The organism is Salicola sp. Rm-C-2C1-2 (assembly GCF_040196175.1).
Taxonomy (GTDB): domain Bacteria; phylum Pseudomonadota; class Gammaproteobacteria; order Pseudomonadales; family Oleiphilaceae; genus Halospina.
This window is the reverse complement of the sequence record NZ_JBEFNF010000004.1, coordinates 1-115,343: the sequence shown is the minus strand read 5'-3', so window position 1 is coordinate 115,343 and position 115,343 is coordinate 1. Positions and strand designations below refer to the sequence as shown.

At 60.3% G+C, this 115,343-nt stretch carries 104 protein-coding genes and 2 tRNA genes (1 of these 106 running past the window's edge); 49 read left to right on the top strand and 57 right to left on the bottom strand.

What is annotated here, in order from left to right; genetic code table 11:
* Window positions 1–355: the 3' portion of a YaiI/YqxD family protein gene (locus AAF659_RS09040; RefSeq protein WP_349751417.1), read on the top strand. 95 nt of this gene lie to the left of the window's left edge; 355 of the gene's 450 nt are visible here — the last part of the coding sequence; its start codon lies beyond the left edge, outside the window; the stop codon is at window positions 353–355.
* A 38-nt stretch (window positions 356–393) separates the two neighbouring features.
* On the opposite strand, the gene AAF659_RS09035 is transcribed toward AAF659_RS09040, so the two are convergent.
* Together AAF659_RS09035 and AAF659_RS09030 are read right to left on the bottom strand one after the other, a co-directional pair.
* A complete protein-coding gene (locus AAF659_RS09035) occupies window positions 394–1,935 on the bottom strand; it encodes a fatty acyl-CoA reductase (RefSeq protein ID WP_349751416.1) in 1,542 nt (513 codons plus the stop codon).
* A 115-nt stretch (window positions 1,936–2,050) separates the two neighbouring features.
* Window positions 2,051–3,295 carry an AAA family ATPase gene (locus tag AAF659_RS09030; protein ID WP_349751415.1) on the bottom strand — a complete coding sequence of 415 codons (1,245 nt, stop codon included), beginning with the start codon at window positions 3,293–3,295 and terminating at the stop codon, window positions 2,051–2,053.
* Window positions 3,296–3,582: 287 nt separating this feature from the next.
* Here AAF659_RS09030 and AAF659_RS09025 point away from each other — a divergent pair, with 287 nt between their 5' ends.
* The 3 genes from AAF659_RS09025 (at window position 3,583) to AAF659_RS09015 (ending at window position 7,640) form a co-directional block, all read left to right on the top strand.
* Window positions 3,583–5,733: an EAL domain-containing response regulator gene (locus tag AAF659_RS09025; RefSeq protein ID WP_349751414.1), complete on the top strand. Its 2,151-nt coding sequence runs from the start codon at window positions 3,583–3,585 to the stop codon at window positions 5,731–5,733.
* A gap of 214 nt (window positions 5,734–5,947) precedes the next feature.
* Window positions 5,948–6,601, top strand: a complete 654-nt coding sequence (locus tag AAF659_RS09020) for a class I SAM-dependent methyltransferase (protein ID WP_349751413.1) — start codon at window positions 5,948–5,950, stop codon at window positions 6,599–6,601.
* A gap of 31 nt (window positions 6,602–6,632) precedes the next feature.
* The gene (locus AAF659_RS09015) at window positions 6,633–7,640 is read left to right on the top strand and encodes a DUF2156 domain-containing protein (protein WP_349751412.1); all 1,008 of its coding nucleotides are present in this window, start codon (window positions 6,633–6,635) and stop codon (window positions 7,638–7,640) included.
* Here AAF659_RS09015 and murI read toward each other — a convergent pair.
* Both murI and nudC read right to left on the bottom strand, forming a co-directional pair.
* Window positions 7,568–8,431: a glutamate racemase gene (murI, locus tag AAF659_RS09010; RefSeq protein WP_349751411.1), complete on the bottom strand. Its 864-nt coding sequence runs from the start codon at window positions 8,429–8,431 to the stop codon at window positions 7,568–7,570. The two genes, AAF659_RS09015 and murI, sit on opposite strands and share 73 nt — an antisense overlap.
* Entirely contained in the window at window positions 8,431–9,222 is a 792-nt protein-coding gene (nudC, locus tag AAF659_RS09005; RefSeq protein ID WP_349751410.1) for an NAD(+) diphosphatase, read from the bottom strand. Before nudC ends, murI begins: the two co-directional genes overlap by 1 nt.
* A 113-nt stretch (window positions 9,223–9,335) precedes the next feature.
* Here nudC and plsB point away from each other — a divergent pair, with 113 nt between their 5' ends.
* Window positions 9,336–11,825: a glycerol-3-phosphate 1-O-acyltransferase PlsB gene (gene plsB, locus AAF659_RS09000; protein ID WP_349751409.1), complete on the top strand. Its 2,490-nt coding sequence runs from the start codon at window positions 9,336–9,338 to the stop codon at window positions 11,823–11,825.
* On the opposite strand, the gene AAF659_RS08995 is transcribed toward plsB, so the two are convergent.
* The 6 genes from AAF659_RS08995 to ppc form a co-directional block, all read right to left on the bottom strand.
* Window positions 11,822–12,607, bottom strand: a complete 786-nt coding sequence (locus AAF659_RS08995) for a class I SAM-dependent methyltransferase (RefSeq protein ID WP_349751408.1) — start codon at window positions 12,605–12,607, stop codon at window positions 11,822–11,824. The genes plsB and AAF659_RS08995 overlap by 4 nt on opposite strands.
* On the bottom strand, window positions 12,607–12,930 hold the full coding sequence (locus AAF659_RS08990) for a hypothetical protein (protein WP_349751407.1): 324 nt from the start codon (window positions 12,928–12,930) through the stop codon (window positions 12,607–12,609). Before AAF659_RS08990 ends, AAF659_RS08995 begins: the two co-directional genes overlap by 1 nt.
* 72 nt (window positions 12,931–13,002) lie before the next feature.
* Window positions 13,003–13,692 (bottom strand): tRNA (adenosine(37)-N6)-threonylcarbamoyltransferase complex dimerization subunit type 1 TsaB, encoded by a 690-nt coding sequence (gene tsaB, locus AAF659_RS08985; protein ID WP_349751406.1) that lies wholly within the window; start codon window positions 13,690–13,692, stop codon window positions 13,003–13,005.
* A gap of 8 nt (window positions 13,693–13,700) precedes the next feature.
* Entirely contained in the window at window positions 13,701–14,357 is a 657-nt protein-coding gene (adk, locus tag AAF659_RS08980) for an adenylate kinase (RefSeq protein ID WP_349751405.1), read from the bottom strand.
* A gap of 94 nt (window positions 14,358–14,451) precedes the next feature.
* A complete protein-coding gene (locus tag AAF659_RS08975; protein ID WP_349751404.1) occupies window positions 14,452–15,369 on the bottom strand; it encodes an HDOD domain-containing protein in 918 nt (305 codons plus the stop codon).
* A gap of 15 nt (window positions 15,370–15,384) precedes the next feature.
* Window positions 15,385–18,021: a phosphoenolpyruvate carboxylase gene (gene ppc, locus AAF659_RS08970; RefSeq protein WP_349751403.1), complete on the bottom strand. Its 2,637-nt coding sequence runs from the start codon at window positions 18,019–18,021 to the stop codon at window positions 15,385–15,387.
* A 106-nt stretch (window positions 18,022–18,127) separates the two neighbouring features.
* Here ppc and AAF659_RS08965 point away from each other — a divergent pair, with 106 nt between their 5' ends.
* Window positions 18,128–18,340, top strand: coding sequence for a hypothetical protein (locus AAF659_RS08965; RefSeq protein WP_349751402.1), 213 nt, complete (start codon window positions 18,128–18,130; stop codon window positions 18,338–18,340).
* Between the two features lie 17 nt (window positions 18,341–18,357).
* Here AAF659_RS08965 and AAF659_RS08960 read toward each other — a convergent pair whose 3' ends face one another.
* From AAF659_RS08960 to cysM, 5 genes are all read right to left on the bottom strand, one after another.
* The gene (locus tag AAF659_RS08960; RefSeq protein ID WP_349751401.1) at window positions 18,358–18,699 is read right to left on the bottom strand and encodes a YlcI/YnfO family protein; all 342 of its coding nucleotides are present in this window, start codon (window positions 18,697–18,699) and stop codon (window positions 18,358–18,360) included.
* Between the two features lie 107 nt (window positions 18,700–18,806).
* Window positions 18,807–19,655, bottom strand: a complete 849-nt coding sequence (gene mazG, locus AAF659_RS08955) for a nucleoside triphosphate pyrophosphohydrolase (protein WP_349751400.1) — start codon at window positions 19,653–19,655, stop codon at window positions 18,807–18,809.
* A 13-nt stretch (window positions 19,656–19,668) separates the two neighbouring features.
* Window positions 19,669–21,909 (bottom strand): GTP diphosphokinase, encoded by a 2,241-nt coding sequence (gene relA / locus AAF659_RS08950; protein ID WP_349751399.1) that lies wholly within the window; start codon window positions 21,907–21,909, stop codon window positions 19,669–19,671.
* Entirely contained in the window at window positions 21,909–23,258 is a 1,350-nt protein-coding gene (gene rlmD, locus AAF659_RS08945) for a 23S rRNA (uracil(1939)-C(5))-methyltransferase RlmD (protein WP_349751398.1), read from the bottom strand. Before rlmD ends, relA begins: the two co-directional genes overlap by 1 nt.
* Window positions 23,259–23,303: 45 nt before the next feature.
* Window positions 23,304–24,197 (bottom strand): cysteine synthase CysM, encoded by an 894-nt coding sequence (gene cysM, locus AAF659_RS08940; RefSeq protein WP_349751396.1) that lies wholly within the window; start codon window positions 24,195–24,197, stop codon window positions 23,304–23,306.
* Between the two features lie 140 nt (window positions 24,198–24,337).
* Between cysM and AAF659_RS08935 the strand changes: the two genes are divergently transcribed.
* Window positions 24,338–27,184 carry an ATP-binding protein gene (locus AAF659_RS08935; RefSeq protein ID WP_349751395.1) on the top strand — a complete coding sequence of 949 codons (2,847 nt, stop codon included), beginning with the start codon at window positions 24,338–24,340 and terminating at the stop codon, window positions 27,182–27,184.
* Here the strand turns inward: AAF659_RS08935 and pdxJ are convergent.
* The 9 genes from pdxJ to AAF659_RS08890 all read right to left on the bottom strand — a co-directional run bounded on the left by pdxJ (window position 27,164) and on the right by AAF659_RS08890 (window position 35,389).
* Complete coding sequence (gene pdxJ / locus AAF659_RS08930) at window positions 27,164–27,919, bottom strand: pyridoxine 5'-phosphate synthase (RefSeq protein ID WP_349751394.1); 756 nt, start codon at window positions 27,917–27,919, stop codon at window positions 27,164–27,166. The genes AAF659_RS08935 and pdxJ overlap by 21 nt on opposite strands.
* Complete coding sequence (gene recO / locus AAF659_RS08925; protein ID WP_349751393.1) at window positions 27,916–28,635, bottom strand: DNA repair protein RecO; 720 nt, start codon at window positions 28,633–28,635, stop codon at window positions 27,916–27,918. The genes pdxJ and recO overlap by 4 nt, the downstream gene beginning before the upstream one ends.
* A 3-nt stretch (window positions 28,636–28,638) precedes the next feature.
* A complete protein-coding gene (era, locus tag AAF659_RS08920; protein WP_349751392.1) occupies window positions 28,639–29,547 on the bottom strand; it encodes a GTPase Era in 909 nt (302 codons plus the stop codon).
* A complete protein-coding gene (gene rnc / locus AAF659_RS08915; protein WP_349751391.1) occupies window positions 29,537–30,238 on the bottom strand; it encodes a ribonuclease III in 702 nt (233 codons plus the stop codon). The genes era and rnc overlap by 11 nt, the downstream gene beginning before the upstream one ends.
* Window positions 30,235–30,615: a DUF4845 domain-containing protein gene (locus AAF659_RS08910; protein ID WP_349751390.1), complete on the bottom strand. Its 381-nt coding sequence runs from the start codon at window positions 30,613–30,615 to the stop codon at window positions 30,235–30,237. The genes rnc and AAF659_RS08910 overlap by 4 nt, the downstream gene beginning before the upstream one ends.
* Window positions 30,616–30,629: 14 nt before the next feature.
* Window positions 30,630–31,424, bottom strand: a complete 795-nt coding sequence (lepB, locus tag AAF659_RS08905; protein WP_349751536.1) for a signal peptidase I — start codon at window positions 31,422–31,424, stop codon at window positions 30,630–30,632.
* A gap of 15 nt (window positions 31,425–31,439) precedes the next feature.
* On the bottom strand, window positions 31,440–33,242 hold the full coding sequence (gene lepA / locus AAF659_RS08900) for a translation elongation factor 4 (protein ID WP_349751389.1): 1,803 nt from the start codon (window positions 33,240–33,242) through the stop codon (window positions 31,440–31,442).
* A gap of 148 nt (window positions 33,243–33,390) precedes the next feature.
* On the bottom strand, window positions 33,391–34,803 hold the full coding sequence (locus AAF659_RS08895) for a DegQ family serine endoprotease (RefSeq protein ID WP_349751388.1): 1,413 nt from the start codon (window positions 34,801–34,803) through the stop codon (window positions 33,391–33,393).
* A 97-nt stretch (window positions 34,804–34,900) separates the two neighbouring features.
* Window positions 34,901–35,389 carry a SoxR reducing system RseC family protein gene (locus AAF659_RS08890; protein ID WP_349751387.1) on the bottom strand — a complete coding sequence of 163 codons (489 nt, stop codon included), beginning with the start codon at window positions 35,387–35,389 and terminating at the stop codon, window positions 34,901–34,903.
* A gap of 94 nt (window positions 35,390–35,483) precedes the next feature.
* Between AAF659_RS08890 and nadB the strand changes: the two genes are divergently transcribed.
* Together nadB and AAF659_RS08880 are read left to right on the top strand one after the other, a co-directional pair.
* Window positions 35,484–37,088 (top strand): L-aspartate oxidase, encoded by a 1,605-nt coding sequence (gene nadB / locus AAF659_RS08885; RefSeq protein ID WP_349751386.1) that lies wholly within the window; start codon window positions 35,484–35,486, stop codon window positions 37,086–37,088.
* 26 nt (window positions 37,089–37,114) lie between these two features.
* Window positions 37,115–37,369, top strand: a complete 255-nt coding sequence (locus AAF659_RS08880) for an FAD assembly factor SdhE (RefSeq protein ID WP_349751385.1) — start codon at window positions 37,115–37,117, stop codon at window positions 37,367–37,369.
* A 265-nt stretch (window positions 37,370–37,634) separates the two neighbouring features.
* Here the strand turns inward: AAF659_RS08880 and AAF659_RS08875 are convergent, their stop codons facing one another.
* On the bottom strand, window positions 37,635–37,805 hold the full coding sequence (locus AAF659_RS08875) for a hypothetical protein (RefSeq protein WP_349751384.1): 171 nt from the start codon (window positions 37,803–37,805) through the stop codon (window positions 37,635–37,637).
* Window positions 37,806–37,829: 24 nt separating this feature from the next.
* Here AAF659_RS08875 and ygfZ point away from each other — a divergent pair, with 24 nt between their 5' ends.
* Window positions 37,830–38,789, top strand: a complete 960-nt coding sequence (gene ygfZ, locus AAF659_RS08870) for a CAF17-like 4Fe-4S cluster assembly/insertion protein YgfZ (protein ID WP_349751383.1) — start codon at window positions 37,830–37,832, stop codon at window positions 38,787–38,789.
* Window positions 38,786–39,703 (top strand): HDOD domain-containing protein, encoded by a 918-nt coding sequence (locus tag AAF659_RS08865; protein WP_349751382.1) that lies wholly within the window; start codon window positions 38,786–38,788, stop codon window positions 39,701–39,703. Before ygfZ ends, AAF659_RS08865 begins: the two co-directional genes overlap by 4 nt.
* Window positions 39,704–39,709: 6 nt before the next feature.
* On the opposite strand, the gene ung is transcribed toward AAF659_RS08865, so the two are convergent.
* The 13 genes from ung to ffh all read right to left on the bottom strand — a co-directional run bounded on the left by ung (window position 39,710) and on the right by ffh (window position 53,003).
* Window positions 39,710–40,468, bottom strand: coding sequence for a uracil-DNA glycosylase (gene ung / locus AAF659_RS08860; RefSeq protein ID WP_349751381.1), 759 nt, complete (start codon window positions 40,466–40,468; stop codon window positions 39,710–39,712).
* Window positions 40,469–40,470: 2 nt separating this feature from the next.
* Complete coding sequence (gene lysS, locus AAF659_RS08855) at window positions 40,471–41,988, bottom strand: lysine--tRNA ligase (RefSeq protein ID WP_349751380.1); 1,518 nt, start codon at window positions 41,986–41,988, stop codon at window positions 40,471–40,473.
* Between the two features lie 18 nt (window positions 41,989–42,006).
* Window positions 42,007–43,102, bottom strand: a protein-coding gene (gene prfB, locus AAF659_RS08850; protein WP_349751379.1) for a peptide chain release factor 2 whose coding sequence is annotated in 2 segments (ribosomal slippage) — window positions 42,007–43,029 and window positions 43,031–43,102 — 1,095 coding nt in all. Because the reading frame shifts where the segments join, the coding sequence is not laid out codon by codon here.
* 79 nt (window positions 43,103–43,181) lie between these two features.
* Window positions 43,182–44,906, bottom strand: a complete 1,725-nt coding sequence (gene recJ / locus AAF659_RS08845; RefSeq protein WP_349751378.1) for a single-stranded-DNA-specific exonuclease RecJ — start codon at window positions 44,904–44,906, stop codon at window positions 43,182–43,184.
* Window positions 44,907–44,911: 5 nt separating this feature from the next.
* Complete coding sequence (gene thrC / locus AAF659_RS08840) at window positions 44,912–46,318, bottom strand: threonine synthase (protein ID WP_349751377.1); 1,407 nt, start codon at window positions 46,316–46,318, stop codon at window positions 44,912–44,914.
* A 32-nt stretch (window positions 46,319–46,350) separates the two neighbouring features.
* Window positions 46,351–47,652 carry a homoserine dehydrogenase gene (locus tag AAF659_RS08835; protein ID WP_349751376.1) on the bottom strand — a complete coding sequence of 434 codons (1,302 nt, stop codon included), beginning with the start codon at window positions 47,650–47,652 and terminating at the stop codon, window positions 46,351–46,353.
* Between the two features lie 109 nt (window positions 47,653–47,761).
* Window positions 47,762–48,493: a DsbC family protein gene (locus tag AAF659_RS08830; RefSeq protein WP_349751375.1), complete on the bottom strand. Its 732-nt coding sequence runs from the start codon at window positions 48,491–48,493 to the stop codon at window positions 47,762–47,764.
* Window positions 48,494–48,558: 65 nt separating this feature from the next.
* On the bottom strand, window positions 48,559–49,464 hold the full coding sequence (gene xerD, locus AAF659_RS08825) for a site-specific tyrosine recombinase XerD (RefSeq protein WP_349751374.1): 906 nt from the start codon (window positions 49,462–49,464) through the stop codon (window positions 48,559–48,561).
* On the bottom strand, window positions 49,457–49,813 hold the full coding sequence (gene rplS, locus AAF659_RS08820) for a 50S ribosomal protein L19 (protein WP_349751373.1): 357 nt from the start codon (window positions 49,811–49,813) through the stop codon (window positions 49,457–49,459). The genes xerD and rplS overlap by 8 nt, the downstream gene beginning before the upstream one ends.
* Window positions 49,814–49,835: 22 nt before the next feature.
* Entirely contained in the window at window positions 49,836–50,591 is a 756-nt protein-coding gene (gene trmD / locus AAF659_RS08815) for a tRNA (guanosine(37)-N1)-methyltransferase TrmD (protein ID WP_349751535.1), read from the bottom strand.
* Between the two features lie 53 nt (window positions 50,592–50,644).
* The gene (gene rimM, locus AAF659_RS08810; protein WP_349751372.1) at window positions 50,645–51,181 is read right to left on the bottom strand and encodes a ribosome maturation factor RimM; all 537 of its coding nucleotides are present in this window, start codon (window positions 51,179–51,181) and stop codon (window positions 50,645–50,647) included.
* 13 nt (window positions 51,182–51,194) lie between these two features.
* The gene (gene rpsP / locus AAF659_RS08805; protein WP_349751371.1) at window positions 51,195–51,440 is read right to left on the bottom strand and encodes a 30S ribosomal protein S16; all 246 of its coding nucleotides are present in this window, start codon (window positions 51,438–51,440) and stop codon (window positions 51,195–51,197) included.
* A gap of 147 nt (window positions 51,441–51,587) precedes the next feature.
* Entirely contained in the window at window positions 51,588–53,003 is a 1,416-nt protein-coding gene (gene ffh, locus AAF659_RS08800; RefSeq protein WP_349751370.1) for a signal recognition particle protein, read from the bottom strand.
* A gap of 89 nt (window positions 53,004–53,092) precedes the next feature.
* Between ffh and AAF659_RS08795 the strand changes: the two genes are divergently transcribed.
* From AAF659_RS08795 to AAF659_RS08780, 4 genes are all read left to right on the top strand, one after another.
* The gene (locus AAF659_RS08795; protein ID WP_349751369.1) at window positions 53,093–53,887 is read left to right on the top strand and encodes a cytochrome C assembly family protein; all 795 of its coding nucleotides are present in this window, start codon (window positions 53,093–53,095) and stop codon (window positions 53,885–53,887) included.
* 30 nt (window positions 53,888–53,917) lie between these two features.
* Complete coding sequence (locus AAF659_RS08790) at window positions 53,918–55,225, top strand: HlyC/CorC family transporter (RefSeq protein WP_349751368.1); 1,308 nt, start codon at window positions 53,918–53,920, stop codon at window positions 55,223–55,225.
* 83 nt (window positions 55,226–55,308) lie between these two features.
* Window positions 55,309–57,495, top strand: coding sequence for a DUF1631 domain-containing protein (locus tag AAF659_RS08785; protein WP_349751367.1), 2,187 nt, complete (start codon window positions 55,309–55,311; stop codon window positions 57,493–57,495).
* A 27-nt stretch (window positions 57,496–57,522) separates the two neighbouring features.
* Window positions 57,523–58,263, top strand: a complete 741-nt coding sequence (locus AAF659_RS08780; protein ID WP_349751366.1) for a TonB family protein — start codon at window positions 57,523–57,525, stop codon at window positions 58,261–58,263.
* 2 nt (window positions 58,264–58,265) lie between these two features.
* On the opposite strand, the gene grxD is transcribed toward AAF659_RS08780, so the two are convergent.
* Complete coding sequence (gene grxD / locus AAF659_RS08775) at window positions 58,266–58,604, bottom strand: Grx4 family monothiol glutaredoxin (RefSeq protein WP_349751365.1); 339 nt, start codon at window positions 58,602–58,604, stop codon at window positions 58,266–58,268.
* A 213-nt stretch (window positions 58,605–58,817) separates the two neighbouring features.
* Here grxD and AAF659_RS08770 point away from each other — a divergent pair, with 213 nt between their 5' ends.
* Window positions 58,818–60,017: an aspartate aminotransferase family protein gene (locus tag AAF659_RS08770; protein ID WP_349751364.1), complete on the top strand. Its 1,200-nt coding sequence runs from the start codon at window positions 58,818–58,820 to the stop codon at window positions 60,015–60,017.
* Window positions 60,018–60,046: 29 nt separating this feature from the next.
* A complete protein-coding gene (gene argF / locus AAF659_RS08765) occupies window positions 60,047–60,967 on the top strand; it encodes an ornithine carbamoyltransferase (protein WP_349751363.1) in 921 nt (306 codons plus the stop codon).
* Between the two features lie 9 nt (window positions 60,968–60,976).
* Here the strand turns inward: argF and glpK are convergent, their stop codons facing one another.
* The 6 genes from glpK to AAF659_RS08735 all read right to left on the bottom strand — a co-directional run bounded on the left by glpK (window position 60,977) and on the right by AAF659_RS08735 (window position 68,648).
* On the bottom strand, window positions 60,977–62,458 hold the full coding sequence (gene glpK, locus AAF659_RS08760; RefSeq protein WP_349751362.1) for a glycerol kinase GlpK: 1,482 nt from the start codon (window positions 62,456–62,458) through the stop codon (window positions 60,977–60,979).
* A complete protein-coding gene (locus tag AAF659_RS08755) occupies window positions 62,455–64,050 on the bottom strand; it encodes an ATP-binding protein (RefSeq protein WP_349751361.1) in 1,596 nt (531 codons plus the stop codon). The genes glpK and AAF659_RS08755 overlap by 4 nt, the downstream gene beginning before the upstream one ends.
* A 6-nt stretch (window positions 64,051–64,056) precedes the next feature.
* On the bottom strand, window positions 64,057–64,824 hold the full coding sequence (locus AAF659_RS08750) for a response regulator (protein ID WP_349751360.1): 768 nt from the start codon (window positions 64,822–64,824) through the stop codon (window positions 64,057–64,059).
* Window positions 64,825–64,929: 105 nt separating this feature from the next.
* Complete coding sequence (locus AAF659_RS08745) at window positions 64,930–65,388, bottom strand: FKBP-type peptidyl-prolyl cis-trans isomerase (protein ID WP_349751359.1); 459 nt, start codon at window positions 65,386–65,388, stop codon at window positions 64,930–64,932.
* A gap of 25 nt (window positions 65,389–65,413) precedes the next feature.
* Complete coding sequence (locus AAF659_RS08740) at window positions 65,414–67,606, bottom strand: acetyl-CoA hydrolase/transferase C-terminal domain-containing protein (protein ID WP_349751358.1); 2,193 nt, start codon at window positions 67,604–67,606, stop codon at window positions 65,414–65,416.
* A gap of 7 nt (window positions 67,607–67,613) precedes the next feature.
* Entirely contained in the window at window positions 67,614–68,648 is a 1,035-nt protein-coding gene (locus tag AAF659_RS08735) for an NADP(H)-dependent aldo-keto reductase (RefSeq protein ID WP_349751357.1), read from the bottom strand.
* Between the two features lie 154 nt (window positions 68,649–68,802).
* Here AAF659_RS08735 and AAF659_RS08730 point away from each other — a divergent pair, with 154 nt between their 5' ends.
* Window positions 68,803–69,993, top strand: a complete 1,191-nt coding sequence (locus AAF659_RS08730) for a glycosyltransferase family 4 protein (protein WP_349751356.1) — start codon at window positions 68,803–68,805, stop codon at window positions 69,991–69,993.
* Window positions 69,953–70,528: a phosphatase PAP2 family protein gene (locus tag AAF659_RS08725; RefSeq protein WP_349751355.1), complete on the top strand. Its 576-nt coding sequence runs from the start codon at window positions 69,953–69,955 to the stop codon at window positions 70,526–70,528. Before AAF659_RS08730 ends, AAF659_RS08725 begins: the two co-directional genes overlap by 41 nt.
* Here the strand turns inward: AAF659_RS08725 and dinB are convergent.
* Complete coding sequence (gene dinB, locus AAF659_RS08720; RefSeq protein ID WP_349751354.1) at window positions 70,427–71,626, bottom strand: DNA polymerase IV; 1,200 nt, start codon at window positions 71,624–71,626, stop codon at window positions 70,427–70,429. The two genes, AAF659_RS08725 and dinB, sit on opposite strands and share 102 nt — an antisense overlap.
* 98 nt (window positions 71,627–71,724) lie before the next feature.
* Between dinB and minC the strand changes: the two genes are divergently transcribed.
* The 6 genes from minC (at window position 71,725) to AAF659_RS08690 (ending at window position 76,346) form a co-directional block, all read left to right on the top strand.
* Window positions 71,725–72,486: a septum site-determining protein MinC gene (gene minC, locus AAF659_RS08715; protein WP_349751353.1), complete on the top strand. Its 762-nt coding sequence runs from the start codon at window positions 71,725–71,727 to the stop codon at window positions 72,484–72,486.
* A gap of 33 nt (window positions 72,487–72,519) precedes the next feature.
* Entirely contained in the window at window positions 72,520–73,329 is an 810-nt protein-coding gene (minD, locus tag AAF659_RS08710; RefSeq protein WP_349751352.1) for a septum site-determining protein MinD, read from the top strand.
* Window position 73,330: 1 nt separating this feature from the next.
* Complete coding sequence (minE, locus tag AAF659_RS08705) at window positions 73,331–73,597, top strand: cell division topological specificity factor MinE (protein ID WP_349751351.1); 267 nt, start codon at window positions 73,331–73,333, stop codon at window positions 73,595–73,597.
* Between the two features lie 103 nt (window positions 73,598–73,700).
* Window positions 73,701–74,414 (top strand): START domain-containing protein, encoded by a 714-nt coding sequence (locus AAF659_RS08700; protein WP_349751350.1) that lies wholly within the window; start codon window positions 73,701–73,703, stop codon window positions 74,412–74,414.
* 3 nt (window positions 74,415–74,417) lie between these two features.
* Window positions 74,418–74,927, top strand: a complete 510-nt coding sequence (locus AAF659_RS08695) for a CBS domain-containing protein (RefSeq protein ID WP_349751349.1) — start codon at window positions 74,418–74,420, stop codon at window positions 74,925–74,927.
* Between the two features lie 33 nt (window positions 74,928–74,960).
* Window positions 74,961–76,346, top strand: coding sequence for a PhoH family protein (locus AAF659_RS08690; protein ID WP_349751348.1), 1,386 nt, complete (start codon window positions 74,961–74,963; stop codon window positions 76,344–76,346).
* 68 nt (window positions 76,347–76,414) lie between these two features.
* Here AAF659_RS08690 and AAF659_RS08685 read toward each other — a convergent pair whose 3' ends face one another.
* The 4 genes from AAF659_RS08685 to AAF659_RS08670 form a co-directional block, all read right to left on the bottom strand.
* A complete protein-coding gene (locus AAF659_RS08685; protein ID WP_349751347.1) occupies window positions 76,415–77,074 on the bottom strand; it encodes a hypothetical protein in 660 nt (219 codons plus the stop codon).
* A gap of 145 nt (window positions 77,075–77,219) precedes the next feature.
* Window positions 77,220–78,311: a succinylglutamate desuccinylase/aspartoacylase family protein gene (locus AAF659_RS08680; protein ID WP_349751346.1), complete on the bottom strand. Its 1,092-nt coding sequence runs from the start codon at window positions 78,309–78,311 to the stop codon at window positions 77,220–77,222.
* Between the two features lie 2 nt (window positions 78,312–78,313).
* Window positions 78,314–79,222 (bottom strand): 30S ribosomal protein S6--L-glutamate ligase, encoded by a 909-nt coding sequence (gene rimK, locus AAF659_RS08675; RefSeq protein WP_349751345.1) that lies wholly within the window; start codon window positions 79,220–79,222, stop codon window positions 78,314–78,316.
* Window positions 79,223–79,225: 3 nt separating this feature from the next.
* On the bottom strand, window positions 79,226–79,675 hold the full coding sequence (locus AAF659_RS08670) for an ATP-dependent zinc protease family protein (protein ID WP_349751344.1): 450 nt from the start codon (window positions 79,673–79,675) through the stop codon (window positions 79,226–79,228).
* A gap of 197 nt (window positions 79,676–79,872) precedes the next feature.
* On the opposite strand from AAF659_RS08670, the gene AAF659_RS08665 reads away from it, so the two are divergent.
* Entirely contained in the window at window positions 79,873–81,264 is a 1,392-nt protein-coding gene (locus AAF659_RS08665) for a cryptochrome/photolyase family protein (RefSeq protein WP_349751343.1), read from the top strand.
* A gap of 13 nt (window positions 81,265–81,277) precedes the next feature.
* Here the strand turns inward: AAF659_RS08665 and AAF659_RS08660 are convergent, their stop codons facing one another.
* From AAF659_RS08660 to hemA, 4 genes are read right to left on the bottom strand one after another with little or no spacing between them, the layout of a single operon-like run.
* A complete protein-coding gene (locus tag AAF659_RS08660) occupies window positions 81,278–82,030 on the bottom strand; it encodes a HesA/MoeB/ThiF family protein (RefSeq protein ID WP_349751342.1) in 753 nt (250 codons plus the stop codon).
* A 4-nt stretch (window positions 82,031–82,034) separates the two neighbouring features.
* Window positions 82,035–82,886 carry a peptide chain release factor N(5)-glutamine methyltransferase gene (prmC, locus tag AAF659_RS08655; RefSeq protein WP_349751341.1) on the bottom strand — a complete coding sequence of 284 codons (852 nt, stop codon included), beginning with the start codon at window positions 82,884–82,886 and terminating at the stop codon, window positions 82,035–82,037.
* Window positions 82,883–83,974 carry a peptide chain release factor 1 gene (gene prfA / locus AAF659_RS08650; protein ID WP_349751340.1) on the bottom strand — a complete coding sequence of 364 codons (1,092 nt, stop codon included), beginning with the start codon at window positions 83,972–83,974 and terminating at the stop codon, window positions 82,883–82,885. Before prfA ends, prmC begins: the two co-directional genes overlap by 4 nt.
* Window positions 83,971–85,320, bottom strand: a complete 1,350-nt coding sequence (hemA, locus tag AAF659_RS08645; protein WP_349751338.1) for a glutamyl-tRNA reductase — start codon at window positions 85,318–85,320, stop codon at window positions 83,971–83,973. The genes prfA and hemA overlap by 4 nt, the downstream gene beginning before the upstream one ends.
* Window positions 85,321–85,389: 69 nt before the next feature.
* Here hemA and AAF659_RS08640 point away from each other — a divergent pair, with 69 nt between their 5' ends.
* The 18 genes from AAF659_RS08640 (at window position 85,390) to AAF659_RS08555 (ending at window position 102,152) form a co-directional block, all read left to right on the top strand.
* Window positions 85,390–87,273: a tetratricopeptide repeat protein gene (locus AAF659_RS08640; RefSeq protein ID WP_349751337.1), complete on the top strand. Its 1,884-nt coding sequence runs from the start codon at window positions 85,390–85,392 to the stop codon at window positions 87,271–87,273.
* Entirely contained in the window at window positions 87,273–87,908 is a 636-nt protein-coding gene (lolB, locus tag AAF659_RS08635) for a lipoprotein insertase outer membrane protein LolB (RefSeq protein WP_349751336.1), read from the top strand. Before AAF659_RS08640 ends, lolB begins: the two co-directional genes overlap by 1 nt.
* Window positions 87,905–88,753 carry a 4-(cytidine 5'-diphospho)-2-C-methyl-D-erythritol kinase gene (gene ispE, locus AAF659_RS08630; protein WP_349751335.1) on the top strand — a complete coding sequence of 283 codons (849 nt, stop codon included), beginning with the start codon at window positions 87,905–87,907 and terminating at the stop codon, window positions 88,751–88,753. The genes lolB and ispE overlap by 4 nt, the downstream gene beginning before the upstream one ends.
* Before the next feature lie 19 nt (window positions 88,754–88,772).
* A tRNA-Gln gene (locus AAF659_RS08625) sits at window positions 88,773–88,847 on the top strand.
* A 55-nt stretch (window positions 88,848–88,902) separates the two neighbouring features.
* Window positions 88,903–89,859: a ribose-phosphate pyrophosphokinase gene (locus AAF659_RS08620; protein ID WP_095617650.1), complete on the top strand. Its 957-nt coding sequence runs from the start codon at window positions 88,903–88,905 to the stop codon at window positions 89,857–89,859.
* Window positions 89,860–89,971: 112 nt separating this feature from the next.
* Window positions 89,972–90,616: a 50S ribosomal protein L25/general stress protein Ctc gene (locus tag AAF659_RS08615; protein ID WP_349751334.1), complete on the top strand. Its 645-nt coding sequence runs from the start codon at window positions 89,972–89,974 to the stop codon at window positions 90,614–90,616.
* A gap of 24 nt (window positions 90,617–90,640) precedes the next feature.
* Window positions 90,641–91,231 (top strand): aminoacyl-tRNA hydrolase, encoded by a 591-nt coding sequence (gene pth / locus AAF659_RS08610; protein WP_349751333.1) that lies wholly within the window; start codon window positions 90,641–90,643, stop codon window positions 91,229–91,231.
* Between the two features lie 38 nt (window positions 91,232–91,269).
* Window positions 91,270–92,361, top strand: a complete 1,092-nt coding sequence (ychF, locus tag AAF659_RS08605; protein WP_349751332.1) for a redox-regulated ATPase YchF — start codon at window positions 91,270–91,272, stop codon at window positions 92,359–92,361.
* 185 nt (window positions 92,362–92,546) lie between these two features.
* On the top strand, window positions 92,547–93,662 hold the full coding sequence (gene ald / locus AAF659_RS08600; protein WP_349751331.1) for an alanine dehydrogenase: 1,116 nt from the start codon (window positions 92,547–92,549) through the stop codon (window positions 93,660–93,662).
* Window positions 93,663–93,702: 40 nt separating this feature from the next.
* The gene (locus tag AAF659_RS08595) at window positions 93,703–95,052 is read left to right on the top strand and encodes an alanine/glycine:cation symporter family protein (RefSeq protein ID WP_349751330.1); all 1,350 of its coding nucleotides are present in this window, start codon (window positions 93,703–93,705) and stop codon (window positions 95,050–95,052) included.
* Window positions 95,053–95,160: 108 nt separating this feature from the next.
* Window positions 95,161–95,237: transfer RNA gene (locus AAF659_RS08590), tRNA-Met, on the top strand.
* 64 nt (window positions 95,238–95,301) lie between these two features.
* Window positions 95,302–96,099: an undecaprenyl-diphosphate phosphatase gene (locus tag AAF659_RS08585; RefSeq protein WP_349751329.1), complete on the top strand. Its 798-nt coding sequence runs from the start codon at window positions 95,302–95,304 to the stop codon at window positions 96,097–96,099.
* Window positions 96,100–96,196: 97 nt separating this feature from the next.
* Window positions 96,197–97,840 carry a fatty acid--CoA ligase gene (locus AAF659_RS08580; protein WP_349751328.1) on the top strand — a complete coding sequence of 548 codons (1,644 nt, stop codon included), beginning with the start codon at window positions 96,197–96,199 and terminating at the stop codon, window positions 97,838–97,840.
* A 31-nt stretch (window positions 97,841–97,871) separates the two neighbouring features.
* Complete coding sequence (locus AAF659_RS08575) at window positions 97,872–98,669, top strand: dienelactone hydrolase family protein (RefSeq protein ID WP_349751327.1); 798 nt, start codon at window positions 97,872–97,874, stop codon at window positions 98,667–98,669.
* A 23-nt stretch (window positions 98,670–98,692) separates the two neighbouring features.
* Window positions 98,693–99,814: an MlaE family ABC transporter permease gene (locus AAF659_RS08570; RefSeq protein ID WP_349751325.1), complete on the top strand. Its 1,122-nt coding sequence runs from the start codon at window positions 98,693–98,695 to the stop codon at window positions 99,812–99,814.
* A 5-nt stretch (window positions 99,815–99,819) separates the two neighbouring features.
* Window positions 99,820–100,605 (top strand): ABC transporter ATP-binding protein, encoded by a 786-nt coding sequence (locus tag AAF659_RS08565; protein WP_349751324.1) that lies wholly within the window; start codon window positions 99,820–99,822, stop codon window positions 100,603–100,605.
* Entirely contained in the window at window positions 100,606–101,547 is a 942-nt protein-coding gene (locus tag AAF659_RS08560; RefSeq protein ID WP_349751323.1) for an MlaD family protein, read from the top strand.
* Complete coding sequence (locus tag AAF659_RS08555; protein ID WP_349751322.1) at window positions 101,544–102,152, top strand: ABC-type transport auxiliary lipoprotein family protein; 609 nt, start codon at window positions 101,544–101,546, stop codon at window positions 102,150–102,152. The genes AAF659_RS08560 and AAF659_RS08555 overlap by 4 nt, the downstream gene beginning before the upstream one ends.
* Here AAF659_RS08555 and AAF659_RS08550 read toward each other — a convergent pair.
* Together AAF659_RS08550 and AAF659_RS08545 are read right to left on the bottom strand one after the other, a co-directional pair.
* The gene (locus AAF659_RS08550) at window positions 102,149–103,249 is read right to left on the bottom strand and encodes a hypothetical protein (RefSeq protein WP_349751320.1); all 1,101 of its coding nucleotides are present in this window, start codon (window positions 103,247–103,249) and stop codon (window positions 102,149–102,151) included. The genes AAF659_RS08555 and AAF659_RS08550 overlap by 4 nt on opposite strands.
* Complete coding sequence (locus tag AAF659_RS08545) at window positions 103,246–103,917, bottom strand: META domain-containing protein (RefSeq protein WP_349751319.1); 672 nt, start codon at window positions 103,915–103,917, stop codon at window positions 103,246–103,248. The genes AAF659_RS08550 and AAF659_RS08545 overlap by 4 nt, the downstream gene beginning before the upstream one ends.
* A gap of 191 nt (window positions 103,918–104,108) precedes the next feature.
* Between AAF659_RS08545 and AAF659_RS08540 the strand changes: the two genes are divergently transcribed.
* From AAF659_RS08540 to AAF659_RS08525, 4 genes are read left to right on the top strand one after another with little or no spacing between them, the layout of a single operon-like run.
* Window positions 104,109–104,495 carry a response regulator gene (locus tag AAF659_RS08540; RefSeq protein ID WP_349751318.1) on the top strand — a complete coding sequence of 129 codons (387 nt, stop codon included), beginning with the start codon at window positions 104,109–104,111 and terminating at the stop codon, window positions 104,493–104,495.
* Window positions 104,488–106,161: a diguanylate cyclase gene (locus tag AAF659_RS08535; protein WP_349751316.1), complete on the top strand. Its 1,674-nt coding sequence runs from the start codon at window positions 104,488–104,490 to the stop codon at window positions 106,159–106,161. The genes AAF659_RS08540 and AAF659_RS08535 overlap by 8 nt, the downstream gene beginning before the upstream one ends.
* Window positions 106,158–108,245 carry a GAF domain-containing protein gene (locus AAF659_RS08530; RefSeq protein WP_349751315.1) on the top strand — a complete coding sequence of 696 codons (2,088 nt, stop codon included), beginning with the start codon at window positions 106,158–106,160 and terminating at the stop codon, window positions 108,243–108,245. The genes AAF659_RS08535 and AAF659_RS08530 overlap by 4 nt, the downstream gene beginning before the upstream one ends.
* Entirely contained in the window at window positions 108,246–110,603 is a 2,358-nt protein-coding gene (locus AAF659_RS08525) for an ATP-binding protein (protein WP_349751314.1), read from the top strand.
* A 64-nt stretch (window positions 110,604–110,667) separates the two neighbouring features.
* Here AAF659_RS08525 and AAF659_RS08520 read toward each other — a convergent pair whose 3' ends face one another.
* Complete coding sequence (locus AAF659_RS08520) at window positions 110,668–111,840, bottom strand: response regulator (RefSeq protein WP_349751313.1); 1,173 nt, start codon at window positions 111,838–111,840, stop codon at window positions 110,668–110,670.
* A gap of 227 nt (window positions 111,841–112,067) precedes the next feature.
* Here AAF659_RS08520 and AAF659_RS08515 point away from each other — a divergent pair, with 227 nt between their 5' ends.
* Window positions 112,068–115,205 (top strand): methylmalonyl-CoA mutase family protein, encoded by a 3,138-nt coding sequence (locus AAF659_RS08515; protein ID WP_349751312.1) that lies wholly within the window; start codon window positions 112,068–112,070, stop codon window positions 115,203–115,205.
* The last annotated feature ends 138 nt before the right edge of the window (window positions 115,206–115,343 follow it).

The window sequence follows — 115,343 nt, the reverse complement described above, 5'->3', positions numbered from 1 at the left end:
TGCCAATCGCCCGGTTGCGGCCCCGCCGTTGCCCACCATCGAACACATGCAGGTGCGCTCCGGGTATGACGAGGCGGACAACGAGATTGTCCGCCAGGTGGAAACCGGTGACCTCGTGATCACCGCCGACATCCCACTGGCGGCGGAGGCCATGGAGAAAGGCGCGCAGGCCCTGAACCCGAGAGGCGAACGCTATACCAGCGACAGTATCCGCAGCCGCCTCAACATGCGTGACTTCATGGACACCATGCGTGCCAGCGGCATCCAGAGCGGCGGCCCACCGCCACTCGGCCAGCGTGAGAAGCAGGCTTTCGGCAACCAGTTGGACCGCTGGCTTCAGCAACGCCAGACCTGAGCCTCAGTGACTGACCAGCTACCGCTACCAATGCTGCGTCATGATGCAACGCGCTGGCGATTCCGACGCTTTTTCATGCGGTAGAGCTTACGCTCTTTCAGCGCGTACTCGTTCAGCCCGGCCAAATGCACACGCCGGATGTATTGGCGCCAGTCGATGCGACGGGCATCCACTGGGAAGAGACGGCGATCCTCATCCCCCATCCTCTGAGCCATTTCCAGAAGCCGATCATTGTGGAAGGTATAGTCCGGGCAGGAATAGAAGCCGAAGGTCGTGGCCAACTTCATGGTGGTCTGGAAGTGCTCCACGGTTTTCAGCTCCGCATCCCGGCCCAGCCACTGCAACCCCCGGCGGACCACGTTCACTGGAATGCCCACACCACGGCTGACCGTGTTGAACAACCGCCGGTTCACGGCCATGAACGGCAGCTCGGGCTTCGCGTAGAACAGGTGATCATACGCCTGATGATTTTCCCGCGCCTCGGTCATGACGTGGTCAATGAATTCATCAAGGCGTAGCGGATTGGACGAGCCACTGCAGCACTGGTAGATGCGTTGACGGCCGGGAGACTGCAGCTGTTCCGTTAGCGAGAGAATAATGCTGTTGGCCACCAGATCCGCGGGAATGACGTCGATCACCCCCCGACGGCGCCCGGGAAAGAACATGACATTGCCACGGGCGTACGCCATGATGACCGCATCCGCCACCTTAACGCCCTCGACCCATCCAGGCACCGGCTCTTCCAGCGTGCTCTCAACAATGGAGGGGCGCAGAATGGTAACCGAGCCACCACGCAGATTGCGCGCCAGGAGCTGTTCACCAATCCACTTGGTCAGGGTGTAGGTATCATTCCAACCAAGGCGGTTGGCCTCCCGTATCCCCAGGTTGACCAGTTCCTCTTCCAGCTTTCTACCGCTGTAGAGACTGCGCAGATCCGCAATCCGATCCTGCAGGGTAACGAGCAGGTCCTCAACACGACAGGTCCCATCCGGATCCCTGACAATGCCCCGGCCAGCGGGTGTAACCAGTTCCTCATGACGATGACCGCCGTTGAAGCCGTTGACGTAGCAGGTGGATACCTGGACCAGTGGGATGCCTCCTCCCTCCTGCACCAGTTCGGTGATATTGCGCAGACTCAACGCGTTGATCGCGAGTGCCCTGTCCAGCGGCTCTCGAAAATCAACACTTGCCGCCACGTTGATCACCGCGTCCGTCTCCGCGGCCAGTTCACGGAACCGTACCTCAGTCATACCGAAAAAGGGTTCGGTGATCTCACCGGTCACGCAATGAACCCTGTTATCGAGGAACTCGTCCAGATATTCCGGATCATCCACTCGAAGCCGATCAAACACCGACGCCGTCGCTACCTCATTGGAGAAACGTTCGGCGGCCGTACTATGGCGTCCGTTGCCCCGGATCAGCAGGGCGACGCCTGCGATCTCGGGAACCGTGCGGATCAGTTTCTCCAAAACGACTTTGCCAACGAACCCGGTTACCCCCGTAAGCAGTACCCTTTTGCCCTGGAGTTGCTGCAGTACACTTGAGTCACTGGCCGCTGCATGCCACTGCTCGGATTCCATGGTCACCTCCTTGAGGATCGGGGCCGGGTTGCTGAGCGTTATTGAGTGTAACATTGATCATGATCTGATCATTCCCTGAAACGTGACCCTCTTCCCGCCATTGGAATGCACGTACTCAACCCGACCCCTGCCCTGGTGCAGCGCTTTCCGTAACCGGCGCCCCGGGGGCTGACACGCCAGCACCCAAAGCCCTGCCCTCCTCGGGCCGGATCCCCTCCGGGGGCGTTACAACGCGCGCCAACTGCCGGAAATGCTCAGCAGCAGCACGCCTTACAGTCGTGGGCGCCTCTTCCCAGTTCATAGCAGCCAGACCTGTCTGGAGCGCCTCTAAGGTATCCTCGTCCAGGGACTCTCCAAGCACTTCAAGTACGCCGGTGATCAGCCGGTACTGGGCGAGCGGGTCGTCCTGAGTACTGTGCAGGTGCGTTGCCAGAGCGGTTGTCCACTCCTGACTGCTGCTGGGCGCTGCCCTTTGCGGTTCACGGTCTTCGCTGCGCTGATGATGGCGGCGGCGGACCAGCCGCGCCCAATACCGCGCGAATCCATTCGCCGGCGCAACCCCTTGCGAGCAGCGCACGGCCAGCATGTCGGCCAGGGTCCAGAACTGACGGCAGGAGGGATCATGCTGGTCCAGCATGGCAACAGGATGCTGGGTGCTGATGGACTGCGAAATGGTCTCATCCCGCCAGATCGCCCCCAGATAGTGCAGCTGCACGCCAATATACCGGGAAACCGCTGTTGAGAACCGGCGGTAGACGGTCTGCGCCTCGGTTGCCCCGCGTGCCATATTGACGATGACGCTGGGCGTGCGGCGGTAGCCCTTACGGTGAAGTACCTTGACCAAAGAAAACGCATCAGTCAGCGAGGTAGGGTCCGGCGTAATCACAAGCGTCGCCAGATGGGAAGCCGCCACCATGTGCAGAGCGGGCGTGCTGAGGCCGGCAGCGGTGTCGATGATGACCCGGTCGTAGCCTTTTTCAAGGACTCTGAGCTGCTCCAGGAAATTCTCGCGTCGGGCACTGTCGAGATCCAGACACCCCGGAACCCCCGAAGCCCCGGGGAGCAGGTCCAGGTTGTCGGAGACTGGCAACAGAACCTCATCCAGGGTCCGTTCGCCCAGCACCGCGTGTTCGAGCGTCATTCCCGGGTAAACGCCCAGCATCACATTGACGTTAGCGAGCTCAACATCCCCGTCAAGAAGCAGCGTTCGATAACCCTGGCGCGCCAGAACCAGAGCCAGATTGAGAGCGACCTGAGTCTTACCGACACCTCCCTTACCGCCGGTTACCGCCAACGTAAGCGGCACCTGAGAACCGGATTCCGGGCGGTCAACTGCGCTGGAGCTGTTGTTATGATTCATTCCGACACCGCAGATACTGCTAACCGCATTACATTATTGTACGCTGGCTGACCAGTACGGGACAGTCCCGCCAGACTACAAAGCGGGGGAATAACCATCATCTTTAGGCGGTTTGTTAGAGTAAAAAATGAATAAACGCCCGCAAATCTTTCATTCCCGGGTAATATCGATTACGCTTTTGACTGAAAAAAGTGAGATCGAATTCAAATTCTGGAAGTGGCCATGCCACAGAATGGCTTTATTCTGGCTAGACTTGAACTCTGAATCCGACCCGACCGGCTTCCGTCATGGATCCACATAATAACGATAACAAAAGCAAAACGGGCGCCACGCCACTGCTCATTGTCGACGACGACGGGGCAGTCTGCAGCAGTATCCAGCAACTGCTCACTCATCACGGCTACCAGCCGGAAACCGCTCTCAACGGCAACGACGCCTGCCGGAAACTGGGCAGAGGTCAGTATGAGCTTGTGCTGTTGGACCTCCGCTTGCCAGACATCAACGGACACGATGTGATGGCCTTTCTGGACCGCCATGGTATCGATGCCGCTGTAGTGGTCATCAGCGGCGACACATCCTTTGACGCGATCAGTCGGGCTCTGCGGCGCGGCGCTTACGACTACCTTCGCAAGCCGTACGATGCGGAAGAACTGACAGCGACCGTTGAGAGCGTGCTCGAAACGCGCCAGCTCGAACAGTGCCACGAGGAGGCGCAGACCCGCCTGCGCCAGTCGGAACAGCTCCACCGCTGCATTGTGAACAGTTCCCCCGATATTGTGTTCATGCTCGACCGCAACGGGCACTTCCGGTTTCTCAACAGCAAGGTGGAATCCCTGCTCGGGTACCGACCCGAGGATCTCGAAGGCCGCCACATCCGCCATCTCATTGACGACCAGGATGTGGGGCGGGTGGACTGGGCCTTCCGGGACCCGACCATCAGCGCAGACAACCCGAGAACCATTGAGGTCCGGCTCAAGTCACGGGGGAGCGCGCATGGCAACCGCCACTTCGAGGTCAGCGCCTTCCCCATGGCTGACGAGGCCTCCGACGCCAGTGAGGCAGTACACCAGATTTACGGAACGGCCCGTGATATCACCGAGCGCAAGGAAGCCGAGGCTTTCATCAACTTCCAGGCGTACCACGACCTGCTCACACGTCTTCCGAACCGGGCGCTGTTCAAGGACCGCCTGGGACTGAGCATTTCCCAGGCCGAGCGTAATAACCAGAAACTGGCAGTGATGTTCATCGACCTGGACCGTTTCAAGGTGGTCAATGACAGCCTCGGCCACGCCATGGGTGACCGCCTGCTGCAGGCGGTCACACAACGGCTGGAGGGATGTCTGCGCCAGGGCGATACTCTGTCACGCTTCGGGGGTGACGAGTTCACCCTGTTGCTGCCCGAAATCGGGCACACTGATGACGCCCGAACCATTGCCCGCAAGCTGATGGAAGCACTTCGGAGTCCGTTCAAGCTTGGTGAACACGAAGTCTATGTGGGTGTCAGTATCGGTATCGCCCTGTACCCCGATTCCGGGCACAAGCTCGAGGAGCTGATCCAGCAGGCGGATGTGGCCATGTACCACGTCAAGGGCCGGGGCAAGGATGGCTATCAGTTCTACACCGACTCCATGAACGTGAACACCACCCACCGTCTGGGTATGGAGCGCGACCTTCGCCGCGCTCTCCAGGCAGGGGAACTGCGGGTGTTCTATCAGCCCCAGATCTGTCTGCGAACCGGGCTCTGCCGGGGCCTTGAGGCTCTGGTTCGGTGGCAGCACCCTACCCGCGGGCTGCTGCAACCGGGCGAATTCCTGCCGCTGGCTGAGGAAACCCGACTGATTGGCGATCTCAGTGAGTGGGTACTGGCCACGGCCTGCCGTGAAATGGGGCCATGGCTCAGCCAGACGGACGAGGCACTCCGGCTTTCGATTAACTTCTCCCCCATGCAGGTGGAACACCCGCGCTTCGTCGATCTTTTGCTGCAGAAGCTGGAACACTACGACCTGCCGCCCGAGCGCCTGGAGATCGAGATCACCGAGAACATGATCATCAGCGACCTGGAACAGATCAGCCTGAAGCTGGATCAGTTGTCGAGCTATGGTATCCGGATCGCCATTGATGATTTCGGGACCGGCTACTCATCCCTCAATTACCTCCATCGCCTGCCCATCCATACCCTCAAGGTGGATCAGAGCTTCGTGCGCAGCATCCGCCACGGCGAGGAGGGCGCCTGCATCGTCAACGCCATAACTGCCATGGCGAGAGGGCTCCAGCTGGATATCGTCGCGGAAGGCGTGGAAAACCACGAGCAACTTGCTTACCTACGCGAGCTCGGATGCGACAGCGTCCAGGGGCATTACTTCAGCAAGGCCCAACCGAGGGATCAGCTGGCGCTATGGGAAGCAGACCCTGAGCCGCGGTTCTACAGCGTTATCTGATCTCAGGCTATTGCCTCTCAATCAGTAATTGATTGTCCTACGATCTTAATAAATTACTGATTAATGTTGCATTTTTTTGTTTTTTCGTTAACTCGTGCAACCAGAAACTGCGGCCTGTTCCACAGAGACTCCCTCCGGATATGTATAGCATGGGTCCTGAATCCGGTGGCCTTAACGGCTTCCGAAACCCGTTTCAGGAGTGGCAGTGCGGACCATGCAGGACAAATACAGAATCGTCGGCCCCGTTTATGATTTCCTGAGCAGCGTCTATAGCGGTAGAAGCATTCAGGACTGCAAGACAGCGATGCTCCACGCCGGGAATGTCAGCCCCGGAGATCGCGTCCTGATTGCCGGCGTCGGCCATGGCCGGGACGCCCTGCGCGCAGCGGAACTCGGTGCCGATGTCACGGTCGTGGATGTCTCGGAAACCATGCTCAGCAAGTTCCGGGATCTACTCGCCGATGAGGCGCCCCATCTGGAAGTCCACACTGTCCACGACGACATCATGAAGGTCATCGAGTACGAACATTACGACATGGTAGTGGCCAACTTTTTCCTGAATGTCTTTGACCGGCCAAGGATGCTTGAAGTTCTCCGCCACCTGGTCAGCCTGGGCAAACCGCGAGCGCAGCTGGTGGTAGGGGATTTTATCTACCCCAGCGGCAATCCCCTGGCCCGCCTTTTCAAGAAGGGCTACTGGTACATCGCCGCCTGTTTTTTCTGGCTTTTCACAGACAATGCCTTCCACGGCATCTACAACTACCCGGCCTATCTCGAGAGCCTGGGCCTGGAAATCCGCGACAAAAAACGCTTCTCGCTGCTGAACATTCACTGCTACTGGTCAATTCTGGCCGAAAAGCGCGGCTGAGCAAGCCCCCAGAACAAGAAGGAGTCCAGCCATGACACAGCAGACCCTGGTCCTCGACGGCGTCCGGGACGTCCCGGAAGGCCCCATCAGCTTCTCCGAGCGAGTGGCACTGCTCAAACAGTACGGTTCCCATTCCCAGTCATTTTCCACGCTGCAGCCTGGGATGCACTACTTCGATGTGCCCGGCATCGGCTACATCGGCTATATGAAAAAGTGGGGGCTCAATTTCGTGCTCTCGGATCCGGTCTGCGCTCCGGAGCACCGGGAACTGATCCTCTCGCGCTTCGAGCGGCGCGTGTCAAACATCAGCTACATCCAGGTTTCCCGCCCTGTAATGGAGATCCTTTCCGAGCGTTTCGGCTACTACGGCACCCAGTTCGGCGCCGAGTCCCATGTAAACCTGAGCCAATGGTCGCTTAAGGGCAAGAAAAAACAGATCATCCGCACCGCACTGAACCAGGCCCGGGAGGCCGGCATCACGGTTCAGGAACGGTTCAGCGATGACCACACCCGAGAAATCTCGAACGCCTGGATCCGCACGCGCAAGTGCAAGAGCCAGGAGATCCGCTTCCTGATCCGACCCATGGACATGGAATACCGGGAAAACGAGCGTCACTTCTACGCCTACCAAAACGGCAAGGCAGTGGGCTTCATCTACTTCGACCCGATCTACGAGCGCAACGAGATCGTCAGCTACGTGCCCAATATCTCCCGCGCCAACGCCAATTTCCGGCAGGGCATTTTCTACACCATTATGGCGCACGCCATGGAAACCTTTCAGGAGGAGGGCGTTCCCCGACTTGATCTTGGCCTGATCCCCCTGCATCTATCGGCCGACACCGAGCCCCAGGAAAGCCGCATGCTCAAAAGCATCTGCCGAGGGCTCTATGAACGGGGCAACCGCTTTTACAACTTCAAGGGACTGGATTTCACCAAATCACGATTCCGCGGTGAGATGAAGAAAACCTACTGCTGCCACAAGCCAGCGCTGCCGATGCTTGAGTTCCTGGCGATGTTCAGACTGACCCGACTGATCTGAGGTGATAGCGCGCGGGCGGCAATATTATTGCCGCCCAGCCACCGCGCAATACCCGCAGGGGAGTCGGCGGTAAACAGGAAAGTGCTAACCCCCTGACCGGTACCAGCGCCTTCAGACGCCGCCTCTGCAAGAAGCTGGACTACCCGCCGGGCGATAGCATCACCTGAATCGACCCAGTAGCTGACACCGGGCATGGCCCGTGCCAGTGACTCCCGGATCAACGGAAAATGGGTGCACCCCAGCACCACAGTGTCCGGTTTTCCCAGTGCCAGCGGCTGCAGTATCGCGCTGACCCGCTCTTCATCGACCTGACTTTCCGCCACCCCCTCCTCGGCCAGGCACACCAGTTCCGAGCTGCCCAGCCGCAGAACCGTGCAGTCCGCAGCGTATTCATCAATCAGGGAAGCCAGATAGGGCCGATCAACGGTTGCCGGGGTAGCAAGCACTCCCAGACGCCGAGTACGGCTTAGCGCCGCCGCCGGCTTGATGGCCGGAACCACGCCAACAACCGGTATGCTCAAGCGCGTGCGAAGCGCAGGAAGCACCACGGTACTGGCGGTGTTACAGGCCACAACCACCAGGTCACAAGGCCACCGACCCAGGGCTTCCTCCACCAGCATCACGCAGCGCATCACCACTTCGTGTTCCAGAAGATCGCCATAGGGGAAACCGGCATTATCCCCGGCGTAAACCAGATCTGCCTGTGGCAGCCGGCGCCGGATCGAATCCGCAATACTGAGTCCACCAATACCACTGTCGAACAGCAGCACCCGGGGACAGGTCCGCCCCATCAGACGCTCCCCTTCTGGAATGCGCGTATCAACCGCCCTGCAATGGTCCAGTCCCCCGGCACCCTGGGGAGCGAATCCCGATGAAACCACTCCAGCGCCACAAGTTCATCCTCCGCCCGCCGGAGGTGCCCACCGGCAAAGCGGGCGCTGTAGCCAAGCATAAGCTGATGGGGAAAAGGCCAGCTTTCTGAATCCTGATAACGAACATCCGCGAGCTGAGCGCCCGTTTCCTCATACACCTCCCGCGTCACGGCGGCTTCCGCCGACTCACCCGGTTCGATAAAACCAGCAATCAGCGTCCACAGGTCCGGCGGGTGACGCGGACTCCGGCCAAGTAAAAGCCAGTCGCCTTCGTGGACCGCCACGATCACACAGGGTGAAACGCGGGGATAATGACGGCGGTCGCAGTGGGCGCAGTAAAGCGTGTACTCATGCTCGTACCACTGGGTCGGACCGCCACAACGACCACAGAAGGCATGGTCCTGAACCCACTGCAACCGTTGGCGCGCCGCGCCCAGGGCAGCACGTTCCGCTGGCGTGGCATGAGGGTAGACCGACCGCAGGCTCCGGCCCTCGGTGCCGCTGGCTCGTGCCACATACAGCCGATCCTGGCCCAGGCAGCCCACCGGGAGCAGCGTATCAGCAGTGGCGGGAACCGCCGCCGCATCGTGGAACAGCGCCCCATCTACAGCGGGATAAAGGTCCAGTCCGTCGTTGAAAACGGCGACAAGCTCGCGTGCCGGAGCGGCAACCGCCCAGGGATCTGCAATGAAATCGGTCAGGTTATCCATGTCAGGCACTATAATCAGAGCCTGCCATGCCGGCAAGCAACGGGACTTTGCCGCGTGCCGCGCGAGGCGTAAACTTGGCAAACATTCGATAACCCATCCGATGCGGAGTACGCATGGCGTTTCTGAAAGGCCCCGCAAATCTGATCCTGACGATCCTGCGCAGGCTGATATACCTGTGGGTACGCAGCCGTGTTCTGGGCTCCGACGAGGAACAGCTGGGCCTCGATCCGGATAAACCAGTCTGTTACGTCTTGCAGTACAGCTCGCTTTCAAGCCGTTTGGTGTTGGAAGAAGAACTCAGGCGCGCCAATCTGCGCCGGGCTGAAAATCCGCTGCCACTTGGTGACGGACTGAAGCATTCTTTTCTCTTCCTGTATAAGCGCCGGGGCGGTCTCCGACGGCTCCGCCATACCCCAGTGCCTACAGAGCGCTTCAAGGAACTGGTCATCCAGGGCTGCCGAACCGGCAAAGACGTGCAGATTGTTCCGGTTTCCCTGTTCTGGGGGCGGTCCCCGGATAAGGAAAGATCACTGCTCAAGATCATGCTCTCGGACAGCTGGTCCGTAACCGGCCCGCTGGAAAAATTCTTCACCATCCTTATCCATGGCCGCAATCTGTTTGTCCAGTTCAATCGGCCGCTGTCGCTCCAGGAAGCCATCAGCGAGGCGCGCAGTGAATCAGTGGCCCAGCGCAAACTGGCCCGCATTCTGCGGGTACACTTCCGACGGGTCCGACAGGCCGTCATCGGTCCCGACCTATCCCACCGGCGGACCCTGGTCAACGCACTGGTGCGCAGTCAGCCGGTGAAGGATGCCATCGGCGAGACGGCCAAACATGAAGGTATCCCCCAGGCCAGGGCCCGTGACCGCGCCCTCAAATACGCCCACGAGATTACCTCCAACTTTTCCATGGTGACCATCCGGTTCCTGGAGGTGATTCTGGGCCGACTCTGGAACCGACTCTACGACGGCATTCGAGTCAACAATATCGAAACAGCTCAGGAGGCAGCCCGGGATAACGCCGTGGTCTATGTGCCCTGCCACCGCTCACACATCGACTACCTGCTGCTGTCTTACGTGCTCTACAAGAATGGCCTGATGCCGCCACACATCGCTGCCGGGATCAACCTGAACATGCCGGTTGTGGGCCCACTTCTGCGCCGTGGCGGTGCCTTTTTCATGCGCCGCAGCTTCCGCGACAACCCGCTGTATTCAACAGTTTTTAACGAATACATGCACGTCATGTTCACCCGGGGGTTCTCCATGGAGTACTTTGTCGAGGGCGGCCGAAGCCGTACCGGGCGTACCCTGCAGCCGCGCTCGGGCATGCTATCGATGACAGTGCGCAGCTTCCTGCGGGATCCACGCAAGCCCATTGTTTTGGTCCCGGTCTATTTCGGGTATGAAAAGATCCTTGAAGGCCGCTCTTACCTGGGCGAACTTCAGGGCACCCAGAAGAAAAAAGAAGGACTGCTGGGTCTGATCGGATCGCTGCGCAACCTCCGGCGCTCTTTTGGCCAGGTGTCGGTGAACTTTGGCGCTCCCATTGAACTGGCGAGCGTACTGGACGAACAGCGGCCCCAGTGGCGCAACGAGGAATACGACCAAGGCTTCCGGCCCGAATGGCTGCCCGGAGTGGTTAACACCCTCGCCCGCCGCACGGTGACGCACATCAACGAAGCGGCCGCTCTGAACCCAGTCAATCTGTTGGCCACTGTGATGTTGGCGACCGACCGCCTTGCTATGGACGAACAGCTTCTGGCGCGCCTGATGGAAGACCTGTGCAACCTACTCCACAAGCAGCCCTACAGTGATCGCATGACCTTCCCGGAAGGCACCGGCGAGGACTGGATTGCTTACAACGAAAAAATGGGCCTGATCGCCCGCCGCCGCCAGACACTGGGCGACATCATTCTGCTGGAGGGCCGCCACGCCGTGCTGATGACGTACTACCGCAACAACGTCCAGCACCTGTTCGCTATCCCGGCGCTGCTGGCCAGTCTGTTCCAGAACAACAGCTCACTGGAGCGGGAACGGCTGGTATTCCTGGCACGAGCCATCTACCCGTACATCCAGTCTGAGCTCTTCCTGCACTGGTCAACAGATGAAATCGACTCGGTTCTGGATACCTGGATCGACCGCTTAGTGGAGGAGGGCCTTCTGATCAGTGAAGGCAGCCTTCTGCATCGTCCTGAACCTGGCTCGGCAGATGCAGTGCGCCTGGGTGTGCTCTCCAACGGCATGATCCAGACGTTGCAGCGCTATTATCTCAGCATTGCCATCCTGCGGCGCTTTGGACCCAACGCCCTGTTGCCGGAAGAGCTGGAGGAACAATCTACTCTGCTGGCCGAACGGGTAGCCGTGCTGTTTGGGCTGAGTGCGCCGGAATTTTTTGACAAAACCCTGTTCCGCAACTTTATCGCCAACCTGCGGACCAACGGTATCCTGACTACGGACGACGACGGCCGGCTGGTCTGGCGTTCAGGACTCGAAGAGGTAGCCGAGGAGGCCCGGCTGGTTCTCAGCTCGGAGCTGCGCCAATCCATCCTTCAGGTAACCAACGTCAGTGGCCCTGCGCCCGAGGCAAAGCCAGCACAATCCTAGGGCAAGGCTTGGCGGCTGTAGACATCGAAGCGGCTGCTGCGCCCCTCAATAGAAATGGACGGTGCAGGCCCCGGCAATGGCTCAGCCCGGCGCGGGCGCTTGACCACCACGCGGTGGCGCGCCGCAGCCAGCCCTGTTGTCAGCAAGGCAGCAGCGTCCTCATCGTCGCCGACCACAGCCCGGGCCAGTTGCATCTCCTTGCGCACGGCGGCGCTATTACGTTTTTCTGGGAACATGGGATCCAGGTAGACCACATCCACGGCTGCCGGATGCTTCTCAAGCCAAGAGGCAGCATCACCACGCTCCAGTTGCATACGCGCGAGGCGCGCTGACAGCGCCGGTTCTTCTGCAGCGCGCGTCATGCCGTCTGCAAGCAGCTCTGCCATTACCGGTGAGCGCTCGAACAGCATGAGTTCACAATCAAAACCGGCCAGAACCAGCGCGTCCTCACCCAGCCCGGCCGTAGCGTCCAGGATCCTGAGAGGCCGTGAAGTACGTGCCAGTCCGATGGCCTTGACCAGAAGCTCCGCCCCGCCCTGCCGCCGACGATGCCCGCTGCGGCCGTTCACCCAGTCCACCCGTACCGGGCCAGGAGCTTTTTTACCAGTCGCCTGCAGGCTGACGCCCTCATCGGACACCAGCAGTAAAACATCCGGCGTATCGCATCTGGCCGGCCGGTCCACAGGCACCGGAACGCATTCAATGCCCAGCCGTCTGGCCATCTGCATTGCTGCTGGAAGCCACTCTTGCCGGGTAGCGGCAGCCTGGAGCCCGGAATGCATCAGATGCGGACATCCACGCCGACCAGCTCCGCCTCCTCGCCTGCGGCTGCCCCGGCGTTGCCAATGCGATCATAGGCGCTAAGCGCCTCCTGGTTGCGAAGCGGCAGATCATCGGTATCCGGACTTCGACGGGGACGCACGACCTCGGGGTCACCCGCCGCTTCCGGGCGCCTGCGCTCCCGTCCGGGCGCTTCCTGCTGGGGGGCATTGCGGGGCTCATTAACCGGCTCTGCGCGTGGCGCTTCCCGCGCGGGGTTATCAGGCCGCCGTGCTGGATCCGGCGCAACCGGCAGAGGTGTATTTCCAGAGATACCACCGACCATAGGAATCACCGCCCGTCAGTATCGAGCACAGAATAACGGAAGAACAGTATAGCCATTGCTCACCCACCCTGCTCAGGCGCTGCCCTGCCAGGCAACATCATCCCTAAGATAGACCGGCTGGACCGCCTCGGCATCAACCCCCTCACCCTGCTCGAGCAGGACTTCACCAAGCCGGGCGATCGCAGCGGCCTCAGGGGCTACATCCGTCATGATTGCGCCCATGCGCGACAGCACGGTTTCCGGAATCGAGTCCCGCAGTAGCCAGCCATCACCCACCCCCAGATAATCATCCGTGCCTTCAGGCATAGTCAGATCCTTCGGCGATAACAGCGCCTCCGGAGACAGTGGCGCCACCACCGCGTCCGGCGTTACCCGATACAGCCCCCAGTAAAGTTCTCCCATTCGGGCATCCCTGGCCACGGCAACATCCGTTGGCGCATCAAGGTAGCTATGCACAGCATGGGCCATGGCCCTGAGCGAGGAGACGGCAACCACCGGAAGCCGAAGTCCGAAGGCCAGCCCCTGAACCAGACCAGCTGTCACCCGCAGCCCCGTGAACGATCCGGGGCCGGCACCAAACGCCAGTGCGTCCAGCTCGCCAAGTTGCAGTCCAGCCTGCTCCAGTAGCTCATTGATCATGGGCTCGAGCCGGCGGGTGTGGGAGCGGGGTTGATCGCTGTAAACAGAGCGAACGCTGCCCCCGTCCAGGAGAGCAACGGAGCCCCGGCCGGCACTGGTGTCGACAGCGAGCAGCCGGGTCACGGGAGGCCTCAGCCCTTCAGGGCGGAAAGGATTCGATCGCGGATGGCTTCGGTGGAACCGACACCCTCGATCCGGACGTAATGGGGGGCGTTACCCGGGTTCTTGGACTCCAGGTCCTGGTAGAACCTGACCAGCGGCTCGGTCTCGTCGCGGTAGACCTGCAGCCGTTTACGCACTGTCTCTTCCTTGTCGTCATCACGCTGGATCAGTGCTTCACCCGTCTCGTCGTCCTTACCCTCTTCCTTGGGAGGCATATGTTTCACATGATAGACGCGACCGCTCGGCTCGTGGATACGACGCCCGGAAAGGCGCTCGACAATCTCTTCATCGTCCACCGAGACCTCAACAACGTAGTCAATCTTAACCCCCTGTTCCTGGAGTGATTCCGCCTGGGGAATGGTCCGCGGCACCCCGTCCAGCAGGTAGCCATTCTTGCAGTCGTCCTCAGCGATGCGCTCTTTGAGCATGCCGATGATCAGGTCATCGGATACCAGCTGGCCCGCAGCCATCACTTCTTCCGCTTTCTTTCCCAGCTCGGTTCCAGCCTTGACCTGAGCACGGAGCATGTCGCCCGTGGAGATCTGAGGAATACCGAAAGCTTCGGTGAGGTACGCAGCCTGGGTTCCTTTTCCGGCTCCCGGCGGGCCGAGCAGAATGATACGCATACTGATTGCTCCCATTGGCTTACAGCCCCTGGACAGGGGCAGACTCTTGTTAAAATCGAGGTGTCATTATACGTGGCAGACCCTATGTGGCAAATCAGGCCGCAAGCCCCCGGGCCAGATCCTCGATCTCAGCACTAACCTCATCGATGGTTCCCAATAACTGCTCCAGATCCGGCTGGTTCAGCCCCAGTGCCCTGGCGGCGGCAACTGGATCAGCCCGGGTCTGCTCATCACCGATGCCACGCTCCTTCAGAAGTTCATTGGCAAGCTGAACGCAGTGTACATAGGGCTCATGCCGGCCCTGGTAGCCCGCTATCTCGTGCATCCCCGCAACCGTAACCACAGGCTCCGGCATTTCCCAAAGATGAAGCAGAAGCCCGCCGGCACTGGCATGGCCAACCCGCAACGGTGCCTGCTCATCCTGATCGCTCACCCCGAAGATCCTGGCCTCCAGTTCTGACAGCGCCACCTCCGGCTCCGCCTCCCGGGCCTCACGGAGCTGACGATAGTCCTCGGGGAACAGGTGTCCGATCAGCAACAGACCGAGATTGTGCAGGAGGCCACTCAAATAGGCCAGCTCCGGATCCAGGCGGTCCCGAGCCGCTCCCCGGGGCAGCCTGCGGGCTATAGCCAGTGACAGACGGGCACAATGCAGAGAGTGGTGCCAGAACGCCTCCAACCCCAAGGGGCCGGAACGCGGCAGCTCGAAACTGCGCGAGGCGGCGATGCCCACGGCCAGATGGGTAACACGATCGAAACCCAGAACCCTTGTCACCGCTTCCTGAACACTGTGCAGCTCGCCGCGGTAGTTGAAGAGAGCAGAGCGGGCATACCGAAGCACCTGCGCGGCCAGGCTGGGATCCCGCTCAATCACGCCGGCAAGCTGTGCCGCCGTGGTCTCAGGCGCCGCTGTCATCTGCATTACCCGCAGCGCAATGGCAGGCATGGGTGGCAGCCGGTAAAGCTGTTGCACCCGCGCCGCCAGAGCGTCCATATCTGGCTGTTGCGTCATCCTTACTCCCCAGCCTCAGCCGGTATTGCGCATACCAGCCGCAATACCGGCCATGGTCACCTTCAAGGCCTTCTCAACGTTCTCCGGAACCCGCCCTTCGGCTTCCCGGTCGCGCTGCAGCAGCTCCGCCTGCAGGTAATGCAGCGGATCCGTATAGGTGTTGCGAACCCTCATTGAATGGGCAAACTCCGGTTGCTGCGTCAACAGTTCCTCCTGCCCCTTCAGGCGATTCACATTATGGACACAGCCGCGCAGACGTTCACGCAGCATTTCTCCCAGCCCTCGTAGATCCGACGCCACCAGCTTGTGCTCATAATAGCTGACAATCCGAAGGTCCGCCTTGGCCAGCACCATCTCCAGCATATCGATGTGGGTACTGAAGAAAGGCCAGTCCCGGATCATCTCATTGAGGAGGGGCTCATTACCCTGCTCCAACGCCCTGTCAAGAGCCGCATCACTACCCAGCCAAGCAGGCAACATCAACCGCATCTGGGTCCAGGCGAAAATCCAGGGAATGGCCCTGAGGCTCTCGACGCCACCCGAGGGCTTGCGCCTTGCGGGGCGGCTGCCCAGAGCAAGCTTGCCCAGTTCCTGCTCCGGTGTGGCCTGCCGGAAGTAGGTAACAAACTGGTCTGTCTCACGCACCAGACCACGATAGGAACGAACCGCCTCGTCACTCAGCGTGTGCATCATCTCGCGCCACTCGGGCCTGGGTTCCGGCGCGGGTGCCACTGTCGCCTCCAGAACCGCGCTAATGTAGAGATTGAAGCTGCGTCGGGCCACCCGTGGCAGGCCGAACTTGAAGCGGATCATCTCCCCTTGCTCGGTAACCCTAAGGCTGCCATTCACTGACCCGGGTGGTTGCGAAAGTATGGCCCGGTTCGCCGGACCACCACCACGACCAACGGTGCCCCCTCGACCGTGGAAAAGCGTCAGGTGCACGCCGTAATCCGCGGCTACCCGCGTCAGCGCTTCCTGTGCCTGATACTGGGCCCAGGCCGCCATCATCTGGCCGGCATCCTTGGCGGAGTCCGAATAGCCGATCATCACCTCCTGCTGGCCTCCGGTGTATTCGCGATACCAGTCCAGTTCCAGTAGTGCCCGGAGGGCCTCGGGTGCGTGATCCAGGTCCGCCAGTGTCTCGAACAGCGGCACAATTCGCATGGGGTGTTGCATGCCGGCTTCGCGCAGCAGAAGAATCACAGCCAGCACGTCCGAGGGTTGGGCAGCCATGGAGATCACATAGGACCCCAGGGCTTCCGCCGGATGTTCCGCAATCACCCGGCAGGTATCCAGCACCTCCCGTGTTTCCGCCGAAGGCGCCCAGTTGCGCGGCACCAGCGGGCGGCGGCTTTCCAGCTCCCGGATCAGAAACTGCTGACGCTCAGCCTCATCCCATTGCTGGTAATCACCGAGACCAAGCCAATCCACAATCTCGCCAATGGCGGACGCGTGGCGGGAGGCTTCCTGGCGCACGTCCAACCGGACCAGCGCCAGCCCAAAGCAGTGAGCACGCCGTAATGTATCCAGCAACGGTCCCCGGGCGACCGACTCCATGCCACACATCACCAGCGAGTCAAAGCACAGCTGAAGCGGCTCGATCAGTTCAGCAGAATCCAGCATCACCTCGGGCGGGGCTTCGGTGCTGCCCCGCACCGCCTCTTCAGCCCAGTCCCGTGTGGCCAGGAGTCGGTTGCGTAGCTCAGAAAGCAGTGCCCGGTAAGGCTCACGGTGCCCTCCTACCCGTTCCTGTAGTTCGGGGGAGGCTTGCCACATTGAAAGTTCAGCCCGCAGATCCTGAAGATCACGCAGGAACAGATCCGCTGCCATCCAGCGACTCAGCAGCAGCACTTCCCGGGTAACCGATGCGGTCACATTGGGATTACCATCCCGATCACCGCCCATCCATGACGCCACACGAATGGGACTGGACTCAATGGGTAGCCCTTCTCCGGTCTGCTCCACCAGCGCGCCATCCAATTCACGCAGAAACTCCGGCAACGCCTGCCAGAGGCTGTTCTCCACTACCGCAAACCCCCAACGGGCCTCATCCACAGCTGTCGGCCGTTCATGACGGATCTCATCAGTATTCCAGGCCTGGGTGATGAGCTGGCGTAGGCGCCCGACTTCCAGCTCACGCTCTTCCGGCAGCAGATCATCGGTGTCCAGGCGCTGAAGGCAGGCGGACATCTCGTCATACTTCATGATGAGGGTGCGCCGGGCCACCTCCGTGGGATGGGCCGTCAGCACGAACTCCATGCGCATGTCCCGCACGCATTCGTGCAGCCTGTCAGGTGCGACACCCTGTGCCGCCAGGCGCGCCAGAGTCCCCCGAACCGATTCATCAGGCTCCTGTTCCCGGGGCTCGCGATGACGCCGGATGCCATGGTACTGCTCGGCCAGGTTGGCCAGATTGAGGAACTGGTTGAACGCCCGGGTGACAGGGACCAGCTGGTCGTCGGTCAGGCTCGCCAGCAATTCCGCCAGGCGCTGCCCTGAGCCGCTTTCCTGCATGCGATCGTCCTTGGCCGCCTGCCGCACGGCTTCCACCCGCTCGTACCACTCAGGGCCGGGTTTCTCACGGATACAGTCACCAAGAATTTCACCAAGAAGACGGATGTTTTCCCTGAGGGCGGGATGCAATTCGGTCATTGATTCGGGTCCCATTCGCTGCGGGCAATGCCGGTGGCTCCATGCTAGGATTAAACCAGCGGAAAGCCATTAGTATGACCCAACATTACCGGAGCAACGCAATACCATGAAAATCGCGGATCTGCCAAAACAGTGGGAAACCGGGGAACGCACAGCCAATACCGGCAAGCAGGAATACGAGGTGAACGTCACGCTGGAAGACGCCGCGCGGCTACGTGCGCTGGCGGAACTCTATCCTGATTACTCGGAAGAGGAGCTGCTGCGGGATCTTCTCAACGCCGCCCTTTCGGATCTTCCAGAGTCAGGGCGACGGAAGTAGTCAGCAGGGCGGTGCCCTCACACCACGCGTGAGGCGCTGCCCTTGAGCTGCTGCATGTACTTGCGGGAAAGATGGAGGAATCGCGGCGTCATACCTGCGTCCTCATAGACCTCGAAGCCGTCCTCATCACGAGCGACCACGCGGTTTCCTTCCCGATAGGGAAAGCAAACCTCAAGATCGGTCAGAGCGGCATTAATAAGATCGCGCAGCAGGGCTTCGCGCGACTTCAGCGGGTACTGCTTTGCCAACGCCTCAAGCCGCTGTTCGCCTTCAGCCGGGAGTTGCACTGTCACCTTTTCATCGGCCAGCCGGCCGCGTGCATGCTGTTCCCAGTGATTGACGAGTTGTCCAAGCCGCATGATGCCTCCTGTTGATGCCACCTTTTCGCAACAGTTTAGTCCATTGCGGCGCAGGGACAGAGAAGAATGCGGTAATGGATTGTACGTATGCTGACCAGACCGTTACTTCAGGTTTCCGCGTCAGAGGCCTTTTTCGCCTTTTGCCAGGCGGCTTCCAGAGCTTGGATGTCGCGCCCCTCAAGCCCTTCTCCCTCACTGCACAGCTGCTGCTCCATACAGCGGAAGCGACGTTCAAACTTGAGATTGGCACGGCGTAGTGCCTGCTCGGCATCCACTCCCAGGAAGCGGCTTAGGTTCACCGCCACGAACAAAAGATCGCCCAGCTCGTCTTCCACATCATCCCGCTCTTCCGGGCTGGCGCGCTCCTCCCAAGCCGCCTTCAGCTCGCCAGCTTCCTCCTGGAGCTTACTGAAAACCTTCGCGGTTTCCGGCCAGTCAAACCCCACCTTTGATGCGCGTTTCTGCAGTTTCGCCGCCCTCTGGAAAGCGGGAAGCCCGGGCGTCACATCGTCCAGAACACTAGACGGCGTTTCCGGTTCCCCCTGATCCCGTTTTTCCGCGTCCTTGATGCGATCCCAGCTCACACGCACATCCGCTTCGGTCATACCGTCGGCGTCCCCGGGCTGGCTATCCAGTGTGCCGTCCGGGAAGATGTGCGGATGACGGCGGATCATCTTGCGGGTCACACCATCGACCAGGTCGCTGAAGCTGAAACGTCCTTCTTCCCGCGCCAGCTGGGCGTAGAACACCACCTGGAACAACAAATCCCCGAGTTCATCCGGAAGGTGGTCAAAGTCGCCGCGCTCAATGGCGTCCGCCACCTCATAGGTTTCCTCGATGGTATGAGGAACGATACTGCGAAAGTCCTGCTCCAGATCCCAGGGGCAGCCCTGTTCCGGATCCCGGAGGCGCGCCATCAGTGTCAGCAGATCATCCATCGAATAGGGTGCATTCATTGGCTTACTCCGATCAGGCTTCACGATGCCGGTGCACATCCATGACGTTCGGCAGCTGGCGAATGGAGGCCAGCAGACGCGACAGCTGATCGATGTCACCAATCTCCACCGTCAGTGTCATGCTGGCCATGTGACTGTCGCTGTGGGACTCGGTCTGCATGGACAGCACGTTAAGCCTGCGATTGGCCAGTACCGAGGTGATATCACTCAGTAGCCCCGCTCGGTCATAGGCCTCGATATCAATGGTCACAGAGTAGCGCGCCTCAGGTTCCGGTCCCCAGTCCACCTCGATGATGCGGTTGGCTTCCTGCTCACGCAGCTGCAACAGGTTCATGCAGTCATCGCGGTGCACGGATACACCCCGACCAACCGTAATGTAACCAACAATGGGATCGCCAGGAACGGGACTGCAACACTGGGCAATGCTGGTCTTGAGGTTGCCAACGCCCTGAATGTGGATATCCGGGTCTTTCTTGCCCTGTTCGCTGCGCCCGCGCGCAAACCGCAGGTCGAGCTGCCGCTCGCTCGGCTCAAGCACCCGCTGAGCGGTCTTGACAACCTGAGCAGGCTTGAGATCACCCGCCCCGATAGCCGCGTACATGTCATTGGCCGAACTGTGGTTGACCTTACGCGCCAGCGCGTTCAGATCCAGATCCCGCAGCGACAGGCGCCCCAATTCATCCTCCAGAACCGCCTTGCCGTCGGCAATATTCTGTTCCCGGTCCTGCATCTTGAACCAGCGGGTCACCTTGGCGCGGGCCCGCGAGGTCTGGATATACCCCAGACCAGGGTTGAGCCAGTCCCGGCTCGGCGCGGCTTCGTTGCCGCGCAGTATGGTCACCTGCTCACCGGTGTGCAGAGTATAAGTCAGAGGTACGATACGCCCATTGACCTTGGCGCCACGGCAGGCATGGCCCACTTCAGTGTGCACCTTGTAGGCGAAATCCAGAGGCGTGGCGCCACGGGGTATATCCACCACGTGGCCCTCGGGGGTAAACACATAGATACGGTCGCTGCCCACGTCGCTGCGCAGCTGCGCCACCAGGCTCTCGGTGTCGCCCAGCTCCTCCTGCCAGTCAATGACCTGGCGCAGCCAGTTGATCTTGGCCTCATAGGCGGCTTCGGCGCCGCCGTTGTCGGTGCCCTTGTAGCGCCAGTGCGCGCATACGCCCAGTTCAGCATCCTCGTGCATGTCATGGGTGCGGATCTGGACCTCCATGGTCTTACCTTCGGGCCCGACCACCGCGGTGTGCAGGGATTGGTAGCCGTTCTCCTTGGGGTTGGCAATGTAATCATCAAACTCATGGGGGATATGGCGCCAGATCCCGTGCACCACGCCAATGGCCGCGTAGCAGTCACGAACTTGCGGTACCAGTACCCGCAGCGCCCGAATGTCGTAGACTTCCGAGAAGTCGATGCCCTTGCGCCGCATCTTTCGCCATATGCTGTAGATATGCTTGGCACGCCCGGCCACTTCAGCCTCAATACCCGCTTCCCCCAGAGACTCCTTAAGGGTCTGCGCCACGCGCCGGACGTGAGCATCACGATCAACCCGCTTTTCATCCAGCAGCTTGGCGATCTTCTTGTAGGCGGATTCATGCAGATAACGGAAGGACAGATCCTCCAGCTCCCACTTGATATGGCCGATGCCAAGCCGGTGCGCCAAAGGCGCGTAGATGTCGAAAACCTCGCGGGCCACTCGCAGGCGTTTTTCCGGCGGCGCATCCTTGACCGCGCGGATCGCGCAGGTCCGTTCAGCCAGCTTTATCAGGGCCACGCGCACATCGTCCACCATCGTCACCAGCATGCGGCGGATGTTGTCGTGTTGCCCCTGGGCCTGGCCCAGGACATTCCCTTTAAGCGGGCGGTGAAGCGTGGAAATGGCGGCCATCTGGAGCACGCCATCGATCAGTTGGGCGATGACGTCACCAAACTCGGAGCGCACCGCCTCCAGAGTCATGCGCTCCTCACGCACGGCCCGATATAACACCGCAGCCACCAGCGTTTCCTGGTCAAGGCGCAATTCCGTCAGGATCTGGGCCATTTCAAGACCGGTGAGGAAACTGCTGGCCCCCGGCGCCCAGAGCCGGTCCTCGCGCACCGCTTTGCGGTCAATGGCAAGACTGCGTCGGCAGGCCTTGATCAGGGCCTCACGATCCTCTAACGGATGCTGGGCATGGATATAATCCACCCAGGCGCGGATGTCCACACCGCCATCCGCCGTACTGGCGTGGTTCTCGCGGACCTTGACCATCAGTGTGACTCCCGCTCGAACAGCGCCATGGATTCCACATGAGCGGTGTGCGGGAACATGTCCATAACCCCGGCCCGCACCAGCCGATAGCCATTGGCTACGAGGATACCGGCATCCCGGGCCAGAGTCGCTGGATTGCAGGACACATAGACAATGCGCTCAACACCAGCGCTGGAAAGATGGCGAACCACATCTTCCGCTCCGGACCGCGGCGGATCAATCACAACGCGATCAAAACCTTCCGCTGCCCAGGATTCAGCAGTGAAATCCTGTTGCAGATCCGTTGCCCGGAAGATCACGTTATCCAGGCCGTTGCGTTCGGCGTTCTCGCGCCCGCGCTGGACCAGCGCCTCCTCGCCCTCAACTCCGACCACTTCACCAGCCTGCCGTGCCAGTGGCAGCGAGAAATTGCCCAGACCGCAGAACAGGTCCAGCACCCGATGATGAGGCTTCGGCGCCAGCCATGCCAGAGCCTGGCTGATCATACGCTGATTGATGTCGGCATTGACCTGGGTGAAATCCATGGGGTGAAACGCCAGGGTCAGATTCCAATCGGACAAGCGATAAAACAGGCGATCCGGCCCATTACCTGGTGCTGGCCAAAGCCGGTGTACCGTGTCTGGGCCCTTGGGCTGGAGGTAGATCTGGAGGCCGTGAGTGCGGCCAAATTCGTCCAGAGTGGCCTCATCTTCCGGGGTCAGCGGATCCAGGTGGCGCAGCACCAGCGCCGCGTCATCATCACCACAGGCCACCTCGATCTGGGCCAAACGGTTATAGACGGACAGGCCGGCGATCAGTGTCTTCAGCGCCTCGATGCGCTGGCCAACGCGCGGATCTAGAACCGCGCAGTCATTGATGGCGGTAATAAAGCTGCTGCCCTTCTCACGAAAGCCGACCAGCACCTCATCACGTTTGGTGACATAGCGCACACCCAGGCGCGCCTTCCGCCGGTATCCCAGGGTCTCACCCGCCAGAGGAGCAGCCCATTGTTCCGGCTCAATTCCGCCAAAGTGGGTAAACTGCTCGGCAAGCGTTGCCGCCTTGAGGCGGATCTGTGCTTCCGGGTCCAGATGCTGCAGGCTGCACCCCCCGCAAAGGCCCGCATGAGGGCAAGGCGGCGTAACCCTATCGGGCGCTGGATTGGCTTCCACCTCCAGAGCCCTAAGGGCATCAAAGCGCCGGCGCCGATCCAGAAATCGTGCCTGAACCTGCTCACCTGGCAGGGCACCATCCACGAAGGCGGCCTTGCCCTCGATCCGGGCCACACCGCGCCCGTCATGGCTGAGGCTTTCAATCTCGATACTGATCGGTTCTGCGGGGATGCGCGGACCTCGGCGGCGTCGGCTCATGCTGGGTACTCTGTTGGAGGTGGAATGGCTGCTGGGCCTGCTGACTTACTGGCTGGAGAACACACCGGTGGAAAGGTAGCGGTCGCCCCGGTCACAGATAATGGCCACGATAGTGGCATTTTCAACCTCTTCAGACAGGCGGAGGGCTCCAGCCACGCAGCCACCAGAGGAAACACCACAGAAAATTCCCTCCTTCGCGGCCAACGCGCGCATAGTGTCTTCCGCTTCCTGCTGACCCATTTCCATGGTCCGGTCCACGGCACTGGCATTGAAAATGCCGGGCAGATACTCAGGCGGCCAGCGGCGGATGCCGGGGATAGCCGCACCCTCGCCGGGCTGCAGCCCGATCAGTTCAGTATCAGGACTCTGCTCCCGAAAGTACCGGGAGCAGCCCATAATGGTACCGGTGGTTCCCATCGAGCAGATAAAGTGCGTGACAGCCCCGCCCGTATCCCGCCAGATCTCGGGCGCCGTTCCCTTGTAATGCGACAGTGGATTATCCGGGTTGGCGAACTGGTCCAGAATGAGGCCTTCGTTATTGGCCGCCATGTTCTGCGCCAGATCCCGTGCCCCCTCCATGCCGGCCTCACGCGAGACGCTGATGATCTCAGCACCATAGGCGCGCATGGAGGCACGACGTTCCTCGCTGGCGTTCTCCGGCATGATCAGAATCATGCGGTAGCCCTTGATGGCTGCTGCCATGGCCAGCGCGATCCCGGTGTTACCGCTGGTCGCCTCAATCAGGGTATCCCCGGGCTGGATATCACCGCGCTTCTCGGCCTCGCTGACCATACTAAGCGCTGGCCTGTCCTTGACGGACCCCGCCGGATTGTTGCCTTCCAGCTTTACCAGGATGGTATTGCTGGTGTTACCCGGTAACCGCTGTAGGCGCACCAGTGGCGTGTTGCCCACATAATTCTCAATGGTCGCATAGGCCATGGCAGAAAAGACTCCTAAACCCTGTGACACCGGCAACGCGTGCCAGTACACGCATGTGTTAGATTAGCGCCCATGATACGCCGATCCGGGGCCGTGCCCAACCACTCCGGGACCATCCAAATCATGCAACAGGATCACTGATGCGCCGCTGGGGCGTCCAGAAAAAGGTCTTCTTTCTGTCCCTCATTCCCACGATGGTACTGATCGTGATCGTCGGGGTGTACTTCACTCACAGCTCAGTCAGCAACCTGTCGCGCATGCTTGAGGAACGGGGCATGTCGCTCAGCCGCCAGCTGGCTTCCGCCTCCGAATACGGCGCCTTCACAGGCAACCGCAACCTGCTTTTCGGCATTGCCAGCTCCATGCTGGAAGAAGACGACGTCCGCGCCATCACCATCTATGACAGCGAGGGACAGCAGCTGGTGCAAACGGGTCCCAGAGAACGCGTTGATGGCCCCGAGCTGATTCAGGATGTGACCACCCCCCAGGCTCACACCGGCAAGGACGCCTCACTCTTCATCGCCCCCATCTACCCTCAGGATCTGATGATCGATGGCCTTCTCGACATGAACCGCTCGCGCAACGAGGCAACTGCCGGAGAGCAGCCCCTGGGCTGGGCCAGCGTTGAGCTTTCTCATGCCACCACCCAGAAACAGCAGTATGAAGCACTACTGGTGAGTCTGCTTCTGATCGGTGGCGGCCTATTCCTCAATACCCTGATCGCCATCCACCTGAGCCGCTCAGTAACCGATCCCATCTACGAACTAACCCGCGCCATCAGCCGACTGCGTGAGGGCAATCTCGACACGCGCGTGGAGATGACAGCGAGCCCGGAGCTGGAGGAACTGGCCTCGGGGCTCAATGCCATGGCCGAGAGCCTCCAGCAGGCCCAGGATGAGATGCAGCAGAATGTGGATCAGGCAACGGAGGATCTGCGCGAAACCCTGGAAACCATTGAGGTCCAGAACATTGAGCTGGATCTCGCCCGCAAGCAGGCGCTGGAAGCCAGCCGGATCAAATCGGAGTTCCTGGCGAACATGAGCCACGAGATCCGAACCCCGCTCAACGGCATCATCGGCTTCACGGATCTGCTGCTGAAGGCACCGGCCTCAGCACAGCAACGGGACCACCTCAGCACCATTCGCAAATCCTCCGAGATCCTGCTCACCATCATCAACGACATCCTGGATTTCTCAAAGATTGAGGCCGGCAAGCTGGTTCTGGATCGCACCCCCTTCCATCTGCGTGAAACCGTGGAGGAAGTGCTGATCATGCTCGCCCCCGCAGCCCACGGCAAAAACCTGGATCTGGTGCCGTTGATCTACTCCGATGTACCCGACGCTTTCATGGGCGATCCGCTGCGCATCAAACAGGTGCTGACCAACCTCGTGAACAACGCCATCAAGTTCACCCAGCACGGTGAGGTGGTGGTGCGCGTGATGCTCGACGAGGATGATCCGGATGACGAACGCATCCGGATCAGCATTACGGACACTGGCGTTGGCCTGTCGGAATCCCAGAAGCAGAGTATCTTCAATGCCTTCAACCAGGCGGATGCCTCCACCGCCCGTCAGTATGGGGGCACCGGCCTCGGACTGGTGATCTCGCGCCGCCTGGTTGAAGAGATGGGCGGCGAGATTGGGGTGGACAGTGAACTGGGCCGCGGCTCCAGCTTCTGGTTCAGCCTGCCACTGGAAACCTCAGGCGCACCGGAGGCCGCTGCTGAGACACCCCTCCAGGGCGAATCTGTGCTCTATCTTGAATACCAGGAAACCTCAGAGCTGGCAGTGACCAACCTGATGCGCGAAGCCGGTCTGAGCGTGAACCACGCCGCCACCCCGCAAACACTGATGGAGAAGGTCCAGTCCGCCCAGGTGGCCGGCCACGGCTTCGCGTTGGTGGTACTGGGGGTCGCGCGCCACCTGCTGCACTCCAACCAGCACCGGGAACTGATCCGCGCTCTGGAATACGAATGCGACTGCCGGGTACTGCTGCTCACGCCAACGCTGAACGAGGACACCAGCCCATTGGTGACCATGGCCTCAGGTCACATGACCAAACCGGTGCGGCGCACTCTCTTCCACCAGCGCCTCAGACAACTGATCCAGGGCACCCGCGATCCCTCGGAGCAACAGCATCCGCCGGCGCCCGCCCCGCTGCCGACAGCAGATACGCCAACGGTGAAAGCACGCGTGCTGGCCGTGGATGACAACGAGGCCAACCTGAAGCTGGTAACTACCCTGTTACGCGAGTTCGATCTCCATGTGGATGATGTCAGCAGCGGCTATGAGGCTCTCCAGAGACTCCAGAAGGAGAGCTTCGATCTGGTTCTGATGGACGTACAGATGCCTGGCATGGATGGTACCGACGCCACCGCCCGCATCCGCCGGCTCGAAGGAGCCAACAGTCGCGTGCCCGTGATCGCCCTCACGGCCCATGCCCTCACCGAAGAGCGCGAACAGCTTCTGACGGCCGGTTTTGACGGCTACCTGACTAAGCCCATCACACCAACCCTGATCGCCCACACCCTGCAGCGTCATCTTGGGCTCAACGTGCAGACGGCCGAAGGGCAGCAGGTCCAACCCCCGGAACCCGAGCCGGTCAGACCCTCATCACGGGGCCGTCAGCACCCGGTTGTAAATCCAAAAGACTGTCTGAGGTTGGCCAATGGCAAACCCGATCTGGCTGAAGAGATGCTGAGCATGCTTCTGGATCACGTGGAAGAGGATCGCAAAGCCATTGCTGATGTTTACCGGGACGGCGACCTGGCTGCCCTGCTTGAGCGGGTACACCGACTGCATGGCGCTACCCGCTACACCAGCGTACCGGAACTGGGCGACTGCGCAGCGGATCTGGAAACCCGCCTCAAAAACGGTTCAGAGGGCCTGGACACCGCCGTGGAACGCCTGATGGCCGCTATGGACCGGCTGATGCGCTGGTGTGAGCAGACCCACTGGCATGAGCTGCTACACGACGCTGACGCCTGACGCCTGATCAATCAGCTCCCGCATGACCTGGACGGCCTCTTTCATCCCCGTCATCAGCGCGCGCGCCATGATAGCATGGCCAATATTGAGCTCATTAATGCCTTCCAGAGCCGCTACTGGCGCGGTGTTGTGGTAATTCAAACCATGGCCACCATTGACCACCAACCCCTGCTGTCGGGCCCAGTCTACACTCTCCCGCAGACGCTGCAGCTCGCGTTCTATGGCTTCTGGCGTTTGCGCCAGTGCGTATTCACCTGTATGCAATTCAATAGCCGGAGCGCCACAGTCGGCCGCGGCCCGGATCTGGTCCGGGTCGGCATCAATGAACAGGGAAACTTCGGTCCCCATAGCCGCCATACGCTCGCAGGCTGCTTTCACCCGCGCCGGCTGGCCGGCCACGTCCAGACCGCCCTCGGTGGTGAGCTCCTCGCGCTTTTCCGGAACAAAACAGCAATGCTCGGGGCGGATGGTTTGCGCAAACGCCAGCATGCCATCGGTGACGGCCATTTCCAGGTTCATCCGGGTGTTAAGCGTTTCACTCAGGATCCGCACATCCCGATCCTGAATATGGCGACGGTCTTCCCTGGGATGAACCGTAATGCCCTCCGCGCCCGCCTCTTCCGCCAGCATTGCGGCCTGAACCGGATCCGGATAGCGCGTACCGCGGGCTTCCCGGAGAGTTGCCACATGATCCACATTAACGCCGAGCAGGACCCGGCGCGGTTGATGAGTCATTCTGATCTCCCCTGACGCGTGAAAAGACGGCGGCTATGCAGTGGCCGTCCCTGTAACAGATGATCGATCAGGCTTCGCATGAGTTTCTTGGCCAATCGCCGCACTACCTGAGTCTCCAGCTCATCCGCGGCCAGCGCCAGCAGATGCTCACCCGGAATGCCGCCGACTGGCCCGTACCCTTGCGCCATAATGCCCTGTCCGGGATGAAACGCATAGGTGCGTCCCGCCTGCACGGGCTCGCCAGTATCGCCGACTCGATCCCAGCTGATCCCGTACCCCAACTCTCCTGCAAGCTGGTATTCAAACCGCCGCAGAAGGGGCTCGAGAGCCACATCCTCAGCCGCCAGCTGCTCCAGAGTCGCCAGGTAGGCGCTGAACAGCTCCGGGGCCGGATCCGCCTCTGTCAACAAGCGCACAAGGAGTTCATTCGCATAGAACCCGCAGTAGAGGCGATCCCCGGCAAGCGACAATGCAGGCGCTGTAGCCTCAGCATGACGCAGATTTTTGAGTGATTGGCGCCCGGACCACGAGACTCTGAGAGGCCGAAATGGCTGCAGTTCGCCCTGCCACTGGCTCCGGAGACGGGCTGCGCCGCGAGCCATAACGCTGAAATGGCCGTGGTTGAGGGTGAGCAGGTCAACTATCAGGCTGGTTTCACCATAAGAGCGGCGGTGCAGCACAAAGGCCGGCTCCAGCTGCTGGCCGTGATCAGTCACGGTTCAGCGCCCCTGATCCCCATACCCCAGTGAACGCAGGGCGCGCTCATCATCCGCCCACCCCTTGCGCACTTTGACCCAGAGGCGGAGCATTACTTTCGTGCCGAACAGACTTTCCATATCCAGCCGGGATTCCTGGCCGATCTGGCGCAGCCGGCTGCCCTTGTCACCGATGACGATCTTCTTCTGACCCTGACGCTCCACCAGTATAAGCCCGTTGATGTGCAGCGTTTTGCCCTCTTGCTCAAAGGTCTCGATTTCAACTGCCATGGTATAGGGCAGCTCGTCACCAAGCTGACGCGTGATCTTTTCACGGATCATTTCCGCGGCCAGAAAGCGGGAGCTGCGATTGGTCAGGTCGTCATCATCGAAATGATGCTCGCTCTCCGGCAGGTGGCTGCGGATGGCGTTTTCCAGGCGATCCAGATTGCGTGAACGCAGCGCCGAGACAGGCACGATTTCGGTGAACGGGTACTGCTGACTGAGCCATTCGATGTGCGGCAGAAGCTGATCGGGATCCGCCATCTGATCCACCTTGTTGATCACCGCCAGAACCGGGCACTGAAGATGGGAAAAGCGCGCGAGCACATTGGCATCGCCTTCGTTCCACAGGTTCTGGTCGACCACGAACACCACCATATCCACGTCCCGCAGGGCCGTGGTCGCCTCGCGGTTCATATAGCGGTTGATCGCCCTCGGCTCCTCGGTATGCAGGCCCGGCGTATCCACAAACACCATCTGGTCCTGCTCCACCGTATGGATGCCCAGCAGCTGGTACCGGGTGGTCTGGGGCTTGCGCGATGTAATGCTGAGCTTCTGACCCAGCAGGTGATTCATCAGGGTGGATTTGCCCACATTGGGGCGCCCGAGGAGCCCGATGAAACCGCTTCGGCTGACCGGCTCATCCGCCATTGGTGTCAGCCTCCTGCTCCAGCTGCTCCAGCGCCAGACTCGCCGCATCCTGTTCCGCCGCACGCCGGCTGCCGCCCTGTCCACGGGTTGCCGCCTTCAGAACGGGCACATTGCAATTGACGTAGAAGGTCTGCTGATGGGCTTCGCCACGCACCGTTTCCACCTCGTAGTTGGGCAACGCCTGGCGCCGGGACTGCAGGAACTCCTGCAAACGGGTCTTGGGGTCTTTCTGGGTGTCCTGAAGACTCAGCCTGTCCAACCGTGACCCGAACCAGGCCAGAAGACGTTCCCGCGCCTGCTCCAGCTCCGAGTCTAGGTAAATGGCGCCAACGATCGATTCCACGGCATCGGCCAGGATTGATTCACGCCGGAAGCCACCGCTCTTGAGCTCACCCGACCCCAGGCGCAGACAGTCACCCAGTTCGAACTCAAGTGCGATCTCGGCCAGGGTTGCCCCGCGCACCAGACGCGCCCGCAGCCGGCTGAGCTGGCCTTCCCTGGCCTCTGGGAACCGGTGGAACAGATACTGGGCCATGACCATATTGAGGATGGAATCCCCCAGGAACTCAAGCCGTTCGTTATTGTTGCCACCGTAGCTCCGGTGGGTCAGCGCCAGTCGGAGGTGTTCCACGTCACTGAAGTGATACCCCAGTCGCTTCTGGAGCTGGTCAAGACGTTCCTGCTCGGTCACGGCATCCTCAGTTCATACTCATGGTCGAATTGGATCACGGTGTCGATGTTACCCATGAACGGAGAGCGCACTTCATAAGACAATGCCAGACGCAGACGATCGCCTTCAGGCTCCATCTCAATGTCATCCGCATCCAAAGCCTCAATATTTTCCATTTGGATACGTTTGCGCAGAAGCTCGCGCACATCACGGACGTTGTCAGCATCCCGATAGGACCGGGATTCGTCCAACGATCCGATGATGCGACTGAGCGTGAAATCATTGATGTACGCCGGCACAACCCGGAGAACCACGGTAAGCAAAAAGATGCCAACCAAGATGAAAAGCATCATCGCAAGCATCGAAAAACCTTTCTGGTGTCTGGTTTCTGGTTTCATCACGGACCTCCGCGTTACTGGACCCAACCAACCCGGTGAAAACTGGGCAGGCTCGTGAGCGACTTCCAGTGCATCCAGATAGCGAATGCCTTACCCACCACATGGTCGTCGGGCACCATGCCCCAGTATCTGCTGTCCCGGCTGTTATCACGGTTATCGCCCATTACGAAGTAATGGCCTTCTGGCACCGTCCATTGGCCCTCGGCGTCCGGGTCTGTCCTGCGCTGGGCGTACAGTGTCCTGAACCTGTGCCCGCCAAGTTTCTGCCGGCGCAGATCCTGGTCGCCGAGGCTTGCCACAAATGCCGAAGGCACCTCTACGCCATTAACGTAGAGCTGTTTGTCCCTGTAGGCAACACGGTCCCCGGGAACGCCGACCACGCGCTTGATGTAGTTAACCGAGGGCTCCACCGGATAGCGGAATACCATGATATCGCCGCGCGCCGGATCACCGAAATCCACGAGTTCCCAGTGCGCTACCGGCACCCTCAGCCCGTAGGTAAACTTGTTCACCAGGATGAAATCGCCCACTTCCAGCGTTGGCAACATGGAGCCGGATGGGATCTGGAACGGCTCCACCAGGAATGAGCGCAGAACCAGCACCACCAACAGAACGGGGAAAAAAGAACGGCTGACCTCGGCCAGCCAGGGCTGGTCCGGATCACTGGCATCCGCTGCGTCTTCAGCGCTCTTGCGGGCGCCGCTGTGAGCATACCGCGCCTGCCGCCGTGGCCGGAAGAGACGGCCATCAATCAGCCAGATGATGCCGGTGGCCGCTGTGAGCACCACCAGCAGCAGCGGGAAATTGATGTTCATGACCGCTCCCTACTCATCGTCCACTCTGAGCACGGCCAGGAAGGCCTCCTGAGGAACCTCCACATTCCCGACCTGCTTCATGCGCTTCTTGCCTTCTTTCTGTTTCTGAAGCAGCTTCTTCTTGCGGCTGGCGTCGCCCCCGTAGCACTTGGCGGTTACGTTCTTGCGCAACGCCTTGACCGTCTGGCGTGCCACAATGTTACTGCCGATGGCAGCCTGGATGGCGATGTCGAACATCTGGCGCGGGATCAGGTCTTTCATCTTCTCGGCAAAGGCCCGCCCCCTGCTGTGGGCCTGATCCCGATGTACTACGATGGCCAGCGAATCCACCCGGTCACCATTGATGAGAATATCCAACCGCGCCAGATTCGCCTCCTGGAAGCGCTGAAACTGGTAATCCAGCGAAGCGTAACCCCGAGTGGCACTTTTGAGTCGGTCAAAGAAGTCAAGAACCACCTCGCTCATCGGCAGCTCATAGACCACCTGAACCTGGGTGGCCAGGAAGTTCATATCGGTCTGGTGGCCCCGACGCTCCTCACACAGCGCGATCACGTTGCCCAGAAACTCCTGCGGCACCAGGATGTTGGCCTCACAGATGGGCTCACGAATCGCCTCAATCTCGCCCGGATCCGGCAGACGCGAGGGGTTTTCGATGTACTCCACCGTTTCGTCCGTCATCACCACCTCATAGACGACCGTGGGCGCCGTGGTGATGAGATTGATACCGTACTCACGCTCAACCCGTTCCTGAATGATTTCCATGTGAAGCATTCCGAGGAAACCGCAACGGAAGCCAAAGCCCAGCGCGTCCGAACTTTCCGGTTCGAAGAACAGCGAAGCGTCGTTGAGCGTCAGTTTCTCGAGCGCATCGCGAAAGGCGTTATAATCGTCCGAGGAGACCGGGAAGATACCCGCGTATACCTGCGGCTTCACGTTCTGAAAGCCTGCCAGCTGAGGTACATCAGACGTGCTGGAGTGGGTCATGGTGTCACCGACAGGGGCACCCTTGATGTCTTTGATGCCAGATACCACAAAGCCCACTTCGCCCGCCTTGAGCTCTGGAATGGTGGTGGGCTTCGGATTGAAGTAGCCGACCTTATCCACAACATGCGTCTTGCCGGTGGACTTGACCAGAACTTTCTCACCCTTGCGGACGCTGCCGTGCATGACCCGCACCAGGGACACCACGCCCTGGTAGTTATCAAACCAGGAGTCGATGATCAAGGCCTGCAGGGCATCATCAACCTCGCCGTCGGGCGGCGGGATACGATGGATCAAGGCCTCCAGAACATCCTCGACACCAGTGCCGTTCTTGGCGCTGCAGGGCACTGCATCGCTGGCATCAATCCCAATCACATCCTCGATCTCGGACATGACCTTCTCGGGGTCCGCCTGCGGCAGGTCGATCTTGTTCAGGATCGGGATCACTTCAAGATCCTGATCCATGGCGGTATAACAATTGGCCACTGACTGGGCCTCAACACCCTGGCCGGCATCCACCACCAGCAAGGCGCCCTCACAGGCCTTCAGCGACCGCGACACCTCATAGGAGAAATCCACATGACCCGGTGTGTCGATGAAGTTGAGCTCATAGAGATTGCCGTCTTTCGCCCGGTACTTGAGCGTCACGCTCTGGGCCTTAATGGTGATCCCGCGTTCACGCTCCAGATCCATGGAATCCAGGACCTGTTCCGCCATTTCCCGGTCGGTGAGCCCTTCACAGACCTGAATGAAGCGGTCCGCCAGTGTGGACTTGCCGTGGTCGATATGGGCAATGATCGAAAAGTTGCGTATGTGGCTGAGATCGCTCACTGAAACTCCAGAATCCGGTTTCCGGCAACCGCCATTACGGCGATGGCCATGACCGGACGGATTTTACCGGACAAGGGAGGGAAAGGCTATGGCCTGCCCAAAAGCGTGCGACGTTGCGTCACGCTCTGGGCTGGCACACTGGGATGGTTTATTCAGGCAGGCGCAGCGCCACGATCCTGGGATTGCCCTGGCGGATCAGGGTGACGGCAACCGGCTTGCCGGCCGGCAGCGATGAGACCACCTCGCGGAACTCATCAACATTGGTCACACCCTGACTGGCGATCTTGCGGATCACATCATTGCGGCGGATACCAGCCTGGCGTGCCGGACCACGGCCCACTTCTGTCACCAGCACACCGGCATCCAGATCCCACTGACGGGCCAACTGCTCCGGCAGAGGCTCGACCCGCAGCCCCATGCGGTTACCGCTGTCCGGCGTCGCTGATGACTGCTGTGCCTGCTGATTATCCTCAGGCAACTCTCCGACAGTAAAGGTCACCGTCATGCGTTCACCGCTGCGCATCACGGTCAGATCAGCTTCGCTGCCGACGTCCGCCTGCCCAACCTTGGGCGGAAGATCCGAGGAGCGGGTGATTTCCTCGCCATTGAATTCCAGGATTACGTCACCCTGCTGGAGCCCGGCCTTTTCAGCCGGCGAATCCGGCACCACATCCGCAACCAGGGCGCCATGGGGTCGCTCAAGCCCGAAGGTTTCGGCCAGATCGCGGTTCACCTCCTGGATCATCACACCCAGCCAGCCACGAGTGACGCTGCCCTTATTGCGCAGCTGATCGACAACATCCATGGCCACGTCCATGGGGATGGCGAAGGACACGCCCATGAACCCTCCGGAACGGGTGTAGATCTGGGAGTTCACGCCGATAACTTCACCATCCATGTTGAACAGCGGACCGCCGGAATTGCCGGGATTGATCGCCACGTCACTCTGAATGAAGGGAATGTAATTATCCCGGGGAAGGGAACGGCCTTTGGCGCTGACGATTCCCGAGGTCACGGTGTAGTCAAAGCCAAACGGTGAACCGATGGCAAAAACCCATTCGCCCACCGCAAGATCCGAGGAACTGCCGATCTTCGCTGTCGGGAGCCCCTCGGCATCCACCTTAAGCACCGCGATGTCAGAGCGCGCGTCCGCTCCAACCACTTCCGCTTCCATCTCACGTCGGTCGTTCATGCGGACAATGATTTCATCCGCACCCTCAACCACATGGTTGTTGGTGAGGATGTAGCCGTCGGAAGAAACAATAAACCCCGACCCCATCGACTGCTGCTCACGCTCTCGCTGGGGCATCTGTCCCCGGAAGCGATCCTCGAAGAACTTCTGGAAGAACTCCGGCAACTGTTCCATGCGCCCCCCAAAGGGCGTAGCACGCCGGGAGTTGGTCGAAGTGGTGCTGATATTGACCACGACGTCCGCATTATTCTCAACCAGCCCGGTGAAATCAGGCAACTGCCCAGTGTTCTGCTGCGCGGATACGCAGGCACTCAAAAGCATGAAAAGCAGTGCGAACAGAGGCGTGACTCGCAGTGGCATACTCGACATTGGGATCTCCCATTCGGTTTGAATACACTGAGCCCGAAGCATCCACGGGCCCCACGTCCAATCCCCCATTATGATACTGAGTCGAACACTGGGGTTTTCAAGTGAACTGTACGTCAGAAACAGGTACGCTTCTCACAAAAACTGGTTCGAAGCGCCGGATCTGGCGGCAATGCCGGAGCCCATGGCGCACTGACAGTAATCCGCCGACAAGCCCGGCAATCCCGGCGGCAGTGGTTGCTCCCTGGCTGCCCCCGACAGCGACTTCGACCAGAAACGCTCCCAGAATCAGTCCCAGCAACGGGACCAGATAAACCATTGCCGCACCGGCAACCAGGTCGGCAGGCGCCACCCTAAGAACAACCCTGCTCCCAGGCACCAGCGTTTCATGCCCGGGAACCGTCACCCAGAATGACTCAGGCCCGGAAGCCTTACGCATAGCACCCAGAAGCCCTTGCCCACAGCCTTCACCTGCGGCGCAGCGTGCACATCCTGCCGCAGGCATCACTTGCACCTTGGCCCGCTGACCGAGGCACTGCACAACCTCACCTTGGCGCTCCTCATGCGCCGTGTCTCCGGATTCCGTCATCGATCTTTCATCATCTGCATCGCAGTGATCATCTCCCGTCAGGTTTGATGCGTAAAGAGTGACACCAGACACAAACTTTAGTTCAATACACGCTATGCATGCATTTCATCAGTACGACGTTGTCATCGTTGGCAGTGGCGCCGCAGGCCTGAGTACGGCTCTGACTCTGGACCCATCGCTGTGTGTTGCGGTTCTCAGTAAGACACAGCTCGACAGTGGTTCCACGCAGTGGGCCCAAGGCGGTATCGCCGCCGTGCTGGACGATACCGACAGCGAGGAAGCGCACACCACCGACACTCTCACCGCCGGCGCTGGCCTGTGTCATGAGGATAGTGTCCGCCTGACAGTTTCCCAGGCCCGGGAGAGCATTGACTGGCTCATTGATCAGGGCGTCCAATTCACCCGCGCTGACGGCAGCCACTACCACCTGACCCGAGAGGGTGGCCACAGCCACCGCCGTATCATTCATGCCGCAGATGCCACCGGCCAGGCGGTTTCCCAGACACTGTGCGAACGTGCCCGCCAGCAGCCTAATATCGACATTTTCGAGAACCGGGTGGCGGTTGATCTGGTAACCCACCGTAAACTGTTTCTGCCCGGTAACCGGTGTGTCGGCGCCTACATATTCAACCATGACACCCAGGAAGTAGAGCTTTTCCGCGCCCGCTTCGTGGTTCTGGCCACCGGCGGCGCCAGCAAGACTTATCTCTACACCAGTAATCCGGATGGCGCCACTGGTGACGGCATTGCCATCGCCTGGCGAGCGGGTTGCCGCGTGGCCAACATGGAATTCAATCAGTTCCATCCCACCTGCCTCTATCATCCACAAGCCAAGTCTTTTCTGATCAGCGAGGCGGTGCGCGGCGAAGGCGGTAAACTCCTGCTGCCGGATGGCAGCCGTTTCATGGATCGCTTCGATGAGCGCGCGGAGCTGGCACCCCGGGATATTGTGGCGCGGGCTATCGACTATGAGATGAAGCGCCTGGGTGCGGATCACCTTTATTTGGATATCAGTCACCGCTCGACGGATTTCATCGAGGAACACTTCCCCACTATCGCCGCCTGCTGCCGCGACTATGGCATTGATATCACCCGTGACCCCATCCCCATCGTACCCGCGGCGCATTACACCTGCGGCGGCATCATGGTGGATGAAAGCGCGCACTCCGACGTCAACCAGCTCTATGCGGTAGGCGAAGCTTCCTTTACCGGCCTGCACGGCGCCAACCGCATGGCCAGCAACTCACTGCTGGAATGTCTGGTTTACGGGCGCGCTGCAGCCCGGGATATCAACACCCAGAGCCCGCATGTACCGGAGCCTCCGGAGGTGCCTGAATGGGACGAATCGCGGGTACGGGATTCGGATGAAGACGTCGTGATCGCACACAACTGGGATGAATTGCGCCACTTCATGTGGGACTATGTGGGGATCGTACGCACCACTAAACGGCTCCAGCGGGCCAAACACCGGGCGGACATGCTGCACAGCGAGATCCGGGAGTTCTACAGCAACTACCGCGTAAGCAACGATCTGCTGGAACTGCGCAACCTGGTGACCGTATCCGACCTGATCATCTGCTCAGCATTGCAGCGTCGGGAAAGTCGTGGACTTCACTACAACCTGGACTATCCCACAACGGCGGCGGAAGCCAAGGATACGATACTGGTGCCAACCTCTTACATGCGCTCTGATGCCTGACTGCCTCAATGGAAACCTGTGATCCCATGACTGATGACCGCGAATACAAACGCCTTGTATGGCACAGCCGCCGGGGCATGCTGGAACTTGACCTGCTGCTGGTGCCTTTTGTGAAGGAAGCTTATCCCTCGCTGCCTGAATCGGACCAGGCCCGCTACCGGAGCCTGATCGACTGCGAGGACAACGACCTCTTTGCCTGGTTCATGCAGAGCAGCCGCCCCGAGGATCCTGAACTTGCCCGCATCGTCGATCTCATCCTGCAACGGGTTCAGCCGGATTGAGCTGACTCTGGGTCCATCGAGCACCCTGGCCGGCGTAGCCGCGGCACCCTGGTTGCTGCCTGCTGCCCTCACCCTGAGCCTTAAAGGCCTTCCCTTGGCTGTCGCAGCGGGCGTCAGCCTCGCCTGCACGGCGGGGGCCATCACGGCCTTTCGGCACCAGCGTCTGCATACCCGCAAAAGCCCGGTCCGTCTCATAGCAGGGCCGCACGGATTGCGGGCGGTGCTACGCGGGGGTAGCGAGCAACCTGTCCGTATCGGCAGTGGGTCACGCATCGCCCACCGTTTCCTCTTGTTGCATCTGATCACGCCGGGCGGTTCTCAGCGCCTGCTGTTGAGTACGGTCCCGGGTATCCGCAATACTGATCCGCACGCGCTTCGCAGGCTGACGGGCTGGATTCGCCTCGGACCGGTCCAAACAGACAACAAGTAACTCCATATACCCGCTTCACGGAGACACTGAATGACCCAGACGACCACGATGGCTCCCGCCACACTGCCTGATGCCATGATCGCTCCGGCCAGTGCCCATCGGCTGATGCTCTTTGAGGGGCCGGATGTGGACCGCTTCCTCCAAGGCCAGGTGACCTGTGACATCGAAGAACTCACCCTCGACCACAGCCTGCCCGGTGCTGCCTGCACGCCCAAAGGCCGCGCCTATGCCTTTTTCCGGCTGGTGCGACTGTCACCTGAACGGGTTCTCGTACGCTTTCCGGAACCGCTGGGCGATCGGATCACGCAACAACTCAGCAAATACCTGGCCTTTTTCAAAGCGGAGCTGAAAGCAGCTGAGGGCTGGCAGCTTCTTGGCATCATCGGAGAGGAGCGCGCCCTCAATATAGCGGCATCACTGCCAGCACAGCTCAATGACGCGGTTACCAGCGACAATGGTATCCTGATCCGCACTGTTCCCCTCCCCGACGGCCGCGCCCGCTTCGAACTCTGGTGGCGTACCACCGATGGCCCACCGCCGCAGACGGATCAGGACAGCGCCGCCTGGCAACTATCGGAAATCATGAGCGGCCTAACCCAGCTCAATGAAACCACGACGGAGCAATACGTACCGTTGAACCTCAACCTCCAGGGCTATGGCGGTGTCAGTTTCACCAAAGGCTGCTACACCGGCCAGGAGATCGTCGCTCGGATGCATCACCTGGGGCAACTCAAGAAAAGCCTTCTGCGGCTTGAAGCCCGCTTCATCGACACCCTGCCATCCCCTGGAGACCGGCTGGTGGACGGCGACGGCAACGCCCTGGGCGAGGTAACCGACAGCATTGCAACGGCAGACGGCAACGCCCAGCTGCTCGGCGTTCTCAAGCACAACGCACTGAACGCCACCATTTCCCTGGCTGATCAGCCCGGTGCCCGGTTGAGCCTGCAGCCGCTCGGGTACGAGATGACGGAGCAGCAGCAGGCCCAGTGACAAAATATAACGGCATCCTGTGTCAGATCTGCTATAAATTAGAGACTATTCCCAAGCATCTGGAGGCCTTCAAGGCTATGACGGAACTGGCCAACCGAATCCGCGACGAGCTGCTCACGGCCATTGATCAGGACCAGCTGACCCTGCCGACCCTGCCCGAAGTCGCACTAAAGGTACGCGATATTGCTGAGTCCGAGGACTCCGCCATTCCGGACATGGTCAACACCATCAGCGACGATGCCGCTATGTCCGCGCGCATCATCAAAGTCGTGAACAGCCCCCTGTTCCGTGGCTCCCGGGAAATCAATACCCTGAACATGGCAGTCAGCCGGCTGGGCATGGATTACACCAGCAGTCTTGCCATGGGCCTGGCCATGGAACAGATGTTCCAGGCCACGTCGGACATGATCGACCGGCGGCTGCGCACCATCTGGCAGCGCAGCACCGAAATCGCCGGTATTGCCCAGGTACTGGCCCAGCACTACACGAAGCTCAAGCCTGAACAGGCAACACTGGCCGGGCTCGTCTGCCAGATTGGAGCGCTACCGGTGCTGAAGTACGTGGAAGACAACGACATCCAGATCAACAACGCCATGCTCGACAATCTGTTGGACGAGCTCCACCCGATTATCGGTGACCGTATCCTCAAACGCTGGGACTTCCCGCTGGAGCTGCATCACGTACCCTCGGAGCACGTGAATTTCAAGCGTCAGCTACCGCAAGCCGATTACGCGGATGTGGTCATGGTGGCCAGTCTTCAGACGCTCGTCGGAACCGGTCATCCTTACACGGACATGAACTGGCATGAGATCACTGCCTTCCAGCGGCTTGGCTTGGATCCGGAATCCAGCATGGAAGATGACGAGGACCTGGGTGAACAGATGGAAGCGGCCATGGCCCTGCTCAAGAGCTGACTCCGTTCAGCTCTCTGATTCTTTACCAGCGCTGCTACCATAGCGGGCTTCGAGGGTGGCGCGGTCTGGCAGGGCCCAGTCCACCTCCGGCAACCCTTTAGTGGCAAGCCACTCATTGGTCCGTGAAAACCATTTCTGTTCAAAGAAACCGCGGTGAGCGGAAAGGGGCGAAGGATGCGGCCCCTCCAGAACCAGGTGCCGGCTGCGGTCAATGAAGCTGCCCTTTTTCTGGGCGTAGCTCCCCCACAACAGGAACACCAACCCCTCGCGCTCTTCATTGAGATAACCGATGACGCGGTCCGTGAAGGTCTCCCAACCCTGCCCGCGATGGGCGCCGGCATTGCCCTGGGCCACGGTCAGCACACTGTTGAGAAGCAGAACACCCTGCTCTGCCCAGGGCTGCAGGCAGCCATGATCCGGGATCGGCGTGCCCAGGTCCTGATTCAATTCCTTGAAAATATTGACCAGTGAAGGCGGCACCTGAACGCCGGGCCGGACGCTGAAACACAGGCCATGGGCCTGCCCCGGTCCGTGGTAGGGATCCTGGCCCAGAATGACCACCGAAGTGCGCTCAAACGGGGTTGTATTGAGCGCGTTGAAGCACAGATTGGCGCGGGGAAACAGGGTTTTCCCCGCCTGCTCCTGGCTGGCGAGAAATTCCCCCAACTTTTCCATGTAGGGTTGTCGGAACTCGCCTTCCAGGCGTTCCCGCCACCCCGTTCCTGGCTTCAGGTGCGACAGCAGCGCTTGCGTGGCAGGATGCATGATCAGCCCTTTCCGGGGCGCATAGCCGGGAAAAGGATCACGTCACGAATTGACGGCGAATCCGTCAGCAGCATCAGAAGCCGATCAATGCCGATGCCCTCACCCGCGGTCGGTGGCAGGCCGTATTCCAGCGCGGTGATGAAGTCCTCGTCATAGAACATGGCCTCGTCATCACCTTCGGTCTTTTCCTGCGCCTGCTCACGGAAACGTTCCGCCTGATCCTCGGCATCGTTAAGCTCGGAGAACCCATTCGCAATCTCGCGCCCGCCCACGAACAGCTCAAAGCGCTCAGTCACGCTCGGGTCGTCGTCGCAGCGCCGTGCTAGAGGCGAGACCTCGGTCGGATACCGGGTGATAAACGTGGGCTGTGTCAGCCGGTGCTCCGCCGTCTCCTCGAAGATCTCGGTCTGTATGCGACCCAGCCCCCAGCCGTCCTTCACTTTGATACCGAGACCCTCTGCGGCCTTCGCCGCCTGTTCCGTATCCGTAAGCTGTGCCTCTGTCAGACCCGGGTTGTGTTCCAGGATGGCTTCCAGAACGCTCAGGCGCCGGAAGGGACCGGAGAAATCATAGGTGACGTGATCCACTACTTCCCCTTGCTCATTCCGCACGCTGTTGCTGAAGTGCGCCTCACCGAACACGCTCTCCGCCACCTCACGCAGCAGATTCTCGGTCAGCTCCATCAGGTGGTTGTAATCGGCATAGGCCTGGTAGAACTCAAGCATGGTGAACTCGGGGTTGTGCCGGGTGGACAGGCCCTCGTTACGGAAATTGCGATTGATCTCAAAGACCTTCTCGAAACCGCCAACCACCAGCCGCTTGAGGTAGAGCTCAGGGGCCACGCGCAGATACATATCGATGTCGAGCGCGTTGTGATGGGTAATGAAGGGCCGGGCGGTGGCGCCACCGGGAATCACCTGCAGCATGGGCGTCTCCGCCTCGATGAAGTCGCGGCAGGTGAGGTAATGACGCATCTGGTTGATGACCTTGGAGCGCACCTTGAAGGTGTTACGTGTGTCCTCATTCATAATGAGGTCAACATAACGTCGGCGATACCGCTGCTCTGGATCAACCAGCCCTTTATGCTTCTCCGGCAGCGGCCGCAGTGACTTGGTCAGAAGCTGGTACTCCTCCATCACCACATACAGGTCACCCTTGCCGGACTTGGAAAGCGTACCCCGCACGCCAACAATGTCGCCCACATCCCAGTCCTTGATCTCCTTCTGCACCTCCTTGGTGCTGTAGATCTGGATCCGCCCGCTCATGTCCTGGATCACAGAGAAGGGTTTGCGATCCAGCATCAGGCGCCCGGCCACGGCGACCTTCATGTTCAACTCGGCCAGCTCTTCCTTGCTGTAGTCGCCGTAACGCGCCTGCAGCTCCTCAGCGGTGCTGTCGCGCTCGAAATCATTGGGGAACGGATTGTCGCTGGCGTCGCGGCGCTTCTGGAGCTTCTCTCGGCGCTCGGCAATCAGCCGGTTCTCGTCCTGGGATGGCGTTGCATCGGTATTGTCCGTCATGGGCGAAAGATTCTCCGGTTACAGGCCCTGCTTGAGACTGGCAATGATGAATTGATCGAGACTGCCGTCGAGCACACTCTGGGTGTTGCTCGTTTCCACACGGGTGCGAAGGTCCTTGATGCGCTGGTCGTCCAGCACATAGGAGCGGATCTGGCTGCCCCAGCCAATATCCGATTTATTGTTTTCTGCAGCCTGTTTTTCTTCATTACGCTTCTGCAGCTCCAGCTCGTAAAGCTTGGCCCGCAACTGCTTCATGGCGTAATCTTTGTTCATGTGCTGTGACCGGCCGCTCTGGTTCGCCACCACTATACCCGTGGGCTGGTGGGTAATCCGCACGGCGGATTCTGTGGTGTTCACGTGCTGGCCGCCCGCACCGGAAGCGCGGTAAACGTCGATCCGTAGGTCCGACGGATCAATCTCAATCTTGATGTTGTCATCGATCTCGGGTGAAGCGAACACCGATGCAAAGGAGGTGTGCCGGCGATTACCCGAATCAAACGGGGACTTTCGAACCAGCCGGTGCACCCCCGTCTCTGTGCGCAGCCAGCCGTAGGCGTACTCACCGTCAATTTTGATCGTGGCGCTTTTGAGCCCCGCCACATCACCGTCCTGCGCCTCCAGAACCTCGTACTTGAAACCTTTAGCCTCGGCCCAGCGCAGAAACATACGCAGCAGCATGTTGGCCCAGTCCTGAGCCTCGGTACCGCCCGACCCGGACTGGATTTCAAGGTAGCAATTGCTGGCATCCATATCACCGGAGAACATCCGCCGGAACTCTAGGGTCTCCAGTTCACCCTCCAGGTTCTTAAGCTCATCGGTTACCTCATTAGCGGCTGCCTCATCCGCCTCGGCCTCGGCCATCTGAAGCAGTTCCTCGGCGTCGCGGATACCAGTGCTAAGACGATCCAGCGTGGAGACAATGGTATGCAGGCCAGCCTGCTCCTTGTTCAGGGCCTGGGCGCGGTCCGGATTGTTCCAGACCTCAGGCTGCTCCAGTTCGCGTTCGACTTCCGTCAGGCGTTCTTTCTTGCTGTCGTAGTCAAAGATACCCCCTAAGCGCTTCCGTACGCGCTTCCAGGTCACGAATGGTCTGCAGGATCGGATTGGTTTCCATAGCCGATGGTCGCTCTATCGTATAAGCATTTGAGAAAGGCGTTTATTGTAACGAATGCGCCGGCCACTGAATACGCGCCTTACACAGGCTCCAGATGCAGGATACGCAGCTGCAGCCGCTCACGCCCGCGGAACCGGTTGGCCTCCAGCTGGTAGGCCAGCCGCACCCGTCGGCACGAGGCCGGCCACTGATCGGTATCCACGTTGAAGGCGATGCCGTCCAGCGGTGTATTCCAGCCGGGCACACTGATCTGCAGTTTCAGGTGGCTTTCACCCACGATCCGCTGATCCGCAAGCTCAAACTCACCATCGAAGACCGGCTCGGGAAACCCCTGCCCCCAAGGGCCACCCCGGGCCAGAAGATGGGCGGTTTCAAGCGTCAGCGAGTCGGGCTCAAGCTCGCCATCGCTGAGAATCTCCGGGCGCAGCAGCTCCGGCTCAACCCGCTCGCGCACCAGCGCCGTCACCGCTTCCCGGAAAGGCTCCATCGCGGGAGCCGCCAAAGTCATACCTGCGGCCATCGCATGTCCGCCATAACGGCTCAGAAGGTTCGGATGACGTGCGTCCAGCTCCGCGATCAGGTCCCGGATATGCAGTCCTGGTACAGACCGTGCTGAGCCCTTGAGCTGACCCTCACCACCCGGTGCAAAGGCAATCACCGGGCGGTGGAACCGTTCCCGCAGTCGCGACGCCAGAAGACCAATCACGCCTTCATGCCATTGGTCATCATACAGACACAGAACCGGCGGCAGCTCGCCCTCATCCAGATGCAGCCGGGCCAGTGCGGCTTCAGCCTCACCGCGCATATCCGACTCAATAGCTCTGCGCTCGCGATTCAGGCGATCCAGCTCGCAGGCGAGACGCTGCGCCTCGCTGTCGTCATCCGTAAGCAGACACTCGATGCCCACCGCCATATCATCAAGACGGCCCGCCGCGTTGAGACGTGGACCCAGCACAAACCCCAGATCCGAGGCTTGCAGTGTATCCGCCTCACGTCCGGCACGTTCAAGCAGGGCCCGGATCCCCGGGCGTGTGCGCCCGGCACGGATCCGACGCAGCCCTTGGGCCACCAGGGTTCGATTGTTGTGGTCCAGGGGCACCACATCCGCCACCGTGCCCAACGCCACCAGGTCCAGGTACTCGGCCATTGCCGGCGGTGCCTGGCTGAACCAGCCGGCCTTTTCCAGTTGGCGGCGAAGTGCGCTCAGTACATAGAAGGTCACCGCCACGCCTGCCGTATTCCCTGTCGGGAAACCACAGCGCGGCTGGTTGGGATTGACGATGGCCGCAGCCGCAGGAAGGGTCTGCCCGGGTAGATGATGATCCGTGACCACAACAGAAACACCGTGCTCCTGGGCGCTCGCGACGCCGTCATGGGCCGCGATGCCATTGTCAACGGTCAGGATCAGGTCCGGCAGTGCCGCCTCCTGCGCCAGCTGAGCGATGATCCCGGGCGTCAGACCGTAGCCATCGGTGAAGCGGCTTGGCACACGGTAGTCAACCGCCCGGGCCCCGAAACGGGTGAGGCTCAGCGCGGCAAGAGCTGTACTGGTGGCACCGTCCGCGTCGAAATCACCGACAATGGTGATGCGCTGCCCCTGCATGACAGCATCGGCGAGAGCGGAAACCGCGGCTTCAATCCCCAGAAACCCCTCAGGACGGGCCAGGGACGCAAGCCCATAATCGAGCTGCGCGGCATCCGTTACGCCCCGGGCCGCATAAAGACGTTTCAGCAGGGGATGGAGATCAGCGCCCGCGAGCGCCTCCCCGCCCGCGCTTTCCCGGCGCACTATGGCCTGCTGCATCAGGGTCAGCTGTTGGCATGGCGCCAGTTACGGGCCATGAACTGCTGAATTGTGGCGAGATCATTATCAAGCACCGTGAAGTGCTCTTCACGTTCCATCAGGTCGGAGAGATGCGCCGGCAGTGACGCCTCGCGGTCCACGCCAGAACGGGCCACCGCATCCGGGAACTTGGCCGGGTGGGCCGTGCCCATGGTCACCATCGGGATCGTCCAATCACGCCGACAGCGCCTCGCCGCTTCCACGCCAATGGCCGTATGCGGGTCCAGCAGGTATTCGGTCTGGCCATGCACGTCCGCGATCACCTCACAGGTCCGCTCGTCACCCACAGCGAAGCTGTCGAAAAGCCGGCGGGCGGCCTGCCAGCGATCAGCCTCCAACGACACCGCGCCCTGATCCGCGCTCTTGAGGAACTGCACCACACTTTCCGGATTCCGGCCATAGAGATCAAACAGTAATCGCTCAAAATTACTGGAGATGGTGATATCCATGCTCGGCGACAGCGTGTGTTCCAGTTTGCCGGTCTCGTAATGGTTGCCGCTGATGAAACGGTGCAGGATATCGTTCTGATTGGTCGCGACCACCAGCTGCTGCACTGGCAGGCCCATTTCTCTTGCCAGATACCCCGCGAAGATATCCCCGAAGTTACCGGTAGGCACCGAGAACGCCAGACTGCGGTGAGGCCCGCCGAGCGCCAGTGAGGCGTAGATGTAATAGACGATCTGGGCCATGATCCGCGCCCAGTTGATGGAGTTGACCGCCACCAGCGAGGTTTTACCTTCCAGAAATGACTGGTCCGCGAAGCTGGCCTTGACCATCTTCTGGCAGTCATCAAAGTTGCCATCCACCGCGATATTGTGCACGTTGTCGCTGAGCACGGTGGTCATCTGGCGCCGCTGCACTTCCGAAACCCGTCCGTGGGGGTGCAGGATGAAGAGATCGACATGCTTTGAATGACGGCAGCCCTCAATAGCCGCCGAACCGGTATCCCCGGAGGTGGCACCGAGTATCACCACGTGCTGGCCCCGCTTTTCCAGCACATAGTCCAGAAGCCGGCCCAGCAGCTGCAGCGCGAAATCCTTGAACGCGAGGGTCGGGCCACGGAACAGTTCCATGACCCATTCATTGGCATCCAGCTGAACCAGTGGCGCTACTGCCCGGTGCGCAAAACCGGCATAGGTCTCGCGCACCATGGCCCGGAAGTCATCCTCAGCGATGGACTCCGCCACAAATGGATACATTACCCGGCAGGCCAGCTCATCATAGGGCAGCCCTCGCAAGGCCATGAGATCTTCCGGCGTATAGCGTGGCAGCGTTTCGGGTACATAGAGGCCGCCATCGGCGGCGAGCCCCTGCAGAAGTACCTCTTCAAAATTGAGCGCGGGCGCCTGCCCGCGGGTACTGATGTATCTCAAGGCGGTCTACCGTCAGTGTCGAGGATCAGTTGTCAGAGAAAATTCTCGGCGCGGATACGAACCACCCTGCCTTCAACCTCAGGCAGCGCTTCCATCTCCGCGATGGCATCATTGACCTGCTTTTCCTGAACCGTATGGGTCAGCAGAATCAACGGGATCCGGCCCTCATGCAGTTCCGACTCCTTCTGCATGATGGATTCAATATTGATGGCATTCTCGCTCATGATAGAGGCGACCTTGGCCAGCACGCCGGGGCGATCCAGTGCCTGGATCCGAAGATAATAGGCGGAACGGATTTCGGCCGGCGGCAGGATCTCGTGCTCGGTAATCGCCTCCGGCTCAAAGCCCAGATAGGGAACGCGCTGATCACTGCCTGAGGCCACTGTGCGCGCAACATCCACCAGATCCGCGATAACGGCGGAGGCGGTAGCCTCGTCGCCGGCGCCGGGACCGTGATACATGGTCTGCCCCACAGCATCGCCATCCACCAGAATGGCATTCAGCACACCATCCACTTTGGCGATCAGGTTGTTGACCGGCACCAATGTCGGGTGGACACGCAGCTCGATGCCTGCCTCGCGAGACCTGGCAATACCCAGGTGTTTGACCCGGTATCCCAGAGCCTCAGCGTGAGCAATGTCGTAAGGCGTAATGTTGGCAATACCCTCAGTATAGGCCCGATCAAACTGCAATGGCACACCAAAGGCGGCAGAGGCCATGATAGTCAGCTTATGGGCCGCATCAATCCCCTCAACGTCGAAGGTCGGGTCGGCTTCGGCATACCCCAGCTCCTGGGCTTCTTTGAGCACTTCATCAAAGTCACGCCCCGCCCGCATTTCGGTGAGGATGTAATTGCCGGTGCCGTTGATGATGCCGGCAAGCCATTGGATACGATTCGCAGCCAGTCCTTCCCGGATTGCCTTGATAACAGGAATGCCGCCGGCAACCCCCGCCTCGTAGGCCACAATGACGTTCTTGCTGCTTGCGGCCTCAAAGATCTCATTGCCGTACACCGCGATCAGAGCTTTATTGGCAGTAACCACGTGCTTACCCTGGTCAATGGCAGCCAGCACCAAGCGTCGGGCATCATCATAGCCCCCGATGAGTTCAACAACCACGTCAATATCCGGGTCGTTGACCACATCGTTAACATCCGTGGAGAAAGGGGTGTCTCCCAGACCCAGATCCGGGCGCGGACGCCGGTTCGCCACCCTCGCCACGCGCAGGTTACAGCCTGCCCGGCCCGCAATAGTACGGGCATTGCGCTGCAGTACCTCCCAAGTGCCGCTGCCGACGGTTCCGAGACCACAGATTCCGATATTAACGTCCTTCAACTGGCCACCTCTCATTCGCTTGAAAATGCACGTCACTGCCGGGGAAACGCGCATGTTATACGCTTTGCGCGTCGAAAAAAACTCGACCGGACCCCACTCCGCGCCAGTGTCAGCCGTCGATTCCCAGCTGCTGCGCCAACGCCTGGGGCGGCTGGTACCCCCGGATCATGCGCCCGGATTCGGTCACCAGAGCCGGGGTGCCACTCACCCCGAAAGACTGACCCAGTTTGAAGTGGGACCGGACCGGCGCGTCACAGGATCCGGCGGACAACTTTTCACCCTGTTTGGCCCGCGTCATGGCACTACGACGATCGTCCGAACACCAGACCGCATTAAGCTGTCGCGCGCCCTTGCTACCTGGCCCGCCTCGCGGGTACGCCAGATAGTTGATACGGATACCCAGCCCGTTGAGCGTTTCCATATCCCGGTGAAGCTTACGGCAATAGCCGCAGGAGGTATCCGTGAACACATACAGATCCGCCTTCACCTCACCCTTATCAGGGCCGAACCGAATCAGCTCCCGGTTGTCGAGCTCAGCGACCGCCGCACGGCGTTGGCTGCTGCGAGCCTGCTCGGTAAGGTTGGCAATGCCTTCGTCATCCACACGCAGCATCTGACCTGTGAACAGGTACCGCCCGTCCGCAGTGGTGTAGAGCAGATTGCCGCCGCTCTGCACCACATAAAGACCGTCGCGCTCTGTTTCCCGGATGCTATCCACAGGCATGTCGGGAATACTCTGCTCCAGATTCTGCCGGATACGCGTCTCGGGCGATTCCGCGGGAGCGGCCGTCGACAGCAGCACCATCACAATCAGCACAAATGCGGGCAACAGGGATTTCATGATCGACTCCGGATCCAATTATTATGATTCCAGAGGATACCGGATTTCGGGCGTTCTGTCGTCGATCAGCCGCGCGGGTGGTGGCTCTGGTGAAGCTGCTGCAGGCGTTCACGCGCTACATGGGTGTAGATCTGGGTAGTGGATAGATCGCTGTGCCCCAACAGCATCTGAACCACTCGCAGATCCGCACCATGGTTAAGCAGGTGGGTGGCAAAGGCGTGGCGAAGAGTGTGCGGGGAAAGTGGCTTGCGGATACCAGCGCGTACGGAGTAACGACGAATGCGATACCAGAAGGCTTGGCGGGTCAGGTGCCCGCCCCGACCGCCGGGGAACAGGGCATCAGTCCCAACACCTCCCGCAAGCTCAGGCCGCGCTTCATGCAGGTAGTGCTCGAGCCATTCCAGAGCTTCTTCGCCCATGGGCACCAAGCGTTCCTTGTTGCCTTTTCCGAGCAGCCGCACCACGCCCTGACGCCGATTGACCTGGGAAAGCCTCAGCGCTACCAACTCCGAGACACGGAGACCACAGGCGTAGAGAAGCTCCATCATGGCCCTATCACGAAGCTCAATAGGTTCATCCATGGCCGGCGCATCCAGGAGCGCCTCAACATCCGCCTCAGTGAGCGTATCCGGCAGACGGCGGGCTAACTTTGGACTGTCCAGACGCAACGTTGGGTCTTCGTCGACCACGCCTTCACGCAGCAGGTAACGGTAGAATCTTCGAAGACAGGAGATACGCCTGGCCGCAGTACTTGAACGGGCCCCGGCGGAAAGCACGCTGGAGAGGTAATCCATGAGGCAGGTTCGATCAACGCCGGTCAGATCACTGCCCGGGTAGCGCTGATTGAGCCAGCGCCCGAACTGCCTCAAGTCGCTTTCGTAGGAAAGCCTGGAACGGTCGCTCAGGCCGGATTCCAGCCAGAGCGACTCACTGAATGACGCAACCAGTTGCTCGTTGCGTTCCTCAGCCAAGCTTTTCTTTGATTCGCGCAGCCTTCCCGGAGAGCTGACGCAGATGGTACAACTTCGCCTGACGCACATCGCCACGGCGCTTGACCGAAACGCTATCGATCAGCCGCGAGTGCGTCTGGAAGGTCCGCTCGACACCGATTCCATAGGAGCGCTTACGCACGGTGAACGAGGAGTTCAGACCACGGTTGCGCTTGCCAATGACCACGCCTTCAAACGCCTGAAGACGCTCACGGTTACCTTCGGTTACCCGTACCTGAACGACCACGGTATCACCCGGGCCGAACTGGGGGATGGACTCCTTGAGCTGCTCGTTTTCAATTTCCTGGACGATGCTGTTCTTGCCACTCATCTTTCACTCACTCCTGAATGTGTCACCAATCCGACCCGCCATCCGGCCGTTCGTTTTCAATCTCCGCCAGCAGTCTCTGCTCTTCGACGGTCAGTTTCCGTTCCCGGAGCAGTTCAGGGCGCCTGCTCAGAGTCCGTTGCAACGACTGTTTCAGCCGCCACTGTCGGATCCGCTCGTGATCGCCACCAAGCAGGACTTCCGGGACCCTGCGTCCTCGGTACTCTTCCGGGCGCGTGTAATGCGCGCAGTCAAGCAGCCCATCAGCGAACGAGTCCTCAACCGCAGACTGACTGTGCCCGAGCACTCCGGGGATCTGGCGGACTACTGCGTCCACCAGCACCATAGCAGCAAGCTCACCGCCGCTGAGCACGTAATCACCGATGGAAATCTCTTCATCCACCCGCGCTTCCAGAACGCGCTCATCAATCCCCTCGTAGCGCCCCGAAATAAGCACCAGACCGGGCTCCGTTGCCAAAGACTCGACTTTTGCCTGATCCAGCATCTGCCCCTGGGGCGAGAGACAGATTACTTTCGCGCCCTGACCGACCTGCGCCACCGCCGCGTCAATAGCGGCCTCCAGCGGTTCGGCTTTCATAACCATGCCTGGACCGCCCCCATAGGGCCGGTCGTCCACCGTACGGTGACGGTCGCGGGTAAAGCTCCGCGGATTGATACAGTCCAGAACCAGTTGCCCGCCGGAAACCGCCCTGCCAGTCACGCCATAATCGGTGATTGTCCGGAACACTTCCGGAAAAATACTGATGGTCGCAACCCGCAACCCGAGTGCCTCTTGTCTGCTCTGCGCCCGATTACCCGGTGTCTCGACTGTATTCAGAACTCCGGATCCCAATCCACCTCAAGAACAGCCTCGTCGAGGTCCACCGATCTGACGATCTCGTCAGGCAGAAAGGGAATAAGGCGCTCTCTGCCATCCAGGCTGACCCCATCAGCACGCACTACCAGAACATCATTCGACCCGGTCTCGATCAGGTGGTCGACCACCCCCAGGTCATGCCCCTCATCAGCAGTGCGTACCCGCAGCCCCTGGAGCTGGTACCAGTAATACTCACCCTCTCCAAGCGGCGGAAGCTCGCTGGTCCCAACACGGATATCGAGGCCGCAGAGTCGGGCTGCCTGATCCCTGTCCTCAACACCTTCAAGCTTGGCAATCAGTGTCTTGCCATGTGGCTTGCCGGTCACAAGGCGGATGCTGCGGGCCTCTCCCGAGGACGCACGCCCATCAACAAGGGTCCAGTTCCGATACTGGAAGATGTTACCGCGGGGCTCCGTGTAGGAATAAACCTTCACCCAGCCCTGCACCCCGTAAACCGAGGTGATCTGACCCAGAACGGTTTCCTCAACCCTCACGGACACGACGCCCTTACTCGGAAGCCGCCTCTTTCAGCAGGCTGTTTACCCGGTCTGTGGGCTGTGCACCCTGGTCGATCCAATACTGGGCACGCTCTGCGTCGAGCCGCAGACGTTCCTCATGGCCACGCGCCACCGGGTTAAAGAAGCCCAACCGTTCAATGTAGCGGCCATCTCTGGGCTTGCGGCTGTCCGTGACCTGGACATGGTAAAACGGGCGCTTCTTGGCGCCGCCTCGTGTCAAACGGATTGTTACCATTTCAGCGACTGTCCTGTTGCGTTCAAATAAATCAGTTCAGACAAGCCTGTGCATGCGAACCGGCTGCCACGGGTTATATCACACCCGTGTGAAAGGGCTGACATTCTACTGTAAAACGCCGCCCCTGAAAAGCATTGATAATGGGCATCAGCGCCGCCCCATCGGAGGCATACCGCCACCGCCCGTACTGCCGGGGCCGCCCTGCCCACCAGCGCCGCCCTGGCCCATCATACCCTGCATGCCTCGCATCATGTTCTCCATGCCACCCTTTTTGCCCATTTTTTTCATCATCTTCTGCATCTGCTTGTGCTGTTTGAGCAGGCGATTGATTTCCTGCATCTGCACACCCGAACCAGAAGCGATGCGGCGCTTGCGGGAGCTGCTGATGACATCCGGGTAGCGGCGCTCATGCGGGGTCATGGAGGAGATGATGGCCTCCATCCGCCCGATGGACTTGTCATTGACCTGCTTTTCGGCCATTTCCTGGTACTGGCCCATACCAGGCATCTTCTCCATCATGGCGCCCATGCCGCCCATTTTCTTCATCTGCTGAAGCTGATCCCGGAAATCCTCAAGATCAAATTTCTTGCCTTTCTTGATCTTTTTGGTGAGCTTCTGGGCCTTTTTCTGGTCAACCTTCTGCTCGGCATCCTCGATGAGCGAGAGCACATCGCCCATACCCAGAATCCGCGAGGCGATGCGGTCGGGATGGAACACTTCCAACGCATCGCTTTTCTCGCCCACGCCCATGAACTTGATGGGACGGCCGGTAATGTGGCGGACGGAGAGGGCGGCACCGCCGCGAGCATCACCATCGGCCTTGGTCAGGATCACGCCACTGAGCGGCAGCGCCTCACTGAATGCCTTGGCAGTATTGGCCGCGTCCTGACCGCTCATGGCATCGACCACGAACAGCGTCTCGTTGGGCTGCACAGCCTTATTCAACCGACCAATCTCATCCATCATGTCGTTGTCGACATGCAACCGGCCCGCCGTGTCAACGATCACCACATCGATAAAACGCCGACGCGCCTCATCGACGGCGTTATTGGCGATGGTGACCGGGTCCTGATCCGTACTGCTGGGATAGAAGGTAGCATCGACCTCACCAGCAAGAGTCTCAAGCTGATTGATCGCCGCCGGGCGATAGACGTCGGCACTGACCACCAGCACCGATTTTTTCTCGCGCTCCTTCAGATAACGCGCCAGCTTGGCCACACTGGTGGTCTTACCAGCACCCTGAAGACCAGCCATCATGACCACAGCAGGCGGTTTGCCTTCAAGCTTAAGGGGCTCGGCAGCCCCCATTACCGCCTCCAGCTCACTCTGGACGAGCTTGACGAACGCCTGCCCTGGCGTAAGGCTGCGCATCACTTCCTGGCCCACAGCTTTCTGTCGCACGTTCTCGACGAAAGCCTTGACCACCGGCAGCGCTACGTCCGCCTCAAGCAGCGCCATGCGCACTTCGCGCAAGGTTTCACTGATATTGTTCTCGGTCAGCTTCGCCTGGCCGGAGATCTTGCGCAGACTCCCTGAGAGCCGGTCGGTAAGATTATCAAACATGGATGCCCGCAATTGTCGGTTGATGTTTAACGCCATTATAACCAGACTGAGCGTCTGGAGACGAACCGGAGCCGGTCATACCAACGCAAATGGGCACGACCATCATCGCCTTCACCGCTGTCATCCTATACGGTGCGGGAACACTGCTACAGGCACTGCGGGTCCGCTCGGGCAACCAGCGCGCCGGCTGGCTAGGCCAGCTCACCGGCGTCCTCGCCATTGCCGCCCATCTCACCTTTGCATTGCGCTTCATGGTATTGGAGGGCGGTGTGAATCTCTCCGTGCTCGTAGCCGGTACAGCGATTGCCGCGCTTCTGGCTACCCTGGTGCTGATTCTTTCCCTGCGCTACCCAATGCAGCCGCTGCTTCTCATCGCCTACCCGATCGCCCTGATAAGCATCCTGGCGAAGCTGGCCTTCTACACTGGTCCCAGGGTGGTCAATGACTCCAATCTTGGAGTGCTACTGCACGTCAGCCTGGCGATTACTGCCTTCAGCCTGCTGGCGCTGGCCGCCATTCAGGCGATTCTGGTGTACCTGCAGCACCATCATCTGAAGGCCCACCACAGCGGACTACTGGTGCGCGCCCTGCCGCCTCTGGAAACCATGGAAGCCCTGCTTTTCGGGCTCATCCACGCAGGGGTTGCCATTCTGACGCTGGCCATCATCACCGGAGCCATCTTCATTCAGGATCTTCTTGGCCAGCAGCTGGCGCACAAGACCGTTTTCACCCTGCTGGCGTGGCTGGTGTTCGCCGCGCTGATCCTGGGACATCAGATTCGGGGCTGGCGCGGCGCGGTGGCCAGCAGGTGGACACTGGCTGGCTGCATACTGCTGGCGCTGGGCTACTTCGGCACCCGCTTGGTCATCGACGTCCTTCTCTGACGACCACCGCACAATAACGGGCCACCAACCTTGAACGAAGCCTCTTTAACAACCCTGGGCGCCCTTCTGGTTCTGCTCATTATTCTTTCGGCGTTTTTTTCGAGCTCCGAAACCGGCATGATGGCGTTGAACCGCTACCGCCTGCGGCATCTGAGCAAAACCGGCCACCGTGGTGCCCAGCGCGCGGACAATCTGCTGGCACGCACCGATCAGCTGATCGGTGTGATCCTGATCGGCAACAATTTCGTTAACATCTTCGCATCGGCGATCGCCACTCTGATCGCGGTTCGCATATGGGGTGACGCCGGTGTGGCCATTGCTACCATTGGCCTGACCATCGTCATCCTCATCTTCTCAGAGGTCACACCCAAGACACTGGCGGCGCTCTACCCGGAAAAGATCGCCTTCCCAGCCTCACACGCCCTCGGCCCCCTGCTGAAGCTGCTTTACCCGATGGTCTGGGTCCTTAACCTGATTACCAACAACCTGCTGCGCCTGATGGGGATCCGGCTCGAAGGCAGCCAGAGTGACGATCACCTCAGTCGGGAAGAGCTGCGCACCCTGGTGAACGAATCCGGATCCATGCTGCCGGGCCGCCACCAGGAAATGCTGCTGAGCATTCTGGACCTCGAAAAGGTCACGGTGAATGACATTATGGTGCCCCGCAACGAGGTCGTGGGAATTGACCTCGAAGAGCCGGTTGACGAAATCCTGCGTCTGGTTCGCGGCAGCCAGCACACTCGCCTGCCGGTTTACCGGGGCGACATCAACAACACCGTGGGCATCCTGCACCTGCGCAACATCAGCCGCTTGCTCAACACCGACGACATCAACAAGGCAGTTCTGATGCAGCTCTGCCGCGAGCCCTATTTCGTCCCGGAAAGCACACCACTACACACGCAGCTGTTCAACTTCCAGAAGGAACGCCGGCGTATCGGCATTGTGGTGGATGAATACGGCGATGTGCTGGGCATAGCGACACTCGAAGACATTCTTGAGGAGATCGTCGGCGAATTCACCACTGACTTCGCCTCCAGCAGCAGCCAGGATATTCTCCCACAGAGCGACGGCACGACCATTGTGGATGGCACTACCCCCATCCGGACCCTGAACCGCGCTCTTAACCTCGAGCTACCCACCGACGGGCCCAAAACGCTCAATGGCCTGATCACGGACTATCTGGAAGCCATCCCCGAGAGCAATCTCTGCCTGAAACTGCATGGACTGCGAATGGAAACCCTCCAGATCAAGGACAACGTCATCCGCACCGTCCGCGTTCACCCGGTCAGTCCCCTGCCTCCCAAATCCGCCCCAGAAAATGAGAAACCAGACAAGTAACACTTTGTTATTGTGTTTTAGTGTTTGTACACTGACTGGACAATATCTGCCCAGCATGTTGGGACAGCCAGTGGGGACCCGCCATGAACGAACAGTCCGGCATTCATACCGTCAGCCCCGGTCAGCGCCAAACTGACGGCGGTCTTCTCCCGAACGAGATCCGTCATGTCCGCGACACGGTGATGCCGGGACTTGGCGACCTTCTCGGCGGGGCCCTGGACGCGATTGACGACGCCCTGTTCGAACTGGCCAACAACGCTCGAAGCAATAACGACCAGAATCGCTATTTTGAGACGATGCGTGAAGTGCGCATTAAGCGCAAAGGCATTGAGAAACAGTTCCGCGAGGCGCTGGCAAACCTGTTCCGCGCTCCTCCCACCAGCAATGCCGAGGGAACCGGTGAGCAGCCACAGAGCGTGGACGCGGAAAATCTCTCGCTGATCGATAATGATGCCCTTGAAGAACAGGTCGCAATCAATGCCATGACCACCAAGGCAGCAGTGAGCTTTCAGGGTACCCTGCTCCAGATCCAGACACGCCTGACGGCCCTCTATCCGGGCCATGATGAACAGCACCCGGTCAATCCGTTGGCGCCGGAGCACCTGTGTAGCGCATTCCAGCAGGCCTGCTCCGACCTGGAGATTCAGATCCGGGAGAAACTGATCCTCCTCAAGCATTTTGACCGGTACGTTCTCGCCAGTCTGGGTGTCGTCCTGGATGAGGCCAACCGTATCCTGATCCAGGCGGGCGTGATCCCGAACTTCCGCTACGAAGCCCACACCCGGACCACCACAGAGTCTCCCCAGGAGGACCAAAGCAACAGTGAGCCCGAGAAGCAGACCAGATCCGGTGGCGCTGACGAGGCCACCGAGTTCCTTTCAAGCATCAGTTCACTCCTGTCCGGCTACCGGCGTTACAGTACCGACGCCATGGGCAACGCGGCCTCCGACTCATTCCACATCGTATCCAAAAGGGAATTGTACGATTTGCTTTCAAGAATCCCTCAACCTCAGCCCCAGAGCGATCTGAGCCACGGTTCTCCGGACCGCCCCGACCTGCGCGGTATGGTCGGTGAACTGCTGGAACGTCAGTCCGAGACACAGGGCAACCAGGCCGCACTCGAGACCATGGACGAAGACCTGATCAACCTGGTGTCGCTGCTTTTCGAATTCATTCTGGACGACCGCAACCTCTCAGCCCCGATACAGGCACTGATCAGCCGTCTTCAGATCCCCATTCTCAAAGTCGTGGTGCGCGATCGCTCCTTTCTGAGCAAGCCCACGCATCCAGCACGCAAATTACTCAACGCCCTGGCCAGGGCTGGTATCGGGTGGAGCGATCACGGCGAGAAGAACCGGGATCGGCTGTACAACGAAATCCACCGTGTGGTTCAACGCATCCTGGAGGAGTACAACGGCGATATCGCCCTGTTCGAGACGCTCTACGACGAATTCGAGAAGTTCCTTCAGCGCGAAAACCGCAAAGCCACGCTGGTGGAACAACGCACCCGTGAATCCGAGCGGGGCCGGATCAAATCCCGCAAAGCACAGGAAACCGTGGACCAGATCCTGCAGGAACGCCTCAATGGCCGCAAAGTCCCCGAAAGCATTCACCAGCTCCTCATCCAGGGCTGGAGTCGGGTCATGTTCCTGGCTTATCTGCGCGATGATAACGAGCACCGATGGGCCCACACTGTGCGGGTTGTGGACGACTTGCTGTGGTGCCTGCAGCCCCAGCCCGAGAGCAATGATCGCGAGCGCTGGGTGCGCCTTGTCCCCGCTCTGATCAAAACGATCCGGGCCGGTCTGGAGGAAGTCTCCTACAATGCCAGCCGGTTGGACAAGACCATGGCCGAGCTCAAACGCGAACTTACCCAAGCCTTCCGCCAGCAGGCCCTGGCGGAAGCCGCCGAGGACGAGCCGCCAGCCACTCCGGAGCCCAGAGTGAAAACGGCTGTCAAACAGAGCCAGGCGTTTGAGGACGCCGCAATGGCGGAACACTATGATACTCTGGAAACCATCAACATCGGCGACTGGGTGGAATTTCACCTTGTCAACGGGGCCCATTTCCGCTGTAAGCTGTCCGCAGTCATTGAGGATGCCGACAGCTTTGTGTTCGTGAACCGCATGGGCCTCAAGGTGACAGAGAAGAGCCGCGCCGATCTGGCTCACGAACTCAGACGCGGGCGGCTGCTGCTTCTTGAACAGGGCGCGCTGATCGATCGGGCCCTCGATGCTGTTGTTGGAGGCCTGAACCGCAAGGCCGGCTGAGATGAGCGGTCAACGGCCCAGGAGTACATGACGGAGCTTCCGAATCAACAGACCCCTTATGCGTTTGTACTGGCGCTGTCGGTGGCCCTGTTCCTTCACGTAACCCTGGCCACGCTGGTCAATGCATGGCTTGATCTGCCGGCCCCGAATAAGCCTGCGCCGACTGTCCGCGTGCGCATTGCCCCTTCTGGTAATCCAGACAGAGCCGCACCGTCACAATCCACTTCCCCCTCTCGCCCCAAAAAGCAGGAAGCTGCCAGTGAAGGTCAACCGGAAGCCGGTACCCCTGACGCAGATGCGACCACCATTGGGCAGACCCAAAGGCGCCCTGAACCAGGACCTGCCTCCATCAGTGAAACGACATCGTCGAAAGAAAACCGGACCGCCCCGGAGCAGACGCCCGAGAATACGCCGTCAGCCGAAAAAACAAGCAGTGCCGAAAATAACCCCTCGGTTACCCAACTCAGCCGTAACGACAAGCAAAAGCGTTCAGACTACGAGATTAAACTCTGGGAACGGGTTGCTCAGGCAGTAGCGTACACGCCAGTACTGGCAAAGCTGGAGCGCCCCAGCGAGATTGTTCTGGAACTCAGACTCATGAGCAATGGGGCCCTGCGACGGGCGCGGGTGGGCAAGTCTTCCGGAACCCAGGAACTGGACGCGGTCGCACGCGAGGCGGCCCTGGCGGCGACGCCCTTCCCGGAACCCCCGGAAGGACGCCGCCGCTTCAGAGTCCGGCTCATTTTTGAGCCGGCCCGGCGGGAATAGGCTCAGGCGCTGGAATCATCCTCGGCCGCCTCAGCAGCGCTGTTGACCGCCTCCTGCAGCTCACCGTTTTCGTGCATCTCCAGAATGATGTCACAGCCACCGACCAGCTCACCGTTCACGTACAGCTGCGGATAGGTCGGCCAGTTGGAATAGACCTTCAACGCTTCGCGCAACTCATCATTATCGAGAATGTTGACGTAGGCGAAGCGCTGACCACAGGCCATCAGGGCCTGCACGGTCTTGGCTGAAAACCCGCACTGGGGTGCCTGGGGCGTCCCCTTCATATACAGCAGGATGGGGTTTTCACTGAGCTGTTGCTTAATGTTTTCGTTGATGTCCATGGATCCTCCAGCTGACGGACGCTGCTCTTTAACAACCAATATTCTACAGGACACACCGATACCTGACCATTGCACTTGGTTATTCCCTGAAGGCCACCAGAGGACAGCACACGCCGTGTCCAGTTTGCCAGGCCCCGAGTTTAACGCTAGTATTGGTTTTTTACAGAGGCAGCTTTCAAGGCTGCCTTTTTTGTTTCAGCGAGGCCTTCTGCCATGGCCAACCAGCCATTGCTCAACACTTACGGTCGCCTGCCCGTGGTCTTTGAACACGGTCGCGGGATGTGGCTCTATGACACTGAGGGACAGCGTTACCTGGACACTTTCACCGGTATCGCCGTATCCGGCTTGGGACACAGCCATCCTGGCGTGGCTCATGCAATCAGTCACCAAGCGGAACGACTGACCCACTGCTCCAACCTTTTCCACTGCAAACTGCAACAGGAGCTGGCTCGCCGCGTCTGTGACCAGGCCGACATGGATGGCGCTTTCTTTGCCAACTCCGGTGCCGAGGTCAACGAGACCGCCATCAAACTGGCCCGCCATTACGGCCACCAGCGTGGCATAACCAACCCCAGCATCATCGTGATGGAAAACGCCTTCCACGGGCGCACCCTCGCAACCCTGACCGCCACCGGCAACCAGCGTGTTCAGGCCGGTTTCGAACCACTGGTCAGCGGTTTTGTGCGCGCCCCATTTGATGACCTCAAAGCGGTAGAGGCCATTGCTGAAGCCAACCCAAACGTCGTTGCAGTAATGGTCGAGCCCATCCAGGGTGAAGGGGGTGTGGCCATCCCGGACCCGGATTATCTTCCCGGTCTGCGCCGCATCTGCAGTCGCAACAACTGGCTTCTGCTGCTGGATGAAGTCCAGACCGGCAATGCCCGCACGGGCACCTATCTGGCCAGCCAACAGGCTGGCATTATCCCCGACGTGGTCACTCTCGCCAAAGGCTTCGGCAACGGTTATCCGATCGGAGCCTGCCTGGCCCGGGGCAAGGCAGCCGAGGTTCTCGGGCCCGGCAGCCACGGCTCCACCTTCGGTGGCAACCCACTGGGATGTGCTGCGGCACTGGCTGTTCTGGACGCCACGGAACAGGGCGGTCTCACCGAGCGGGCACAGGTGTTGGGTGATCGCATGATCAACCGCTTCCGCGAGCATCTGGAGGGGGCTGAGTACATCCACGCCATCCGGGGTCACGGCCTGATGCTGGGCATCGAGCTCACTGAGCCCTGCTCGGAACTGGTGCTGCTGGCCAAAGTCCAGGGCATTCTGCTCAACATTACCCGGGAACGGGTCATCCGGCTTCTGCCACCACTGACCATGACCGATGATGAGGCCGATTACATGGCGGATCAGATCATACGGATCATCAAACTGTACGCGGCCGATGATCGTGACCGCCCGCGCCAGTAACGTTGCCCTATAAAGGAAGGAACCACAGCATGAACGTCCAACATTTCCTGACACTGCTGGATCTGGATACTGATGAACTGATCCGCGTACTGGATCATGCCTCTGCCCTGCACCGGGAGCGGGACCAGGGCATAACCCGGGATACACTGCACAATCGCAGCCTGGGCATGATCTTCGAGAAGTCCTCTACACGCACTCGTGTCTCTTTCGAGGCGGGCATGACCCAGCTCGGCGGGGGCGCCATTTTCCTCTCGCCCCGCGATACCCAGCTCGGTCGCGGCGAGCCCGTGGAGGACAGCGCCCGCGTCATATCACGCATGGTTGACTCGGTTATGATCCGCACCTTCAGCCACGAGACCCTTGAACGCTTTGCAACCTTTTCCCACACGCCGGTCATCAATGCACTCACCGATGATTTCCACCCCTGCCAGCTGCTGGCGGACATGCAGACCTGGCGCGAACATCGAGGCTCTATTCAGGGGGCAAAGGTTGTCTGGGTGGGCGACGGCAACAACATGTGTAACTCCTACATCAACGCCGCACTGCAGTTCGACTTCAATCTGGTTATTGCCTGCCCCGAGGGTTATGAACCCAATACCAGCCTGGTCGCCGCTAACCCGGACCGGGTACGCATTGTAAATGATCCGGAGGAGGCGGTCCGGGACGCCAACCTGGTCGCCACCGACGTGTGGGCCTCCATGGGCCAGGAAGAGGAACAACAGAGACGCCTCAGAGACTTCAATCGCTATCAGGTTTCACCTGAGCTTATGGATAAGGCCGACCGGGATGCGCTTTTCATGCATTGCCTGCCGGCTCATCGTGGCGAGGAAATCTCGGAGCATATGCTGGAGCATCGCAGCAGTGTGGTCTGGGATGAGGCGGAAAACCGACTGCATGCCCAGAAAGCTCTGCTGGAAGGGTTGATCCTCGGCCTGGACCGCCTGAGCTGAAACTGGCGCTCAACGCGAGCGTGTCACTTTCTCGACCGCATCCAGCCAGCCCTGGTAGGCGCGTTCCCGCACTGCCGGGGCCATAGCCGGCTCAAACCGCCGATCCACCTGCCAGCGATCCCGGATCCGGTCCAACCCGTCATAGACACCGGTCTGGAGCCCAGCAAGGCAGGCCGCCCCCAGAGCTGTGGTCTCGGTGATGGCGGGCCGATCCACTGCGACATTGAGGATGTCCGCCAGGAACTGCATAAGCCAGTCGTTCACCACCATGCCCCCATCCACACGCAGCTCCTCCAGTGGTGCGCCGTCGTTCTGGATCGCCCTGACCAGATCCTTGGTCTGATAGCACACCGACTGCAGCCCGGCCGTGACAATGTCATCAACGCCAGTATCCCGGGTCAGACCCAGAATGGCACCCCGGGCATGCGGGTCCCAGTAGGGCGCGCCCAGACCGGTGAAAGCCGGTACTAGATAGACCGGATTCTCAACGCCCACGGACTCCGCCATGGATTCGCATTCATCCGCACTCCGGATCAGCTTGATACCATCGCGCAACCACTGGATAGCGGCACCGGCGACGAAGATACTGCCCTCCATGGCGTAGGTGGTCTGCCCCTCCAGCCGGTAGCCAACGGTGGTCAAAAGCCGATTCTCGGAACGGATCGCCTCGGTCCCGGTGTTGAGCATCAGGAAACAGCCGGTCCCATAAGTGCTCTTGGCCATGCCCCGCTCAAAGCAGGTCTGGCCGAAGAGTGAGGCCTGCTGGTCCCCAGCAATGCCGCCAACCGTTACCGACTCGCCCAGTACCCCTGGATCCGTGCGGCCGAAGTCCGAGGCACTGTCCTGTACTTGCGGCAGCAGTGCAGCAGGGATACGGAACAGCTCCAGCAGCTGGCGGTCCCACTGCTGTTCATGGATGTTGAACAGGGCTGTGCGCGAGGCATTGGTAGCATCGGTGGCGTGCACGCGGCCATTGGTAAGCTTCCACAGGACCCAGGTGTCGATGGTGCCGAACGCCAGCTCACCACGTTCAGCCCTGGCCCGGGCGCCGTCCACGTGATCCAGGATCCAGCCCAGCTTGGTGGCCGAGAAATAGGGATCCATGAGAAGACCGGTCCGCTCCACCAGCGTGGACTCCCAGCCCTCGCGCTTGAGCGTCTCGCACTGGGGTGTGGTCCGACGGTCCTGCCAGACGATCGCCCGATGGATGGGCTCACCCGTAGCCCTGTCCCAGACGATGGTCGTCTCGCGCTGGTTGGTAATGCCGATACCGGCAACTTCGCGTGCGGTGATGCCCTCCTGGTGCAGCACTTGCAGGCAGGCCTGGTGGGTGGTGTTCCAGATCTCCACCGGATCATGCTCTACCCAGCCATCGCCCGGGTAGAACTGCTGGAATTCGTGTTGGGCAACCTGTCGGGGTTTGCCGTCGTCATCGAAAAGGATGGCCCGCGAGCTGGTAGTGCCCTGATCAATGGCAAGTAGTCGGGTCATGACGGATCCTCCGTTCGTGCGCTGCTTCCGCCTTGCGGGTTCCGGGGCTGATGGCGTGGCCAGACAAGCGTGAAACAGGCCCCTCCAAGGGTCTCGGAGCGACCGACAAATGCCTGCCCGCCATGCCAGTACAGAATGCGCCGCACAATGGACAGCCCCAGACCGTAACCGCCAGAGCTGCGCGTACGGCTGTCATCCAGCCGCGCAAAGGCGGTGAAGACCTTGTCCCAGTTTTCCTCGGGTATACCCTGGCCATCATCCTGCACATCAATACGCATGGTCTGGTCATCAAAATGGCATGCCACCAGCACCCGTTCATTGCCATAGCGTGCCGCATTACCCACCAGATTCTGGATCGCCCTATGGATGTAGCGTGGTTCCGCATCGGCCTCGGCAAAGGTCCGGGATTCTGGCGGTATGTCCGCCGCGATGTTCAGCTCCGGTCGGATACTCTGCTGCTCCTCGACCACCTGATCCACAATCTCAGCAATATCGAGCCTCTGGGCGGCCATGATGGGGCCACCCTGCTCCAGGCGGGCATAGGTCAGAATCTCATCGATGAGTTCGTCCAGCTCCTGAATGTCCCGGTCAATGGCGCCGAGCTGTGAACGCAGTGTTTCAGGGTCATCGCAGTCCTCGATCATCTGGACCCCGAAGCAGATCCGGGCGACGGGCGTGCGAAGCTCATGGGAGACGCCATGGATCATCTCACTCTGAACACTGACCAGTCTCTGAATGTGATCAGCCATGCGGTTGAAGGCGTCCGCGAGACGCCCGCCCATGGAATCGCCCCCTCCCGAGACGCGGGCATCCAGATCTCCCCGGGCAATCCGGGAAACCGCACCCTCAATACCGCACAGTCGCCAATGCAACCCAGCCAGAAGGTAGTAGACTACGCCTCCCATAACAGCGGCCACTAACCCCGCCAGAACCAGGGCCAAAGGCCAGGACCAGTAGCGGAATGGCGGCGGATGCGCGATCGAGACCAGCGTCCCGTTGCTCAGGGCCGCATAGCTGTAGGCTGCGTCACGCGGTCTGGGCTGGTGATAGGCCACCCCGCCATCGGCGATCCGTGTCAGTGCCGATTCCCGTGGCAACTGACCCGCGCTCTCCAGGGGTTTGACGTAAGCCCCGAGCGCAGCCCCGATTGCCATGGGGTCCTTGGTCCCGGACCGGCCGGCCAGGTACACGAACGCCTGGGCTCTGAGTTCTGATATATGGCGATAAGGACTTTTGGCCCGCAGCTCCAGGACCCCGGCATCCGGCGCCAGACGGTAGAAATAGACCGCATCACCCCGACGCTGGGCCAGAACCTGGCCGTACTCAAGACGCTCCCGCGCCACATCATTGAGGGAAACCGCCCGCCGAGGGAGCAGCCGCAGCTGTGACGAAGGAGTGCGAGCATTAACGGGCTCAACGGCTCGGGGGTGCTGGGCCAGCCAACCCAGAAGCGGTTCGGGATGGTGCTCAAGAAAGGCCTGCTGGCGCACACCGTTAATGGTCACCACCAGCGCCGCCCCCACCAGGGTGACGCCCACCGCCACCAGGATCAGGGCTCCATAGACGCGGAAGTAGTAGCGCCTCAGCGACATTTCAGCCTAGACGTCGCGCACGAACAGGTAGCCCTTGCTACGCACCGTCTTGATGCGGCGCGGGTGCACCGGATCGTCACCGATCTTGGGGCGGATCCGGGAAACCCGCACGTCAATGGACCGGTCCTGGCCGTCGTATTCGATCCCCCGCAGGGAAGTGAAGATTTCCTCGCGGCTGAGCACACGCCCGGCGCTGCTGGCGAGAAGCCACAGCAGGTCGAACTCGGCACTGGTGAGATCGATGCTCTCATCATCAAGCCAGGCCTCGCGCATGGAATGATCCACTACCAGGTTATTGAAAACCAGCCGCTCGAGTCCCTCATCTGGTCCCGCCTGGGCGCCACCACCGGATTCTGCAGCCGGCTCGCTGATGCGGCGCAGCAGGGCACGGATCCGGGCCAGAAGAACCCGCGGCCGAACCGGCTTGGACATGTAGTCATCCGCGCCCATTTCCAACCCCAGCACCTGGTCCAGATCATCCGTGCGGGCGGTCAGCATCAGGATGGGTCCGTTGTAGAATGGGCGCACGCGACGGCAGATGGCCAGGCCATCCTCTCCCGGCAGCATCAGATCCAGCACCACCAGGTCAGGTGTTTCATCCCGTATCCGCTCAACCGCACGCGCGCCATTGGTTTCAAGCGAAACCACCAGGCCGTTCTTCTCCAGGAAATCCCGGGTCAGCTCCGCCAGCCGTTCATCGTCCTCGACGATCAGAACGCGGGAGGCTTCACTGGTCTGTTCCACAGCATCCGTCTCGTTCGTTATTGTTTCCATTGTCAGTCCTGTCGCTGGATTGAGGCGCAGGCGCCGGGTTATACGTCAAACATTGTGTAACACAAGTATACACACTGATTGCGAATTTGCATGCCAGCCCCGGCTTCAGGCCAGCGGCTCGCCTGCCTCGATTTCCTCGGGGGTCGCATCCCTGGCCTCCAGTATTTCCAGATCAAAGTAGAGCGTGATTCCGGCCAATGGATGATTGGCGTCGACCAGCACCTGATCGTCTTCAAAGCCCACCACTTTCACTACCTTGGCATCGTCTCCGGAGTCAGTCTGGAACTTCATGCCCTCCTCAAGCTTCTCTACCCCTTGGAACATGCTCCGAGGCATCTTCCGGACCATTTCCGCCTGATGCTCACCATAGGCCAGAGCGGGCGGAATGGTAACCTCCAGACACTCCCCCGGCTCGCGCCCTTCCACGGCGCGCTCAACACCTTCAATCATGCGCCCACAGCCACTGACAAAATGCAGCGGCTCGGCTCCGACAGAGCTGTCTACGACCTCACCCTTCTGATTCTTGAGCTGATACCCCAGTCGATAAACCCGTTGTTCCGCCATGCTGTTGTAATTACCCCCGTTCTGATTAATGCGAGCGGGTCACACCCGTGACCCGCAGTGCGTGTAGAAGCATCCGCTGCTCCAGGCGTTCGCGCCATCCCCCGGGCTGCATCAGCCCCATGCGTTCCAATGCAGACCGTTCCGCTGTGACCGGGGCCGGCTGCCGCAGAGCACGCCAGATCACCGCCAACAATCCGCGCCGCGAACCGGTAGCCTCACGCAGCCACTGCAGAGCCTGCACCAGCTCTTGCTCCTCCTGTGTGAAGTCCGTACCGAAGGGGAATGCGGGAAAGAGCTGGTGATGATCCCGAAGGGGCGCTACTGCCTCTTCAATCCGTTGTGGGTAATTGTTTCGATGCGCCCGTGGGACCTTCCAGCCCTTCGGAATCTTGCCGGCATTTTTCGCCTGGCGCGTGAGCTCGTTCTGGAAACGTGAGTCCGCAATACAGATCAGACGCCTGTAAACATCGCTATCCGGCTGACCGCGCAGGTCGGCCACGCCATACTCAGTGACCACAATGTCGCGCAGGTGTCGTGGGATGGTGCAGTGACCATAGCTGAAGCGGATGTTGGATTCAGTACGGCCGGCGCTGGTGCGTGTGGCCCTCAACGTAAGGATCGAACGCGCGTCGGGGAGTTCATGGGCCATGGCTACAAAATTGTATTGACCGCCAACACCACTGACCACGCGGCCGTCCTCAAGACCATCGGAAACCGCCGCGCCATTCAGTGTCTGCATCATGACCGAGTTGATGAAACGGCCACGGCGACGCTGGACAGTCTTGAGCGCCTGATCACCCAACGGATGGTCGTAAAGATGATTCACAAAGCCAACACTGGTCATGCTGAAACGCGCGCGCGCCGCCTCATCCAGCTCCCGAAGCCGCTGATAGAAGCGGGCCGGGCCCAGGAAGAAGCCACCATGCATGACGACCCCTCCGATAAGCCGCTCCTGGAGGGCATAGCGCTCAATCAGGGCGCGCGCGCGTTCATCGCCAAGATCCGGACGAACCGCCTCCTCACCCAGTGCCAGACGCCCGCCCTTGAGCTCACACCCCTGGTCGAAGAAGCCAAAACGCACCAGCCATTGAACATCCCGCGCCTTTAACACCGTCTCAATGCAGCCAGCCTCGACCAATCGATCAAGGGCGGTGATATCCAGCGGGTCCGGAATGGCGCCGCAATCCAGCAGCTGCTGCAGCGTGCGATCGGCCACAACCTGGCGTTTGAGAATGCCCGCTTCATAGAGATGCAGGAAACCTTCCACCATCATCTCGCTGCAACCGTAGAGGCCTTCCTCAAAACGCTCGGTGCTGCCGATCTCAGCCAACGCCGGAAAACGTGAATGAGCATCAAGGCGGCGGGCCAGCTCGTTGAAAAGCCCGTTGTCCCGGTGCCGGAAGAGGAGATTGTAGATCACTGCCGAACCCAGGGCCCCGATCCCCACCTGCAAGGTGCCGCCATCGCGAACCAGATTAGCAGCGTAGAACCCAATCAAGTAATCCGCCGGTTCCACCGCCAGATCGGGTACCGGAAACAGGCGCATGGGCTGATTATGGGGTTCGAGCAACAAGTCAAAGCTGGCCCGATCCAGAGCCGCATCATGACCAAACCAGGGCAGCTCGGGATTGAGTTCGCCGGCGATCACCACCGCATCCCCGGCCTCGCGCTGTGCCCGCAGCCGCGGCAGAATATCCAGAGTCAGATCCGGATTGCAGCTGAGGCTCACCTGTTGGCCCTCAGCATCCGGCGCCACCATCTGGCCCACCGCGTTGACGCCAAGTGCCATCAGATCACGGACCACATGGGTGTAGTTGGTCAGTACCACACGCTGTTGCTGATCAGCATTGCCCAGGCGGCTGCCGGCTCTGAGAAAGAACTCCGTAACGGTGACGTTCGCCGGCAGCTCACCGCAGCTTACGGCCTTCGCATAATCCAGATCGGGGACGCCCTCGAATACGCGTTCAACAAAGGGCTGCATAAGGCGTTTCTGAAGAGAGCTGCCACCGCCCGGCTTCTCAAGCGACAACGCCGTCATGATGTGCAGCTGTATGTTCGGATCGTTGCAGGCGCAACGATAGAGCGCGTTGATCAGATGCACAGGCTTGCCCAGACCGAGCGGCAACGCGATCCGGATATCGCCGTCCAGGCGCCGGATCAGTTCCTCAGCACACCGTTCCGCCTGCCGGAAGTGAATGCCTGTGCGTTCCTCGCTCATCGGCAGCTCACGGACAGGGGTAGGTGTAGCGCTGGTGCAGTGCCTCGATCCGCTCCAGAAGCTCGTCGGACAGCTGGATATGTGCGCTCTCGATATTTTCAGAGAGCTGATCCAGAGTCGTTGCACCCACCAGATTGCTCGTCAGGAAGGGCCGCGAATTGACCCAGGCCAGAGCCATCTGAGCTGGCGACAGCCCGTGCTCCCACGCCAGGTTCACATAGGCCTGCGTCGCCTCCTGAGCCTGCTCTGAAACATAGCGGGTAAAGCGGGTAAACTCCGTGAGGCGTGCCCCGGCTGGTCTCTGCCCGCCGAGATACTTGCCGCTCAGAGCGCCAAAGGCGAGCGGCGAATAGGCCAGCAGACCGCAGTCCTCGCGCAGTGACACCTCGGCAACCCCAACCTCATAGGAACGGTTCAACAGACTGTAGGGATTCTGGATGCTCACGGGCCGAGTCCATCCCCGGTGTTCGGCTTCCTTGATATAGGTCATCGCGCCCCACGCGGTCTCGTTGGAAAGGCCGATGTGGCGCACCTTGCCAGCCTCCACCAATTCATTCAGCGCCGCCAGCGTCTCCTCAATGGGCACCGCATCCGAGTCGTCCACCGGGTTATAGCCAAGCTTGCCGAAGAAGTTCGCCTTACGTTCGGGCCAGTGCACCTGATAGAGATCAATGTAGTCGGTCCTGAGCCGCTTCAAACTGTCGTTCACGGCCTGATGGATCTGCTCCCGAGTCAAGCGCGGGCCACCACGCAGATAATCCATACCACTGCGCCCGGTAACCTTCGTGGCAATCACCAGATCATCGCGCTTACCCCGGTTCTTCAACCAGTTGCCAAGATAGGTCTCGGTCAGCCCCTGGGTTTCAGCACGCGGCGGCACCGGATACATCTCGGCGGCATCAATCAGGTTGACGCCCTGATCCACCGCATAATCCAGCTGCTCGAAGGCCTCCCGCTCGGTGTTCTGTTCGCCCCAGGTCATGGTCCCGAGGCCGATCACGCTGACGTCAATGCCGGTCCGGCCAAGATGGCGTTTCTCCATTACAGTCACCTCCCACTCATTGTCCCCGCATGCTAAGTCCATCCCTGGGCCACCGCAATGCCAGGCACGGTCATCAAATCATCACGGAGGTGTCAGCAAATGGTAACCCGATGAACGGACACTGACAGCGTCGTCCAGTCCTGGAGGATCACTGATGCCGGCACAGCAGATTGCACTGGTTACCGAGACTTTTCCGCCCGAGATCAACGGCGTTTCAGGCACCCTGGGCAACCTCTGCCGTGAACTCGTCCAACGCGGCCAACAGCTGACTATTATCCGGCCTGGACAGCGCGACGAACCCCCCAGGGGGCATGCGCCACTGTTCGGCGAGCGGACCCTGCGCGTGCGGGGACTGCCGCTGCCCGGTTATCCGGAGCTGCGCTTCGGCCTGGGCGCCCGCCGCCAACTGCGGCGACTATGGCGCCACCGCCCGCCGCAGGCCGTCTACGTGGCCACACAGGGCCCTTTGGGCTGGAGTGCCGTGAGCACTGCACGGGAACTGGGAATCCCTTGCCTGTCGGGGTTCCACACCAACTTCCATCAGTACAGCAGCTACTATGGCGCCGGGTTTATGGAAGCACTGATCCGGCGCTATCTAGTCACCTTCCATAACCGAACACTGGCCACCCTCGCCCCAACGACGCGTCTTTGCCACCAGCTCATGCACTGGGGAATCGCCAATACCCACTGCTGGAGCCGCGGCGTGGACAGCCAGCTCTTTAATCCACAGCGACGCAGCCAATCACTACGGGCGCAGTGGAACACAGGAAACGGCCCAGTGGCGCTTTACGTCGGGCGTCTGGCAGCCGAGAAAAACCTGATGCAGGCTGTGACGACCTTTGAGCGCCTGCGGGAGTGCCATCCCTCCGCGCGGCTTGTCCTGGTGGGGGATGGCCCGCTGAGACAAAGCCTGGAGCGGGCCCACCCGGAGTTCATCTTCTGTGGTACCCGCCGCGGTGTTGATCTCGCCCGCCACTACGCCTCCGCAGACATCTTCCTGTTTCCCAGCGAGTCGGACACATTCGGCAACGTAGTAACCGAGGCACTGGCTTCGGGGCTGGCCGTGGTCGCATTCGACCGGGCTGCGGCCCGTGAGCACATCACCCACGAGATCAATGGCATGAAGGCGGCACCGGGTGACTCCGAGGCCTTCACCAACGCCGCGCTCGAGCTGGCGGACAGACACGGACTCCGGCGGCACATCGGCGAGCGCGCCAGAGCCCACGCGCAGACACTGGACTGGGCCGTCCTCGCGGAACAGTTCGAGCGGATACTGCTTAACCCAGCACAGGAGATCCCGGACCATGGCCCTACAACGCCTGTCGCGGGTACTTACCCGTATTGACCACAGCGAACTGCAGTGGTGCCTGCGTCTGAATCGCAGCCTGACACTTCCGGCAGTCACGCCCTTTTTCCGTATTGTGAGCCGACTCGGTGACGGCTGGCTCTGGTATGCCCTGATTCTGACATTGCCGGCCATTGATGGGCTCCACGGCTGGGCTCTGGCCGCACTCATGACGCTTACCGGCACCGCCTGCACCCTGGTCTACAAGGTGCTCAAAACCCAGCTCGTGCGTGAACGCCCCTTCATCAGCTTACCCGCCATACAATGCGGCTCACCGCCTCTCGACAGAGGCAGTTTTCCTTCCGGCCACAGCCTGCACGCCGTCTGTTTCACCATACTTTTGTTCCAGGGGGTTCCGCTGGTGGGGTGGACGGTTCTGCCATTCACCATGGCGGTTCTGGCCTCAAGGGTGGTTCTGGGGCTGCATTACCCCTCAGACGTCCTCGCCGGCAGCCTCATCGGGGCTGGGTGCGCTTTCATCGCGCTGCATTTCGCGCCCGGCTTCTTCGCCCTGCTCCCCCAAGGGGCTGGCTGACTGCGACGAGACCGGTCGCCCCCCCGCATCCAGCAGGGCCAGTTGGTGGCCACCCTGTCTCGCTTCTGGCAATCGTACACCCAGCCCAAGAAGCCGCACGGGCCGGGGCACATCGCCATAGAGAGCATCCAGCAACAGCCGGAATTGCTCCGCACTTGGTAGCCCCGGCTGGCGCCAGACCGTCTCACGCGTATGGGTCTCAAAATCGGAAAAACGCAGCTTCACAAACAATTTCTCGAACTGGCCGGCGTCGGCGGCATCCAGACCCTTGCGCCGGATGCGGCGCTGCAGATCCGAAACCAGTCCTTCCAGAGCGCGCCGACATTCCGCCAGTGTCGCGAGATCCTGACTGTAGGTGTTCTCTACACTGATCGACTTGCGCGGTCTTGTCACCTGCACAGGGCGGTCGTCCTCGCCTCGGGCCAAAGCATACAGACGCGCCCCATAGCGCCCGAAGCGTTCGCGCAACGCCAGTTCCGACCATTCACGCAGATCCGCACAGGTATGAATGCCCAGCGCATGCAGTTTTTCCGCAGTGCGCGGGCCTACTCCGAACAGCGAGGTTACCGGCAACTGCGGTACGAACTCCGCCACATCAGCAGGCGTGATGACACAGAGACCGTCGGGTTTGTGCCAGTCACTGGCAATTTTGGCGAGAAACTTGTTCGGGGCAACCCCGGCAGAAATGGTAATGCCCAGCTCCGAGCACACCCGCTGGCGGATCTGTTCGGCCATCCGGGTGGCACTTCCCTGGAACAGATCAATGCCGGTGACATCCAGATAAGCCTCATCCAGCGAGAGCGGCTCAAGTATCGGCGAGGTCTCACGCAGGATGCGCATAAAGTCCCGCGAAACAGCCTGATAGCGCGGCATATCCGTCGCCAGCAGCTCCAGGTGCGGACAAAGACGCAGGGCCTCGGATACCGGCATGGCAGAACGCACGCCAAAAGCCCGGGCCTCATAGCTGCAGGTGGCCACAACACCGCGTCCCGTGGCGCCGCCAACAGCGATGGGGCGACCCGCAAGCGCCGGATTGTCCCGGATTTCCACTGCGGCATAGAAACAGTCCGCGTCGCAGTGGATGATCTTGCGGCTCAAACGCACCTCCGGAGTTGCCGTGGATTCAGTGCAAGCTGTATCTTAGGACGGGATGGAGCCCGTGTCAGGATAGCGAACCCCCAGTAAAGGATAGCCCGATGAGCGAACCCGCCGCCACGGCAACCGAAAACCGCGCCTGTTTTGAGCTGCGCGATGCCAGCCAGACGCTGACCGTCATGGAGCTGTACCATTTCGACCCGGATACCCTGGAGCAGACCCTGCGTGACAAAATCCGACAGGCGCCCAATTTTTTCCGTGATCTCCCCCTGGTCATCGGCCTTGACCACTACGAAGGCAATGTTGCCGACCTGGACTTTTTCCAGCTCATAGGCATCTGTCGCACCCACTCCATTCAGGTTCTGGGTGTGCGCGGTGGTAATGATGACGTCCGCCGTCTGGCTCGCAATGCCGCTCTTGCGTGGCTGCCAGGTAGCCGGACCAGTGCTCCCCGGCCTGCCCCCGAGCCGGAACCGGCCGAATCAACGCCCCAAGAGCCGGCTGCAGCGGCGGCGCAAAGCAGCGCAATCGGCCCCGGGCGGCTTGTCACTCAGCCAGTACGCTCGGGCCAGCAGGTCTATGCCCCGGAGGGCGATCTCATTATCATGGCGCCGGTTGGCGCGGGAGCGGAGGTGCTTGCCGCCGGCCACATCCATATCTATGGCCCGCTGCGCGGGCGGGCGCTTGCCGGTGTACACGGCGACACCAGCGCGAGCATCTTCTGCCAGTCGCTGGAGGCGGAGCTTGTGTCCGTAGCCGGGCACTATAAAATCTCTGAGGATCTCCAGGGCGATGACTGGCGGACGCCGGCCAGGATCCGGCTTGAGGGCCAAGTACTGACAGCGGACCCGCTAACCCGTTAACGGAACGACAGAACAGCAAACAGGACAACAACCTTGGCACGAATCATAGTAGTGACATCCGGCAAGGGCGGGGTGGGCAAGACCACCACCAGCGCCTCCATCAGCACCGGCCTTGCTCAGCGCGGCTACAACACGGCCGTTATCGACTTCGATGTGGGCCTGCGCAATCTCGACCTCATCATGAACTGCGAGCGTCGTGTGGTCTACGACTTCGTCAATGTCATTCAGGGCGAGGCTTCCATCAACCAGGCACTCGTCCGCGACAAGCGGGTCGAGAACCTGTTTATCCTCCCGGCCTCCCAGACGCGGGACAAAGAGGCACTCACCGCCGAAGGGGTGCAGAAGGTTCTCGACGAAATGAGCGAAACCTTCGACTATCTCGTCTGTGATTCGCCGGCGGGCATTGAACATGGGGCCCTGATGGCGCTCTACCACGCGGACGAAGCCATTGTGGTCACCAACCCCGAGGTTTCCTCGGTACGCGATTCGGATCGCATTCTGGGGATTCTCCAGAGCAAGTCCCGGCGTGCGGAACAGGGCATGGAGCCGGTAAAGGAACACCTGCTGCTTACACGCTACAACCATGAGCGGGTTGAAAGGGGTGAAATGCTTTCCATTGAGGACGTCAACGATATCCTGAGCATCTCCCTTCTGGGTGTCATCCCGGAATCCCAAGCAGTCCTCAACGCCTCCAACCAGGGGGCACCGGTGATTCTGGAAGACGAGAGCGAGGCCGGTTGTGCCTACGCGGACGCAGTGGCTCGACTGCTGGGCGAGGAACGCCCCCTGCGGTTTCTAGACGGGCAGAAGAAAGGCTTCCTCAAGCGCATGTTCGGAGGCTGATATGAGTTTCTTTGACTATTTTAAAACCAAGAAAAAGTCGTCCGCGTCCATCGCCAAGGAACGGCTGCAGATCATCGTCGCGCACGAGCGCAACACCCGTGAACAGCCTGATTACCTGCCTGAGCTCCAGCAGGAGCTTCTGGAAGTGATCCGGCGCTACGTGGCCATCCGCGACGACCAGGTCCAGGTCCAGTTGGACCGCAATGACAGCTGTTCAGTGCTGGAACTCAACGTTACTCTTCCCGAGGAGATCACTAACCCCCAGTAAAGACCTGCTGGGCGCTGGCCGGTTCATGCTGCGGAGAAATCGACAGAACCGGCCCGCCAGCCCTGTTACCGTCAAGCTCTCTTCCCGCTGCCCGGATGTGCTGATGCGATACGCACTGACTGCTGTTCTCATACTTGCCATGGTGCTGGCCACCACCATTGTCCACGCTCAAGTTCCCACCAACGATAAGAACTGGGAAAAAGCAGTTGATTCGGATGGCATTGAGATCCATACCCGTAATCTGAAGGGCTCGCGCATCGATGCCTTCCGCGCGGAAATGGTGTTGGATGCCCCCCTGGAAGCAGTCATGGCCGTCATGGCCAACCCCAAATCATGCACGGAATGGGTCCACCAGTGCGCGCATGCGAAGAACCTGGCAGGCGGCACCTTCCGTGACCGCTATACCTACTCCATCAACGACATGCCCTGGCCGGTCAGCGATCGCGACTATGTACTCCACATTAAAGCTCACACGGGCGAAAGCCGGGACCACATCATCATCGAGATGGAGTCAGTCGAGGGCATGGTCGAAAAGAAAGACGATTATGTGCGCATGCCCAAGTCCTCCACCGTCTACGAATTTTTCCGGAAAGACGACAGCCATACCCGCATCGTCTGGTACCAGCACGCGGCGCCCGGTGGTTCCCTTCCCAACTGGCTGGTCAACCGCCTGGCCACGGACATCCCCTATGAATCCCTCCAAACGCTGAACAACGTTGTTCAGAAAGAACGTTACCAGGGCCATAAACTCGTGTTTGATGACGAAGGGCGGATCACCGGCATTGTTCCCGGAGTCAATACTGGAGAGGAAGGCTGAGTCATGACGGTCATTGCGCGCGAGATAATGACGCCCAGCGTGAAAGCAGTTCCCCAGGACTGGACCATGCAGCAGCTGGCTGAGTTCCTGACGGAGAACGAAATAACCGGCAGTCCCGTGTGCGATAATGATGAACACATCATTGGGATTGTAACGCTCAAGGACATTGCTGAGTTCCGCTGGAACCAGGTCAGCGGCGAACCGGAAAAAGAGCTGTCGGAAACTGAGAAACAGCAAGCCCGCCAGATCCGCCAGATGATGCTTGAAGGCATGACTCGCACGCCCGTGGAGGTTCATGACATCATGACCCCTAGCGTGATGTCTGTAGACGCTGAGACCAGCGTACAGACCATCGCCGACATCATGATGGACGAGCATCTGCACCGTATCTTCGTGACGGATAGGGAGACCATCACCGGCATCATCACCACCTATGACATGCTCAAACTGGTGGCGGAACCGGGACTTACCCGACGCTGTCTCGATGGCGACGGATCCGGCACCTCCACCTGATGCCCTGCAACCGGCCCTGAGGTAACCGAACCCATGCCGCGGGAAGACCAGCCCCAGATCAAAACCTATGTTGTTGACACCAATGTCCTGATCCACGACCCGACCGCCGTCCTCAGCTTCGAAGAGCACCATGTGGTCATTCCCATGACCGTGCTTGAAGAGCTGGACCAGCTGAAAAACGGCAAACAGGCCGTTGCCGCCGACTGCCGCCAGGCCATCCGAACAATCGACCGGCTCATTGGCGATGCCGATCCGCACGACATCGACAATGGCGTACCTATCCGCCGCGGCGAAAAATCGGAACCCCTTGGCACAGTGTCCATCGCCATGGGCGCCCAGGACGACGCTGAGCACGGCCTTCCGGACCACCTCGCCGACAACCGCATCATCAACCTTCTCGCGCAGCTTCAACGCCAGCACTCCGAAAAAACCATCATCCTGGTGAGCAAGGACATCAACATGCGCCTCAAGGCGCGTGGCTGCGGCCTGGAAGCACAGGACTACCAGACCGACCAGCTGGTGGACGACGTACGTTACCTGCCCACCGGCTACCACGAGTTCGAGGGCTCTTTCTGGGATGATATCGAGAAAGTGGAAACGGTCCAGCGCGCGGGCATCACGGAACACCTGATCCCGCGCAACGAAGCCATGCCGGCTTACCAGATCAACGAGTTCATCCTGGACCAACAGGGGTTCATCGGCCGGATTACAGAGACCGATTCAGAGCGGATCGTAGTGAAGGATCTGTTTCAGGATGACCTCATGCACCAGCAGGTCTGGGGCCTGTCACCGCGCGATGTCTACCAGGGACTGGCGCTGGAGCTGCTGATGGATCCGGATGTGCATCTGGTGAACCTCACGGGCTCCGCCGGCTCCGGCAAGACCATTCTGGCTCTGGCCGCGGCCATTGAGCTAACCGTGGCGAGCAAGACCTACAAACGCATCATCACCACCCGCAGCACCCAGGGGCTGGATGAGGATATCGGCTTTCTGCCGGGGTCCGAATCCGAAAAGATGGAACCCTGGCTGGGCGCCATCGTGGACAACCTCGAGGCGCTGCACGAGGATGATGAGAACATGACCAGCAGCGTTGACTACATCCTCAGCAAGGTGCCCATGCAGTTCAAATCACTGAACTATATCCGGGGGCGCAGCTTCCAGCACAGCCTGATTATCATCGACGAGAGTCAGAACCTGACGCCGCACCAACTCAAGACGATCATCACGCGGGCGGGCACCGGCAGCAAGGTGGTGTGCCTGGGTAACCTCTCCCAGATCGACACGGCCTACCTCAACTCCCTGAGTTCCGGCCTCACCTATATGACCGAACGCTTCAAGGGCTTCAAGCACGGCGGCCACATCCACCTTCAGGGCGTCCCCCGCTCACCCCTGGCGGAGTACGCTGAAGAACACCTTTAAACTAAACCCAGGTGAAAAGAAAAAGGGCGACCCAAATGGATCGCCCTTCAAAACACGACAAGATTACGTCAACGATTTAACTGTTGGGAGATCCAAGGAACCTCTTTATCCAGCTCAGGCCTACCCTGGACATGAGCCATTTCGGCCCCTTCGACTTCGTTGGCGATTGCTTCAGTGGTATCAAGAACAATTTGGTTTGCCCACTCTTCCGGGGTACCCAAAGTAGCCTCGACACCGCTCGCGACCATTGACTGAATGAAATTTACATCCTGTTCTCTGATCGCCATGTAAAAATCAAGGTGATACCCCTCCCGATATTGCCAGAGGCAAGCGTTCACTTGAGTTATTGCAGTATCAACATCACGGATCGCCTTACCTGTCCAAACCGCTCCGTCGCACTCAACGGTTTTTGGACCCATCCCCCCACTCATTTTTGCGAGTGCGCTCATGTTGGTTCCTTCAAACGCGTCCTCAACCGAGAATCTACCGGGTTCTTTAGGAACCTCTTGAGGTGGGATCGGATAGTTCTCAGTCAGATCATTTACGTTTTTCCCGATACCATCCACTGTCGGCCTTGTAATTGTATCGATACCTGCATCAGTTTTGATGTCAATTACGTGGAACATTTCTCTATTAGTTTTCTCGTCCATAAGAGCGGAATTAAGGGTACCGCAACCAGAGAGAACCAACGGGAGAGCAACAATTACTGTTGAACAAAGCTTTTTCATACGAATCCTTTTAACTACGTTATCAATTACGAGTTAAAATTATTTAACTTTAAAAAAAGAGTCAACAGAACCTTTTTGTTTTTAAAGAAATTTACGCTTGAAAGGTTGTAGAAAGCACCAACATGCCATTCTAAGCCGACACTTATTAATCGCTGTTGTTGCTTTCCTGGCCCAGATCATTATCCCAGGGATGGTCCGCCATGGGCTCCTCGCCCTGAAGCGGCTTATAGCGGTCCCGGAAAGCGTCCATGGTCTTCATGGCCTCATCAAGCTCATCGAACACCGCCACGTGGTAGAGGGCTTCACCCTCGTTGACCATGGGCAGATTGTTCATGCCAATGATGATGCCATTAACGCTACTGGTAACGGACGACTCCAGTCGCCCGAAGGGATCGGCGACAACCGCCAGGCGCTGACCTTCCCTCACCCGATGACCAATCCCCGCAATAGGACGCATGATGCCGTCGGTCTCGGCCCGCATCCAAGTGGAGTTTGAGGCTACCTCGGAGCGCTTGGCAGGACGGTGCCGGCCCCGCCGCCGACTGGGCAGCATCTCCAGCATGCGCATGACACGCAGAATACCGCGCACACCCGTGTTGATAGCCACTTCATCGAACCGTAGTGCCTCGCCTGCTTCATAGGTGATCACCGGAACGTCGGCAGAATCAGCGCAGGCCCGCAGGCTGCCGTCTCTCAGAGACGCGTTGATCACGATGGGTGCGGCGAAGGTTTCCGCCATATCCGCCGTCACCGGATTACGCAACTCCGCCCGGATCTGGGGCAGATTAAAACGGTGACTGGCCCCGGTATGGAGATCAATCACATGGGTTGCGAGATCAAGAACCTGGGTCCGGAACAGATAGGCGATACGCCCGGCCAGAGAGCCTTTCTCGCTGCCCGGAAAGCAACGATTGAGATCCCGGCGGTCCGGCATATAGCGCGACTGGTGCAGGAAACCGAAGACGTTGACGATGGGCACCACCAGCAGCGTGCCGCGCAGACGTTTGAGACTGGTGGTGCGCAGCAGACGGCGGGCAATCTCCACGCCATTAATTTCATCACCGTGAATGGCGCCGCAGACCAGAAGCGTAGGCCCGGGGCGCCGTCCATGGATGACCTCAACCGGAATATGCAACGGGGTCTGGGTGTAGAGACGCCCTATAGGCACCTCTACCTGAAGGCGCTCCCCTGCGGGAATCCGTTCACCGCCCAGACGGAAAGCCGCGCGTTTCGCCATGCTCAGCCCCTCGCCCCTTTGGTGGCGGTGCGCCAGGGGCGAGCCCGCTTCTCGATGAAGTCGATGATCATGCCTGCCACGTTTTTATTGGTGGCCGCTTCAATGCCCTGCAGCCCCGGCGAGGAGTTGACCTCCATGATCAGGGGCCCGCGGCTGGAGCGCAGCAGGTCCACACCGGCCACATTCAGACCCATGGCCTTGGCTGCCATCACCGCCGTCTTACGCTCGGTAGGCGTAATGCGCACCAGAGATGCCTGGCCACCGCGATGCAGGTTGGAACGGAACTCCCCCTCATTTGCCTGGCGTTTCATGGCCGCAATCACTTTGTCTCCGAGGACGAAACAGCGGATGTCCGCGCCCGCCGACTCCTTGATGTATTCCTGCACCAGGATATCCGCCTTCAGACCCATGAAGGCCTCGATCACGCTCTCTGCCGCCTTGCGCGTTTCCGCCAGCACTACACCAATGCCCTGGGTGCCCTCCAGAAGTTTGATGACCACGGGGGTACCGCCGACCATCCGAATCAGGTCAGGTACATCGTCCGGCTTGCTGGCAAAGCCTGTGATCGGCATGCCCAGCCCCTTGCGCCCCAGCAGCTGAAGCGAGCGCAGCTTATCCCGGGAGCGAGTGATGGCCACTGACTCGTTCGCCGGAAATACGCCCATCATCTCGAACTGGCGCAGCACCGCGGCCCCGTAGAAGGTTACCGAGGCGCCAATCCGGGGAATCACCACATCAAACTCCGGCAGTTTTTCACCCCGATAGTGCATGGTTGGGCTGGCCGGCGTAATGTTCATATAACAGTGCAGAAAGTCCAGCACCTGCACCTCGTGATCGCGTTTCTTGGCCTCTTCCACCAGGCGGCGGGTGGAATAGAGACGCTTATTGCGCGACATGATGGCAATTCTCATTGATTACTCCTCATGCGGTTTACCGGCCAGGAAAGAGGCGGAAGGGTCCACACACAGACGCTCTTTCATGGCTGTACGGCCGATCAGCATTCGAAAACGCATTGTATCGCGATTGGTGAGCGTCATCTCGACAGGCCAGCACCAGGGCCCCATGCGCATGGGCGTCAGGATGACATAGCGCATTTCCCGGTGCCCCCCGGAATCGGTCACGACACGCTCGTCCAACAATGGGGTGTCACAACGGATCACCCGGTTCAGATTGCGGCGACTGGGGTGCACGCAGAACTGCACACGGCGCTCACCCGCATGCTCGTAGGCCTCCAGATCAAAGGTATGCAGGCAGGAGGTTCTTGCCCCGGTGTCGACCTTGGCCCGCAGGCGCGGTATGCCAAGATCCGGCATCATCACCCACTCTCGCCAGCCTACCCATTGTAGGTCATGTGTCTGTGCCATGTCCGTCATTGTTTGTCCTGATCCTGTTGAATGGAGACTGGCATCAGCGCACCCCAGGCAATCACAGAGGTGGCAGTGTCATCTGTTGTTCGGGGTGGCACCATAGGGATTCCTGAAAACGGATTGCGTGTCACTATAATCCAAAGCGCTTGTTTCAGCGAACAACCCAGTACCATAGACTTAGACCCGGAGTGACCGTGACCGAACTCATCTGGTTCCGCAATGACTTACGCCTAGGCGACAACCCGGCGGTAACCGCAGCCTGCTCCGGCGATAGCCCGTTGGAAGCATGCTTCCTGGCCGCCCCGAAGCAGTGGGCCGAGCATGATTGGTCGCCCAACCGCACAGAGCTTGTGCTGCGCAGCCTGGAGCAGATTGGGCAGGATCTGGCGGAGCTCGGGATTGCCCTGCATATCCGCACCATTGACCAGTTCGCGGACACCGACGCAGCACTGCTGGCCCTGTGCCGGGAACGCGGCATCACACGGATCCACGCCGGCGAAGAATACGCCGTCAATGAGCGCTCACGAGATCATCGGCTGACCCGTGTGCTGAATAATGAAGGCATCACACTCAATATCTACCGTGACCAGACGGTGGTACCGGTGGATCAGCTGAAAACCGGCAACGGTACCCCCTACACCGTCTTCACCCCCTATTCGCGCCAGTGGTGGCGGTGGGTCGAAAGCCATCCGCCACAGCTGCACCCGGCACCGGGCCCGAGGGGTAAACCGGTGACACCGCCGGTAATCCCCGAGCTCTCTGAATGGCGCAGCGCCAGGGTGGATTGGCTGGACGGCGGCGAAAGCGCCGCGCACAGGGCTCTGGATGGTTTCATTGACCAGCGCCTCCGCGAATACGCCAACCAGCGGGACTACCCCGCCAACCCAGCGACCAGCATGATCTCTCCCTATCTGGCACTGGGTATTCTATCCCCACGCCAGTGTCTGATAGCGGTGCAACAACGTACGGGAGACCCCTCGCCCGCAACCGCTGGGCGAACCTGGCTCAATGAGATCGCCTGGCGGGATTTCTACATCCAGCTGCTCTACCATTTCCCGCGCCTTTCGCGCCATCAGGCCTTCAAAACGGAAACCGAGGCACTGCCCTGGGAGCCTGCGGATGAGCGTTTTGAGGCCTGGAAAGCCGGCCATACCGGTATCCCGCTGGTGGACGCCGCCATGCGCCAGCTGAACACCACGGGATGGATGCATAACCGCCTGCGCATGGTCACCGCCATGTTCCTGACCAAGAACCTTTTCGTGGACTGGCGGCTGGGTGAGCAGTACTTCATGCGCCAGCTGGTGGACGGCTACCTGCCCTCGAACAACGGCGGCTGGCAGTGGAGCGCTTCAACCGGCACGGATGCAGCCCCCTACTTCCGCATCTTCAACCCGGTAACCCAGAGCGAGCGCTTTGATCCGCAGGGCGGTTTCATCCGGCATTGGGTGCCGGAAATCGCCCACCTGGAGAGCAAGAAGCTGTTCAACCCCTATGGGGCGGTGCCGACTTACCCCGCCCCCATCGTGGACCTCAAGGAGAGCCGCAAACAGGCGATTGAGCGCTTCAAGGCACAGGGTAGCGGTTAAGCCAGTCAGAGGGTCAGCTGGCACAGATGGGGCAGGCGGGATCCCTGGGAACTCGCACCTCGCGCCACTGCATGCGCCAGGCGTCCAGGAGGAGAAGGCGGCCCGTGAGCGACTCACCTACACCCGCCAGCAGCTTAATGGCCTCCATCGCCTGGGTCGCGCCTATCATTCCCACCAGCGGCCCGATCACGCCCGACTCGGAGCAGCTCAGCGTGGCCTCGCCCACATCCGAGTACAGGCACTGATAGCAGGGAGCGCCGGCCTGGCCGGGGTCAAAAACCGCAATCTGGCCCTCGGCACGGATGGCGGCACCGGAAACAAGGGGCACGGCCGCATCCACGCACGCCTGGTTCACCGAAAACCGAGTCTGGAAGTTGTCGGTGGCATCCAGAACCAGATGATTCCGGGTCGCCGCGCGGGAAAGCCAGCGCTGTTTCGCCCGCCCCTCAATCGGTTCAATCGTGACGCCGGAGTTAAGCGCCATCGCCCGCGCAGCGAGTGCTTGCGCCTTGGAATGGCCAATATCCGCTTCAGTAAACGCAATCTGACGCTGCAGGTTGGCCAGCTCCACATGGTCATCATCCACTAGCTCAATGTGCCCAATTCCAGCTGCCGCCAGGTAGAGCACCACCGGGCAACCCAGCCCACCAGCGCCCACAACCAGCACACGGCTGTCGGCCAGGGCCTGCTGTCCAGCCACATCAAACTCGGGCATCAGGATCTGGCGGCTGTAACGCTGCAGATCCGAATCAGTGAGTGAGCTCATGCCATCAGTCCTCACGCCTTCCGCCGCTGACCCGCGGATTCCCGGCCAGGTCATGCTGCATAAAACAGGATCCGAACCCTGCCTCTTTCAGCAGAGCCGCTATGGCCAGTGCCTGATCATACCCATGTTCCAGCAGCAGCCATCCGCCCGGCGCGAGCCGTTGCAGCGCTCCGGCCACCAGCGGCCGGATCACATCCAGCCCATCAGCACCGGCGGCCAGCGCACTCTGGGGTTCATAACGCAGATCGCCACAGCACAGATGCGGATCATCTGCTGCAACATACGGCGGATTGGAGACAATCAGATCCCAGGCATCTGTCTCATGAAAAGGTGCCAGGAGATCGCCTTCCACAAAAGTAACCTTCAACCCAAGGGTTGACGCATTGGTCTCAGCAACAGCCAGGGCCTCACCCGACGTTTCACTGGCGGTCACATACCAATCAGGGCGCTCCTGCGCCAGAGCCAGGGCCACCGCGCCGCTGCCGGTCCCCACATCCAGAACCCGCGCCACCTCTGGCAAAGGGCAGGCTATTGCGGCTTCCACCAGAGTTTCAGTATCCGGCCTGGGGATCAGGGTCGCAGGGGTCACCTTCAGAGGTAGCGACCAGAACTCACATTCTTCCGTGATATAAGCGAGTGGCCGGCCACCGGCCCGGGCAGCCACCAGAGTGCGAAACGTTTCGGCGTCATCGTCTCCCACCAGCGCTTCAGGCCAGATGCGGAAACGGCTGGGACTGCAGCCGAGCTGATGGGCAAGCAGCATGCGCGCCTCGCCAGCGGCATTACTCATGCCTGCAGCCTCAAGCCGGCACGCGGCGTCATCGAGCAGTGCCTCAACCCGATCCGCCCCACTCATGCCGAGTCCGCTCCCAGAGCCGCGAGCTGATCAGCTTGGTGTTCCTGCTGGAGGGCTGCGATGATCTCACCCAGATTGCCTTGGATCACGTCATCCAGCCGGTACAGCGTCAGGTTGATGCGGTGGTCTGTCATCCGCCCCTGGGGAAAGTTGTAGGTCCGAATGCGCTCGGAGCGATCCCCACTGCCCACCAGGTTACGCCGCGTATCCGCCTCCTCAGCCTCACGCCGGTCCTGCTCCATTTGCTGAAGACGGGACTGGAGAAAACTCATCGCCCGGTCCCGGTTCCTGTGCTGGGAACGCTCCTCCTGACATTCGATCACCAGCCCCGTGGGAATATGGGTAATGCGGATAGCGGAGTCGGTGGTGTTGACATGCTGGCCGCCAGCGCCGGAGCTTCGGAAGGTATCCACCCGCAGATCGTTCTTGTCGATGGTCACATCTTCCGGTTCGTCGACTTCCGGCAGTACGGCCACAGTACAGGCCGAGGTGTGAATACGACCCTGGGACTCGGTCTCGGGCACGCGCTGGACACGATGCCCCCCGGATTCAAAGCGCAGCTGACCATAGACGCCCTCGCCCTCCACCAGCGCGATCAGTTCCTTGTAGCCGCCGTGCTCGCCCTGGCTCTGGCTGAGCACGCTCACCCGCCACCCCTGATTTTCAGCGTAACGTGAGTACATGCGGAACAGGTCGCCGGCAAACAGAGCCGCCTCGTCGCCGCCGGCACCGGCCCGGATCTCCAGGTAGGCGTTGTTACGCTCGTTGGGGTCACGGGGAAGCATCAGGGTCTGCAGTTCGGCTTCGAGTTCCTCCAGTCTTTTGCGGCTCCGGGCGAGCTCTTCTTCAGCCATGTCACGCATATCCGGATCACCGTCGCCCTGCAGTGCCTCAGCTTCAGCCATGTTGTCCCTGACCTGCCGGTATGCACGATAGGTTTCGACAACCGGCTCAATTTCCGCAAATTCACGGGAAAGATCACGGAACTGCTTCTGGTCACTGATGGTGCCGGGATCAGCAAGCAGAGCACTGATCTCCTCGTGACGCTCCACCAGCTGGTCGAGTCGTCGCGCAATGGATTCTTTCATGATGGGTTCCGGGTACTGGACTCGGTAGGGGTGGCTGGCGCGCTCTGGTGTGACCCATTACTGGAGCCAGAGCTTTCGGTCTCACCAGAGAGGGGCTCCATGCCATGGAGCTCCCGGAGCCAGTCGGTCACCTCAACACGCCCTTCGGCGGTGGCCTTACGAACCTGAACAGTCGGATGGTGCAGGAACTTGTTGGTAAGCGTGCGGGCCATGCTGCGCAGCAGCGTCTCAGGGTCGCCCCCAGAGGCCAGTGAACGCAGGGCCTTGTCCAGTTCCGCGTCACGCACTGATTCCACCTCACCACGGAACTGCTTGAGGGTGGTTACCGCATCCAGTGCCCGCAACTGGTACATAAACTCCGAGGCCCCCTCCTGAACCAGGTGTTCCGCCTCCTCCGCCGCGCCCTCACGGGATTGGCGATTTTCTTCGATGACGCTGTGGAGATCGTCCACCGTGTACAGAAAAATGTCGTTCAGACTCCCCACTTCCGGCTCGATATCACGGGGCACGGCCAGATCCACCATGAATATGGGCTTGTGCTTACGCCGGCGAACAGCCTTTTCCACAGCCCCTTTACCAAGAATGGGCAGCTGGCTGCCGGTAGAGGCGATCACGATGTCCACCGCCGGCAGCTCATCCGGCACTGCGGAAAGCGTGACCGCCCTGCCCTCAAAGCGCAAGGCCAGCTGCTCAGCGCGTTCGATGGAACGGTTGCCCACCGTCATATCACCAACGCCGGCCTGGGCCAGATGCTGGGCCACCAGCTCCATGGTTTCACCCGCCCCGATCAGCAGTGCCGATTTACGACGCATATCAGAGAAGATATGGCGCGCCATGGATACCGCCGCATAGGCGACGGAAACCGGATTCTCACCAATGGCAGTGTCCGTTCGCACACGCTTGGCCACAGAAAAAGCATGTTCAAACAGACGCGACAGGACGGTTCCTGTCGTACCGGCGGCATGGGCCTGATTATAGGCTTCCTTGACCTGACCCAGCACCTGCGGCTCACCCAGCACCATGGAATCCAGGCCACAAGCCACCCGCATCACATGCCGGGCAGCATGCTGGTCTTCATGCACGTAGAGGCATTCCTCGAAGCTTTCGGACTCCACGTCCAGCCATGCCCCCCACCACTCCTCCAGGGCCTGGCGAGAAGAGTGCTCGTCGCCGACCACGTAGAACTCGGTGCGGTTGCAGGTCGACATGACAGCCAACTCCTGCATACCGGGAAGGTGTAACGCATTCTGCAGCGCCGACGCGATCTCGCTCTCCGGGATCGAGACACGCTCGCGTTTTTCCACACTTGCCGTGCGATGGTTGATGCCCAGAACCCACAACGCCATAGACTGGTATTCAGCCCCCTGTAACTATACGCTGCCTAGTGTAACGGTCGACACGCCTCAGTGCTACTGATGCGGCTATACGCCCTTGGGGGTATCGACCGCGCTGTGCCATTATTGAAAGCCTTTCACCGTAGTGGGTTCGAGATGCAGAAACACGCCTGGCTCCATCTTCCCGTCCTTGCTCTGGCTCTGATTCTGGGTGGCTGCTCCAGCCTGGCCACCGATCCTGATGGCGGCGACGCGTCTGTCTCCAACGAGCCGGCCGACGCACCTGAGAGTGGCTCCGACGAGTCGGTTAAAGAATCCGTGGAATCCGCCGTCATGGATTCAGAAGAGGTCGAATACCGGGACTTTCCGCCCGACGTTCTCTTTGCTCTTCTCAGTGCGGAGCTGGCGGCGCAGCGGGGCCGCTACGACGTCACCCTCATGAACTATGCCCAATCCGCTGCCGACACCCGGGATCCAGGCGTCATACGCCGCGCTATGCAGATTGCCCAAGCGCTGGATGCCACCAATGCCCAGCGCCAGATCGCCGGGGTCTGGCTTAAGGTGGAACCCAACCACCCCCAAGCGCTGCGCATCGCGGCACTGGCAGAACTGCGTGAATCCAATCTGGAGCAGGCACTCGCCTACATGGAAACACTCCACGAGCAGGGCGGCGACACGCAGTTTGACACTCTCGCCAATCAGGCGCGGGCCCTGCCGGCTGAAAAACAGCAGCAGATGCTGGAGCTTTATCGGCAACTGCATGAGCGTCACCCGGATACCACGCCCCTCACTTACAGCCTGGCTCTGCTCAATGACAACACCGGTAACAGCGAGCGCGCGCTGGAGCTGACCGATTCGCTGCTGGCAAAGAAAGACAACTACCAGCCGGCCGTCACTCTCAAGGGCAAGCTGTTGCATGATCTGGAGCGCAGCGAACAAGCCCTTGACTACCTGCGCGAGCAGGCCCGGCGCTTCCCGGACAATCGCCGTCTGGGCACGCTCTACGCCCGTGTATTGGTGAATGAGGGTAAGCTGCAGGCCGCGGAGGACGAGTTCGAAGGGCTTATGGAACGTTTCCCGCAGGCCACCGGACTCAGGCTGTCACGGGCACTGGTGGCACTGGAGAACAATCACCTGGATACAGCCCGGACCCATTTGAACAAGTTGCTGACAGAGGGTGTCCACACCAATCAGGCACACTTCTATCTTGGGCGGCTCGCGGACAAACGCGACAACCCCAATGAAGCGCTGCATCATTACAGCCAGGTGCAAAGCGGCAACCATTTCTTCCAGGCCCTGGCGCGTGCCAGTTACCTGCGCGCCGAGAAAGGTGAAATGGAAGCAGTCCGCAACAACCTTGCGAACCTGCGCTCCCAGCTGCCGGATCAGAAAGCACGCCTGTGGCAGATGGAGATCAACCTGCTTCTGGATCTGGGGCATACAGACAAAGCGCTGCAAGTTGCCACCAATGCACTGGAAAACAACCCTGATAACACCGAGATCCGCTACACCCGTGCCATGCTCCGCGAGCAGACCGGCGATATCGAAGGTATGGAATCCGATCTGCGCAAAGTGCTTGAAGCGGAGCCGGAAAATGCCGTAGCCCTGAACGCGCTGGGCTATACCCTGACGGTGCACACTGAGCGTTACGATGAAGCGAAACAGCTCATCATGCAGGCGCTGGAACTCGACCCGGAGAACCCAGCCATTCTCGACAGCGCCGGCTGGCTGCACTATCACCTGGGCGAGTATGAAAAGGCACTGACATATCTTGGAGATGCCTACGAACGTCTCCAGGACCCGGAGATTGCGGCTCACCTCGGGCGCGTGCTCTGGGCAGCGGAGCGTCGGGACGAAGCGCGCGCACTCTGGCGCCGCACCCTGGATGAAACGGAGAACACTGACGCCCTGGGACCACTCCTTGAGATCCTTGAAGCGCTCGACCTCCAGCCGGAGGCCCTGTAATGACAAAGGCCGTACGGCTGCTTGGCGTGACACTCATCGGTCTTGTACTCCAGGGCTGTATGACCGCGCCACCCGCACCACCCCCTGATGACAGCCTCACCCGCGAGCAGCCGGAAGGCTGGCAGGCTCGCAAGGCGCAGCTGAGGACGCTGAACCAGTGGACGCTGCAGGGCAAAGTGGCCGTTCGGCATGACGAGGGCAATGACTCAGCGGTCATCCGCGAGTGGACCCAGAACGGCGATCAGTTCCTGATCGAGATGTCATCGGCGTTCATGGGCATGGGCAGCGTTCGCCTTGAAGGCTCGCCCACCTTCCTGACAATCACAGATTCCGATGGCCAGCAGTACCTCTCTGATGACCCGGACGCCCTGATCCGCGAAACCCTTGGGTGGTCACTCCCCGTTGAGGCGCTTTATGTCTGGGTGCGAGGCCTGCCGCTCCAGAGCAGCCCCGGGGATGTGTTCTTTGACCAACAGGGTCGCGTCAGCCACCTGCGCCAGCAGGGCTGGGAAATCCACTATGGCCGCTATGCTACCCTAGCGGGCATCGACGAGGTACCACACGCCCTCACCGCAACGCGCAATGAACTACGCCTGAGGCTTGTGATCACACGGTGGGAGCCAGGAGCCCCGTGAAGGTCCTTAATCTGCCGGCTCCGGCCAAACTAAACCTGTTCCTCCACATTACCGGACGCCGTGATGACGGCTACCACGAGCTCCAGACGGTTTTCCAGTTTCTGGACCAGTGCGACCACCTGCGGATCAGACCCCGCAACGATGGCAGAATCGTCGTCTTCGGCCCTGATTGGCTGCCTGCAGCGGACAATCTCATCACACGCGCCGCCCAAAGCCTGCGGGTACGCACCGGTACCGGCCTGGGTGCCACCATCGAACTCATCAAACAACTGCCGGCCGGCGGTGGCCTGGGCGGCGGCAGCTCCGATGCAGCCACCACCCTCGTGGGGCTCAACCATCTGTGGGAAACAGGCCTGAGCCGCGCCCAACTGGCAATCCTGGGACTTGAGCTTGGGGCGGATGTACCAGTATTTGTGCATGGCGTCGCCGCCTGGGGTGAAGGTGTCGGTGAGCAGTTGACACCGGTACTACCGCCTGAGCATTGGTATCTGGTGCTCGTGCCAGACGCTGAAGTCAGCACGGGCAAAATTTTTAGTGCTTCTGACTTGACACGTACCACACCAAAACGCAGAATGCGCACCGCTTTTGAGGGAAGCGACGGGCTCAGCAACGACTGCGAGCCTGTTGTGCGGCGAATTTACCCGGCCGTGGATCAAGCTTTCGAATGGCTTGAACGATACGGAAAAGCCCAATTAACGGGCACCGGGGGTTGCGTTTTTTGTCCATTCGAGACAGAATCTGCAGCCATTGACGCATTAGCGAAGATACCCTCAGGCATCAACGGTTTCATAGCCCAGGGCAGAAACCGGTCTCCACTGTACACGCAACTGGGTGAACTGGATTGATGCCAGGTAAAGAGTCAGATGGGGTGTGGCCAAGCGGTAAGGCAGCGGGTTTTGATCCCGTCACGCGCAGGTTCGAATCCTGCCACCCCAGCCATCTTCCTCCTTCCGAACCGCACGAAAGCTCAGACGAACCGCAGAGGGATCCAATCGTGTCGAACCTCATGGTGTTCGCGGGGAATGCCAATCCCCGACTGGCCCGCAATGTCTCAAAACGCCTGAATATCCCGCTCGGTGACGCCACTGTCGCGAAATTCAGCGATGGCGAAACCACGGTTGAGCTCAACGAGAACGTTCGTGGCCGTGATGTCTTCATCCTGCAGTCAACCTGCGCCCCGACCAATGACAACCTGATGGAGCTACTGGTCATGGTGGATGCCCTGCGCCGCGCCTCAGCGGCACGCATCACCGCCGTCGTGCCCTACTTCGGGTACGCGCGCCAGGACCGTCGCCCACGCTCCAGCCGGGTCTCCATCACCGCCAAGCTTGTCGCGGACATGGTCACCAGTGCCGGCATCGACCGCGTTCTGACCGTCGACCTGCATGCTGACCAGATTCAAGGCTTCTTCGACATCCCGGTGGACAACATCTATGCCACGCCCGTACTGCTGGACGACATCGAACGCCAGCATATCAATGAGGACTACGTCATCGTTTCCCCGGATGTCGGCGGCGTGGTCCGGGCTCGTGCCATCGCCAAACTGCTCGACGCGGACCTGGCAATCATCGACAAGCGCCGCCCGCGCGCCAACGACTCCCAGGTCATGCACATCATCGGTGATGTAAAGGATAAGACCTGCATCCTTGTTGACGACATCGTCGACACCGCCGGCACTCTGTGCAAAGCCGCCAATGCGCTCAAAGAGCACGGTGCCACCAGCGTCCGTTCCTACATCGTGCACCCGGTTCTCTCCGGTCCCGCAATCGACAATATCCAGTCCTCACGACTGGATGAGCTCGTCGTAACGGACACGATTCCGCTGAGTGACAAAGGTGCTCAGTGTGATAAAATCCGCTCCCTCGATATGTCGGGCCTGCTCGCGGAGTCCATTCGCCGGGTCTGCAACGAGGAATCCATCAGCGCTATGTTCGACTACAACATCGAGTAGATCGATGGCGTGGTCGCACGGCGTTATTGACTGTTAACCGGCCCGAAAGGCCGATTCAAAACGTCCACGGACCAAGCCTGGTCGCGGGCCCCGTGGATGCCCAGGAGGAACCATGGCACAATCATTTGAACTTGAAGCATTCCAGCGCGACGTCAAAGGGAAAGGTGCGAGCCGCCGCCTGCGTCGCGTTGAGCGCAAGATTCCGGCCATCGTCTATGGCGGCGAAGGCAAGGATCCAATGCCGATCACGCTCTGGCACAATGACCTGAAAAAGGCGATCGAAAACGAAGCCTTCTTCACACACATCATTTCCCTGAGCATCGACGGCAAAAAGGAAGACGTGATCATCAAGGATCTGCAGCGTCATCCCTACAAGCCGATCCTGACTCATGCCGACTTCCAGCGCGTTGAAAAGGGCCACAAGATCAACGTCACAGTTCCGGTCCACTTCCTCAATGAGGAAAGTGCGCCCGCTGTCAAGCTGCAGGGTGGTATCGTCTCCCACGATGCAATGGAAGTCGAAGTGACCTGCCTGCCGGACGATCTCCCGGAGTATCTTGAGGTGGATATGAACGAGGTAGAGATCGAACAGATCGTACACTTGTCCGACCTCAAGCTGCCCAAAGGCGTCGAGATCGTGGCCCTGCAGCATGGTGAAGACCACGATCAGCCCGTGGTTTCGGTGCACAAGCCCAAGGGCCAGAAAGCCAAGGAAGCTGGCGGTGGCGGCAGCGGCTCAGAGGAAGGCGGCGGGTAATAAGCCGCCCTTTCAGGCCCTGCTATGGCATCCGACGCGGTCAGGCTCATTGCCGGGCTCGGCAACCCCGGGCCCAAGTACGCTGGAACCCGCCACAACGCCGGTGCCTGGCTGGTGGAGATGCTTGCTCGGGAAGCCGGGCAGCCCCTGCGCGAGGAACGCAAGTTCCTTGGTTACCACAGCAAGGTAAATTGGCAGGGGCAGGATCTCCACCTGCTCTTTCCTACCACTTACATGAACCACAGCGGTCGTTCGCTCAAGGCCCTCAGCGATTTTTTCCGCATTCCGCCCGAATCCATTCTGGTTGCCCATGATGAGCTCGACCTGCCCGCGGGCACAGCACGGTTCAAGCAGGGTGGCGGCCATGGCGGTCACAACGGGCTGCGGGATGCTGTTAAACACCTGGGGAGCCGCGAATTCCATCGGCTGCGTGTGGGGGTAGGTCATCCCGGCGACAGCAGGCAGGTCATCAACTACGTACTCAGCAATGCAGGCAAGCGGGAAATGAGCGCCATCGAAGCGGCGCTGGAGGAAAGCCTGCGCGCCCTGCCGGACGCTGTCCGTGGGGATTGGAGCGCAGCCATGAATCGCTTGCACGCATTCCGATACGACTAATCACCACTCATTTCTAACTCCGTTAAGGATCACAGGCTATGGGATTCAAATGCGGCATCGTTGGACTGCCCAACGTCGGCAAGTCCACCCTTTTCAACGCGCTGACCAGCGCGGGCATCGATGCGGAAAACTTCCCCTTCTGTACCATCGAGCCCAATGCCGGTGTGGTCTCCGTCCCTGACCCACGCCTCTACCGCATCGCGGAGATCATTAAGCCCGAGAAGACGATTCCCACTACTATGGAGTTCGTCGATATCGCCGGTCTCGTCTCAGGGGCCTCCAAGGGTGAAGGCCTGGGCAACCAGTTCCTGGCCAACATCCGCGAGACCGAAGCTATTGCCCACGTGGTGCGGTGCTTTGAGGACGAAGACATCATGCACGTCTCCAACAGCATCGACCCGGCCTCGGACATCGAGGTGATCAACACTGAGCTGGCACTGGCGGACCTGGCAACCATCGAGAACACCACCAAAAAGACCGAACGCGCCGCCAAGGGTGGCGACAAAACCGCCAAGGCCCAGCTGGAACTATTCGAGCGCATTAAGCCGGTGCTCAACGAGGGCGACCCGGTGCGCTCTATGGACCTGTCCGAGGATGACCAGGCACTGATCCGTGAACTGCACCTGCTCACGGCCAAGCCCACCGTCTATATTGCCAACGTCAACGAGGACGGCTTCGAAAACAACCCGCACCTCGACGCGGTGAACGCCATCGCCGAACGCGAGGGCGCTGGCGTAGTCGCGATCTGCAACAAAATCGAATCCGAGATCGCCGAGCTTGAGGACGAGGAAAAGAGCGAATTCCTCTCCGAGATGGGCATGGAGGAACCAGGCCTGGACCGCGTCATCCGCGCCGGCTACAACCTCCTCGGATTGGAGACCTATTTCACTGCTGGCCCCAAGGAAGTCCGCGCCTGGACCTTCCCCACTGGCTCCACGGCTCCCCAGGCGGCCGGCGTGATCCACACGGACTTCGAACGCGGCTTCATCCGGGCCGAGGTTGTGGGCTACGAGGACTTCATCGCCTACAACGGCGAGCACGGCGCCAAGGAAGCCGGCAAGTGGCGCCTGGAAGGCAAGGAGTACATCGTCCAGGACGGCGACGTCATCCACTTCCGCTTTAACGTCTAGCGCCACCAGACCGGGACTGGCAGCCCATGCGCTGTCAGTCCCGGTAACGCCACGCCGCCCTTCAGCCTTTTCTTGTCCGCCATTCCTTGCATTTCACTGCGCTATAAGCTTGATTTGGCAGAGACATTGCTTATGCAGACGCATTAGCATGAACGCTGTCACACAAGCTAGCCGAGGACGACGACATGCGGATTGGGGTCCCTAAGGAAATCAAGAGCCAGGAATTCCGGGTTGGGCTGACTCCCGAGGGGGTGGGGGAACTGGCAGCACACGGACATGAGGTTTACGTGGAGACCGGCGCTGGCCAGGGTATTGATGCCAGCGACGAGCACTACCAGCAGGCAGGCGCCCATATCCTGCCCCATGCTGAGGCAGTAGTCAGCACGGCGGAACTCATCGTTAAAGTCAAAGAGCCCCAACCCAGCGAATGCGATCTGCTGGGGCCACAGCACATACTGTTCACCTATCTCCACCTGGCGCCGGATCGGGCGTTGACCGACGCCCTCATGAACTCTGGCGCTATCTGCATCGCTTACGAAACCGTTACGGATGACCACGGTCACTTACCGCTCCTGCGCCCGATGTCACAGGTGGCCGGTCGGCTGTCCGCCCAGGCGGGGGCACAGGCTCTGGAAAGCATCTTCGGTGGTCGCGGCCTGCTCATGGGCGGCGTTCCCGGCGTGATGCCAGCCCGGGTAACCGTCATCGGAGGGGGCGTGGTTGGGCAGAATGCCATCCAGATCGCTATGGGCATGGGCGCGGATGTCACGGTGCTGGATCGCAGCCCGGACGTCCTTGAGCGGCTGTCCCATCAATTCGGGCCCGCCCTGAAAACGCTCTATGCCACAGGAACCAGCCTGGAAGGGGCTGTTCTGGACAGTGACCTGGTGATTGGTGCTGTCCTTGTCAGTGGCGCCGGCGCGCCCAAGCTGGTTACGCGGGATATGGTCACGCGGATGAACAGCGGTGCCGTGTTGGTGGACGTCGCCATCGATCAGGGCGGCTGCTTTGAAACCAGTCAGCCCACGACCCATGCCGCCCCCACCTACGTGGTGGATGGTGTCGTCCATTACTGCGTGGCCAATATGCCAGGCGCCGTTCCCAGAACGTCCACACTGGCTCTCACCAATGCCACATTGCCGCATATCCTCAGCATCGCTGACCAGGGCTGGCGCCAGGCATTGCAGGCGGACCGCAACCTGCGTAACGGCCTGAACGTAGCGGATGGCACACTGACGTGCGTTCCGGTGGCACAAAGCCAGGGGCGGAGCGCCACCTCCCCTGAAGACATACTCGGCTGAGGCCATCATTCCCATAGAAAAACCAGACCTGGAGGACTGCATGGAAACACTGATGAACGCACTGGAGAGCATCAGCAGCGTCGTGTGGGGACCCGCGATGCTGGCCCTGCTGCTCGGCACCGGCCTCTTCCTGACGCTGGGGCTGCGTGGCATGCCCATACGCCGCATCGGTTACGGCTTCAAGCAGATGCTCCTGGGCCGGAAGGCCACGGAAGAAGGTGAGATCACCCCTTTCCAGGCGCTTTCGACAAGCCTGTCCGCAACCATCGGTACTGGCAATATCGGCGGAGTGGCCACCGCCATCGCGCTCGGCGGCCCGGGCGCCGTGTTCTGGATGTGGATCACGGCGCTGGTGGGCATGGCCACCAAGTATGCGGAAGCGCTGCTCGCTGTAAAGTACCGCGAGGTTGATGAAGAAGGGCGCTATGTCGGCGGGCCCATGTACTACATCAAGAATGGCCTGGGCGCCCGCTGGCACTGGCTGGGAATCCTGTTCGCATTCTTTGCCATGATAGCGGCGTTCGGGATTGGTAACACCGTCCAGGCGAACGCCGTGGCCGACGTAGTGGAGACCAACCTCGCAGTGCCACCCTGGGTAACCGGCGTGGTACTGGCCATTCTGGTCTTCCTTGTGATCATCGGCGGCATACGCCGCATCGCGCAACTGACCGAGAAGGTGGTTCCGCTGATGGCTGTGATCTACATGCTTGGGGCACTCGCTGTCATCCTTTGGAACCTTCCTGAGGTTCCCGCCGCACTGGCAAACATCGTCACCGGGGCTTTCACTGGAACGGCCGCCACTGGCGGATTTGCCGGAGCTGCTGTATGGGCAGCGCTGCGGTTCGGCGTGGCGCGTGGCGTCTTTTCCAATGAAGCCGGCCTGGGTTCAGCCCCCATCGCGCACGCCGCGGCAAAGACCAACAGCCCAGTACGCCAGGGAACAGTGGGCATGATGGGCACCTTCATCGACACCATCGTTGTGTGCACCATGACAGCCTTAGTGATTATACTTACCGGCGCCTGGGAAACCGGCGAGTCCGGTGCAGCCCTGACCTCCATGGCGTTCAACCAGGGCATTCCGGGCGGCAACTGGGTGGTCACCTTCGGCATGATCTTCTTCGCCTTCACGACCATTGTGGCCTGGAGCTATTACGGAGAACGCTGCGCGGAGTTTCTGTTCGGTGTGCGTGTAATCATGCCCTACCGCTACCTGTGGGTCGTGCTGCTGGTCCTGGGGGCAGTGGCCAACCTTGAGCTGATCTGGCTGATCGCGGATGTGCTCAACGCCCTGATGGCCATACCCAACCTGATCGCACTGCTCGCCCTTTCCGGCACAGTGTTCGCCGTTACCCGCGAGCACTTTGCCCAAGAGGGAGCTGATGAGAACTGAGCCTGATTAACTGCTGTGACCGCAATCCCCGGGGTGTCTTGACACCCCGGGGAAAAATCCAGAGAATACGCGCCTCAACGCCAAAGTTCAGGCGTTGACGAGGTTTACGGCAAGGTAGCTCAGATGGTTAGAGCACGGCACTCATAATGCCGGGGTCGGCGGTTCGAATCCGCCCCTTGCTACCATATCGTGTAAAAAGCCGGAGCCTGACGCTGCGGCTTTTTTTATGGATTTTCTGAGCGTATCGCCATGGAAATCTGGCAGATCATCGCACTCGCCATCATTCAGGGCCTGACGGAATTCCTTCCGATCAGCAGCTCCGCGCATCTCATTCTCCCCTCTGCCCTTCTCGGCTGGCAGGATCAGGGCCTGGCCTTCGACGTGGCCGTGCACGTAGGCTCGCTCTGCGCTGTACTCAGCTATTTCCGGCAGGATGTCTGGCGCATGACCAATGCCTGGTTCCGGGATACCGCCAAGCGTCACACCACCGAAGACAGCCGCCTTGCCTGGGCCGTAATCCTGGGAACCATCCCGGCCGGCCTGGCCGGCATCCTTCTCAATGATGTGGTTGCAGATCAGCTGCGCTCCGGCTGGGTTATCGCCGCCACCACCATCGGGTTCGGCCTGCTTCTGTGGTGGTCGGATGCCACGGGCACACGCCAACGCTCATTGGCCGCAGTGACTCTGAAGGATGCCCTTATCATCGGTCTGGCCCAGGCCCTGGCACTGATCCCGGGCACTTCGCGCTCCGGCATCACCATCACAGCAGCCCTGTTCCTGGGTCTGCGCCGCGAAGACGCCGCGCGCTTTTCCTTCTGGCTTTCCATCCCCCTGATCACCGCTGCCGGCGCCCTCAAAACCCTTGAGCTTATCGAACAGGGCGGCGCCACAGACTGGCATGCCATCGCTTGGGGCACGCTGCTCTCGTTCATCAGCGCCCTGCTGTGCATCCACCTGTTCCTGCGCTTCCTGGAACGTATCGGGCTCATGCCCTACGTCATCTACCGGCTGGTCCTGGGCGCCCTGCTGGTCCTCGTCCTCTGGTAAGAAAATCCGATTCACAGCCCCACATGGGCATGAAAGAACAGCGTTTTGTATTACGCTTGTGAGGTGCACATCCAACAACAAGCAAGAGAGGCGCCCAATGGCACAGCCCAAGACACTGCCCGCCGCTGAGAACGCGCACAGCTACCCCCTTCTGATCAAACAGCTCCTGCTCTCCGGCCCCCGCTACAATCCCGATCAGGAGATCATCTACGCCAACCGCAGCCGCTACACCTATACCGACCTGGTCGAGCGTATCCACCGCCTCGCCCACTTGCTCACGGATGCTGGCGTTAAACAAGGGGACACAGTGGCGGTGCTGGACTGGGACACCCCGCGCTACCTTGAATGCTTCTTCGCCATTCCCATGATCGGAGCTGTACTGCACACCGTGAATGTGCGCCTGTCGCCGGAGCAGATTCTCTACACCATGAATCATGCTGAAGATGATTTGGTGCTGATCCACGATGACTTCCTGCCCCTAGTCGAAGAGGTGAGCGATCAGCTCGAAACGGTCAAGGGCACCATCCAGCTCACAGACAACAACGCACCAAAGCGTACCCAACTGGCGACCCACGGCGAATACGAAGCCCTTCTGAGCAAGGCGAACTCCTGTTTCGAGTTCCCGGACTTCGACGAAAACGCCATTGCCACCACCTTCTACACCACCGGCACCACCGGCAATCCCAAAGGCGTTTTCTTCACCCACCGCCAGCTGGTGCTGCATACCCTGGTCGCCACGGGCACGCTTTCGCACTTCGATGAGCAGCCGCTGATGCGTTCCAGCGATGTGTATATGCCGATCACACCCATGTTCCACGTGCATGCCTGGGGTGTGCCCTACGCGGCCACCATGATGGGCGTAAAACAGGTCTACCCTGGCCGCTATGAGCCTGAGCTTCTGGTGGAACTGCTCAAGACCCACAACGTGAGCTTCTCCCACTGCGTGCCCACCATCATGCAGATGCTGATGGCCACCGAGGGCATCAAGACTGCGGATCTCAGCAACTGGCACGTGCTGATCGGCGGCAGCGCACTGCCCAAGGGCCTTTGTGATGCAGCGGCGGACATGGGCATCAGCATGTACACCGGCTATGGTATGTCTGAAACCGGGCCGCTTCTTACCGCTACCCATCTCAAGCCTGAGGATCTGGAGCTGCCGTCGGATCAGCAGACCGAGAAGCGCATCAAGACCGGTGTTCCGGTGCCCATGGCGGAGGTCGAGATCCACGATGAGGACGGTAACCCATTGCCGAAGGACGGCGTGGCCCAGGGGGAAGTCGTAGCCCGAGCACCATGGCTGACGGCCAGCTACCTCAAGAACCCGGAAAAGGGTGAAGAGCTGTGGGCCGGCGGCTGGCTACACACTGGCGACGTCGCCAGCATCGAACCGGACAACACCCTGGTGATCAAAGACCGGATCAAGGACGTCATCAAAACCGGTGGCGAGTGGATATCATCCCTGGATCTTGAGAACATGATCAGCCAGCATCCCGCCGTGGCTTCGGCCGCTGTAGTCGGCCTTCCGGACGACAAATGGGGCGAGCGCCCGCACGCCATCGTGGTTCTGAATCCCGGCGACAACGCCGACGCCGACGCCATCAAGACCCACCTTCAGGGTTTCGTGGACAACGGCACCATCAACAAATGGGCCATCCCGCAGGGCGTTGATTTTGTCGAAGACATCCCCAAAACAAGCGTAGGCAAAGTCAACAAGAAACTGATCCGGGATCAACTGTCGTAATGCCCGCAACGAATCAATAACGGAGACCATCATGACGCATCTTCTTCGCAACACCTTACTGGGCGCCGCAGCGTTGGGTCTGAGCGCGGCGGCCACCGCCGAGCTCCAGACGCAAAGCATCACTTACTCCGTAAAGGGTCAGGAGCACACCGGCTATATGGCCTGGGATGACAGTGTCAACGGCGAGCGCCCCGGCGTTCTCGTGGTGCACGAGTGGTGGGGCCATGATGAATTCAGCCGTAACCAGGCGGAGAAACTGGCAAAAGAGGGCTATACCGCTCTGGCCCTGGACATGTATGGCGAGGGCAAGCACGCGGACCATCCGGATCAGGCTCAAGCATTCATGAAGCAGGCCAACAGCGATATGGACCTGATGCAGGCCCGCTTCCGCACTGCCATGACACGCCTTCAGGACCACAACACCGTCAACCCGGACCAGATCGCGGCTCAGGGCTATTGCTTTGGCGGCGCTGTGGTGCTGAATATGGCTCGCCTGGGCATGGATCTGGACGGCGTTGTGAGTTTCCACGGCAGCCTGGGCAGCCCTGTTGAGGCGCAGTCCGGTGAAGTGGACGCTGCTGTGCGGGCCTACACCGGTGGCGCTGACCAGTTTGTTCCCGCCAAACAGGTTTCCGGCTTCGTGCAGGAGATGCACAACGCTGATGTGGACTACGCGCTGCAAAGCTTCCCGGGTGTACAGCACTCGTTCATGAACCCTGAGGCGGACACATACGCCGATAAGTTCGATATGCCGGTAGGCTATGACGAGCAAGCGGCGGAAACAGCCTGGCAAGAGACTCTACGCTTCTATGACGGGCTTTTTGACTGACCATGCCCCGCCCCGGGACGCCTATGGCAAGCGCTGAACCGGGGCAGCTGCGCACCGCCGAAGACGGCGAAACGTTACAGGCTACGGGTGACTGGACACTCCCTCACTACGGCGCCCTGCGCCGGGTCACAAAAGCGCGCAGCAGCGCTCCAAGCCAGCTGATTCTCGATGGCATCCAACGCCTGGATACGGCAGGCGCCACCCTTCTGGCAGAGCTGGTGGGCGCGGAACGCCTGCGCCGCATTGCTGAAACCAGCCCGGACATCGCGCCAGCACATCGTGCTCTTCTGATCACGGTCGCGGATGCCATGACCGGCTGTGGTGTCCTGCCACCGGAACCCCGTCGCGGGCCGCTGGAGCTACTGGCTCGCATGGGGCTGGCACTGACCGATGCCGCCGGCAAGGCGCGGCTTCTGATCGGCTTCATTGGTGCCGTACTCGTTTGTGCCGGGCGCAGCCTGGTCACTCCCCGGCGCTGGCGGTTCTCAGCTTTGCTGCACCATATGGAGTCCACTGGTCTCAACGCGGTGCCCATTGTTGCGCTTCTCACCTTTGCCGTGGGTGCCGTCATCGCCTATCTCGGTGCTACCGTGCTGGGTCAGTTCGGCGCCAGCGTCTACACTATCAACCTGGTCGCCTACTCTTTTCTGCGGGAATTCGGCGTACTGATCACTGCCATTGTACTGGCCGGCCGCACCGCCAGTGCCTTTACCGCCCACCTGGGCGCCATGAACGCCAACGAAGAACTGGATGCCCTCCGTGCCCAAGGCCTGGATCCAGTGGAACTCGAGGTCCTGCCACGGGTACTGGCGGTGGTGTTGATGCTGCCACTTCTCAGCTTCATTGCCGTGCTCGCCGGCCTTGCCGGTGGCGGCCTTATTGCCTTGACGGTGGTAGACGTGCCGCTGCCGCTTTTCATTACAGTCATCAGCGAAGTGCCTCTCAACCACTACCTGGCCGGACTCGTTAAAGCCCCTTTCTTCGCCTTCCTGATCGCCGTCATAGGCTGCCTCGAAGGGTTCAAGGCGGGCGGCAGCGCTCGCTCGGTCGGGGCACACACCACCTCCAGCGTGGTACAATCTATTTTTGTGGTGATCCTCCTCGACGCACTGGCAGCCATGTACTTCATGGAAATCGGGTGGTAGCGCTCATGGCGGGTAACACTCTCATTGAGGTCAATGGACTGGTTAACCGCTTTGGAGACCACTCGGTCCATAAGGGCCTTGATCTGGCGCTGAATGGCGGCGAGATCCTGGGTGTCGTTGGGGGCTCAGGTACTGGCAAATCCGTGCTTCTGCGCAGCATCGTGGGTCTGCACGAGCCCAACGCCGGGCGCATCACCCTGGCCGGCACACCGCTGGATCACCGGGGAGCCCCGGATTTCCGCCTGACCCAGCGCACCGGGGTACTCTTCCAGCGCGGCGCTCTGTACTCATCTCTAACACTGTGCGAAAACATCGCTCTGCCCCTGCGCGAACAAGCCCAGCTACGCAAAACCGATGCTGAAGCGCTCGCCCTCACCCGACTGCGGCTGGCGGGTCTGGAGGCCCAGACAGCACGACTCTACCCGGAATCGCTGTCCGGCGGCATGGTCAAGCGCGCAGCTCTGGCCCGGGCATTGGCACTGGATCCGGATCTGCTGTTTCTGGACGAGCCCACGGCCGGCCTTGACCCCATCAGCGCCGCCGCCTTCGACGAACTGATCCTGACTCTACGCAACGCTCTCGGCCTAACGGTATTCCTCGTCACCCATGACCTGGATACACTCCACCGCGTCTGTGACCGGGTGGCGGTACTGGGCGAGGGGCACGTCATGGCCATCGGTCCTGTCGAGGAGGTAGCCACTACCGACGACGACTGGATCCGGGCCTATTTTCACGGCGCGCGGGGCCGGGCGGCGCTGCGCCAATCCTCCAACAACCGGGAGAATGCCTGAATGGAGACCCGAACCCATCACGTCCTGATCGGGCTCTTCGCCGTTGTGTTGCTCGCTGGGGCACTGCTGTTCGGATGGTGGCTGGCCGAGGGCGGTCTGAATCAGAGGCAGGCTGAATACCGGATTGTATTCAACGAAGCGGTGTCCGGGCTGATCGTTGGCAGCAACGTTAAATACAACGGCATTACCGTTGGCGAAGTCACCCAACTGGAGCTGGACCCACGTGACCCACGCCGCGTGCTGGCGCGCATCGCGGTCGACCCAACCACACCGGTCAAACAGAACACCCATGCCCAGATCCAGCCCACGGGCCTGCTCTCCGGTACCGCCCATATCAGGCTCGGCGGCGGCACACCAGACAGCCTACCGCTGCTCGCGGAATCCAGCAGCGTACCGGAAATCCCCGCACGTCCCTCACCTTTTGCCCAATTACGAGAGGAAAGCGGCGACATCCTTGGCAACGTCAATCGGCTGGTGAAGCAAATGGACACCCTGCTATCCGAGCGTAATCTGGAAAACTTTGAGAAGACCCTGGCCAACACGGCAGAACTGACCCGGAACCTGAACAACCAGCAGGAACGGATTAGTGATGCCGTGGCGCGCTGGAAGCGTACCGGAGAACAGGCAAGCACCACCCTGCGCGAGGCAAGGGCACTGATTACGGACAGCCGTGAGATGCTGGAGAAAGACGCCTCCCCCGCGCTGACGCATACTGCAGAGGCAGCGCGTGCTACCCGCCGGGCCGTCACCGACATTGAAAAACTGGTGAGCAATAATCAGCAGGCACTGCAAGACACTCTTAAAGGCTCCGCCCACCTGGAACCAACCCTGGAGGAAATGCGCCGCACCCTGCGCGCGCTGCGCGAACTCAGCCAACGGCTGGAGTCAGACGCAGCCGGCACCCTCTTTAACCGGGACAAACTCGAGGAATACCAGCCATGAGGCACACTGCCCGCCTGCCCGCACGGCTTGTGACACTGCTAGCCCTCACCCTTGTGGGCGCCTGCAGCGTGCTGCCAGCGCCCAATCACTACGAGCTCTACCGGCTGCCGCCCTCCAGCCTCGGCGAACAGACCGCAATGCCCGGAGCTACGTCCCTGCAGATCCAGGCACCAAGGGCGGACGACCTGACCAGCAGCAACCGGGTGGTTGTGCTCCGCGAGGGGCAGCGCCTCAGCGCCTGGTCCGGCATCCGCTGGGCCGCGCCGGCCCCGGAGCTCTGGCGGGACCAGCTGCTGGATGCCTTCCACAACACCGGCGCCTTCCACACGCTGGACTTCCGTGATGCCAACCTGAACGCGGATCTGGCCCTGAGTGGCCATCTGCGCGCCTTTCTCGTGGACCAGACCGGGGCAACGCCGCGAGCCGTTATCCGTTTCGATGCGCAGCTGCTCGACAGACAGGAAGACGGCACCAGAGCCACCCGCCGTTTCGAGGTATCCGAGCCGCTGGCGGAAAACCGCCCACCGGCCGCAGCCCGTGCCATGAGCACGGCTATTGACCGGATGGCCGAACAGCTACTGGGCTGGGTGGCGCAGGAGCACTAGCGCCCGAATCCAAACGCCTCCCCAAAGTCGGAGCAACGCTCATAGCGCGCCACCTCACCGCTTTCCAGCTCCAGCGCCACCCGGTGATGGGTGCCGGTATGGGGCCCGAAGCGCACCTCGCCATTACGCTTGCCACTGAGTGCCACAACGCCACTGGCGGAACAGGGGGCCTGTTGTTCCACCAGCCCCGTGGCGGTGGCCATATCCAGCCACCCGCCGAGCTCGGAACTGAACAGGCGCCCCTCAACCGTGGTCACGAAACGGGTATTGAAGGAGGCGAAGTCACTGTCACTCTCACCTTCCTCCGGGGCGATCTCATCACGCACCCCTTTCAGGGCGGTGTAGGTTTCGCCCAGCATCATCTCCATGCGCTCGGTGCTGCGCACCACACCGCCCTCAGCCGGGCGCAGGACACGCTGCCTGCCACGCAGAGCGATCGGCTGGCGCTGGCTGCCCTGGCCCTGGTAGCCATGAACATCGAAAGACTCGATCACCTGCTCACGCCCTACCAGCGGGCGGAAGTCGCGCCGGTAATCACCGTTGAGCAAAAGCATGGGGCCACTCCCGAAGCGACCACGGCACTCGTCAAACTGGTAGAGCAGCTCCCGGGAGCCTGAGCGTTCCCCCGCCGTGCCCTGCCACTCCAGATGAAAAACACCCCCCTCAGGGCAACTGCGTGTCTCACGGTCATCACCTGAACCACCAAGATTCACGACACCCTGAACGTGGCTGGCCACCGGCGCCATGAATGCCCGTGAGCGCATACGGTAGAACACCGCCAGTGCGCGACCCAGAGCCTCCGGTTCATCCAGCTGCGCGGGCCCGGAGAACTGTTCGCGCTTTTCAGCAAAGGAAGGTCCTGTTTCCTTCGCGCTTTCATCCGTACTGCTTTCCTTTTCCACGGTGACCGGCGCTCTGGCGGCCTTATTCATGGATTCCCCGGATTGCTCACGCTGTTGACCCACCTGATCCACCCGGACAACCTCGGGATCAACCCCCGGCGAGCGGACACTGCATCCCGTCAGGCTCACCAGCACCAACGCCGCCAGCGCCAGTGCCCGCTTACTGCTGCTACGGAGCCAGATCCAGTTCGTCATTGCGTGTCACCTTCCATGGATGCCGCGGCCCGGATCAACCTGCCCTCGTCACGACCAACAAGCACCAGCGTTCCGTCCTCTTCCCTGCGAGCGTTTTCAACCCAGCTCAAGGCCCCGAGAAACCGTTGCTCGAAGTCCATGACGGAAGGCGAGCACGCCATCCGGGTGGTTGCCCCCCGCTCGATGATCAGGCGGTCCCCAACACGTTCCCAGGCCGCCATGAAGTGGTTGCAGCCGGAGCGCCCCGCAAGACGCCCCTCTGGCATAAAGTTCAGGGTAACTGGCCGCGCCTGTTCAGGAACCGGATTATCCTCCACCGCAACCACCCGCCAGCGGCGAGGCTCCAGACTCGCCCGGTCCGTATGCCGGCATTCGGGGAGGCGTTGCCCGGCCAGGATCACGGTCACCCGCTCACCCTTGCTCCAGAATTCGGTATCACCGGAACGGGTCCGGTACAGGGCCCCCGAGGCGCTTTCCTCGCGCCTGAGTTCCCGCTTGCCGTCCTCCAGATACAACTGCACCCGGTCCCCGGCGAGGCTGTACCCTAGGGTACGGTCACCACAGCTCAACTGGTGATCCGCCGGCTCAGTGCCCTCCGGCATTAACTGACAGGCCGGCAACGCCAGCACCGAGGACAGCAGGGCAAGGCGAGCTATGCGCATTCGCATCACGGACTCCGGTAACGGCACATCGAAATGTGAAAACAGTATAAAGGCTTGATAGCTGGTTGTGGGATTACCCATGAATCCAGAGGCGGAAATCTACCTTACAGGTGTCACGCCACCGAAGGGCGAGCGCTCGTCGCATATTTCCCTTCTCTTATCTATACTTTAATGAAATCTTTACAGTGAGGCCGGTTATGCCTGAGCTCAACCGCATTCTCTATGTCGAAGACGACGATGATATCCGCCAGGTCGCCCAGTTAGCGTTGGAGGAAGTTGGTGGCTACGAGGTCTCACTGTGTGAATCCGGTCAGCAGGCTCTGGATACCGTAAACGCCTTCGCTCCGGATCTGATCCTGCTCGATGTCATGATGCCGGATATGGACGGCATCGAAACCTTCCAGACGCTACGCGAGCGTGGTGCATTGGAGAATGTGCCGGTTATTCTCATGACAGCCAAGGTCCACCCTGAGGAGATGGCGCGTTACCGGGAAATGGGGGTTTTTGACGTCATCCCCAAACCTTTTGATCCAATGACGGTATCGGAGGATATCGCTCGGATCTGGGAGCGCTTCCATGACTGACTCTGCCAATAATGATCAGCTTACCTCCAAACTTGCCAGGCTCCGATCGGCATACAGGGAGAGGCTCAATGGTGAGCTGGAGGTCATCACCAGCCTGGCGGAAGAAGCGCAAACCCAGACCGATACCGATGAGGCCGTCGCAGCACTGCGCCAGAAGCTCCATAAACTAGCGGGCTCCGCTGGTACTTTTGGTTTCCACCAGCTGGGTGCTCATGCCCGCAAGCTGGAACAGCAAGTACAGGCCTGGATTGATGAATCCTCGCCAGGTGCAGTTTTCAAGCTTAAAGGATTCCAGGATGAGCTGAGCAAACTTGCCACGCATCTGGGCACGGATGAAACCGCCTCCTCAAGTGTGGGCGTCGAGAGCGCGGCGCAAGGCGGCGACTCGGACGCTCCGACCATCGCGCTTGTAGAGCGCGATGGCATCCTCGCGGATTACCTGGCCCACCAGTTTGAGAGCTTTGGTTTTCGGGTTCACAGCCACAGGAGCCCGCAAAACTTCCTTTCGGACAAGACAGGTAACACTGACCTGCTACTGCTTGATCACAGAGCAGGTACTTCCGAGTCCACCACAACATCGACGGACCACTGGCGATCACTGCTGGCGCAGGTTGAGTGCCCCGTCATTTTCATGGGCGGACACGAAGACTTCTACGTGCGCCTGGAAGCAGTCCGTGCCGGTGCCGAGGGGTATTTTGTTAAACCCCTGAACATCCCCAAAATTGCGGCAAAGATCACGCGATCAATCCGAAAGCGGCGCCAGGGCGGCGAGCGGATTCTGATCGTGGATGATGATCCCGAGCTGCTGGAACATCTGGACACAGTTCTTACTCACGCTGGAATGGTAGTGGAAACGCTCCAGCAAGCACCGCTTCTCCTCGACACGACGTCGGAATTCCAGCCCGAACTCGTTCTCATGGATCTGAACATGCCGGAGGTTTCAGGTGATGAACTTGCAGCCATGCTCAGACAGTTCGAAAAATGGAATAATCTGCCGATCCTGTACCTGACTCAGGAACAGAGCCAACGTGAGCGCACTATCGCGCTTATGCGTGGCGGAGATGACTTCATCAACAAACCAGTCAGCGATGAGTATCTGATCAAGACCTGCCGTAACCGGGTCAGGCGCCAGCGTGACATGCTTCAGGCCATTGCACTGGACGGGCTCACCGGCCTGCTGAGGCACGCCAACATCAAGGATGCCCTTGAAACTGAACTCCAAGGGGCAAGCCGCAGCGGTAATCCTTTATCGGTGGTCATGCTCGATATTGACCACTTCAAGCAGGTTAACGATACCTATGGGCACGCATTGGGCGATATTGTCATCAGTACCGTGGGCACACTGCTTTCCCAGCATTTTCGCCGTTCCGACCGGTTGGGGCGTTACGGGGGTGAAGAATTTGTTGCTGTACTGCCCAACTGCGACGCTCGAACAGCGGAAAGTCTGGTAAACAAGCTCAGAGAAGCCTTCGGCGAGATCAGTTTTGTGGATCGTCAAGCGCATTTCTCGTGCACACTTTCAGCAGGGATCGTTGATACCCGGAGTTTTCCCAAACTGATGGGTGAGCAGCTGCTGGAACAGGCAGATGCCGCCCTGTACCGCTCCAAGCAGGCCGGTCGTAACTGTGTCTTCACCGCTTTCAGCAGTGCACAAGCCGTGCTATGAAAACCCCTCGCACGCCCTGCAATGAGGTAGCACGCCAGCAGGCGGTCGAAGAAACCGGCTTGCTGGCCTCCGCGCCAGACTCACGCCTGGACCGGCTGACCGAGATAGCGCGTTTCAGCCTCGGCGTGCCCATTGCCCTGGTGACTCTGGTTGATGACAACAGGCAATGGTTCAAGTCCCGACAGGGGCTCAACGTAGCGGAGACCGGTCGCGATATCTCCTTCTGTGGCCATGTGGTCTACCAGGATGTCCCAATGGTTATCGGGGATACGCTGGAGGACGAACGCTTCGCAGACAACCCACTGGTCACCGGGCCACCCCATATCCGGTTCTACGCCGGCGTGCCCATCCATGATGACAATGGCCACCCCGTGGGCACCCTGTGCCTTATCGACACCGAGCCCAGGGCGTTTAGCGAATCCCAGCAGGCCTGTCTTCAAGCACTCGGCGATCTGGCAGAGCAGGCAATCCGCCAGGACCAGCGGGAAGCCCGCTCGCTGCAAGAATCCCAGCGCCAGAAAGAACGCGAACTAGCCCGTACTAACCGGGCGTTGACGCTGCTCAACGAAATTGCCTTTGAGCTGGAAGGCGGTCTGGATGAACAGATCCAGCAGGCTCTGGCCCTCGGGCGACAGTTTCTCGGGCTGGATGTCGGTATTGTCAGCGACATAACGGGCGACTGCTACACCGTACGCTGGTGCGATGTGGCTGACGGTGTGGCTCTCCAGCCGGGTCAACAATTTGATCTCGGAAGTACTTATTGCGACATGGTGATGTCGCAACAAAGAGAGCTGGCCATCCACGAGATGAGACACTCGGGAGCCAACACCCATCCGTGCTACGAGACCTTCCAGTTGGAGGCCTACATTGGAACACGGCTCGAAAGCGAGGACGGCACCTTTGGCACCGTCAATTTCGGCTCCTCAGCCCCAAGAGAACCGTTCGACGACAGCGAACGCCTCTTTATACGCCTTCTGAGCCGCTGGATCAGTCACCAGCTCATCCACTACAAGCGCCATGATGAGCTTGAGAAGCTGCTGCGCCAGATCCCCGGCGCCATCTATCAGTTCCGACGCTGGCCCGACGGTACCGTCGTGTTCCCATTCGTCTCCAGCGGTATCGAAAACCTCTATGGCATCACCCCAAAGCAGGCCATGGCGGATGCGCAGGCGCTTTTCGCACGCACCCACCCAGACGATCTTCCGGCCGTGGCGGCATCCATCCAGCACTCTTTTGAAACCCTTGAGCCCTGGCATCAGGCGTTTCGGGTTGGCGGCGACAGCCAAGATCACCGGTGGATTCAGGGGACGTCCATACCTGAGCAACTGTCTGACGGCAGCGTCCTCTGGCATGGTTTCCTGGGTGACATTACCGAGCGCAAACAGCTTGAGAATATGAAAGACCAGTTCATTGCTACTGTCAGTCACGAGCTGCGTACGCCACTGACGTCCATGCTGGGGTCACTGAAACTGGTCACCGCTGGCAACGCCGGTCATATACCCGATAAAGCCAGCTACCTGCTGGCTATGGCACAGCGTAACGGCGACCGCCTGGCAAACCTGATCAACGACCTGCTCGATATGGAGAAACTCGTTTCCGGCAAGCTCAGGATCAGTACCCGGGTTGAGTTTCTCGCCCCCATCATTGAGGAGGCTATTGAAGTCAACCGGGAACTGGGAACCGAACGCAATATCAGCATCGAGTACCGGCCCTGTGTGTTTGAGTTCAGGGTTGATGTGGACCGCGACCGGCTGGTCCAGTCACTTTCGAACCTTCTTTCAAACGCCATAAAATTCTCTCCGGATAACACCAGCGTCGAGGTTACCTGCACCTGCGATGACAGCAGCATCGCCATCCATGTGCATGACCATGGGCCCGGCGTCCCGGAAGAATTCAGGAGTAAACTGTTTGACCGCTTTGCCCAGGCGGAAGCCTCCAACCGCAAGAAACCCGGGAGCGGCTTAGGGCTGGCCATCACCAAGGAACTGATTGAGCAAATGAACGGATCCATTCACTATGAAGCGCGAGATGGGGGCGGTTCTATCTTCACAATTGTTCTTCCAGAGGCGAATAAAAGACACTGAATGACCGCTTCCCGCTCCCGTGTTCTGATTGGAACCCTGATCCTGATCCCGCTAGCAATAGCTGGGAACATGGCCACTATCCCACTGTTCTTTGGCGTCGATCTGATCTTCGGTTCGGTCGCGGTTGTCATTGCCGCCATGCTGCTCGGGGTTATTCCTGCTGCACTGGTGGCGGCCGCAGGTGGCTTGTATACGGTCACGCTCTGGGGCCACCCCTATGCGCTGATTATTTTCATCGCCGAGGCCATTGTTGTGGCCTGGCTCTACCACCGCAAAAAGCTCAACCCAGTTGTTGGCGACGCTCTATTCTGGCTCATTGCGGGCGCGCCTCTGGTCTATGGTTTCTATAATTCCGTCATGGGTATGCCAGCAGAGGCGGTGACTACCATCCTGTTCAAGCAACCGCTGAATGGCATTTTCAACGCGTTGCTCGCGGGCACTGTCATCATGTTTGCTCGCCTCTTGGGTGCTACCAGAGGCTTTCTTTCAGGCCAGGGCGCAAAAACAGTCGACGTTTTTTTCTACGCCTTTTTCTCACTGGTGTTAATCGCTGGGGCCGCTCCCATCATCTACGAAGCTCACTCCCAACTCTGGGAAGAGCAGGAGCGCATGTCGCAACAACTGGCCCAGGATAACCAGAGGTTGATTGCCCATTTTGATGATAAGCATCTGAACTACCACCGTTACTGGACAAGCACAAACAAGAAAACACTGGCGCAAGGCGTGCTGGTTGGCAAGCAGCAAACAATTCTAAAGACGGGCACGCTGAACTCGCTCTCGGAGCAGGGCGAACTCCGGGCTCTTGATGCAAACTTTGGTGTGTGGCTGCCTGCAGGAGACATGTCGCAGATGCAGCGATGGCGCCAGGGACGTTATGTTCATCGGGCTCCAGTCGGAGACAGCGGTGACATCACCGCTGTCGTTTCCGAACTCCCGGCAGCCTCCGTCGTCGATGCTTTGCAGGAAAAGTACACCACCCTGTTCGCACTCCTGACGCTGATACTCACTCTAGGCGTGATCGCCGCACTGATCCTGAGTCGCTTTCTGACAACCCCCATCAGGGCCCTGACCGAGGCCAGCGAGGCGCTGGACCAACGGATCACAGACCATGAGACCATTGAGCTGCCCAGCAGCAATATTATTGAGTTCAACCAACTGAGCGAGACCCTGGGTAGCATGTCGCGGCGGCTCAGCCAAAGCGTTGCCCAGCTTCGCCAGTCCCGGGAAGCTGTACAGCAAGAGGTGGCGGAGCGCACGCGCGAGCTGGATGAAACCACGCGACTGTTGCGCAACATACTGGAAGCTGCCACGGAATTGGCCATCATCGCGACCGATCCGCGGGGTCAGATCATCCTGTTCAACAGTGGCGCCGAACGGCTTCTGGGATACAGCGCGAGCGAGCTAAACGACTGCACACCGGCGATTTTCCACGATCCGGACGAAATTCCTGAAACAGACTTCAGCATCGCAGCCAATGAACGCGATACCGTATTCAGCCAAATTGTTGCCAAGGCCACGGAAAAAGGACTCGACGCACAGGAATGGACCTACCTCAGGAAAGACGGAGCCCGGATCCCGGTTTGGCTGACGATCACGCCCATCCACTCAGACGCCGATGACATCACAGGCTATCTTGGCATTGCCGAAGACATCACGGAACGTAAACGCCTGGACCGCATGAAGAACGAATTCATCTCCACTGTCAGTCACGAGCTGCGCACGCCACTCACCTCCATAGCAGGGGCGCTGGGCCTGATTACACAGGGCGGCACCGGTGAGTTACCTGCCAAGGCTCAGAAAATGGCCAACGTCGCGTACCGCAATACCCAGCAACTGAGCGCCCTGGTCAACGACCTACTTGATATGGAGAAACTCGTTTCCGGCAAGGTCAGGATGACTCTCTGCGAAGATGACATTCGCCCCATAACCCGTGAAGCCGTGGAAAATCACCTGGCCTTCGCCAACCCGAGAAATGTGACCCTGGAGACTCGCGAGCCGGATGCCCCGGTTGCGGTCAGCGTGGACAAACAGCGTTTCGCGCAAGCACTGTCCAATCTGATTTCCAACGCCATCAAATTTTCTCCCTCGGGTGGGCGCGTTATTGTCGACTTCCAGTCGGACGCGCACGGCGTCGCGGTCCAGGTCCACGATGAGGGCCCGGGCATTCCTGACCACTTCCAACCTAAGATCTTTCAGCGGTTCAGCCAGGCCGATACATCAGATAATCGCAAGCAGCCCGGTACGGGCCTGGGGCTGGCAATCACCAAGGAGCTCATGACACAGATGGGCGGCAACGCTGCCTTCGAATCGGTGGAAGGCCAGGGATCCACCTTCTGGTTATGGCTGCCCCAACAATGAACTCACTTCGCAACTGAGGGAACCACTGCGCGCCTCGTTCAACCATTTTCTGGTCATCCTGCCGTTATCCCGCCTCGAGGCCAGCCAGTAGTGTGTCCTTCTCAATACCCAGGCGGTTCAGGAGCTTATTGAGCTCAGGCGCATGGTGGTGATTGGTCCCCAGTAACAGCGCTGCCCTCATTACCAGCCGGTCCGCTGCCTGATGGCCGCTGCCCAGCACATGGGTGGCGCCAATCAGATCCCGGAGCTGCAGCGGCAAACACCAGTCCGACTTGACCCGATTCCCGAGTGTTGGGCTCCAGTGGTGCAGAGCAGCCTTCAGGGTCTCGTCCTCCAGCTCTCCGCCGGCATCCACGAAGCGCTGGCACACACTCAACACCGCCAGCTCCCCCAGGCAATAGAGCTGGCCCGCGGTCATGCAAATGGCAGCATTCATCCGGACTGAGTGCGCCACACGGGCTGCCCAGGCCGCCACCTTCTCACTGCAGTGCAGCAGCTCATCCGCCCGTTCCAAAAGCCGTGGCTCGCGCAGGGCGCCACGAACGTCCAGCGCCAACGCGGAGGCGTGCGCCAGACTGATCTGCACGCCGAGCACCGACAGCGCCTCCTTCAACGTACTGCACGCCTGCCCCGTTCGCCGCAGACTCGCCGAGTTGGCGGCATTCAACAGCACCGCCACCAGCTGGCTCTGCGCCTCCCAACGCGCCGCCAGATCGCTGATGGATAACGAATCCCCCTGGTTCAGGAGCTCCGATAATTCAGCCGGATTCACACCACCCGAGATACGGACGCCCTGCCTGCTGGCCTCCCTCAACATGCTCTCAAGATCAGGTCCTTCCCCGGGCAGCGAAGACGCCTCTTCCGGAGGCGGCAGAATGGACTCAAGATGCTCTTTCAGCGTCTCCACTTCAAAAGGCTTTGCCACGAACCCCTGAATCCCGAGCCTCGCCGCCTTTGTCACACTCCCACGGTCGGCCCTGCCGGTCAGCATCAGCACAGGGGTAGCGCTATCGGTCTTGCGGATGGTGCGTATCAGCTGTGTGCCGTATCCATCAGGCAGATTCCAGTCCACAATCACCAGCACCGGCTGGTTCGCCTGCCAATAATCCTCAGCCTGCGCCAGATAACCGGTGATCACAACCGTCGCCTGCGGGTAGAGGGACTCCAGCAGCGTCTGGATCAGCTCCTGAATCCAGACATCATCCTCCAGCACCAGAATTGACCAGGAGTCACTCATCAAGCCGCCTCTTAACCATGACTGGAATAACAGAATACGCTAGTGCCTTCAGTCTAGCAGCAATTTCCCCCTTTTAAACCGCACACCGGTCCGAACCGGATCTGTCACTTGATGACAATCGTTGTGACCCTAAACGCCATCGAAAATGCCCCCTTTTGCCCTGCAAACTGAAAGCAATTGCCGGTTCATCAGGCGGCCCGCAACAAACAAGCAGGCTAGGAACAACAATGACAACACCACTGCGCTTCATCACCTCCACCTCCCTGTTCGACGGCCACGACGCCGCCATCAACATCATGCGCCGCCTGATCCAACAAAAAGGCGCCGAAGTCATCCACCTCGGCCACAACCGCAGCGTCGACGAAATCGTAAAAGCCGCCCTCCACGAAGACGCCGACGCCATCGCCGTCTCCTCCTACCAGGGCGGCCACAACGAATACTTCCGCTACCTCATCGACCGCCTGGGCGAAGAAGGCATCAGCCACGTCGCCGTCTTCGGCGGAGGCGGCGGCACCATCACCCCCGAGGAAATCACCAAACTCGAAGCCTACGGCGTCGAACGCCTCTACCACCCCAACGACACCATGACCACCGGCCTCGTCGCCATGATCGACGACGTCATCCAGCGCGCCGAACAACGCCGCAACCAGCAACGCTCCCAGACACCATCGGAAACCGCCGCCCTGGCCCAGGACCTCTCCGCCATCGAACGCGGCGACTACAAACGCCCGATCCCGGAGAGCAGTACACCGGTCATCGGCCTCACCGGCACCGGCGGCTCCGGCAAGTCCAGCCTCACGGACGAACTCCTCAACCGCTTCCTGCGCTTCTGCCCGGACAAGCGCGTGGCCGTGCTCGCCATCGACCCCACACGCCGACGCACCGGCGGCGCCCTGCTCGGCGACCGCATCCGCATGAACAGCCTCCAGAGCGAGCGCGCCTTCTTCCGCTCCATGGCCACCCGGCGCCAGAACCTCGCCACCAGCGCCGAACTCAACAACGCCATCGCCTACCTCAAGCAGGCCGGCTTCGACCTGGTGATCGTCGAAACCGCCGGCATCGGCCAGTCCGACTCCGAAATCGTCGACCTGGTCGACCTGCCCCTCTACGTGATGACCAGCGACTTCGGCGCCGCCAGCCAGCTCGAAAAGATCGACATGCTCGACCTGGCCGAGGTCATCGTCATCAACAAGTTCGAACGCGGCGGCTCCCTGGATGCCCTGCGCGACGTGCGCAAGCAGTGGAAGCGCAACCACAACCGCTTCGACGTGGACGGCGAGCAGATTCCCGTCTTCGCCACCAACGCCAGCCAGTTCAACGACGCCGGCGTCAGCGGCCTCTTCACACGCCTCGCCGACTGGCTCCAGTGGGACGCCACCGAGCGCTTCCACTGGGCCCTGCCGGACAGCAACCCCCTGATCGCCGCCGAACGCACCCGCTACCTCGCGGACATCGCCGAAAACAGCCGCGCCGAACGCGACCGCATCGAAACCATGGCCGAGGCCGCCAACCAGGCCCAGGCCACCTGGAACGCCCTGCACGCACTGAAAGACCCGGAACTGCCCGAAGCCCTCACCGCCTTCGCCAACACCGAACACGACAACGAGGCCATCGCCACCCTGCGCCGCCAGTACAACGAGGCGCTGGAGCAGCTCGACCCAACCATGCTCGCGGAACTCCGCCACTGGCCCGAACGCAAGGCCGGCGTGGAAGCCGAACGCTACCAGTACCAGGTGCGCGACAAGACCATCGAAGGCGACAACTACAAGGAAACCCTCAGCGGCCTCCAGATCCCCAAGGTCGCCCCACCCCAGACCCACAACTGGGGCGAACTCGTGCGCTTCCTTGGAAGGGAAAACCTCCCCGGCCACTACCCCTACACCGCCGGCGTCTTCCCCTACCGGCGCGAAGGCGAAGACCCCACGCGCATGTTCGCCGGCGAAGGCACCCCCGAGCGCACCAACCGCCGCTTCCACTACCTGGCCCTGAACCAGCCCGCGGCGCGGCTCTCCACCGCCTTCGACTCCGTCACCCTCTACGGCGAAAACCCCGCGCCCCGGCCGGACATCTACGGCAAGGTCGGCAACAGCGGCGTCTCCATCGCCACCCTGGACGACATGAAGAAGCTCTTCTCCGGCTTCGACCTGTGCGACCCCACCACCTCCGTCTCCATGACCATCAACGGCCCGGCGCCCACGATCCTGGCCTTCTTCATGAACGCCGCCATCGACCAGCAGGTGGAACAACACCTGCGCGACACCGGCCAGTGGGAGAACGTGCAACAACGGATTGCCGACCGGGACCGCCCCGTCTACCAGGACGAACTCCCCGAGGGCCACAACGGCCTGGGCCTCGGCCTGCTCGGCATCAGCGGCGAGGAAGTGGTGGACGCCGAGACCTACGAACGCATCCGCGCCCACACCCTCAAACAGGTGCGCGGCACCGTGCAGGCGGACATCCTCAAGGAAGACCAGGCCCAGAACACCTGCATCTTCTCCACCGAATTCGCCCTGCACATGATGGGCGACGTGCAGCTGTACTTCACCGACCACGACGTGCGCAACTTCTACAGCGTGTCCATCAGCGGCTACCACATCGCCGAGGCCGGCGCCACGCCCGTCACCCAGCTCGCCTTCACCCTGGCCAACGGTTTCACCATCGTCGAGTACTACCTCTCACGCGGCATGCGCATCGACGACTTCGCGCCCAACCTGAGCTTCTTCTTCAGCAACGGCATGGACCCGGAATACGCCGTCATCGGCCGCGTGGCCCGCCGCATCTGGGCCCGCGCCATGAAACACCGCTACGGCGCCAGCGACCGCTCCCAGAAACTCAAGTACCACATCCAGACCAGCGGGCGCAGCCTCCACGCCCAGGACATCCAGTTCAACGACATCCGCACCACCCTGCAGGCGCTCTACGCCCTCTTCGACAACTGCAACAGCCTGCACACCAACGCCTTCGACGAAGCCATCACCACCCCCACCGAAGACTCCGTGCGCCGCGCCGTCGCCATCCAGCTCATCATCAACCGAGAGCTCGGCCTCAACGCCTGCGAAACCCCCTGGCAGGGCTCGCACATCGTCGAGCAGCTCACGGACAAGGTGGAAGAAGCGGTACTGGCCGAATTCGAACGCCTCAACGAACGCGGCGGCGTGCTCGGCGCGATGGACACCATGTACCAGCGCGGCAAGATCCAGGAGGAATCCATGGTGTACGAACACAAGAAACACGACGGCACCCTGCCCATCATCGGCGTGAACACCTACCTTCCCAAGGAAGGCCAGGAAGCCGGCGGCGAACTGGAACTGATGCGCTCCAACGACGACGAGAACGGTGTCTGTCAACGTAGATGTCGCTTTTAAGTCATCAGCTCTTTAACAATTGACCGCCGTTTCCGGATTCAGAGTCACTGATTCCGGCAAGCTGAGTTTTCGAATATCACCGGACCAGCGGCGCGGGTTTTCAGCTTTCGCAGCCTCGATAACCCGTTGACGCTGGAA

Bases quoted from the DNA above. Each gene is read 5' to 3' on its own strand.
- AAF659_RS09035 (WP_349751416.1), bottom strand. From the start codon at position 1,935: ATGGAATCCGAGCAGTGGCATGCAGCGGCCAGTGACTCAAGTGTACTG.
- AAF659_RS09030 (WP_349751415.1), bottom strand. From the start codon at position 3,295: ATGAATCATAACAACAGCTCCAGCGCAGTTGACCGCCCGGAATCCGGT.
- AAF659_RS09025 (WP_349751414.1), top strand. From the start codon at position 3,583: ATGGATCCACATAATAACGATAACAAAAGCAAAACGGGCGCCACGCCA.
- AAF659_RS09020 (WP_349751413.1), top strand. From the start codon at position 5,948: ATGCAGGACAAATACAGAATCGTCGGCCCCGTTTATGATTTCCTGAGC.
- AAF659_RS09015 (WP_349751412.1), top strand. From the start codon at position 6,633: ATGACACAGCAGACCCTGGTCCTCGACGGCGTCCGGGACGTCCCGGAA.
- murI (WP_349751411.1), bottom strand. From the start codon at position 8,431: ATGGGGCGGACCTGTCCCCGGGTGCTGCTGTTCGACAGTGGTATTGGT.
- nudC (WP_349751410.1), bottom strand. From the start codon at position 9,222: ATGGATAACCTGACCGATTTCATTGCAGATCCCTGGGCGGTTGCCGCT.
- plsB (WP_349751409.1), top strand. From the start codon at position 9,336: ATGGCGTTTCTGAAAGGCCCCGCAAATCTGATCCTGACGATCCTGCGC.
- AAF659_RS08995 (WP_349751408.1), bottom strand. From the start codon at position 12,607: ATGCATTCCGGGCTCCAGGCTGCCGCTACCCGGCAAGAGTGGCTTCCA.
- AAF659_RS08990 (WP_349751407.1), bottom strand. From the start codon at position 12,930: ATGGTCGGTGGTATCTCTGGAAATACACCTCTGCCGGTTGCGCCGGAT.
- adk (WP_349751405.1), bottom strand. From the start codon at position 14,357: ATGCGTATCATTCTGCTCGGCCCGCCGGGAGCCGGAAAAGGAACCCAG.
- AAF659_RS08975 (WP_349751404.1), bottom strand. From the start codon at position 15,369: ATGACGCAACAGCCAGATATGGACGCTCTGGCGGCGCGGGTGCAACAG.
- ppc (WP_349751403.1), bottom strand. From the start codon at position 18,021: ATGACCGAATTGCATCCCGCCCTCAGGGAAAACATCCGTCTTCTTGGT.
- AAF659_RS08965 (WP_349751402.1), top strand. From the start codon at position 18,128: ATGAAAATCGCGGATCTGCCAAAACAGTGGGAAACCGGGGAACGCACA.
- AAF659_RS08960 (WP_349751401.1), bottom strand. From the start codon at position 18,699: ATGCGGCTTGGACAACTCGTCAATCACTGGGAACAGCATGCACGCGGC.
- mazG (WP_349751400.1), bottom strand. From the start codon at position 19,655: ATGAATGCACCCTATTCGATGGATGATCTGCTGACACTGATGGCGCGC.
- relA (WP_349751399.1), bottom strand. From the start codon at position 21,909: ATGGTCAAGGTCCGCGAGAACCACGCCAGTACGGCGGATGGCGGTGTG.
- rlmD (WP_349751398.1), bottom strand. From the start codon at position 23,258: ATGAGCCGACGCCGCCGAGGTCCGCGCATCCCCGCAGAACCGATCAGT.
- cysM (WP_349751396.1), bottom strand. From the start codon at position 24,197: ATGGCCTATGCGACCATTGAGAATTATGTGGGCAACACGCCACTGGTG.
- AAF659_RS08935 (WP_349751395.1), top strand. From the start codon at position 24,338: ATGCGCCGCTGGGGCGTCCAGAAAAAGGTCTTCTTTCTGTCCCTCATT.
- pdxJ (WP_349751394.1), bottom strand. From the start codon at position 27,919: ATGACTCATCAACCGCGCCGGGTCCTGCTCGGCGTTAATGTGGATCAT.
- era (WP_349751392.1), bottom strand. From the start codon at position 29,547: ATGGCGGATGAGCCGGTCAGCCGAAGCGGTTTCATCGGGCTCCTCGGG.
- AAF659_RS08910 (WP_349751390.1), bottom strand. From the start codon at position 30,615: ATGAAACCAGAAACCAGACACCAGAAAGGTTTTTCGATGCTTGCGATG.
- AAF659_RS08895 (WP_349751388.1), bottom strand. From the start codon at position 34,803: ATGTCGAGTATGCCACTGCGAGTCACGCCTCTGTTCGCACTGCTTTTC.
- AAF659_RS08890 (WP_349751387.1), bottom strand. From the start codon at position 35,389: ATGACGGAATCCGGAGACACGGCGCATGAGGAGCGCCAAGGTGAGGTT.
- nadB (WP_349751386.1), top strand. From the start codon at position 35,484: ATGCATGCATTTCATCAGTACGACGTTGTCATCGTTGGCAGTGGCGCC.
- AAF659_RS08880 (WP_349751385.1), top strand. From the start codon at position 37,115: ATGACTGATGACCGCGAATACAAACGCCTTGTATGGCACAGCCGCCGG.
- AAF659_RS08875 (WP_349751384.1), bottom strand. From the start codon at position 37,805: ATGGAGTTACTTGTTGTCTGTTTGGACCGGTCCGAGGCGAATCCAGCC.
- ygfZ (WP_349751383.1), top strand. From the start codon at position 37,830: ATGACCCAGACGACCACGATGGCTCCCGCCACACTGCCTGATGCCATG.
- ung (WP_349751381.1), bottom strand. From the start codon at position 40,468: ATGCATCCTGCCACGCAAGCGCTGCTGTCGCACCTGAAGCCAGGAACG.
- lysS (WP_349751380.1), bottom strand. From the start codon at position 41,988: ATGACGGACAATACCGATGCAACGCCATCCCAGGACGAGAACCGGCTG.
- recJ (WP_349751378.1), bottom strand. From the start codon at position 44,906: ATGCAGCAGGCCATAGTGCGCCGGGAAAGCGCGGGCGGGGAGGCGCTC.
- AAF659_RS08830 (WP_349751375.1), bottom strand. From the start codon at position 48,493: ATGAAATCCCTGTTGCCCGCATTTGTGCTGATTGTGATGGTGCTGCTG.
- rplS (WP_349751373.1), bottom strand. From the start codon at position 49,813: ATGAGTGGCAAGAACAGCATCGTCCAGGAAATTGAAAACGAGCAGCTC.
- rpsP (WP_349751371.1), bottom strand. From the start codon at position 51,440: ATGGTAACAATCCGTTTGACACGAGGCGGCGCCAAGAAGCGCCCGTTT.
- ffh (WP_349751370.1), bottom strand. From the start codon at position 53,003: ATGTTTGATAATCTTACCGACCGGCTCTCAGGGAGTCTGCGCAAGATC.
- AAF659_RS08795 (WP_349751369.1), top strand. From the start codon at position 53,093: ATGGGCACGACCATCATCGCCTTCACCGCTGTCATCCTATACGGTGCG.
- AAF659_RS08785 (WP_349751367.1), top strand. From the start codon at position 55,309: ATGAACGAACAGTCCGGCATTCATACCGTCAGCCCCGGTCAGCGCCAA.
- AAF659_RS08780 (WP_349751366.1), top strand. From the start codon at position 57,523: ATGACGGAGCTTCCGAATCAACAGACCCCTTATGCGTTTGTACTGGCG.
- grxD (WP_349751365.1), bottom strand. From the start codon at position 58,604: ATGGACATCAACGAAAACATTAAGCAACAGCTCAGTGAAAACCCCATC.
- AAF659_RS08770 (WP_349751364.1), top strand. From the start codon at position 58,818: ATGGCCAACCAGCCATTGCTCAACACTTACGGTCGCCTGCCCGTGGTC.
- argF (WP_349751363.1), top strand. From the start codon at position 60,047: ATGAACGTCCAACATTTCCTGACACTGCTGGATCTGGATACTGATGAA.
- glpK (WP_349751362.1), bottom strand. From the start codon at position 62,458: ATGACCCGACTACTTGCCATTGATCAGGGCACTACCAGCTCGCGGGCC.
- AAF659_RS08755 (WP_349751361.1), bottom strand. From the start codon at position 64,050: ATGTCGCTGAGGCGCTACTACTTCCGCGTCTATGGAGCCCTGATCCTG.
- AAF659_RS08750 (WP_349751360.1), bottom strand. From the start codon at position 64,824: ATGGAAACAATAACGAACGAGACGGATGCTGTGGAACAGACCAGTGAA.
- AAF659_RS08745 (WP_349751359.1), bottom strand. From the start codon at position 65,388: ATGGCGGAACAACGGGTTTATCGACTGGGGTATCAGCTCAAGAATCAG.
- AAF659_RS08740 (WP_349751358.1), bottom strand. From the start codon at position 67,606: ATGAGCGAGGAACGCACAGGCATTCACTTCCGGCAGGCGGAACGGTGT.
- AAF659_RS08735 (WP_349751357.1), bottom strand. From the start codon at position 68,648: ATGGAGAAACGCCATCTTGGCCGGACCGGCATTGACGTCAGCGTGATC.
- AAF659_RS08730 (WP_349751356.1), top strand. From the start codon at position 68,803: ATGCCGGCACAGCAGATTGCACTGGTTACCGAGACTTTTCCGCCCGAG.
- AAF659_RS08725 (WP_349751355.1), top strand. From the start codon at position 69,953: ATGGCCCTACAACGCCTGTCGCGGGTACTTACCCGTATTGACCACAGC.
- minC (WP_349751353.1), top strand. From the start codon at position 71,725: ATGAGCGAACCCGCCGCCACGGCAACCGAAAACCGCGCCTGTTTTGAG.
- minE (WP_349751351.1), top strand. From the start codon at position 73,331: ATGAGTTTCTTTGACTATTTTAAAACCAAGAAAAAGTCGTCCGCGTCC.
- AAF659_RS08700 (WP_349751350.1), top strand. From the start codon at position 73,701: ATGCGATACGCACTGACTGCTGTTCTCATACTTGCCATGGTGCTGGCC.
- AAF659_RS08695 (WP_349751349.1), top strand. From the start codon at position 74,418: ATGACGGTCATTGCGCGCGAGATAATGACGCCCAGCGTGAAAGCAGTT.
- AAF659_RS08690 (WP_349751348.1), top strand. From the start codon at position 74,961: ATGCCGCGGGAAGACCAGCCCCAGATCAAAACCTATGTTGTTGACACC.
- AAF659_RS08685 (WP_349751347.1), bottom strand. From the start codon at position 77,074: ATGAAAAAGCTTTGTTCAACAGTAATTGTTGCTCTCCCGTTGGTTCTC.
- AAF659_RS08680 (WP_349751346.1), bottom strand. From the start codon at position 78,311: ATGGCGAAACGCGCGGCTTTCCGTCTGGGCGGTGAACGGATTCCCGCA.
- rimK (WP_349751345.1), bottom strand. From the start codon at position 79,222: ATGAGAATTGCCATCATGTCGCGCAATAAGCGTCTCTATTCCACCCGC.
- AAF659_RS08670 (WP_349751344.1), bottom strand. From the start codon at position 79,675: ATGGCACAGACACATGACCTACAATGGGTAGGCTGGCGAGAGTGGGTG.
- AAF659_RS08660 (WP_349751342.1), bottom strand. From the start codon at position 82,030: ATGAGCTCACTCACTGATTCGGATCTGCAGCGTTACAGCCGCCAGATC.
- prmC (WP_349751341.1), bottom strand. From the start codon at position 82,886: ATGAGTGGGGCGGATCGGGTTGAGGCACTGCTCGATGACGCCGCGTGC.
- prfA (WP_349751340.1), bottom strand. From the start codon at position 83,974: ATGAAAGAATCCATTGCGCGACGACTCGACCAGCTGGTGGAGCGTCAC.
- hemA (WP_349751338.1), bottom strand. From the start codon at position 85,320: ATGGCGTTGTGGGTTCTGGGCATCAACCATCGCACGGCAAGTGTGGAA.
- AAF659_RS08640 (WP_349751337.1), top strand. From the start codon at position 85,390: ATGCGGCTATACGCCCTTGGGGGTATCGACCGCGCTGTGCCATTATTG.
- lolB (WP_349751336.1), top strand. From the start codon at position 87,273: ATGACAAAGGCCGTACGGCTGCTTGGCGTGACACTCATCGGTCTTGTA.
- AAF659_RS08615 (WP_349751334.1), top strand. From the start codon at position 89,972: ATGGCACAATCATTTGAACTTGAAGCATTCCAGCGCGACGTCAAAGGG.
- pth (WP_349751333.1), top strand. From the start codon at position 90,641: ATGGCATCCGACGCGGTCAGGCTCATTGCCGGGCTCGGCAACCCCGGG.
- ychF (WP_349751332.1), top strand. From the start codon at position 91,270: ATGGGATTCAAATGCGGCATCGTTGGACTGCCCAACGTCGGCAAGTCC.
- ald (WP_349751331.1), top strand. From the start codon at position 92,547: ATGCGGATTGGGGTCCCTAAGGAAATCAAGAGCCAGGAATTCCGGGTT.
- AAF659_RS08595 (WP_349751330.1), top strand. From the start codon at position 93,703: ATGGAAACACTGATGAACGCACTGGAGAGCATCAGCAGCGTCGTGTGG.
- AAF659_RS08585 (WP_349751329.1), top strand. From the start codon at position 95,302: ATGGAAATCTGGCAGATCATCGCACTCGCCATCATTCAGGGCCTGACG.
- AAF659_RS08580 (WP_349751328.1), top strand. From the start codon at position 96,197: ATGGCACAGCCCAAGACACTGCCCGCCGCTGAGAACGCGCACAGCTAC.
- AAF659_RS08575 (WP_349751327.1), top strand. From the start codon at position 97,872: ATGACGCATCTTCTTCGCAACACCTTACTGGGCGCCGCAGCGTTGGGT.
- AAF659_RS08570 (WP_349751325.1), top strand. From the start codon at position 98,693: ATGGCAAGCGCTGAACCGGGGCAGCTGCGCACCGCCGAAGACGGCGAA.
- AAF659_RS08565 (WP_349751324.1), top strand. From the start codon at position 99,820: ATGGCGGGTAACACTCTCATTGAGGTCAATGGACTGGTTAACCGCTTT.
- AAF659_RS08560 (WP_349751323.1), top strand. From the start codon at position 100,606: ATGGAGACCCGAACCCATCACGTCCTGATCGGGCTCTTCGCCGTTGTG.
- AAF659_RS08555 (WP_349751322.1), top strand. From the start codon at position 101,544: ATGAGGCACACTGCCCGCCTGCCCGCACGGCTTGTGACACTGCTAGCC.
- AAF659_RS08550 (WP_349751320.1), bottom strand. From the start codon at position 103,249: ATGACGAACTGGATCTGGCTCCGTAGCAGCAGTAAGCGGGCACTGGCG.
- AAF659_RS08545 (WP_349751319.1), bottom strand. From the start codon at position 103,917: ATGCGAATGCGCATAGCTCGCCTTGCCCTGCTGTCCTCGGTGCTGGCG.
- AAF659_RS08540 (WP_349751318.1), top strand. From the start codon at position 104,109: ATGCCTGAGCTCAACCGCATTCTCTATGTCGAAGACGACGATGATATC.
- AAF659_RS08535 (WP_349751316.1), top strand. From the start codon at position 104,488: ATGACTGACTCTGCCAATAATGATCAGCTTACCTCCAAACTTGCCAGG.
- AAF659_RS08530 (WP_349751315.1), top strand. From the start codon at position 106,158: ATGAAAACCCCTCGCACGCCCTGCAATGAGGTAGCACGCCAGCAGGCG.
- AAF659_RS08525 (WP_349751314.1), top strand. From the start codon at position 108,246: ATGACCGCTTCCCGCTCCCGTGTTCTGATTGGAACCCTGATCCTGATC.
- AAF659_RS08520 (WP_349751313.1), bottom strand. From the start codon at position 111,840: ATGAGTGACTCCTGGTCAATTCTGGTGCTGGAGGATGATGTCTGGATT.
- AAF659_RS08515 (WP_349751312.1), top strand. From the start codon at position 112,068: ATGACAACACCACTGCGCTTCATCACCTCCACCTCCCTGTTCGACGGC.